General features: G+C 50.7%; 115 protein-coding genes and 1 tRNA gene (3 of these 116 running past the window's edge). 60 read left to right on the top strand and 56 right to left on the bottom strand.

Features of this window, described 5'->3' with window-relative positions; translation table 11 throughout:
- Positions 1-2, top strand: a 2-nt sliver of a protein-coding gene (locus tag NWE93_13695; GenBank protein ID MCW4001282.1) for a cyclophilin-like fold protein. 385 nt of this gene lie to the left of the window's left edge; only 2 of the gene's 387 nt are visible here; its start codon lies beyond the left edge, outside the window; its stop codon straddles the left edge of the window (only 2 of its three bases are visible, at positions 1-2).
- On the opposite strand, the gene NWE93_13690 is transcribed toward NWE93_13695, so the two are convergent.
- The 3 genes in view from NWE93_13690 to NWE93_13680 are tightly spaced (at most 45 nt apart) and all read right to left on the bottom strand, a layout consistent with a single transcriptional unit that may run on beyond the window.
- Positions 1-478, bottom strand: partial view of a hypothetical protein gene (locus NWE93_13690; protein MCW4001281.1) — the 5' portion only. It extends 2 nt beyond the left edge of the window; only the first 478 of its 480 coding nucleotides appear in the window; its start codon is at positions 476-478; the stop codon is cut by the window's left edge — 1 of its three bases falls inside, at position 1. The two genes, NWE93_13695 and NWE93_13690, sit on opposite strands and share 4 nt — an antisense overlap.
- A 45-nt stretch (positions 479-523) precedes the next feature.
- Positions 524-850, bottom strand: coding sequence for a hypothetical protein (locus NWE93_13685; protein MCW4001280.1), 327 nt, complete (start codon positions 848-850; stop codon positions 524-526).
- A gap of 35 nt (positions 851-885) precedes the next feature.
- On the bottom strand, positions 886-2376 hold the full coding sequence (locus tag NWE93_13680; GenBank protein ID MCW4001279.1) for a radical SAM protein: 1491 nt from the start codon (positions 2374-2376) through the stop codon (positions 886-888).
- 106 nt (positions 2377-2482) lie between these two features.
- Here NWE93_13680 and NWE93_13675 point away from each other — a divergent pair, with 106 nt between their 5' ends.
- From NWE93_13675 to NWE93_13665, 3 genes are all read left to right on the top strand, one after another.
- Entirely contained in the window at positions 2483-3235 is a 753-nt protein-coding gene (locus NWE93_13675) for a hypothetical protein (protein ID MCW4001278.1), read from the top strand.
- A 123-nt stretch (positions 3236-3358) separates the two neighbouring features.
- Positions 3359-4381 carry a type I glyceraldehyde-3-phosphate dehydrogenase gene (gap, locus tag NWE93_13670; protein MCW4001277.1) on the top strand — a complete coding sequence of 341 codons (1023 nt, stop codon included), beginning with the start codon at positions 3359-3361 and terminating at the stop codon, positions 4379-4381.
- Positions 4382-4444: 63 nt separating this feature from the next.
- Positions 4445-5677: a phosphoglycerate kinase gene (locus tag NWE93_13665; protein ID MCW4001276.1), complete on the top strand. Its 1233-nt coding sequence runs from the start codon at positions 4445-4447 to the stop codon at positions 5675-5677.
- Here NWE93_13665 and NWE93_13660 read toward each other — a convergent pair.
- The 4 genes from NWE93_13660 to NWE93_13645 form a co-directional block, all read right to left on the bottom strand.
- Entirely contained in the window at positions 5674-6144 is a 471-nt protein-coding gene (locus NWE93_13660) for an Ig-like domain-containing protein (GenBank protein MCW4001275.1), read from the bottom strand. The two genes, NWE93_13665 and NWE93_13660, sit on opposite strands and share 4 nt — an antisense overlap.
- Positions 6145-6461: 317 nt before the next feature.
- Entirely contained in the window at positions 6462-6815 is a 354-nt protein-coding gene (locus tag NWE93_13655; protein ID MCW4001274.1) for a hypothetical protein, read from the bottom strand.
- The gene (locus NWE93_13650) at positions 6778-7521 is read right to left on the bottom strand and encodes a right-handed parallel beta-helix repeat-containing protein (GenBank protein MCW4001273.1); all 744 of its coding nucleotides are present in this window, start codon (positions 7519-7521) and stop codon (positions 6778-6780) included. The genes NWE93_13655 and NWE93_13650 overlap by 38 nt, the downstream gene beginning before the upstream one ends.
- A gap of 101 nt (positions 7522-7622) precedes the next feature.
- Positions 7623-8573 (bottom strand): hypothetical protein, encoded by a 951-nt coding sequence (locus NWE93_13645; protein ID MCW4001272.1) that lies wholly within the window; start codon positions 8571-8573, stop codon positions 7623-7625.
- 488 nt (positions 8574-9061) lie between these two features.
- Here NWE93_13645 and NWE93_13640 point away from each other — a divergent pair, with 488 nt between their 5' ends.
- The 5 genes from NWE93_13640 to NWE93_13620 all read left to right on the top strand — a co-directional run bounded on the left by NWE93_13640 (position 9062) and on the right by NWE93_13620 (position 15282).
- Positions 9062-11662 carry a cation-transporting P-type ATPase gene (locus NWE93_13640; protein ID MCW4001271.1) on the top strand — a complete coding sequence of 867 codons (2601 nt, stop codon included), beginning with the start codon at positions 9062-9064 and terminating at the stop codon, positions 11660-11662.
- 67 nt (positions 11663-11729) lie between these two features.
- On the top strand, positions 11730-12791 hold the full coding sequence (locus tag NWE93_13635; GenBank protein MCW4001270.1) for an acyltransferase family protein: 1062 nt from the start codon (positions 11730-11732) through the stop codon (positions 12789-12791).
- Between the two features lie 55 nt (positions 12792-12846).
- Positions 12847-13257: a putative metallopeptidase gene (locus NWE93_13630; GenBank protein MCW4001269.1), complete on the top strand. Its 411-nt coding sequence runs from the start codon at positions 12847-12849 to the stop codon at positions 13255-13257.
- 106 nt (positions 13258-13363) lie between these two features.
- Positions 13364-15013 (top strand): DNA topoisomerase I, encoded by a 1650-nt coding sequence (locus tag NWE93_13625; protein MCW4001268.1) that lies wholly within the window; start codon positions 13364-13366, stop codon positions 15011-15013.
- Positions 14998-15282, top strand: coding sequence for a DUF167 family protein (locus NWE93_13620; protein ID MCW4001267.1), 285 nt, complete (start codon positions 14998-15000; stop codon positions 15280-15282). Before NWE93_13625 ends, NWE93_13620 begins: the two co-directional genes overlap by 16 nt.
- Positions 15283-15349: 67 nt before the next feature.
- Here NWE93_13620 and NWE93_13615 read toward each other — a convergent pair whose 3' ends face one another.
- Positions 15350-15787 (bottom strand): hypothetical protein, encoded by a 438-nt coding sequence (locus NWE93_13615; protein ID MCW4001266.1) that lies wholly within the window; start codon positions 15785-15787, stop codon positions 15350-15352.
- Positions 15788-16056: 269 nt separating this feature from the next.
- On the opposite strand from NWE93_13615, the gene NWE93_13610 reads away from it, so the two are divergent.
- The 3 genes from NWE93_13610 to NWE93_13600 all read left to right on the top strand — a co-directional run bounded on the left by NWE93_13610 (position 16057) and on the right by NWE93_13600 (position 18929).
- Positions 16057-16497, top strand: coding sequence for a nuclear transport factor 2 family protein (locus NWE93_13610; GenBank protein ID MCW4001265.1), 441 nt, complete (start codon positions 16057-16059; stop codon positions 16495-16497).
- Positions 16498-16984: 487 nt separating this feature from the next.
- The gene (locus NWE93_13605) at positions 16985-17449 is read left to right on the top strand and encodes an SRPBCC domain-containing protein (protein MCW4001264.1); all 465 of its coding nucleotides are present in this window, start codon (positions 16985-16987) and stop codon (positions 17447-17449) included.
- Positions 17450-17711: 262 nt separating this feature from the next.
- Entirely contained in the window at positions 17712-18929 is a 1218-nt protein-coding gene (locus tag NWE93_13600; protein ID MCW4001263.1) for an anaerobic sulfatase maturase, read from the top strand.
- 15 nt (positions 18930-18944) lie between these two features.
- On the opposite strand, the gene NWE93_13595 is transcribed toward NWE93_13600, so the two are convergent.
- The 3 genes from NWE93_13595 to clpB form a co-directional block, all read right to left on the bottom strand.
- The gene (locus NWE93_13595; protein ID MCW4001262.1) at positions 18945-19367 is read right to left on the bottom strand and encodes a small multi-drug export protein; all 423 of its coding nucleotides are present in this window, start codon (positions 19365-19367) and stop codon (positions 18945-18947) included.
- A 72-nt stretch (positions 19368-19439) separates the two neighbouring features.
- A complete protein-coding gene (locus NWE93_13590) occupies positions 19440-20285 on the bottom strand; it encodes a restriction endonuclease (GenBank protein ID MCW4001261.1) in 846 nt (281 codons plus the stop codon).
- A 72-nt stretch (positions 20286-20357) separates the two neighbouring features.
- Positions 20358-22952, bottom strand: a complete 2595-nt coding sequence (gene clpB, locus NWE93_13585; GenBank protein ID MCW4001260.1) for an ATP-dependent chaperone ClpB — start codon at positions 22950-22952, stop codon at positions 20358-20360.
- A 227-nt stretch (positions 22953-23179) separates the two neighbouring features.
- Here clpB and NWE93_13580 point away from each other — a divergent pair, with 227 nt between their 5' ends.
- Complete coding sequence (locus NWE93_13580) at positions 23180-23500, top strand: hypothetical protein (protein ID MCW4001259.1); 321 nt, start codon at positions 23180-23182, stop codon at positions 23498-23500.
- An 18-nt stretch (positions 23501-23518) separates the two neighbouring features.
- Here NWE93_13580 and NWE93_13575 read toward each other — a convergent pair whose 3' ends face one another.
- Both NWE93_13575 and NWE93_13570 read right to left on the bottom strand, forming a co-directional pair.
- Positions 23519-24214: a hypothetical protein gene (locus NWE93_13575; protein MCW4001258.1), complete on the bottom strand. Its 696-nt coding sequence runs from the start codon at positions 24212-24214 to the stop codon at positions 23519-23521.
- 88 nt (positions 24215-24302) lie between these two features.
- The gene (locus NWE93_13570; protein MCW4001257.1) at positions 24303-25040 is read right to left on the bottom strand and encodes a hypothetical protein; all 738 of its coding nucleotides are present in this window, start codon (positions 25038-25040) and stop codon (positions 24303-24305) included.
- A 194-nt stretch (positions 25041-25234) separates the two neighbouring features.
- Between NWE93_13570 and NWE93_13565 the strand changes: the two genes are divergently transcribed.
- The 4 genes from NWE93_13565 to NWE93_13550 all read left to right on the top strand — a co-directional run bounded on the left by NWE93_13565 (position 25235) and on the right by NWE93_13550 (position 27599).
- Positions 25235-25414 (top strand): CooT family nickel-binding protein, encoded by a 180-nt coding sequence (locus tag NWE93_13565; protein ID MCW4001256.1) that lies wholly within the window; start codon positions 25235-25237, stop codon positions 25412-25414.
- Between the two features lie 157 nt (positions 25415-25571).
- Positions 25572-26258, top strand: a complete 687-nt coding sequence (locus NWE93_13560; protein MCW4001255.1) for a hypothetical protein — start codon at positions 25572-25574, stop codon at positions 26256-26258.
- A complete protein-coding gene (locus NWE93_13555; GenBank protein MCW4001254.1) occupies positions 26259-26513 on the top strand; it encodes a GIY-YIG nuclease family protein in 255 nt (84 codons plus the stop codon). It abuts the gene before it with no gap.
- A gap of 51 nt (positions 26514-26564) precedes the next feature.
- On the top strand, positions 26565-27599 hold the full coding sequence (locus tag NWE93_13550) for a hypothetical protein (protein ID MCW4001253.1): 1035 nt from the start codon (positions 26565-26567) through the stop codon (positions 27597-27599).
- Positions 27600-27818: 219 nt separating this feature from the next.
- Here NWE93_13550 and NWE93_13545 read toward each other — a convergent pair whose 3' ends face one another.
- The gene (locus tag NWE93_13545) at positions 27819-29054 is read right to left on the bottom strand and encodes a haloacid dehalogenase-like hydrolase (GenBank protein MCW4001252.1); all 1236 of its coding nucleotides are present in this window, start codon (positions 29052-29054) and stop codon (positions 27819-27821) included.
- Positions 29055-29382: 328 nt separating this feature from the next.
- Here NWE93_13545 and NWE93_13540 point away from each other — a divergent pair, with 328 nt between their 5' ends.
- Positions 29383-29745 carry a hypothetical protein gene (locus NWE93_13540; GenBank protein ID MCW4001251.1) on the top strand — a complete coding sequence of 121 codons (363 nt, stop codon included), beginning with the start codon at positions 29383-29385 and terminating at the stop codon, positions 29743-29745.
- Positions 29746-29783: 38 nt separating this feature from the next.
- Here NWE93_13540 and NWE93_13535 read toward each other — a convergent pair whose 3' ends face one another.
- The 8 genes from NWE93_13535 to NWE93_13500 all read right to left on the bottom strand — a co-directional run bounded on the left by NWE93_13535 (position 29784) and on the right by NWE93_13500 (position 37759).
- Positions 29784-31109: a radical SAM protein gene (locus NWE93_13535; protein ID MCW4001250.1), complete on the bottom strand. Its 1326-nt coding sequence runs from the start codon at positions 31107-31109 to the stop codon at positions 29784-29786.
- Between the two features lies 1 nt (position 31110).
- Positions 31111-32724, bottom strand: a complete 1614-nt coding sequence (locus NWE93_13530; GenBank protein ID MCW4001249.1) for a DUF2207 domain-containing protein — start codon at positions 32722-32724, stop codon at positions 31111-31113.
- A complete protein-coding gene (locus NWE93_13525) occupies positions 32718-33080 on the bottom strand; it encodes a hypothetical protein (GenBank protein ID MCW4001248.1) in 363 nt (120 codons plus the stop codon). The genes NWE93_13530 and NWE93_13525 overlap by 7 nt, the downstream gene beginning before the upstream one ends.
- A gap of 463 nt (positions 33081-33543) precedes the next feature.
- The gene (locus NWE93_13520) at positions 33544-34920 is read right to left on the bottom strand and encodes a hypothetical protein (protein ID MCW4001247.1); all 1377 of its coding nucleotides are present in this window, start codon (positions 34918-34920) and stop codon (positions 33544-33546) included.
- 85 nt (positions 34921-35005) lie between these two features.
- On the bottom strand, positions 35006-35353 hold the full coding sequence (locus NWE93_13515) for a zinc ribbon domain-containing protein (protein MCW4001246.1): 348 nt from the start codon (positions 35351-35353) through the stop codon (positions 35006-35008).
- Positions 35354-35636: 283 nt separating this feature from the next.
- Positions 35637-36086, bottom strand: a complete 450-nt coding sequence (locus NWE93_13510; protein ID MCW4001245.1) for a DUF523 domain-containing protein — start codon at positions 36084-36086, stop codon at positions 35637-35639.
- Positions 36087-36258: 172 nt separating this feature from the next.
- Entirely contained in the window at positions 36259-36987 is a 729-nt protein-coding gene (rpiA, locus tag NWE93_13505; GenBank protein ID MCW4001244.1) for a ribose-5-phosphate isomerase RpiA, read from the bottom strand.
- Positions 36977-37759: a hypothetical protein gene (locus NWE93_13500; protein MCW4001243.1), complete on the bottom strand. Its 783-nt coding sequence runs from the start codon at positions 37757-37759 to the stop codon at positions 36977-36979. The genes rpiA and NWE93_13500 overlap by 11 nt, the downstream gene beginning before the upstream one ends.
- Before the next feature lie 284 nt (positions 37760-38043).
- On the opposite strand from NWE93_13500, the gene NWE93_13495 reads away from it, so the two are divergent.
- From NWE93_13495 to NWE93_13465, 7 genes are all read left to right on the top strand, one after another.
- Positions 38044-38805 carry a class I SAM-dependent methyltransferase gene (locus NWE93_13495; GenBank protein MCW4001242.1) on the top strand — a complete coding sequence of 254 codons (762 nt, stop codon included), beginning with the start codon at positions 38044-38046 and terminating at the stop codon, positions 38803-38805.
- A gap of 462 nt (positions 38806-39267) precedes the next feature.
- Positions 39268-41208 (top strand): proton-conducting transporter membrane subunit, encoded by a 1941-nt coding sequence (locus NWE93_13490; protein ID MCW4001241.1) that lies wholly within the window; start codon positions 39268-39270, stop codon positions 41206-41208.
- A complete protein-coding gene (locus tag NWE93_13485; protein ID MCW4001240.1) occupies positions 41205-42149 on the top strand; it encodes an NADH-quinone oxidoreductase subunit H in 945 nt (314 codons plus the stop codon). The genes NWE93_13490 and NWE93_13485 overlap by 4 nt, the downstream gene beginning before the upstream one ends.
- Positions 42146-42898, top strand: a complete 753-nt coding sequence (locus tag NWE93_13480; GenBank protein MCW4001239.1) for a hydrogenase subunit — start codon at positions 42146-42148, stop codon at positions 42896-42898. The genes NWE93_13485 and NWE93_13480 overlap by 4 nt, the downstream gene beginning before the upstream one ends.
- The gene (locus NWE93_13475; protein ID MCW4001238.1) at positions 42895-44370 is read left to right on the top strand and encodes a proton-conducting transporter membrane subunit; all 1476 of its coding nucleotides are present in this window, start codon (positions 42895-42897) and stop codon (positions 44368-44370) included. The genes NWE93_13480 and NWE93_13475 overlap by 4 nt, the downstream gene beginning before the upstream one ends.
- A 5-nt stretch (positions 44371-44375) precedes the next feature.
- Positions 44376-45935, top strand: a complete 1560-nt coding sequence (locus NWE93_13470; GenBank protein ID MCW4001237.1) for an NADH-quinone oxidoreductase subunit C — start codon at positions 44376-44378, stop codon at positions 45933-45935.
- A 37-nt stretch (positions 45936-45972) separates the two neighbouring features.
- Positions 45973-46524, top strand: a complete 552-nt coding sequence (locus NWE93_13465) for an NADH-quinone oxidoreductase subunit B family protein (protein MCW4001236.1) — start codon at positions 45973-45975, stop codon at positions 46522-46524.
- Between the two features lie 134 nt (positions 46525-46658).
- On the opposite strand, the gene NWE93_13460 is transcribed toward NWE93_13465, so the two are convergent.
- The 4 genes from NWE93_13460 to NWE93_13445 form a co-directional block, all read right to left on the bottom strand.
- Complete coding sequence (locus tag NWE93_13460; GenBank protein MCW4001235.1) at positions 46659-47252, bottom strand: hypothetical protein; 594 nt, start codon at positions 47250-47252, stop codon at positions 46659-46661.
- 283 nt (positions 47253-47535) lie between these two features.
- On the bottom strand, positions 47536-50100 hold the full coding sequence (locus NWE93_13455) for a PQQ-binding-like beta-propeller repeat protein (GenBank protein ID MCW4001234.1): 2565 nt from the start codon (positions 50098-50100) through the stop codon (positions 47536-47538).
- Between the two features lie 354 nt (positions 50101-50454).
- Positions 50455-50528 (bottom strand) — tRNA-Ala (locus NWE93_13450).
- Between the two features lie 132 nt (positions 50529-50660).
- Positions 50661-50792, bottom strand: a complete 132-nt coding sequence (locus tag NWE93_13445; GenBank protein ID MCW4001233.1) for a hypothetical protein — start codon at positions 50790-50792, stop codon at positions 50661-50663.
- A gap of 178 nt (positions 50793-50970) precedes the next feature.
- On the opposite strand from NWE93_13445, the gene NWE93_13440 reads away from it, so the two are divergent.
- Positions 50971-51453 (top strand): adenosine-specific kinase, encoded by a 483-nt coding sequence (locus tag NWE93_13440; protein ID MCW4001232.1) that lies wholly within the window; start codon positions 50971-50973, stop codon positions 51451-51453.
- Positions 51454-51549: 96 nt separating this feature from the next.
- On the top strand, positions 51550-52401 hold the full coding sequence (locus NWE93_13435) for an Mrp/NBP35 family ATP-binding protein (protein MCW4001231.1): 852 nt from the start codon (positions 51550-51552) through the stop codon (positions 52399-52401).
- A gap of 55 nt (positions 52402-52456) precedes the next feature.
- Here NWE93_13435 and albA read toward each other — a convergent pair whose 3' ends face one another.
- Positions 52457-52747, bottom strand: coding sequence for a DNA-binding protein Alba (gene albA, locus NWE93_13430; protein MCW4001230.1), 291 nt, complete (start codon positions 52745-52747; stop codon positions 52457-52459).
- Between the two features lie 223 nt (positions 52748-52970).
- Between albA and NWE93_13425 the strand changes: the two genes are divergently transcribed.
- The 3 genes from NWE93_13425 (at position 52971) to NWE93_13415 (ending at position 55888) form a co-directional block, all read left to right on the top strand.
- Positions 52971-53741: a transcriptional regulator gene (locus NWE93_13425; GenBank protein MCW4001229.1), complete on the top strand. Its 771-nt coding sequence runs from the start codon at positions 52971-52973 to the stop codon at positions 53739-53741.
- A gap of 124 nt (positions 53742-53865) precedes the next feature.
- Complete coding sequence (locus NWE93_13420) at positions 53866-54819, top strand: hypothetical protein (protein MCW4001228.1); 954 nt, start codon at positions 53866-53868, stop codon at positions 54817-54819.
- 148 nt (positions 54820-54967) lie between these two features.
- Positions 54968-55888 (top strand): hypothetical protein, encoded by a 921-nt coding sequence (locus NWE93_13415; GenBank protein ID MCW4001227.1) that lies wholly within the window; start codon positions 54968-54970, stop codon positions 55886-55888.
- An 88-nt stretch (positions 55889-55976) separates the two neighbouring features.
- Here NWE93_13415 and NWE93_13410 read toward each other — a convergent pair whose 3' ends face one another.
- The 9 genes from NWE93_13410 to NWE93_13370 all read right to left on the bottom strand — a co-directional run bounded on the left by NWE93_13410 (position 55977) and on the right by NWE93_13370 (position 64721).
- On the bottom strand, positions 55977-56408 hold the full coding sequence (locus NWE93_13410; GenBank protein MCW4001226.1) for a hypothetical protein: 432 nt from the start codon (positions 56406-56408) through the stop codon (positions 55977-55979).
- A 185-nt stretch (positions 56409-56593) separates the two neighbouring features.
- Positions 56594-57106 (bottom strand): hypothetical protein, encoded by a 513-nt coding sequence (locus NWE93_13405; GenBank protein ID MCW4001225.1) that lies wholly within the window; start codon positions 57104-57106, stop codon positions 56594-56596.
- A 77-nt stretch (positions 57107-57183) separates the two neighbouring features.
- A complete protein-coding gene (locus NWE93_13400; protein ID MCW4001224.1) occupies positions 57184-57798 on the bottom strand; it encodes a hypothetical protein in 615 nt (204 codons plus the stop codon).
- 144 nt (positions 57799-57942) lie between these two features.
- Positions 57943-59307 carry an NADPH-dependent glutamate synthase gene (gltA, locus tag NWE93_13395; GenBank protein MCW4001223.1) on the bottom strand — a complete coding sequence of 455 codons (1365 nt, stop codon included), beginning with the start codon at positions 59305-59307 and terminating at the stop codon, positions 57943-57945.
- Positions 59308-59335: 28 nt separating this feature from the next.
- On the bottom strand, positions 59336-60187 hold the full coding sequence (locus tag NWE93_13390) for a sulfide/dihydroorotate dehydrogenase-like FAD/NAD-binding protein (protein MCW4001222.1): 852 nt from the start codon (positions 60185-60187) through the stop codon (positions 59336-59338).
- Positions 60187-61398: a hydrogenase iron-sulfur subunit gene (locus NWE93_13385; GenBank protein MCW4001221.1), complete on the bottom strand. Its 1212-nt coding sequence runs from the start codon at positions 61396-61398 to the stop codon at positions 60187-60189. Before NWE93_13385 ends, NWE93_13390 begins: the two co-directional genes overlap by 1 nt.
- Positions 61399-61975: 577 nt before the next feature.
- Positions 61976-62248, bottom strand: a complete 273-nt coding sequence (locus NWE93_13380; GenBank protein ID MCW4001220.1) for a hypothetical protein — start codon at positions 62246-62248, stop codon at positions 61976-61978.
- 220 nt (positions 62249-62468) lie between these two features.
- Entirely contained in the window at positions 62469-63095 is a 627-nt protein-coding gene (locus tag NWE93_13375; GenBank protein ID MCW4001219.1) for a hypothetical protein, read from the bottom strand.
- A gap of 696 nt (positions 63096-63791) precedes the next feature.
- Positions 63792-64721, bottom strand: coding sequence for an FAD-dependent oxidoreductase (locus NWE93_13370; protein ID MCW4001218.1), 930 nt, complete (start codon positions 64719-64721; stop codon positions 63792-63794).
- A gap of 109 nt (positions 64722-64830) precedes the next feature.
- On the opposite strand from NWE93_13370, the gene NWE93_13365 reads away from it, so the two are divergent.
- The gene (locus tag NWE93_13365) at positions 64831-66597 is read left to right on the top strand and encodes a thiamine pyrophosphate-binding protein (GenBank protein MCW4001217.1); all 1767 of its coding nucleotides are present in this window, start codon (positions 64831-64833) and stop codon (positions 66595-66597) included.
- A gap of 272 nt (positions 66598-66869) precedes the next feature.
- Here NWE93_13365 and NWE93_13360 read toward each other — a convergent pair whose 3' ends face one another.
- A complete protein-coding gene (locus NWE93_13360; GenBank protein ID MCW4001216.1) occupies positions 66870-67280 on the bottom strand; it encodes an Lrp/AsnC family transcriptional regulator in 411 nt (136 codons plus the stop codon).
- Positions 67281-67520: 240 nt separating this feature from the next.
- Between NWE93_13360 and NWE93_13355 the strand changes: the two genes are divergently transcribed.
- From NWE93_13355 to NWE93_13315, 9 genes are all read left to right on the top strand, one after another.
- On the top strand, positions 67521-67724 hold the full coding sequence (locus tag NWE93_13355; protein MCW4001215.1) for a lysine biosynthesis protein LysW: 204 nt from the start codon (positions 67521-67523) through the stop codon (positions 67722-67724).
- Positions 67725-67797: 73 nt separating this feature from the next.
- Positions 67798-68982 carry a hypothetical protein gene (locus NWE93_13350; protein ID MCW4001214.1) on the top strand — a complete coding sequence of 395 codons (1185 nt, stop codon included), beginning with the start codon at positions 67798-67800 and terminating at the stop codon, positions 68980-68982.
- Between the two features lie 23 nt (positions 68983-69005).
- On the top strand, positions 69006-70055 hold the full coding sequence (gene argC / locus NWE93_13345; protein MCW4001213.1) for an N-acetyl-gamma-glutamyl-phosphate reductase: 1050 nt from the start codon (positions 69006-69008) through the stop codon (positions 70053-70055).
- A gap of 12 nt (positions 70056-70067) precedes the next feature.
- Positions 70068-70877 carry a [LysW]-aminoadipate/[LysW]-glutamate kinase gene (locus NWE93_13340; protein ID MCW4001212.1) on the top strand — a complete coding sequence of 270 codons (810 nt, stop codon included), beginning with the start codon at positions 70068-70070 and terminating at the stop codon, positions 70875-70877.
- Positions 70870-72084 (top strand): aspartate aminotransferase family protein, encoded by a 1215-nt coding sequence (locus NWE93_13335; protein MCW4001211.1) that lies wholly within the window; start codon positions 70870-70872, stop codon positions 72082-72084. Before NWE93_13340 ends, NWE93_13335 begins: the two co-directional genes overlap by 8 nt.
- Positions 72050-73177, top strand: a complete 1128-nt coding sequence (locus tag NWE93_13330; GenBank protein ID MCW4001210.1) for a M20/M25/M40 family metallo-hydrolase — start codon at positions 72050-72052, stop codon at positions 73175-73177. The genes NWE93_13335 and NWE93_13330 overlap by 35 nt, the downstream gene beginning before the upstream one ends.
- A gap of 400 nt (positions 73178-73577) precedes the next feature.
- Positions 73578-74237 carry a hypothetical protein gene (locus NWE93_13325; protein MCW4001209.1) on the top strand — a complete coding sequence of 220 codons (660 nt, stop codon included), beginning with the start codon at positions 73578-73580 and terminating at the stop codon, positions 74235-74237.
- Positions 74238-74408: 171 nt separating this feature from the next.
- Positions 74409-74534, top strand: coding sequence for a hypothetical protein (locus tag NWE93_13320; GenBank protein MCW4001208.1), 126 nt, complete (start codon positions 74409-74411; stop codon positions 74532-74534).
- A gap of 85 nt (positions 74535-74619) precedes the next feature.
- Positions 74620-74937 (top strand): Rieske (2Fe-2S) protein, encoded by a 318-nt coding sequence (locus tag NWE93_13315; protein MCW4001207.1) that lies wholly within the window; start codon positions 74620-74622, stop codon positions 74935-74937.
- Here the strand turns inward: NWE93_13315 and NWE93_13310 are convergent, their stop codons facing one another.
- Positions 74938-75138, bottom strand: coding sequence for a hypothetical protein (locus tag NWE93_13310; GenBank protein MCW4001206.1), 201 nt, complete (start codon positions 75136-75138; stop codon positions 74938-74940). It lies immediately after the preceding gene.
- A 92-nt stretch (positions 75139-75230) separates the two neighbouring features.
- Here NWE93_13310 and NWE93_13305 point away from each other — a divergent pair, with 92 nt between their 5' ends.
- Positions 75231-75356: a hypothetical protein gene (locus NWE93_13305; GenBank protein ID MCW4001205.1), complete on the top strand. Its 126-nt coding sequence runs from the start codon at positions 75231-75233 to the stop codon at positions 75354-75356.
- A 1-nt stretch (position 75357) separates the two neighbouring features.
- Here the strand turns inward: NWE93_13305 and NWE93_13300 are convergent, their stop codons facing one another.
- A complete protein-coding gene (locus NWE93_13300; GenBank protein ID MCW4001204.1) occupies positions 75358-75918 on the bottom strand; it encodes a hypothetical protein in 561 nt (186 codons plus the stop codon).
- 151 nt (positions 75919-76069) lie between these two features.
- Between NWE93_13300 and NWE93_13295 the strand changes: the two genes are divergently transcribed.
- On the top strand, positions 76070-80434 hold the full coding sequence (locus NWE93_13295) for an ATP-binding protein (protein ID MCW4001203.1): 4365 nt from the start codon (positions 76070-76072) through the stop codon (positions 80432-80434).
- 454 nt (positions 80435-80888) lie between these two features.
- Here NWE93_13295 and NWE93_13290 read toward each other — a convergent pair whose 3' ends face one another.
- Together NWE93_13290 and NWE93_13285 are read right to left on the bottom strand one after the other, a co-directional pair.
- Positions 80889-81356: a hypothetical protein gene (locus tag NWE93_13290; GenBank protein MCW4001202.1), complete on the bottom strand. Its 468-nt coding sequence runs from the start codon at positions 81354-81356 to the stop codon at positions 80889-80891.
- A gap of 113 nt (positions 81357-81469) precedes the next feature.
- Positions 81470-83272, bottom strand: a complete 1803-nt coding sequence (locus NWE93_13285) for an MBL fold metallo-hydrolase (protein MCW4001201.1) — start codon at positions 83270-83272, stop codon at positions 81470-81472.
- 214 nt (positions 83273-83486) lie between these two features.
- Between NWE93_13285 and NWE93_13280 the strand changes: the two genes are divergently transcribed.
- The 5 genes from NWE93_13280 to NWE93_13260 all read left to right on the top strand — a co-directional run bounded on the left by NWE93_13280 (position 83487) and on the right by NWE93_13260 (position 90133).
- The gene (locus tag NWE93_13280; GenBank protein ID MCW4001200.1) at positions 83487-84239 is read left to right on the top strand and encodes a glycosyltransferase; all 753 of its coding nucleotides are present in this window, start codon (positions 83487-83489) and stop codon (positions 84237-84239) included.
- Complete coding sequence (locus tag NWE93_13275) at positions 84239-85327, top strand: glycosyltransferase family 4 protein (GenBank protein MCW4001199.1); 1089 nt, start codon at positions 84239-84241, stop codon at positions 85325-85327. The genes NWE93_13280 and NWE93_13275 overlap by 1 nt, the downstream gene beginning before the upstream one ends.
- Positions 85328-85416: 89 nt before the next feature.
- Positions 85417-87717 carry a hypothetical protein gene (locus NWE93_13270; protein MCW4001198.1) on the top strand — a complete coding sequence of 767 codons (2301 nt, stop codon included), beginning with the start codon at positions 85417-85419 and terminating at the stop codon, positions 87715-87717.
- Between the two features lie 8 nt (positions 87718-87725).
- Positions 87726-88799, top strand: coding sequence for a hypothetical protein (locus NWE93_13265; protein ID MCW4001197.1), 1074 nt, complete (start codon positions 87726-87728; stop codon positions 88797-88799).
- Positions 88781-90133, top strand: a complete 1353-nt coding sequence (locus NWE93_13260) for a hypothetical protein (GenBank protein ID MCW4001196.1) — start codon at positions 88781-88783, stop codon at positions 90131-90133. The genes NWE93_13265 and NWE93_13260 overlap by 19 nt, the downstream gene beginning before the upstream one ends.
- Here the strand turns inward: NWE93_13260 and NWE93_13255 are convergent.
- Positions 90088-91212 carry a radical SAM protein gene (locus tag NWE93_13255; protein MCW4001195.1) on the bottom strand — a complete coding sequence of 375 codons (1125 nt, stop codon included), beginning with the start codon at positions 91210-91212 and terminating at the stop codon, positions 90088-90090. The two genes, NWE93_13260 and NWE93_13255, sit on opposite strands and share 46 nt — an antisense overlap.
- Positions 91213-91222: 10 nt before the next feature.
- Complete coding sequence (locus tag NWE93_13250; protein ID MCW4001194.1) at positions 91223-91969, bottom strand: polysaccharide deacetylase family protein; 747 nt, start codon at positions 91967-91969, stop codon at positions 91223-91225.
- Positions 91970-92114: 145 nt separating this feature from the next.
- Between NWE93_13250 and NWE93_13245 the strand changes: the two genes are divergently transcribed.
- Positions 92115-94502, top strand: a complete 2388-nt coding sequence (locus tag NWE93_13245) for a hypothetical protein (protein MCW4001193.1) — start codon at positions 92115-92117, stop codon at positions 94500-94502.
- 87 nt (positions 94503-94589) lie between these two features.
- The gene (locus NWE93_13240; GenBank protein ID MCW4001192.1) at positions 94590-94760 is read left to right on the top strand and encodes a hypothetical protein; all 171 of its coding nucleotides are present in this window, start codon (positions 94590-94592) and stop codon (positions 94758-94760) included.
- A 98-nt stretch (positions 94761-94858) separates the two neighbouring features.
- On the opposite strand, the gene NWE93_13235 is transcribed toward NWE93_13240, so the two are convergent.
- A complete protein-coding gene (locus NWE93_13235) occupies positions 94859-95221 on the bottom strand; it encodes a DUF5752 family protein (GenBank protein MCW4001191.1) in 363 nt (120 codons plus the stop codon).
- Between the two features lie 102 nt (positions 95222-95323).
- Positions 95324-95557, bottom strand: a complete 234-nt coding sequence (locus NWE93_13230; protein ID MCW4001190.1) for a hypothetical protein — start codon at positions 95555-95557, stop codon at positions 95324-95326.
- A gap of 431 nt (positions 95558-95988) precedes the next feature.
- On the opposite strand from NWE93_13230, the gene NWE93_13225 reads away from it, so the two are divergent.
- Positions 95989-96360, top strand: a complete 372-nt coding sequence (locus NWE93_13225) for a SemiSWEET transporter (protein ID MCW4001189.1) — start codon at positions 95989-95991, stop codon at positions 96358-96360.
- Between the two features lie 33 nt (positions 96361-96393).
- Here NWE93_13225 and NWE93_13220 read toward each other — a convergent pair whose 3' ends face one another.
- From NWE93_13220 to thrC, 5 genes are all read right to left on the bottom strand, one after another.
- Positions 96394-96945, bottom strand: coding sequence for a DUF3786 domain-containing protein (locus NWE93_13220; GenBank protein ID MCW4001188.1), 552 nt, complete (start codon positions 96943-96945; stop codon positions 96394-96396).
- A gap of 60 nt (positions 96946-97005) precedes the next feature.
- Positions 97006-97491 (bottom strand): LEA type 2 family protein, encoded by a 486-nt coding sequence (locus NWE93_13215; protein MCW4001187.1) that lies wholly within the window; start codon positions 97489-97491, stop codon positions 97006-97008.
- A gap of 100 nt (positions 97492-97591) precedes the next feature.
- A complete protein-coding gene (locus tag NWE93_13210) occupies positions 97592-99001 on the bottom strand; it encodes an aspartate kinase (GenBank protein ID MCW4001186.1) in 1410 nt (469 codons plus the stop codon).
- 17 nt (positions 99002-99018) lie between these two features.
- Positions 99019-100050: a homoserine dehydrogenase gene (locus NWE93_13205; GenBank protein ID MCW4001185.1), complete on the bottom strand. Its 1032-nt coding sequence runs from the start codon at positions 100048-100050 to the stop codon at positions 99019-99021.
- Positions 100051-100057: 7 nt separating this feature from the next.
- The gene (thrC, locus tag NWE93_13200) at positions 100058-101308 is read right to left on the bottom strand and encodes a threonine synthase (protein MCW4001184.1); all 1251 of its coding nucleotides are present in this window, start codon (positions 101306-101308) and stop codon (positions 100058-100060) included.
- A 423-nt stretch (positions 101309-101731) separates the two neighbouring features.
- Here thrC and NWE93_13195 point away from each other — a divergent pair, with 423 nt between their 5' ends.
- On the top strand, positions 101732-102004 hold the full coding sequence (locus tag NWE93_13195) for a hypothetical protein (protein MCW4001183.1): 273 nt from the start codon (positions 101732-101734) through the stop codon (positions 102002-102004).
- A 9-nt stretch (positions 102005-102013) separates the two neighbouring features.
- Positions 102014-102421, top strand: a complete 408-nt coding sequence (locus NWE93_13190; GenBank protein MCW4001182.1) for a PIN domain-containing protein — start codon at positions 102014-102016, stop codon at positions 102419-102421.
- Between the two features lie 4 nt (positions 102422-102425).
- Here NWE93_13190 and NWE93_13185 read toward each other — a convergent pair whose 3' ends face one another.
- Entirely contained in the window at positions 102426-103004 is a 579-nt protein-coding gene (locus NWE93_13185) for an ACT domain-containing protein (GenBank protein MCW4001181.1), read from the bottom strand.
- 235 nt (positions 103005-103239) lie between these two features.
- Between NWE93_13185 and NWE93_13180 the strand changes: the two genes are divergently transcribed.
- From NWE93_13180 to carB, 5 genes are all read left to right on the top strand, one after another.
- Positions 103240-104469, top strand: coding sequence for a DUF1565 domain-containing protein (locus tag NWE93_13180; protein MCW4001180.1), 1230 nt, complete (start codon positions 103240-103242; stop codon positions 104467-104469).
- A 203-nt stretch (positions 104470-104672) separates the two neighbouring features.
- Positions 104673-105884 carry an argininosuccinate synthase gene (locus tag NWE93_13175; GenBank protein MCW4001179.1) on the top strand — a complete coding sequence of 404 codons (1212 nt, stop codon included), beginning with the start codon at positions 104673-104675 and terminating at the stop codon, positions 105882-105884.
- Between the two features lie 27 nt (positions 105885-105911).
- A complete protein-coding gene (gene argH / locus NWE93_13170) occupies positions 105912-107393 on the top strand; it encodes an argininosuccinate lyase (GenBank protein MCW4001178.1) in 1482 nt (493 codons plus the stop codon).
- Positions 107394-107429: 36 nt separating this feature from the next.
- Complete coding sequence (carA, locus tag NWE93_13165) at positions 107430-108575, top strand: glutamine-hydrolyzing carbamoyl-phosphate synthase small subunit (GenBank protein MCW4001177.1); 1146 nt, start codon at positions 107430-107432, stop codon at positions 108573-108575.
- 2 nt (positions 108576-108577) lie between these two features.
- Positions 108578-111856 carry a carbamoyl-phosphate synthase (glutamine-hydrolyzing) large subunit gene (gene carB / locus NWE93_13160; protein ID MCW4001176.1) on the top strand — a complete coding sequence of 1093 codons (3279 nt, stop codon included), beginning with the start codon at positions 108578-108580 and terminating at the stop codon, positions 111854-111856.
- Positions 111857-111929: 73 nt separating this feature from the next.
- On the opposite strand, the gene NWE93_13155 is transcribed toward carB, so the two are convergent.
- Positions 111930-112766: an OB-fold nucleic acid binding domain-containing protein gene (locus NWE93_13155; GenBank protein ID MCW4001175.1), complete on the bottom strand. Its 837-nt coding sequence runs from the start codon at positions 112764-112766 to the stop codon at positions 111930-111932.
- 98 nt (positions 112767-112864) lie between these two features.
- On the opposite strand from NWE93_13155, the gene NWE93_13150 reads away from it, so the two are divergent.
- Both NWE93_13150 and NWE93_13145 read left to right on the top strand, forming a co-directional pair.
- Entirely contained in the window at positions 112865-113149 is a 285-nt protein-coding gene (locus tag NWE93_13150) for a DUF131 domain-containing protein (protein ID MCW4001174.1), read from the top strand.
- Positions 113150-113155: 6 nt separating this feature from the next.
- On the top strand, positions 113156-113446 hold the full coding sequence (locus NWE93_13145; protein ID MCW4001173.1) for a DUF131 domain-containing protein: 291 nt from the start codon (positions 113156-113158) through the stop codon (positions 113444-113446).
- A gap of 8 nt (positions 113447-113454) precedes the next feature.
- Here NWE93_13145 and NWE93_13140 read toward each other — a convergent pair whose 3' ends face one another.
- The 3 genes from NWE93_13140 to NWE93_13130 are packed head-to-tail and all read right to left on the bottom strand — an operon-like array spanning position 113455 to position 114674.
- Complete coding sequence (locus tag NWE93_13140) at positions 113455-113586, bottom strand: hypothetical protein (GenBank protein MCW4001172.1); 132 nt, start codon at positions 113584-113586, stop codon at positions 113455-113457.
- 43 nt (positions 113587-113629) lie between these two features.
- Complete coding sequence (locus NWE93_13135; protein ID MCW4001171.1) at positions 113630-114040, bottom strand: hypothetical protein; 411 nt, start codon at positions 114038-114040, stop codon at positions 113630-113632.
- 37 nt (positions 114041-114077) lie between these two features.
- Positions 114078-114674: an Hsp20/alpha crystallin family protein gene (locus NWE93_13130; protein ID MCW4001170.1), complete on the bottom strand. Its 597-nt coding sequence runs from the start codon at positions 114672-114674 to the stop codon at positions 114078-114080.
- A gap of 170 nt (positions 114675-114844) precedes the next feature.
- Here NWE93_13130 and NWE93_13125 point away from each other — a divergent pair, with 170 nt between their 5' ends.
- Positions 114845-115057 carry a hypothetical protein gene (locus NWE93_13125; protein MCW4001169.1) on the top strand — a complete coding sequence of 71 codons (213 nt, stop codon included), beginning with the start codon at positions 114845-114847 and terminating at the stop codon, positions 115055-115057.
- An 80-nt stretch (positions 115058-115137) separates the two neighbouring features.
- Here the strand turns inward: NWE93_13125 and NWE93_13120 are convergent, their stop codons facing one another.
- Positions 115138-115343 carry the 3' portion of a right-handed parallel beta-helix repeat-containing protein gene (locus tag NWE93_13120; protein ID MCW4001168.1) on the bottom strand. Its footprint extends 967 nt past the window's final position, so 206 of the gene's 1173 nt are visible here — the last part of the coding sequence; the start codon falls outside the window, past its right edge — the gene reads right to left on this strand; the stop codon is at positions 115138-115140.

Raw genomic sequence — 115343 nt, 5'->3', positions numbered from 1 at the left:
AGAAATTCAGGTGCCCCTCACGCCACTGCCCAAGCAGCCGCGTGCATTCCTCTTTAACTGAGGCATCTTGACTTTTCTTTTCAAGCGCCTCTAAAAAATCGATGCGTTTTTGGATGGAGCGTTTCTCGGCGGCGCCGCCATAGTAGAGTTTGCCCTCCAAATACTCGGACATGCTGAAGGCTTTCTGTATGAACAGGCTTGCGGCGTCCACGGGGTTTTCAACGGCGTATTTGTTTGCCCAAATCGCGACTTCTGTTTGCCGCAGCTGGGTCATGCCGTCGATTTCGCGTATAACTCGGATGTAGGTTTGCAGGTAAGGATAGTAGCCTGCGGTTTTAATGTGCTCAAGTGCCTGCTGGACTTTCTTTGAGAATTCTGCTTCGCCCTCAACTGTGAGTGTGTGCTTGTAGCCCTTGTCAACCATAGCTTTGGCTGCTTTAAGCTCTTTTTGCGTGTACACTTTATCGGGGAAACTCAATTTTGTTTACTCCAAAAGAAATGATTGAATAAAGTTGGGATGCAGCTATGCTGCTGGCTTGTAGATTTTCAGGGTATGACTGCCTGATACAAGCTGTATGGCGCCCATGCCTTCAAGCTGCTCGAGGAAGTCTTTAGCTGCGCTGATGCGTATGCCGTAGCGTGTTGCAACCGCGTATGGCGTCAGCACGTTCATCTTTTTGACTTCAGCGACGACTTTGCCGTCCTTCACGTCTGGAGCCATGATGCTGACGGTTGTTTTCTTCTGAGGCGGTCCTGCCTTCTCTTTTTTCTTTGCTTCTTTGTCAGCTGTGGCTTTGTCTTCCTGCTGCTTTTCCATCTGCTTTATGCCAAGCTTCTTTTTTCCACCCATTGATTTCACCTTGCCGTTTCTTTAATTCTGCCCTTCTAGATAGTCTGGCTTATTTCAACCTTATGTTTGTTTTGCCACTCTTTGATGGGTACGCCAAGTTTCTTCTCCACTTCAGCCCTATGTATCGAGTTCATGGTGCAGAAAGGTATGATGCGTCCATCTGGCACAGCATAGTGGATAACGCAGCGTGACACGCGTTCGAGGTCAAAGTTGTAGGGGTCCATGAAGTGCATCGAGGAAATAAGCACGGCGTTGCGGGCAAAGTCACCTAGCGATTTGTAGTCGCCTTCCAGAAGCACTTTGAGGACGTATTTGCGTAGGAATCCAAAGCTGATGTGGCGTGCGGAGCCTGCGAGGCGGATTTTGGCTTTGCTCTTGTTGCCTTTGGCTGCGTCCTCGTAGACGCCTTTGAGGGTGCCTACGAATTTATCGATGTTGCCGTAGTGGGTGATGGGCGTGATTTTGCCGTTTTCGATGAACACGAAGGTTGCCATGCCGCAGTGGGGATGCGCGGTGAATTCGACGTAGCGTTTATCTTTGATGGCTCCAACGGCTTTAGAAACCGGAACCACCACGGGAACAGGGTAGAAGTCGCCGACTTTGATTACGCCGCCGGTTTGTTCCTCGACTTTCTTCATGAAGTCAGGGATGGTTATGCGCATTTTTTCTCGCTCATCTGGCGGTAGGCGCCCGCAGAGTGAGACAGGCTGCACGTTTATGCATCGGATAACATCGCTGTTTTTAGCGGCGAAATTGATGATGTCGCCGAGTTGGCCGTCGTTAACACCTTTAACTAAGGTTACGACGAGGACGGCGCTGTTCCAGCCAGCTGCACGCAGATTCTCAACAGCCTTCATTTTTATATCCAGCAAGTCCACGCCGCGGATATACTTGTAGACGTCTGGTGTTAAGCCGTCGAACTGCAGATAAATGGTGCTGACTCCTGCTTCTTTGAGTTCCTTGCAGTACTCGACGTCTTGGCTGATGCGGAGCCCGTTGGTGTTGACTTCAACATGGTTGAAGCCGAGTTCCTTGGCTTTGTGCACCATCGCGGGGAGTTCCTTGCGGATAGTGGGTTCTCCGCCGCTGAACTGAAGCGCCTGCGCCGGCACCGGTTTGGTTGCCCGCAGATTCTCCAGCATACCCACAACCTGCTCCATCGTGGGTTCATAGACGTAGCCAGCGTAGTTGGCGTTGGCGAAGCAGACTGGGCATTTGAGGTTGCAGCGGTTAGTGATGTCGATTATGGCCAACGCCGTGTGGGAGTGATGTTCGGGGCATATTCCGCAGTCATAGGGGCAACCCCGACTCTTTTCGGTTCGGGGGTTCTCCACGCCTGTGCCTTCGCTGCGGAAGCTTTCAGCGCGGACATATTGGTCGTAGTCGGACCAGTAGAGTTCCTCGAAGTGCCCATGCTCTGCGCAGTCTTTTTTGATGAAGACTTTGCCGTCGTTTTCGAAGATGACTGCGTCAATCGGCTTTAGGCATTCGGGGCAGATGCTTTTTGTCGGTTTAATATCTTTCATGCACAATTTGCCTTCTGTCAGGTAAGCGTTATTTTCGAAGTGCTTAAGAGCAGAGTAACGATAATAATGTTTCCAAACGTTTCCTAAGGTGATTGAGGGGAAAAGCATGGCTGTAAACGAGCAGACCCGAGTTGCGCTACGAGAAATGGGTTTAAACGCCTACGAAATAGACACCTACCTTGCCCTGCTGGAGGGTGGACAGATGACGGCTATGGAAGTCAGCCAGCAAGCCAACGTGCCCTACAGCAAAATGTATGAGGTCCTCAACAGCTTAAAAGAGAAAGACTGGATAAAAAGCAGCGAAAGCCGCCCCTTCAAATACCATCCCGTGCCGCCGCTGGAAGCTGCCCGCTCCACCAAAATCCGCCTTGAAGACAAATACGCCCAGTGGGAAAACACCGTTGCAGAGAGCCTGCAGCCCCTCTACGAGAAACGTGAACTCGTTGAGCGCCCTGACATGCTGATTCTGCGGGGGCAACAGGCGGTGCTAACTAAGCTTGAGGAGGTACTCAAGAAGGCATCTGTGGAAATCGTCATTGCTGCACCCGAGTTTGCTAAGCCCGTGATTGCGTTGGCTGAGCCGATGCTGGGGGGTGGTTTGAAGAAGTCGGTTACGGTGAAGTTGATGGCGGCGGGTAAAAAAGAGGATTGGCAGTTTCTTAAGAAATTCAGTGGGCTGGGGGAGCTGCGGATTCGTGACCACATGTTCGGCGGCGGCGTCATCTCAGACGGCAAAGAAGCCATGCTGTTCCTCGGCGAGGATAAACCGAGCCTTGTGATTTGGAGCAACCACGTGGGATTGGTGGGGTTTGCGCGGGAGTACTTCCAGTTCCTGTGGGCTTCCTCAGAGACCACATAGAACCCTCCCGGCGCCTCCCCGATGTTGCTTGGCGCTTGGTTAGTTGCGCCTGATTTTGTGGTTGTCAAAAAATTAATAAACTTAGATTCGATTTTACAAGCATACTTATAGGTGAAACAGTTTATGGCGATAAAAGTTGGAATCAACGGTTTTGGAAGAATCGGCAGACTCATCTACCGAGCAGCCATCGAAAAAAACGCTAACATCGATTTTGTTGCAGTAAACGATTTAGCAGACGCAAAAACCAATGCGACCCTGCTAAAATATGACTCCGTGCATGGACGCTTTCCCGGCACCGTCGAGGCAAAGGGAAACGACCTCGTCGTCAACGGTAAAGTCCTCAAATGCATCCAGGAACGTGACCCCGCCAATTTGCCCTGGAAGCAGCTTGGCGTCTACCTTGCCGTTGAAAGCACGGGCTTATTCACTAACCGCGAAGGCGCCTCCAAGCACCTGGCAGCAGGAGCAAAAAAAGTGCTCATCTCTGCGCCCGCCAAGGACCCTGACAGAACCATCGTTTTGGGCGTAAACGACGAAACCTACAACCCCGAAACAGACAACATCCTCTCCAACGCAAGCTGCACCACCAACGCGCTTGCCCCAATCAGCAAAGTCCTCGCAGACAGCTTCGGCTTAGAGAAAGCCTTCATGACCACCTGCCACAGCTACACCAACGACCAGCGCATCCTCGACACCGTCCACAAGGACCTCCGCCGCGCGCGTTCCGCAGCCATCAACATCATCCCCACCAGCACCGGCGCAGCTAAAGCCATCGGGGAAGTGCTGCCTGATTGCAGTGGTAAAATGAACGGCATCTCTTTGCGTGTGCCAACACCCGACGTATCCATCGTGGATTTAACCGCGGTTTTAGGCAAGGAAGTCACTAAAGCCGAAATCAACGCTGCCATGAAGAGCGCCGCCGAGGGTGAACTCAAAGGTATCCTCCAATACACCGAGGACCCCATCGTGTCAAGTGACGTTTTGCACAGCACCTACAGCAGCGTCTTTGACGCCGAGTTAACGATGGTTCTGGGCGAGAAAAGCAACTTTGTGAAGGTCTTCTCGTGGTATGATAACGAGTGGGGCTTTAGCAACCGCATGGTTGACTTCATCGAGCTCGTCGGCAAAAAAGCAGGCTTAGCCTAAGCGGCAAGCTTTAAATTTTCTTTCTTTTCCTTTTTGTCTATAGCGCTAACATGAGTGATAGGCATGCCCAAATACAAAACCCTCGACGATTTTGACGTAAAAAACAAGACTGTTCTTGTCCGTGTAGACTTCAACTCAGAAATTGATCCCCAAACCAAAAAAGTCGCCTCTGACGTGCGAATCCGCGCCCACGCAGAAACCACCCTTGCTGAACTCGCCCAACGCGGCGCCAAGGTAGTGGTGATTGCGCATCAGGGCCGCAAAGGCGACGCCGACTACACCAGCCTTGAAAGCCACACTGAAGTGCTCCAAGGCATCCTCCAGTGCCCCGTGAAGTACGTCGATGACCTCTTCGGCGACAAAGCCAAAGCAGCCATCAAAGCCCTGCAAAGCGGCGAAATCTTGGTGTTGGAGAACGTGCGGGGCTGGGACGGGGAAACCAAAAGCGGAAGCCCCGAGGTGCAATCCCAAACCGCCTTGGTGCAGAATCTGGCTCCGTTGGCGGACCTGTTTGTCTCCGATGCCTTCTCAGCAGCTCATCGCGGCCACGTCTCAATGGTGGGTTTCACTGCGGTTTTGCCCTCAGCGGCGGGGCGCATCATGCAGCGTGAGTTGACTTCGCTTAGCAAGATCGTGGAGTCCCCTGAGCATCCTTGCGTCTACGTGATGGGCGGCGCCAAAGCCGACGACAGCCTCGAAATCAGCAAGTACGTGCTGGGCAAAGGCATAGCGGACTACATTTTGGTGGGCGGCGTCACCTCGCAGTTGTTTCTGACGGCTAAGGGGGTTCCGCTGGGCAAGCCCGCTATGGAGTTTCTCGCCAAAAAAGAGCTGCTGCAGTATGTGGACGGCATCAAAGAGTTGATGGCGCAGTACCCCACAAAAATCGTGGTGCCAACTGATCTTGCATTGAACTTTGGTGGTAGCCGCAAAGAAATCGATTTATCCACTTTCCCCACGGATTACCAGATATTTGACATCGGACACCAAACCGCCGCAGCCTACGCCCAAATCATCTCGCAGGCCAAATCCATCGTGGTCAGCGGCCCCATGGGCGTCTACGAGGATCCCCAGTTCTGCTACGGCACCCAAACCGTGTTCCAGGCCATCGCAGAAAGCAAAGCCTTCAGCTTGGCAGGCGGCGGAAACACCATCGCAGCCATCCAGGAGTATGGATTGGGCGGCAAACTCGGCTACATCAGCACCGCAGGCGGCGCACTCATCGAGTTTTTGATGGGTAAGAAGCTGCCGGGTGTGGTGGCGCTGGAGAATGCATCTCAGAGCAAGAAAATCTAGTTTTTCCCTTTTTTAGCTTCCTTTTTATTAACCCACATCAGCAGTGCCACAAGCGAAACCGCCACAGCCACAATAACCACAGCGATTATCACCCAGATAGAACCCAGCGAGAACTCGACGAAGTTGCGGTCTGCCTGCGCCACAAAGGTTTGCCCCTGGGCATTGTATGCGACGGCTTTTACGGTGTGTTCTCCGAGGCTGAAGTCTGCGGTGTTAAAGCTCCACTTGTAGGGGGAGGCGGTGATGTTCTGCTGGAGCTCGTCGTCGAGGTAGAATTCGACGCGTTCAACGTCGGAGGAGACTTCTGCGGTTAGGGTCCACTGACCGCCAATGTCGTTTCCCATGCCGTAGCCGTTGTTCTTGTACCAGCTCAAGCTTGCGGTTGGAGCAGCCAGGGCAGCCGCAGATGACACGGCTAGGACCGTGCAGATTATGCATATGCAGACGAGTTTGGTGCTGAGTTTCAATATGTTTCCCTCTCACCGCTCCTATATGCAGGGGCAAAAAATAAACTTCTCGCACCCAAACCAAGCTTCCGAATGCAACTGTTAGCTAACTGATGCAGCGGTATGCAAGCAGAGCAGCCATATTTCCTGTACTGGTAAACAGATAGATCAGACACGTTTGCTCCTGCCCGTCTATCCCCCCTCTATTTATACTGCCCATAGTTTCCGCATAAATTCAAATGGACACGTTTTCCGCTATGCCGCCTGGAAAGGTGGGCGGGGCTGAGGCGGCTTGTTTTGTGAATTCCACTCTGCTTACCCCAAAAGCACCTCACCTATCACGCGGGTTTTGCTCTTCGACGCAGCACAAAAACCCCAACAGCCAAGCCCACAGAAGCCGCCGTCGCCGCCAACACCGCAACCTGCAACCAACCTAACCCCAAAAAGCCCTCTGGGACGGTTTGTGTTTGGCTGGGCATGGGGGTTGGGGTAGGCGGGGAAGTTGGGGTGGAAAGGGAATGGAATTCTGTAGGTAGGGCGGGTGTCTCCGGGTTGGGTGCATTTAGGTAAGGCACAAAATTAATTCCCCCTTGGTAGCGGTCATCGTGATACAGCGTTTGACCTATCTCACTTGTGTAGCTTGTGCCCCACCAATTATTTAGTGCGTCTATGTATGAGATGCGGGTTCTCAAAATTGTACTTGCTGTTGTTGTAGATGTTGTTATATTGCGCTATGCATCGGTAACATTCGATTCCTATAACGTTTTGTGTAACTGTATTATTTTTGATAAGGGGTTCTCCATCGCCGTTTGTTATGCCCACCGAATTGTTGAAAATTGCGTTTCCGATAATTTCTGACTGCTGTTCAACACCCGTAAACAGGTATATTCCATTTTGGCAATTGTAGATTAGGTTTTGTTTGATTGAGGCAGAGCTAACCCCCAGATAAATGTAGATGCCATCTGAGAAGTTGCCGACTATCTCATTGCCTGAAACATCCGCGTGGATTCCCTGCAGGTAAATGTTAGGAACGCTGCTCTTGGAAAATATCGTATTGTCTGTGATGGTTACTGGTCCTTCTTTGGCGTCGGCGTGGATTCCGTCCTCAATCACGTTGCCGATAAAAGTGGGAGAGCCGCCTTTAACGATGACTCGGTTGTGGACGGTGCAATTCTGGATTGTTGGGTAGCCGCCGTTGATAGTTAGGTTATCGATGATTTCGTTGGCAATCAACGGTGAACCAGACGTGATATTGTAGTTTTCTGCAATGACCTCGGGGGGTTCTGGTGTGTCAACGGTTGCAGGCATCTGCGGGTTGCCTGAAAAGTTAACGATAACGGCGACGCTGCAGAGCAGAACCGCCAACGCCAACAATGCTGCCTGCAATTTACTCTTCATAGCTATCAAGCGTTGTTTGGCTGGTGGCAATAAAAGCGTATTCGTCAAATTTTCTTGACTAAGCCGACGGCTGTTCAGTCAAAGTTTCTTGACTGCGCCTTTTAGGAACCATAAGGCTGCTGCTTTTTTCTGTAGTGGACCACTAAACCAGCAGCCGCAACCACGGCGGCCACGGAGGCAACCGCGGCAATTTCAAGGAGTACATCTGCTGCTTGGGCAGGCGGGTTTATGCTGAAGCTGATTGTCTGCGAGGTCCCCATGTTTCCCGAGTTATCCCAGGCGTAGACTGTAATGTTGTGCTCGCCGATGGTCAAACCTGTTAGGGTCTGGTTTCCCTCGGTGCATAGGGCTTCACTGTTGTCTATGCTGTAGGTTGCTTGTGAGATGGGTTCGTTAACTGAGAAATTCAAGGGTAGGCTCGCGGTGGTGTATTGGCTGGCGGTTGGGCAAAGGATGGCTATGTCGGGTGGGGTGTGGTCAACTGTGTAGGTTACTGTTTTGGAGATTGCTATCCACAGGGGGTCAAAATATGACAGATAGTTCTGTTGTGCTCTCACCCAGACGGTTAACGTGTGGGTTGACCCCTCGGACCACATCGGCAAAGTTACTGTTCCATGATAGATGTTTTCCCGCTGGGTAAAATTGATGTCTATGCAGCTGTGGCTACGCAAGGCGGATTCGGCGCCGTAAAAGTCAGAGGCGCTATTCTTGCCGAAAAGCCACAGTGCATTATCCATCCCGTCCTCGTAGTCTACGGCGACGCCAGCGTCAAAGTACGCTTCTAAAAGGCCCGCTTGTCCCCTTTGATGGTACGCTGTGGTGTTTATCAGGGGGCCGTTTTGGATTTTGAAGGGCGAGGATACTTGCAGGGTAAAGTTGAATGTGGTGGCGTTTGCTTGGTTTACTATTGACTCCACGGTTATGGTTATGTTTGGGGTTTGGTTGTATGATGCGTAAACGGTTGTGTCACCGTAAATTTTAGGTTCACAGGAAGAGTTGCCTGCTGTTGCCGCCGCTGCTTGAATCAGCAGAAATACGCAGATTAGCAGCACCCACCTAGCCTTGTTTGTTACAGCCAACTTTAATCGTAGAAGCCCTCTGCCGCTTACAGTTTAAATGCTTTTTTGTCTATGTTTCTTGACTAAACGAGTTCTGTAAGTCAAGAATTCCTTAGACGTACAAACTCAGATGCTGCGGGCTATATCTTGGATTTTTTTTAACTTTGCCCCTCGTTGTGATTGGGTTTTTGTTCTGCTTGTGGTTTGCTCCACAACCAACCAGCAATCTGCCTTAACGTCTGATGCCAAAATGCATTGTTTTACTCAATCCGCGGGTTGTTGTTGTGTAAAGAGGGGTCCCCCACAACAACTATAGAAGAAAGGCTGACCGCAGCTTTCCAACGCGGTAATATGGAAAATGGACAAAAATAATTAAAAACGCCGTTTGCAGCCACCGAAATTTCCCGTGATTGGTTACGCAAGCTTTTTAGGGCGTGCCCTCTCGCAGATTAACCATTGCCCGCTAACTTTACGGTGCCCTGATGAGTCAAGCCTACAGCAAGCCAACCCAAGAAGCGGTTTCCGCGTTAGGCTCCAATGCAGAGCAGGGGCTAAGCATGCAGGAGGCAGCATCGCGGCTTGGCAAATACGGCGGCAACGTGCTGGTGGAGCAGCAGCAAATCCGCTTTCTGGGCATCTTGAAAGAGGAAATCACCGAACCCATGATTCTGCTACTCATCGCCGTCGGCGTCCTCTACAGCATCCTAGGCGGCCTCCAAGACGCCGCAGCCATAATAGTCATCATAATCCTGCTTGTGCTAGCCGAGGTGTGGAATGAGTGGCGCGCCAAACGCTCCATAAATGCGCTGCGGCAGCTTGCGCCACCCACCGCCCTTGTGCTCCGCGACGGCAAAGCCGTGGAGGCAGAGGCAGCGGTTTTGGTGCCCGGCGACGTTTTGCTGCTCCGGGTAGGGCAGAGGGTGCCTGCGGACGCAAGGGTTCTGGAAGCCTTCGGATTTGAGGTCGATGAGTCTTCCCTGACGGGCGAGTCTCTTCCAGTTTCCAAGGACGCCAACGCCGTTTTGCCCCCCGACACCGTTGTAACTGACCAGGCTAACATGGTGTTCGCGGGTACCGTGGTTACGCGGGGCAGAGCTAAAGCGCTGGTTACCCAGACGGGCGCCGCTACGGAGCTGGGTAGAATCTCAGGCATCACCCAAGCCGTCAAGGAGCCAAAGACGCAGCTGCAGCTAGCCATGAAGCATCTTTCTATGTCGCTGGTGTGGGTGGCGCTGTTCTTTGCCGTCCTTATCCCAGTCCTCAGCTACATCCGGGGCTTGCAGCCCAGCGCAGGCGAAGCGGTGCTCTATGGCTTATCCTTGGCGTTCGTAGTTATCCCCGAGGAGCTGCCCATCATCATCACGATGGTTCTGGGCGTAGGCAGCTATGCATTGTCGCGGCGGGGCGCCATAGTGAAGAGGCTTCGGGCAGCAGAAACCTTGGGTAACGTCACAGTTATCGCAACCGACAAAACCGGCACCCTCACCGAGAACAAAATGCGCGTCGAGCACCTCTACTTCGACGGCAAAATCCGGGGCGCAGGCGAATTTGGCGCCAACGAAAACGCCGCGTTACGCACGGGTCTATTGGCCAGCGACGCCATCCACTCCGCAGCTGACCCGCTGGGCAACCCCATGTCCAACGCGATTCTGCAGCGCCTCAAAGAAGCAGGAGCAGACCCCGCAGCTATATCGGAGGGCTGGGTACTGCGGGACGAACTGAGTTTTGATGTGGAGCGCAAGATGGCTTCTTATCTCTACCAGTACGGGGGCTCGCTGGTGGTGCTGTCCAGCGGCGCACCGGAGCATGTTTTGGATAGGGCAACGCGTATGCTTCTGGAGGGTGCAGAGGCGCCACTGACCCCTGAGCTGCGGGTTAACGTGGCGGCGGCGATGGCGCAGATGGCTAAGGCCGGCGAGAGGCTGCTGGCTTTCAGCTACCACCGCATACCCCAAGCCGCCGACAGGGCAATGTGGGAGCAGGATTTGGTGCTGGTGGGCATCGTGAGTTTTGTTGATCCCCCACGCCCCGAGGTCCGCGCCGCCATCGCAGCATGCAAGCGGGCAGGCATCCGAGTCATGATGGTTACCGGCGACCACCCCCAAACCGCCAAAGCCATCGCAGTGCAGGTAGGCATCGATGGCGGCAAAGTGCTCACCGGCGCAGAAATCGCCTCCATGACCGACGCTGACCTGAAAGCCGCCCTCAAAGCCACCTCCATCTACGCGCGCGTCACACCCGAGGATAAACTGCGGCTGGTGCGGCTGCTGCGTGCAAGCGGCGAAGTCGTCGCAGTCACCGGCGATGGAATAAACGATGCGCCATCGCTCAAGGAAGCCCACATAGGCATCGCCATGGGCAAACGGGGAACCGACGTGGCAAAAGAAGCCGCCGACATGATCTTGACCGACGATAACTTCGCCACCATAGAGACCGCCATCAGCGAGGGCCGCCGCCTCTATAGCAACCTGCGTAAGGGCGTACGTTACTATCTTGCCTGCAAGGTGGCGTTGGTATCGATTTTCCTGGTGCCTATCGCATTGGGGATTCCGCTGCCCTTTGCCCCCATCCAAATCATCGTGCTGGAACTCTTCATGGATCTGGCGGCGTCCGCAACCTTCGTCGCGGAACCCATGGAACGCGGCGCCATGCAAAAGCCCCCCGGCAGCCCCCGCGAGCCCTTCATGAACCGCACCATGATGCGCACGCTGACGCTGGGCGCGCTTAGCCTCTTTGCGGCGGTAACCGCCACATACCTCTTCAGCTACTACACCACCCTCGACGTGACCTACGCGCGGAGCATCGCCTTTGCCACCTGGATGCTGGGACACATATTTCTCGCGTTGAATTTCCGCTCCGAAACCCAGCCGCTAATCCGGCAGGGACTGCGCTCGAATCGGGTTATGCTGCTTTGGGCGCTGCTTGCCGTCGCCGTCCTGGCAGTGGCCACCACGCTGCCGCCTATCCAAACCGCGCTGCAGATAACCGCGCTTGAGCCGACGGGTTGGCTGCTGGTTTTTGCGGCGGCGTTTACTTCGACGTTTTGGATGGAGATAGCTAAGCTGCTCCGCGGCAAACTCTAGCGGGCGGTTTTTGATAGGTTTTATATTGTCTTTGATATAGAATGGGAAGGGTAAATCGTGGATACGCTTGCAACCCAGAAGAACTGACGCCCCCTATCCAGCCGATTTTATCCGTTTCTTAGCCATAGTGCTTGTTATTTTGGTGCATTGCTCGGGGTTTCCCTACCGCATCCCCGGAGTAGCAACCGGCACAGATGTCTTCAACTGGTTCACAGCAGATGTCTGGGCGGCAATCGGCTACCTCGGTGTGCCCCTTTTTGTGATGCTTAGCGGCGCCTTGCTTTTAGATCCCCAAAAAGCCGATGAGCCCCCCCGGGTCTTCTTTAGGAGGCGCTTTGACCGCATCGGCATCCCGCTGCTCTTCTGGAGCGTGATGTATTTTGGCTGGAACTTCTTTATCCACGGCAAACCCCTCACCTTCGGCAGCGTCTCCGAGGGCGTGGTGGGCGGCGCCTACTATCACCTCTGGTTCCTCTACCTGATCATAGGACTCTACCTCATCACGCCTATCCTGCGTGTCCTCGTTAAGAACCTTAGCCGCAGAATGATGGCTTACCTTCTGGCGATATGGTTTGCCGGAACAGTCTTTGTTCCCATCGTGCACACCTTCACTGACTTCAACTATAACCCCGTGATGGTGGTGCTGGAGGGCTGGGTAGGCTACTTCCTCTTAGGCATCTACCTCATAAACACCAAAACAGCTCCCCGCAGACTCGGCGTCCTCTTCGTGTTGGGGCTGCTGGCCGCCATCATCGGCGACTGGCTCCTCACCGCATCGCTGGGCGAATCCTACACGGGCTTCTTCCACGGCTACCTCAGCTTCAACATGATAATTGCCTCCGCTGCCCTCTTTGCGCTTCTTGCCCTCGCCCCCAAAGCACGCTTCGAAAGCCGCTACGGAGCCATCAACCGCTTCGTGGCATGGGTGGGGCAAAATACGCTGCCGCTTTACCTTATCCACATGATGGTTCTGGAGACTCTGCAGCTTGGGCTGCTTGGGGCTGTGCCGTTTTATACGGGTAATCCGCTGCTGGATGTGCCTATGATGGCGGCGTTGACTTTCACGGTGTCTGTGCTTATTGTTTATCCGCTGGAGAAGATTCCCTTCGCCAACAAAATCATAGGGTAGGCACGCAGCTTTTTAACCCAAACAGCCATAGCATACCGCAGAGAGAGGGACCGATTTGCCGATTAAATATTTTGAAGCCCCCGAAATCAAAAAACAAGTTGACCAGCTAGCGCAGGAATGCGAGTTCTACCATGTGGTGCCCCAGTTCGTGTTCTGCGTCCGCAGCAGAGGCAGCAAAGCCCGCCGCACCATCGCCCGCATCCATGGCCTCGGCAAAGTCTGGCAGGGCGTGCTGAATTTGCCGCCATCCTACACCATAGAGGTAATCAGCGAAATCTTCGACAGGATGTCCCCGGAAGATAAAGAGAAAACGCTTATCCATGAACTCATGCATATCCCCGGCGGCTTCGGCGGCGGCTTTCGACCCCACAAGGGCTATGTGGAACGCAAAAACGTCGAGGCAGTCTACAGAAAACTGCAAAATGACCGAGCGGCAAGACGGCAGAAAACGCTTTTTTCCCGATAAAACCGGTGTGTCGTGCTTAAAGTTTTTAAGGTTCAAAGTCTAGTTGGCAAGAAACGGAAACTTTGCCGTATTACGGGCAGAACGGGGTATGGTTATGAAACATGTTATGAAGAGTCTAAAACACAACGGCATATACGTGCCTCCATACGACTACAAGGCCACTTTTTCAGTGAAGATAATGGAAAATAGTGTCTCGCTTAAAGAAAAGAGTGAGCCCTTGGCGTTTGCGTGGTGTCGCAGAACCCTCTCCAATCCCTCGTCTGATAACGTTTTCAAGAAAAATTTCATGACTGCATTCCTGACTAAACTCAAAGAAGATAACCCCCAAGCCTCATTTTTAGATGAATTTACACAAAATTACCTCAAAAGCATAGGTAATGCGTTCTCGGCTCAAAATAATTTACAGCGTATGCTTGAAATCGACTTCAGCGATGTCTGCAAACGAATTGAAGAAGACAAACAAGCGAAATTAGCTTTCACCAAAGAAGAAAAGAAGAAACAAGCTGAAGACCGCAAAGTCAAACGGTTGGAATTGAAAGAAACCTATGGGTACGCCGAGGTAGATGGGCAAAAGCTTGAAATTGCCAACTGGACAGCAGAGCCTAGTTGTCTATTCGCTGGTCGAGGTGACCACCCACAACGCGGAAAATGGAAGGAAGGGCCAACCAAAAGCGACATAACCCTGAACATATCAACGATGACTGATAAAGAAGCAAAAGACGTAGGATGGGCTGGTGCTGTTTGGGAAAAAAACAAAATGTACGTTGCTAGCTGGAAAGATAAACTAACAGGCAAAATCAAGTACGTCTGGTTCAGCGACACCGCGTTTCTAAAGCAGAACCGTGAGAAAGAGAAATTCCAGAAAGCAGAGAACCTGGGCAAACAAATCGGACAAGTCGAAAAGCACATTACCAAAAACCTCTCGGACAAAGACGTTGAACGCCGCAAGGTGGCGACGGTGGCGTGGCTTATTTTTGCCGTGAACATGAGGGTCGGCGACGAAAAGGATCCTGATGAAGCCGACACTGTAGGCGCAATCACGCTTCGAGACGAACACATCACCATCAACGGCAACGAGGTTACCTTTGATTTCCTGGGCAAAGACAGTGTCCGCTGGGTAAAAACCATCCAGGCTCCCCCTGAAGTCATCAGGAACCTTGTGGCTTTCAAAAAAGACAAGTCTAAACAGTACCTCTTCGAGGGCATCGACAGCAAAAAAGTCAGCCGCTTCCTCTCCGAGAAGGTTCCTAAACTCACCGCGAAGGTTTTTCGTACCTGGAAATGCACCAAGACGCTAAAGGAAGAGCTGGAAAAAAGCGGTGTCACCAAAGCCGACCCCGACTACAAGAAGAACTATGCTGCGAAGATGGCGAACCTCAAAGTCGCCGAGGTGGCAAACCACAAACGCAAGGTTCCCCCCACCTTTGACCAGCGCGTAGCTGATAAGGAAGCTAAACTCAAAGAGATGCAGGTGCAGCTTGAAGCCAAAAAGAAGGAAGGCAAAAAAACCGAGTCGCTGCAAACCCGCATCGAAAAAGCCAAACTTGACGTGGAACTAACCAAGCTGACAAAAGAATACAACTTGGGCACATCGCTGAAAAGCTACATTGACCCCACCGCCTATGTGAAGTGGGCACGCAAAGTCAAGTTCGACATCGAAAAGTTCTATCCTACGACGCTACGAAGCAAATTCAGCTGGGCGCTGCAGCAGCAGAAGGGCAAAACCGAAGAGCCCTGCGAGTGCATAACGCCGTGAGCATCAAGGAAACCAAAGACGGCGTCCTGCTCTCCATTTATGTGAAGCCCAACAGCCCCAAATTCAAAATCGAAGTCGACGGCGGCGAAGTCGTGGTTTACGCTACCGAGGAGCCGGAACGCGGCAAAGTCAACAAGGAAATAATTAAGGAGTTAACAAAGCTGCTGCATGCACAGATAGAGCTTGTTTCGGGTGCCACTTCTAAGGAAAAGAAGCTACTTGTCAGAGGCCTAGGCGAAGAAGAAATCCGGCGTCTTCTTGCTATTTAACAGGAAAAGCCCTTGAAAGGAAAATTTAGAATCGAGACTTATTAAGACACGTGAGAAGGTAAGGTTTTCAGAAAATCCCGCCAAGTTGGTCGCTAATTTTGGTTGGCGCTTGGGATAAATCGCGGTAATATTTCATCGCTAAAAGCTCAAGCCCGCAGCCAACCAATACCACTATTATGATATAATTATATAATGTGGATGTAAAACCGAGAAATATTGCTGCCCCCCAAAAGATAAAGCCTGAAATATTAAGAGCCAATGCGGCATAGGCTAGTTTTCTAGTAGTTTTATTGTCGGTTTTTAGATGTATGCGATTGCGGGTGAAGCGCTTTAGCCCATAAATAATTACTGGACTGGATATGGCTGCTATCACAACCAGTGCAAGGGGGAAATTGATGTACTGTTTACTTGACCATGAAATTATCAATAATCCGGCAAAGATAACCATAATCCCCAGATTTGTATAACAAATACTGTCGAGTAAAGCTTTCCCGTTTTGAGTCATAAACTATGATAGTTACTGAAAGGTTTAAAACTTTCTAAATTAGATTTCCTTTTATAATATTCAGAAATCAAATCAAAAATAAAAAAGTCGAAATCAGGACTCTTCTATGCCGCTTTCCCTCTCTTCACAAGTTATGCTTTGGCATGTTAGTTCGTCACTGGTGATTGTGCCCAAAAAGATTAGTGATGGCACAAAAATCTTCACAGCACGTCGTTTTATTGATAAAATTTAAATGTTTATTGTTGCTTAACGCTTGCTTGGTAATTGCCATGAAAGCAGACCCGAAAACCCAAGCTGAAGTCACATTAGCCTTCAAAGGCATGTTTGACGCATACAAAAAACAAGACCTAAAAACGCTCCTTACATTCTGGGCGCCAGACCCCGACATCTTTATCCTCGGCTCCGGCGCAGACGAGAAAGGAACCGGATTAGCCGACTTAAAGAAGAGTCTTAAACGGGACTGGGCACAGGGCACCGTGGAGTCAATCGGTATCAAGAACTTCGCGGTTTCCGCCGCCGGCTTCGTGGCGTGGCTTTGCGCCGACATCTCCTTCCATGGCAAAGCAGCGGAGGGCGGCGTTATCGATTTCGCTGGGCGGTTAACGGGTGTTATGGAGAACCGCAACGGCAAGTGGCTGTGGATGCAGATGCATCTGTCATTGCCCAGCAGCCTGCAGGCAGAGGGGCAGTCGTGGCCTACGCCGCGCTGAGAATGCTGAAGATGGATATATTACCAAATTCGGAATACATCTTATAAGCTGCCGAGCGCCAATTCGAATTAAGAGCGAGGGACTTTCACCCTCACTTACCCCAACTTGGCTTTTAGAGACAACCAATCCCGTCAATCGTTTCTGCGTAAGAGTTTATGGAAAAGTCGGATGCACCTCGATGCCACCGATTTTTCAGCCCTAGGATACGTTTCAATATCAAATTTCTGTTCTGCTTGTGGTTTGCTCCACAACCAACCTGCAATGCTCCCCCAAGCCCGTTGGCAAAATGCTTTGTTTTAGGCAAACCGTAGGTTGTTGTTGTGTAAAGGCGGATTGCCACAACAACAACTATAAAAAAACAACTTCAACCAAATTTTCAAACCTCAGCTCTCCAAATAAACTGCGGTTTAGCTGCGCTTCGTGGCTGCTTTCTGCAGTCACAAACCCTAATATCCTCTGGCAATCAGAAACCACAGGAGGACTGTTATTGAAGCTTCATTACGAAATCATGATTGAGGCGTCGCCAGAGGAAGTCTGGGATGCCATTGTAGACGACGCAAAGTATAGGCAGTGGACCCGCGTGTTCCAGGAGGGCTCCTACTTCGAGGGCGGCTGGGAGAAAGGCGACAAAATCCGCTTCCTATCCACAAACGCTAAAGGCGAAAAAGAAGGCATGATCGCTGAGATAGCTGAAAGCCAAAAAAACCGTTTCTTATCTATCCGGCATCTGGGCATGGTTTTAGGCGGCAAGGAAGACACCGTAAGCGAGGCAGCTAAAAACTGGGTTCCAGCATACGAGAATTACACGTTGACTCCTCAGGAGGGCGGTACATGCTTTGAAGTTGACCTCGATAGTAGCGATGACGAGATGAATGAGATGTTTAAGGACACTTGGCCTAGGGCGCTTGAGAAGCTGAAGCAGGTGGCGGAAAAGAGGGTAATCGCCGCTTAGCTTATCTTCATGCTTTGGCTTAGCGTCTAAAGCCAAATGGTTCTGGTTCTGAGTAACCAATCACTAACTCATGTCCTGTGCGTCGCAGGCTGCAGCATTACGTGGATACTCTACAGTTGATTTAAGGGACACTTTGAACCAACCGTTCCAAAGAAATGAAACAGAAAACCGCTGCCATCCACCTGCATGTTGCTGGCAGTTAGCAACCACAAATCGTTAAGTACACTGTCTGGTTCAACATGACTAATTTTGGGGACTATACATGCCAAGGTTACCTGCGCAAACTTGTGCTTTCCACGTGATGGCTAAACCTACCGGTTCAAGATGCAACCTTAGCTGCGACTACTGCTTCTTCACCAAGAAGCATTACCTCTACCCCCAAAGCAGCTTCGTGATGCCCGACAACGTCATGCAGGCCTACATACGCCAAACCATCCAAGCCCACAGTTCCCCCTCGGTGACGTTTGCTTGGCAGGGAGGAGAACCGACGCTGATGGGGCTGGACTTCTACCGCCGTTCCCTTGGAGTAATCAAAGACAGCTTGCCTGCGGGGGTGGAGGCTGAGAATACGCTGCAGACAAACGGGGTTTTACTCGATGAGGAATGGTGCCGTTTTCTCCACGACAACAACTTCCTAGTCGGCATAAGCATAGATGGCCCCAGACGCCTCCATGACATCTACCGCAAAGACAAAGCGGGAAACTCTGTTTTCGACAGGGTCATTGACAGCGTTCGCCTCATGCAGAAGCACCAAGTTGAATTCAACGTTCTATGCACCGTAAACGCCCAAAACAGCCAGTATCCACTGGAGGTCTACCGCTTCTTCCGCGACCAACTAAAAACGCCCTATCTGCAGTTTATACCCATCGTGGAAAGAGACAACATGCTGGGAAATCAGCAGGGAAGCCAACTTACGGAGCGGACCGTGAAGCCAGAACAGTATGGGCGCTTCTTAATCGACATCTTCGATGAGTGGGTAAGGGGCGACGTCGGCGAAGTTTTTGTTTTAACTTTCGAGGCGGTGCTGATGTCGTATCTGCGGGGCTACTCTTCTCTTTGTGTTTTAAGCCCCAGATGCGGCGAAAACGTGGCGTTGGAGCATAACGGCGACGTCTACAGCTGCGACCACTACGTGGAGCCAGATTATCTGTTGGGAAATATACTTCAAACGCCCCTAAAGGAACTGATTTTAAGCAAGCAGCAAACCACTTTTGGCGAAGCCAAATCCAGCGGGCTTCCAAGGTACTGCAAACAATGCCTGTTCCTCTTCACCTGCTATGGGGAATGCCCCAAGAACCGTGTGCTCCAAACCCCCGATGGAGAAGAAGGTCTCAACTGGTTATGCACAGGGCTTAAAGCCTTTTTTGTACACTCCAAAAAGCCCATGCAGATTATGGCTGCTCTTCTGCGGATGGGGCAACCCGCCACTGATGTGATGGAGATTATGCGGGAGCCAGAATGGAGTGTCCCAGCGAAATAGGGTGAGGATGGTTGCTTATGCCAGCAGAACCTTAAAGATGCCTAGGGCAGCGGCGAGAAACACGGTGGCAACCACCATTATGGCGAGGAACAACGCAGGATAGAGTTTTTGGGGTCTTATTCCCAGCAGCCTGCCTACAATCGCCAGTTGCATCGGAGAAAGCACCACAATCCCCATCACGATGCCGAGGCAGCCGTATTTGTCGATGATTCTTTGGCCTCTGGCGAGCCTTCGTTCAAGCCACGTCTTAAAGCCCTGTTTCCAAGCAAGCAGCCTATCCACCACAAACACCGCGACGAATATGCTTAGGAAGTTTATGGCGATAGCCATCGGAAACACCAGCCAGGGGTCATAGCCCACGGCGACGCCGTAGAGGATGCCCATGCCGCATTCCAGCGTAACGGAGAGCAAAATGAAGATGAATAACTCTATGCCCATGCCATATAACCGTCAACTAAAAGAAGCGCTGGGTTGATATTTAATTTTTACGGGATAGAAGGGGAACTTGCTTTAGGGCCGCGGGGTAGGCTGCCAGAGGGTCTCGGTGGTGTGCCGCGCCTTCTCCATCAAAGCCTCAGCTGCCGCGCAAGATAAACCGATTCGCCGCTCAAGATAACTGCAGTCCTGCTCCAGCAACTGCCGAATCAGCACAATACCGATGCTGACCAGCCGCAGCCGCGTCTGCCTATCCAGCCCCCGCAGGCAACTTAGCGGATATAGCCTATGTTTCTCCACGGTTTCTCTGAGCCCAAACCCATCAGGCGACTCCCAGCCCACCTGCAATATACCCCGGCAGCCCCCATAGTTCCTGGCGTGCTCGCTGTAGCGAGTGTTTGTGACTATCATGGCGCAGTCGATTTTGAGGTCTGTTACGCCGCGGATGTAGCCTTCGGTGACGTCCTCAATTATGGCTCGTGCAATGCGGCTCTCATCAAGCCCCGTAAGTGCATGGTAAGCAAAATGATGTTTTGCCTCCACCAAGTAGGTTACCCCGTTTTTGGTGGCTATGGCGTCGGCTTCATGTTCCCCGCACAGCCCCCGAAGCATCACGTTGGGTTTAACTTCAAAGCCGCTGTATCCGAGCAGAACACGTACGAAGGCTTCGAACTCGGGTTTAGGCTCCATCAGGCTTATGCCGCGTCGCAGGTCGTAGAGGTGCCCCACGGCTGGTTTGGGCTTGCGCATCAAACTGAAGATAAGCTGCAGAATCCTGCCTGTCGGTATGCCCTCGTAGAGGTGCCGCTCCACCTGCAGTGCAATGCGGTCTGCAACTTCACGGTCGGCACCCATCCGCAGGCAAGTCAAAGCAACCTTTTCTCTGCTAAAGAGCTGTTTGGAGCCGTCTGCCTTCGTCACATATACCAAGCGGTTTCCATCCACCAGACAGTAAGCGGGTATACGCTTTAATTTTTGGCCTAAATGGGGGCGCTACGGTTTGTTATGGAAGGTCAACGCGCCGGCTTTCTCATCCACCATAATCACTGAGTCCTTGGTGACTTTGTCAGCTAAGATAATTTTTGACAGCTCATTTAGCACCTCTTTTTGGATGACGCGTTTGATGGGTCGGGCGCCGAACTGGGGGTCAAAGCCGACTTTGGCGATGTGGTCTACGGCTTTTTTGGTGAACTCTACCTTAACGCCGTTCTTCTCAAGCATCTGCGTTACTGCCTTAAGCTGGTATTCCACGATTTTCTGGACTTGCCCCTCGCTTAGCGGCTGGAACATGATGATTTCGTCGACGCGGTTTAGGAACTCGGGTTTGATGGTTTTCTTGAGGAGACTGAAGACTTGTTCGCGGGTTTGATTCCAGATTTCCACTCGGTTATCAGCGGTTGCTTTTTCAAGGTTTTCCTGTATGAGCTGCGAGCCAAGGTTGCTGGTCATGATGATTATGGCGTTTTTGAAGTCCACGGTGCGGCCTTTGTTGTCGGTTAATCTGCCGTCGTCAAGCACCTGCAAGAGGATGTTGAAGACGTCAGGGTGGGCTTTCTCGATTTCGTCAAGGAGCACAACCGAGTAGGGTTTGCGGCGCACTGCCTCGGTGAGTTGCCCGCTTTCCTCGTAGCCCACATAACCCGGCGGCGCACCCACCAGACGCGATACGGTGTGGCGTTCCTGATACTCGGACATGTCGATGCGAACCATATTGTTCTCGTTGTTGAAGAGGTAATCCGCCAGTGCCTTTGCCAACTCGGTTTTACCAACGCCCGTGGTTCCCAGAAAAATAAAGGAGCCAATGGGGCGCTTGGGATCCTGAAGGCCCGCGCGGCTACGGCGAATCGCGTCGGAGACAGCTTGGATGGCTTCGTCCTGTCCGACTACGCGCATGTGCAGTTCGGTTTCGATGTTTAGCAGCTTCTGCTTTTCACTCTGCAACATGCGACTCACAGGTATCCCGGTCCAATGCGACACCACCTCCGCGATCTCCTCGGCATCGACTTCCTCGTTGATCAGCGGCTGGTCCTTTTGGATCTCGGAGAGTTTTGCCTTGAGGGTTTCGATGGCTTTGGTGGCTTCGGGGATTCTGCCATATCGGATCTCCGCCACCCTGCCCAAATCGCCTTTGCGGTTAGCGTCTTCATCCTCAAACCGCAGCTGCTCAATGAGGTTTTTCTTGCTTTGTATTTGCTCCACGATGTCTTTTTCGGCTTGCCAGCGGGCTTTGAGTTTGCTGCGTTCCTCGCTGAGGTTGCCGATTTCCTGATTTAGCGCTTTGAGTTTGGATTCGTCTTTTTCGCGTTTGATGGCTTCCCGCTCGATTTCGAGTTGGCGGATTTTGCGTTCGATGGTTTCGAGTTCTTCGGGCGCCGAATTGATTTCCAAGCGCAGTTTACTGGCGGCTTCGTCGATGAGGTCGATGGCTTTGTCGGGTAGGAAGCGGTCGGTGATGTAGCGCTGGGAAAGCTCCACTGCAGCGATTATGGCTTCGTCTTTTATGCGGACATGATGGAAGACTTCGTAGCGCTCCTTTAGGCCACGCAGGATGGAGATGGCGTCAAGCGTGCTGGGCTCGTTAACCATGACGGGCTGGAAACGCCGCTCCAGCGCCTTGTCTTTCTCGAAGTATTTCTGGTACTCCTTAAGCGTGGTGGCGCCCACCGCCCGCAGCTCCCCCCTTGCCAGGGCGGGTTTTAGGATGTTGGCGGCGTCCATGGCTCCTTCCCCTGCGCCTGCACCGACCAACGTGTGGATTTCATCGATGAAAAGCACGATTTCGCCCTCCGAGGACACGACCTCTTTGATGACGCTTTTTAAGCGCTCCTCGAATTCGCCTTTAAACTTCGCGCCTGCAATAAGCGCGCCCATGTCCAGCGAGTAAATCTGCTTTGATTTGAGGTTCTCGGGTACGTCGCCGTTGACTATGCGGTGTGCGATGCCTTCGGCTATGGCGGTTTTGCCCACGCCGGGTTCCCCGATGAGTATAGGGTTGTTTTTGGTGCGACGCGAGAGAATTTGCAGAACACGGCGGATTTCTTCGTCTCGTCCGATTACGGGGTCGAGTTTGCCGGTGCGTGCCCTCTCGTTGAGGTTTATGGCGAAGCGGTTTAGGGCGTTGTAGGTTTCATCTGCGGTTTGGCTATTCACAGTTGATCCCTTCCTCAATTGGGTAATCGCTTCCTTAAGACCTTTCTCCGTTACGCCGCTGGCGGATAGCAGTTTGGATGCTGCATCATTAGCTGACAAGATGCCTAGGAGCAGCTGCTCGATGGAGACGAATTGGTCATGGCTCTCCGCGGCGAGGTCCTGGGCTTTTTTGAGGGCTTTATTGGCGTTGCCCGAGAGGTAGGGTTCGCCGCCGCTGACTTTAGGCAAAGCATCAATGAGGCGGTCTAGCTCCGTGGAGAGCGCCGCCATGTTTACGCCCTGCTTGCCCAGCAGGTAGGGAACCACGTTGTCATCGACCATCAGCATGGCTTTTAGGATGTGGGCGGGTTCGATGGCTTGGTTCTGTTTTGAAGAGGCTACCGCAAGGGTTTTCTGGATAACCTCTTGGGACTTTACAGTGAAATTATTAAAACTCATAAAATCAACCTCTTAGCGTATGCCTATAAAATCCGTTTTTCGCCCTAAAAAGCATTCACCTGCCGAATGCAGCAAACGCATGTCGTTGTATGAAAATTTTTAAGGGGTAATCCCCATTTTAATCGGGGGGTAAACCTAGAATTCAGCCAAACAGCTCTAACCAGCCGATAACAAAAAGCAAGGGCCCGCCGATTGGGTGGATTGTAGTTATCGCCCTCATAATTATAATGGCGGCAGTGGTTGTTTGGCAGACATCTTCCCTGACGGCGCCATCCCAAAGCAGCAACCAAAAGCCCGGCAGCTCACAGCTTAACTTGGTCTCCGGCATCTCCGTCACCTATGAGCAGGGCAAAAACTCATATGTCTTCAGCTACCGCCTCACCGCCACAGACACCTCAGAGCTGTTTTATGTGTCACAGAACGCCTCGCAATCGCGGTCCTTCCCCGCGGTGGCAGGCGCAGTTTACCAGGACTTGGGGCTGGAGATGAAGGTTGTTTCGGCGACTTCGGAGCTGCTGGTGCTGCAGGTTCAACCGCTGACCGACTAACTTGCATCTCAGCGGAATTCATCGAAGTTCATCTTTTAGAAGGATGCTCTGGAAAGTCGTCACCGCAAAACCCGTCGGCGCAGTCATGTTGAACTCCAGCAAGCTTCGGATTTGCTTGCCGCTGCCCCGCTCCAGCAGCGCCCAACCCAACACGCCGCCATAATCCTGCTTGCAGCCCCCTTGGCTCTGCTGGGTCTGCGCAAACTCCAATCGGAAAACCCTAAACTTCCCTGCTTCAACATCAACGTCCTTCCCCTCAGTGAGCTTCAGAGTGATTTCCGCGTCGGGGGTTCCCGTAACCGCACATATGACGGGCGCCTGCAATGAATCACCGAACTTTGCTTCTCTCTGGCTTAGGAGGGCAGTTTCGATGGGGCTGCTGCAGTTTATGCTCTGGGTGTAGGGGAGCAGGGCGGCGGGCATGAGTGTGTAGAGGTTGATGGCGTCGGCGCAGTTGACTTCGAGGGTTTGAGAAGTCGGGGCGGCGTCTGCTGCGTTGGGGGTAAGGGTGTAGTTTAGGATGTAAGTGTCTGGGGTTATGTCTAAAACCTCGACGGTGAGGATGCTGTGGCTGCTGGTGCTTAAGGTTTGGTTGCCGGTTTGGCTGGTGGAGGTTGCGGTGAGGCTGTAGGCGAATTCTTCGCCCAGCATATAACGTGCCTCCAAAGTGACGGTTTCACCGTTGCCCCAGGGCACACAGAATAGGGCAAACAAAACAGCCGCAGCCCCCAAAAAAGAGAAGAGGGAAAAACAGAGCCTTCTGTGCGTGCCACCCTTGAGCCTGCCCATATGCATTGCAGCCTTAAACCTGCCGCTTTACACGTTTTCTTCTACGCAAAACCACCGCTGCCAAAAGCGCCGCCGCCGCTCCTGCAGCAGCCGCAGAGGCCGCGAAGAGGGCGGTTTGGTCGCCTAGCGCTTGGGTGCTCTGGGGGCTCCACATGTTCGTCGCCACCGCCTCCACAACGACGGTGATGTCTTCGATGTACCAGCCTGTTTTGCTGGTGACGTTCTTGTAAACTTCCAGGGTTCCAACCATTACCCCTGTGGCTTTGTCCCATTCCTTATGCCTAAGCGAGTCGTTGCCGTAAGTGATGGTTCGAGTCGCGCCCAGCACGGTTTTGTCTTCCTGTCTCTGGACGGTTACGTTGACGGGTTTGTGGTTATGCTGACCTAAATCGAAGAATTGCATCCCGGGGCTCAGGTTCGCGGGGATGATGGTCCAGCCGCCCACGATGCCTTCGCTGAAGTTGTATTTCCAAACTGCGCTGCCGACGGTGCCGTTTCGGTAATTGCAGGTGAAATTGGCTGAGAACGCCTCGCCTTCAACGTCGAAAATTCCGATGCGGAAATGCACTACGTCGTGGGTTGGGGGCATTGAGCCTTTGCCTGTTACGGTTATGTTGTATTCTATCCAGTCGCCTACTTTGACGCCTACGGCTGGCGATGCTGTGGTCTGTGCGTTTGAGGTTTGGGGGAGGATTATTGCGGCGGAGGCGATTATGCAGACAAGGAGGATTGAGGTCAGGTGGGTTTTCATGTTTGGTCAATATGCCCTTAGAGGTTTTTGTTTTTAGGTTTTTTCGTCAAGAAACTTTGACTAAGCCGCGGATTGTTCAGTCAAGAAAGTTTGAGTAACGTTTTCTGGTTTTTTGGGTTTGTTGTGTGATTTTTGGGTGTTGTCACTGTAAGTCTTATTACGGAGCCTTGGTTTTTTGCTACTGGTGAAGTTCGATGTGTGAATTCAATGTGATAGTTAACGGAAAAACCGAGTTCAGAGACGTAATCTACGCAAAAGTAGACGGCGACAAAGTAACCGTCAAGAACATTCTGGGGCAAGCTAAAGAGTTCGTTGGCTGCCGCATCGCTGAGGTCGACGTGCCCAACGCGCGGCTTGTGCTGGTCGGGGCCTAGAGAAATTAACGTCCAGTTGCAACGCATGGACACTAACCCTCCCCGCTGGGCCTTGCCAGCCATGGGCTCTGGGGGTTTTCTGGCTTTATATATACAAAAGTTCACTAGTTAAATAGAAATAGCTTATTCGCCCAGAATGGATTGGGGAAACGGATAGATGAGCAGCCGGCAGAAATTTGAACGCGACCTCACCCTTCTCGTAGACAGGTTAACCAGCGGCGCCGCGCCCACCGTGGAGAACAAGCTTAACATGCTCAAAGACTGGCTGGTTAAGCTGCAGCGGGAAAACATCGTGAAAATCAACCACTCTGTCATGGAGCTTGTCTGCGCCAAATACCTAATCGAGAAAGACTACGAAGTCCAACTTGAGTATCCCCTCAACGAAATCTTAAACTGCGACCTCTACGGCATCAAGGGCCTAGGCAACCTTGTGGTGGAAATCGAAACCGGCTACATCCCCCCTGAAAACGCGTTGGCGCCCCTCACCTACACGTCGGCTCGGCTGGCAAGCAAAATCATCCGTTACAGCAGCTTCGCCGGCAAATTCGCGTTGGGGGTGCCGCCGCATTACATTCTGCCGTTTCCAAGGCTCTTTGCCAAGTCCCCCCGCAGCCGCAGTGAACTGGAGCTGGAGCAGGTTAAGGCGCTCTGCGACGCCTACTACCACAAGCCCCCCGTGACGCTGGAGGAAATCCGCGAAGCCCGCATACAGGAAATCTACATAATCGACGTAGACCACGTGAGCGTGCAGGAAATCGACCCTGAAGCATACCTTAAACGTGCGATACAGAAAGGCGTGGTCTATGACTGTTTAACAGCCGGTTTTCAGGGGCCTGAACCATAGATGTCGTTTTACGTTTACATTTTGCAATGTACCGACGGCACCTACTACACGGGCTACACCAGCGACCTCGACGAGCGGACGCGCCAGCATCACAACGGCACAGGAGCCAAATACACCAAAAGCCACAAGCCCCAACGCGTCGCCTACGTGGAACTCTTTGGCACACGCAGCGCCGCCATGAAGCGGGAACGGCAAATCAAAAAACTCAGCCACAAACAGAAACTGGCTCTGATAGTTTCACAGAATAAAGAGTAGGTAGAAATACTTTAGCAAAAAGCTAAAAATCTCACAAGATAATTAGACCTTATGAAGTTTAAATTAGCAGCGTTTGTACTGCTCTTCACCGTTCTCAGTATCCTTTCCCTATATTCTTTTCAGATGTACCAGCAGATTCTTTCCCAAGATGCCGCGGAAGGGGAACTGCTAAGCCAAGTGAAGGTCGTCAAGCTTGACTACAATTTTTCCGATCTATTTGACGCAGATTCAGGAGGAAGCATCCTATGCAACATAACCTACCAAAACCCGACAAATTCAGCCGTTGAGCTTTGGGATGTGAGAGTTGAATACTATACCAATCCGGTACACTGGGGATTTCCGAAGGCATATGGATCCTATACAAGCGCATTTATGCTTAACTCCCGTAGCTCGTCTACTATCTCTGTCGAAGTAAACGTCCAAGAAGCCAACAATACCAGTCCTGCCTTCCGAATCATGACAGATGCTGGTTATGATATTTCTGCAAGAGAATTAGGCTCAACCGTTCAGGGCCGCAAAATCAATAATTGGGTTAACGGGCGTTCACATGCAGATCAAACTTATGGTTTGCTCTCATTTTATTCGACCCTTTCTACTATCGTGTGGATTGTTGGTATAGGTCCAGCCGTTGCTGTAATGCTTTTTTTGTCCAAGGGCAAAACGCAGGTTAGACGTTGGGCGGCAGGAGTCTTCGCATTAAATCTATTTGGTATCTTTGCTCTTCTCCTCTTGTGGTATTTGCCTAAGCCTCTGCCCTCTGTATATTCTAATTATTTTCCTCTGGGAGCTGGCTCAGGGTTTGCTGAATGGGTTTTCTTATTAGGGCTTATATTAGGTGGTGGATTGAATCTTTACGCATTATCATTATTATTTCGAGATTCTCAACATGCAAAAATTATGTCCTTTCTTGCCGGCGGATTTATGATAGCTGCCTTTATTCTGTCTTTTTTTGGGTCGACGACGTTTGCTTCTTACTGGAATAATTCCGCTGTTTGGTTTTTCCCAGCACTTGCTGCTGTCAATGCGTTAACATTACTTCGATTAAGACAATACCCTGAAAATGATAGTTACAAGTTAACTAACTAAGGCTCTTTTATTTATCGATATTTCAAGGGAATGTCATAGCGAAGGGTTCATGATAGCCCCAAAGTCCAGCCTGCAAACCAAGCCGCTGCAGAATTAAAAAGCAACCAGCCACGTCGGCGAGAAGATTATGAATAAGGGCACCGCTACCTTCAATCTATTATTAAAAAAATCAATCAGCAAAACACATACGTTAAAGACTTCCAAAACGTGCTCTATTAGCTACATCAGGAGGGTTAGTGCTGCGCCTGTGATGATGGGCACTGATACGTTATCGTTTATGGGTAGTGGTAGCACCTCGATGGTCATGGCTACGGCGGCGGCGACCAGCGCCCAAGCCGGCGGCACAAAGAACAACGCAGCTAAAAACGCGAAGACAAAGCCTGCCAAGGAGCCCTCTATGGTTTTGCCCTTGTTAAACGGCAAAGAGTTGGTGAGCATTCCGCCGAAGAGCGAGGCGGCGCTGTCGCCTAGGCAAAACGCGGCTATGGCTGCTCCGGCTGGAGAGGTCGGAAACAGAAGCAGCGTCGCTACTATGCCTACGGCGAAGTAGATGGGGGCGGCTGCGAAGCCGTAGAGCTCCGACTGCGAGGCGGCGTGGCGGGTGACTGAGGAAACCAGGGGGAGGCTGCGTCCTTCGAGTCTGCAGAGTTCGGAGGCAGTGTAGAGGATGGCGATGAAGATAATCAGGGACGCCACCAATGGAACCCCTACTAGGCCTGCGATGACGGGCATGAAGAAGCCGGCGGCGTGGATGTCTTCGCGGACAAAATCGTTAGTTTGGGGGAAACCCCGTTTCTCTTTTTTCCCATCGATTATGGGTAGGATCGAGGCGAGTCTGCCGTTGACGACGCGGTCAGCTTTTATGCGTAGGATAAAGTCGGGGTTGAAGCCGATTTTAAGGGTTCCGGGCATAAAGATGCAGCGGTTGTTTCGGTCATCCGCCACCACGATGCAGTCGCTAGTCAACATGCCCTCCTTGTTGAGTATGCCGCAGAGGATTTTGAGTTTCCCGTTTTTGGCTATGGCGTCTCCGGTGATGTTGCCGGTTAAGCGGCCGTTGCGCACCTCCACGTCCACGCCGAAGGCATAGTCCGCGCAGATCTCCGAAGCCATTTTCTCAACTAGAAAGGTAGGTAAGCCTGAGCTGATGACTGCCACTTTGCAGTTGCGGGCTTTCAGTTCGCTGCAGAGGTTCTTAAGGAAGGGAGTCGCGGGGATTCTCTGGAAAACAGCGCCAAGCAGCTCGGTTTCTGTGCCTCTTAGCTCAGCGAAGATGTGTCTGAGGGTAGGCTCGATTTTTTGGATGCCGACCTCGTAGAGGAAGCCAAAGAGCAGCAGCTTGAGGAGCGTAGCGAAGCCGAGGGCTTTGCCGACGTCGAAGAGGAAGCGGTTTTTGGGAATCAGCACTCCTTCAACGTCGAAGACCACGAGTCTTGGCTTAGTTGTTTGCGCCATAATGCATCTGAACCCCCAAGATAGGGGTCTCTACGTTAACAGAAGGGGGTTTGGTAAAGATAAATCGTTTGTCTGTTAGCAGAAAAGCACGGGGGTCCATTTTAGGAAGCAAGGAATCAATTGCAAAACCTTTTAAACGATTCATCGCTAATTATAGTCGATTTTGATGCCATACTGTAGAAATTGTGGAACCGAGTTGCATCAGGAAAAGTTTTGTCCACGTTGTGGAACGCCTGTTCCCTTTAACCAAATGCCTTATCAGCAAATGCCACCCCCACCGCCTCCAAGAAAAAGTGGAAGCCCACTGAAAATAATCGCAGGTGTGGCTGTGGCTGTAATTGTTGTGATTATTGTTGCAGCAGTGGTTCTTAACCCGCCTGGCTCCTCAAATCCAATCACAGCAATCGTTGATCCGCCTAATCCCCAAGTTACCTCTATCAACGGGCGCGAGTCATTTTCTAACTTGGATTACACCTACAAGGTTGACGTTACCGTCCGAAATAATGGTGGAGCAGGAAACGTTGAGGTATTTGCCGAAATAAACGGCGCTGGCAAATATGAGCAGCAGAGCAACACTGTATATTTAGCAAAAGGCGAAAGCAAATCAATGCAGTTTACCTTTGATTTAAGCGTCTGGGGTAGTTTGGGTCAGCCCAGTGTTAACTATCGGGCATGGGCAAATGCAAAATAGCTTAACGAAATAATACCATGCATCAGGCTTGGCTCTTCTTACTGCTTATTCTGCAGCTCCAGGGGGCAACCGCCGCCGCAGACCCCCAGCTCCTCGCAGCCCCGGCACTTCTCCTCCACGTAGCCTCGGTTACGCAGCTTCTCCGCCAGGGGGCTATGCCAGATTTTCATCCAGGGCTCAGTGAGGATGTTGCCGAGGCTTTCAAAGTAGCTCTGGCAGGGATACACCTCGCCGCTGGGGCCCACGCAGGCGTTGATAAGCGCTGCAGTGCAGGTTTTTATGCCCAGCCCCATCGAGACGGGGTCAAGCTGGCAGTACTGGGTGGGGGTGTACCAGAGGAACTTGAGGCCGAGCAGTTGGGCTTTGTCGCGTATCTGGGGCAGCAGCGCCTTAAGCGCTTCGAGGGAGAGGGCGAATTCGTTTTGGGCTGCGGGGGCTCTGCCGCTGTAGATGAGGCTGTTGCAGCCAAACGCGTCCACGCCGAGTTCCTTGATGTAGTCTATGGTGCGTAGAAAATCGGCTTCGTTATGCTTGCTTAGCGTGGTGTTGGTGGAGACGTAGATCTGGCTGTGCACCGCGTTTTTGATGCCTACAACCGTTTCTTTCCAGCTGCCCTCTGAGCAGGTTATGGCGTCATGCACGCTGGGCTTATGGGATTCCAGGGTTATCTGCACGAAATCCAGCCCCGCCTTCTCCAGTTCTGCCACGTACTGCGGGTCTTTGAGGCGCCGCCCGTTGCTGATTAGGCCCGTGACCATGCCCTTGTTCTGGGCGTAGAGCAGCAGCTCAGATAGGTCCTCGCGTAGGGTGGGTTCGCCGCCGGTGAAGGTTAAGATGAAGACGCCGACGTCGCTAAGCCGGTCAATTACGGTTTTCCACTGCTCTGTGGTTAACTCGGCTGTTTGGTGGGGTCCGCCGGCGTAGCAGTGGAGGCAATCGTTTTGGCAGCGAAACGTAAGCGCCATATCCATCCGCAGCGGCGCCCTGTACTGGTAGGTGAAGGGCTCCTCTTTTTCGATGGAGAGGTACGTGACGGGGTCGATTTTCTCGGTCTGCGCCAATGTGCTGATGGTGTAGACGAGCTGTTCATAGTCGGTTTTGGCGTCCTGCGCCGATACCCGGTATATGCCCCGGATTTTGTTGACTACCTCAGCTTGGGTATGCCCCATCATGAAGTAGTAGGCATATGACGTCGCGGACTGATTCAGGTGCAGAACGGTGTTGGCGTTAATCACCATGACGCCGCGGCCGTCGGCTTCCACCCGCAGCTGCAGCGACATGCCAGCGTATTTGTCTTCGCCCCGGTAGCTGTAGCGTCCCGTGGGCACCTGCTGTTTTCTGCCAAAGTGTTTGATGAAACTCAACTTAGCGTCCTCCTCCCCCTGCACAGGCGCAGGCACATGACACACAAGCGCAGGCACAGGCGCAAGCCGCACAGGCGCAGACGCAGTCCCCTCCTTTGCGGGCGGGTTGATGGCTGGATTTAGGCGGCGGTGGCACGATGGCGTTGGCGAATTTCTCGAGGTTAACCACCACGTTGTTGGCTGTGCCTTCCACGGCGGTGGCTATGTTGTTGGCGAAGTCTGCGCCTGGAACTGGAGCGGGAGTGGGCATCTGGCTGGGGGCGTTAACGTTCGGGGTGAAGATGGGGTGGGGGTGATAGATGGTGTAGCCGTACCACCACCAGAACCACAGGGGCTGCGGCTGGAAGGGGCGGTCACGGAAGATGGTTTCGGTGCGGCCTTTGCGGTCGGGGTCCATCATGAGCCAGAGCAGCTGCTGATCATAGGCGTTGGATGCGAGCTCCGGCGTCCCCGCCTGCTCCACCTGCAGCCATGCCTTCGCAACTATTTTTTGGTAGTAATCGGCGGTGTCTTTGCGGCTGTAGCCCTGCAGCTTCTGCTCGACGGTGTCGCGGAGGAACATGACGGCGTGCGCCAGCTTCTCTTCGTCGAGGCTGCCGTCGGGTTTGAGGGCTTGGAGGAAATCGATTTCGTAGTAGCGCAGCGGTTTTTCTTTGGTGCCGGTTTTGCTCTCGTAGGGCGATAGCACCTTTAGTTTGAGGGAGGGCTTGGTTTCTGTTGCCCAAACCGCCCGTTTCTGGAGCAGGCTGTAGAGGATTTCCGTTACGATCTGCTGGGGTTTGAGGTCAAGCAGATAGGAGGCTTCCACCGCCGTTAAGCCCCGTTTGACGCCCAGGGTTTCTATGCCGACTTTGGGTTTAGTGTAGCTTTTCTTGCTTAGGCGGTAAGCGATGAATATGATGATGAAGAGGGCTGCTAAAGCCGCAGCCACCGCAAAAATGATCCCCAACGCGCCTATCCCTGCAGGCGGGGTGTAGTTGGGAAGCGCCGCGGCTGGGAAGGAAACGCCGATGGGATACTGCTGGTTAGCGCCCAGAGCCGGAAGTTCCCAGTAAAGGGCGGTTCTGCCCTCCACGGTTTGGCTGCTATTCCAAAATTTGTCCGGCAACGTCTTAACGTCGTCGACGGTGACGCCTTCGGGGAAAACAATCTGCACCCGCACATCACTGATGGGCACGGTCTTATCCCACTGCGGCGTAAACTCCATGCCCAAGTTGCCCTCGTTGGTGCTGTCGGTCTGCATCATGCCTGCAACGTTGGTGGTTATGATGTACCAGATGCTTTCCCCCGCGGTCAGCGGCGTGTGGAAATCCACCGATGCCACCTCATCATTGAACTTGTAAGTGTGCAGTTGGTTGCCATACTGGTCCACGGCCTCTCCGATGGTGAAATCCGTGTTGGGCTGCCCCAAATCAAATGCGCTCAGGGTGCCGGAGGTCACGGTCAAGGACATGTTGTAAGTTAAATCCACGGTACCGTCCTGGTTGATGAAGAGCTGCGCCCACTCCTGATTCACGGTGTAGCTTGGGCTCTGGGCTTGGCTGAAGCTGAATGCGGACGCTGCTAAAATGCAGGCAAGCAGAAACGCCAAAAGCAACTGTGCACGATTTACCATTTCGGCTCCTCAGCAACCTCAAAAGTTGTCCCGCAGTAGGGGCACTTAACATATGGCACGCCGTCTCGTATCTGGATTTGGTCTGCGTCGATGTTGGCTCCGCAGTGGGGACACTTAATCTGCGCCGCCTTCATCTCCCCCGACATCTCCACACACTGGATGACAGTTTTGGGCTTGCGCGTCAAGAAGTAAATGCCCACCACCACAGCTAAGCCCACGATGAAGAGGATCGCAGCCGTAAGCAACCGAGCCTGAGCCGCCTGAGCAGTAAGCCCCACATAGGAGGAGGCAAGCGCAAAGATAACTGCAAAAAAGAACAAAACCGCAGCAGCAACACCGCCAAGTACAGCAATCAATCTCATAACTGTACTTTGTTATGCCTAGAGATTTAAAATTAGCCCTCATCAAAAGCGGCGGTTGCCCGTTGTCGGAGCAATTGTGCTCATCGCCGGCGTCCTCTACAAACCAAAAAAGAAGGGGCAAACCACCTTATTCCAGACAGACTAAAGTGCCACACATGGAAAACGCCATAAGCTATTTCGCGGGGCTCCTAATCGCTGCAATCATAGAACTACTGCCGATTTAATCCCTGAACAAGCAAGCAATTGCCGATAACTACAAAACAAAACCGTAAGACCACGAGAATAATCAGAAGTCTCATGACCTATTTGGTTAAGGCTTGGAGAGGTAAACATAATCTCGCTAGCTTGCCCTAAGTAGAGCTACACAATGCGAACTTATCAACCTAAAGATCGTTTGTTAGTTTTATCAAGGTAATCCCCTGACAGCTGCTTTGCATTCTTCTTTTAATATCAAGTGCTAAAAGAGAAGACGGGTCAACTTATCTGCCATGAAGTCATTGATACTCTCTACGTCGTTATTACTTCGGTATTGCAAAAGTTGAATGATATCATTGTCTGTGAGGAATAATATCCAGTTGTTTGGTAGAAATGTTTTGCAGCGGGCGTATGCTTTTGTTTCATCCACTTGCCGACAAACAAGTACGCCAAAATTACCTCTTTGGTCGTTGAGTCGCCCATTAAGTTGGTCGAATTCCTCATTCACTGGATCGTTCGCGTAATTTTTCATCTCAAAAATCGGAAACTGGGCAATTTTCCGCTGCCCAACATTATAAAAGAAGCCCTCAGTCGCAACGTTGGTAAAAATGGTATCGACAATCTTCGTACCGTCGCCAATAGGTACCTTCATACGCATATTTCTTAAAAAACCTCTAAAAATTCTCGCAATTGCCCAGGCAGTAAGTCTATGGTATAATTCGGCGTAATCAGTGCCACAGCTAAGGTCATGCAATCTTCTTTTGTAGAAGCTCTCTATCGCGAGGTAGCTCGGATTAGGCTCAGCGATACGGGCAGCCCGATTTTGCACAATTTTAGGCATGGAATTGGTAGGGTCTGCGATGGTTTGATCAACTGGCAGGTATTCCATCAATAACTCACCTGAGATTGCGTTGTTCATCACAGCGTGCGGTATCTTTTTGTACAGCCTAACATCATCTGACAATCCCCATTTTTTCTCGAGTTGGAACCCAAACAAACCCATCATTTCATCCAATTCTTCAGGTGGATGGTACCGATAGAAATTCTTTATGTAACGCTTCTTTCCTATCCATATTCCATCACCAAGTTTATTCCGGCCCTCGTCTCTTAGTCGTTTGTATTCTGTGGCTTCTTTCTGCGCTACCCAAAGTAAATATTTGCCTTCCCTGAGTTTGTTGTAAATGGTTTTGATGACGTACAAGCGTTCTGCCGGTACAGGCATAACAGGCAAGACGTTAGCCAATAGTACAAGGTCAAACTGCTTTTTATCGCTAATGAAGGGATTAGGGAAGACAAGTTCTTGGAAATCGGGTCCTTTTGCTCGACATTTAGCAAGGTTCTGCTGTGTTTGCTCATATTCAAGTATCGATTCAAATTCGACAGCGCAGACCTTCTTGCCCATGTCTAAAATGTATGGAACGTTTTTGAGCTTGGCAGCTCCGAACTCCAACACACTCTCAATTTCATAACCTTTCTCATTAGGAAGCACATCCTCTAAAACTGTCTTCAAGTTCTCGCTAGGAGTATCAAAATTTGGCGCGGAACCAGTAACATCAATAACTACTTCCTTTAATTCAACTGGATTGTTATTGTCGACTGGTACTCTAAACCTGTAAATTGAGCTTTCCCAGAGGGGCATTGGATCTCCTGCATTTTAGGTGTTTTTTTAATTTTATCAAGCTATCTTTCGTTTACATATTTAAAATCTTGCATATCATGCGTTGTTATGTCAAATTTAATTTTTGAAGTCTTGATTTTATTCCGCCTTCTTGTCTTCGGTGCTTTTCAGCCAATTGCGGTATAGTTAAACCTTGATGAAAACCGAGAGTTAATTCGGTGTCTTCATTGTCAGTCCATTTTTCGTATGCTCTCTTATGCGTTTGTCTGATTGTGTTTACATTATAGGCTTTAAAGTGGGATTGCCCTTCGGCATTAGAAGCATTAAGATAAACCTTATTATCTCGAATAGCCGCTGGGCTCATAAGCGGCAAAATTTTTTCTAAGCAAAATCTGCAATTTGGACAAAAATTAACTAATTTCCTAATCTCTACTCCGCAGTTTGGGCAATACAAATGCTCACCAGAATGAGTTATGCTTTCTTGTAAGTTAAAAAATTAACGGTTTTCTTCTTTATGTTTGATGTGTTTTGCTTTTTCATTTAGGCGAGGTTGCTGACAGAATTATACCTCAGCTCATGTGTTAGTTTAGCCATTTGGTTTTTGTGTTAGATGTTTTGGTGGGGGAGTTGGTTGGGTGGTTGTGTAGTTGTTTTTGTTTGTGTGTTGTATTTAGGCGAGGGCTGTGTTGGCGGTTTACCCTTTTTATAAGGGGAGGGAGTCTCTGTGGGAGCGGCAGTTAGGCTTTTTTTGCGGGTATGGTGGTTACCTTTATGCCGTGGCGTTTAAGCAGTGCCGCGGTGACGCCGTCGCCTGCTTTGAATTTCTCGGTGAAGGTGCCGTCGAAGATTCTGCCGCAGCCGCAACTGGGGCTTTTCTCGATAAGCAGCGCTTCGGTTGCGCCGACGGATTGGGCTATGGCAAGCGCCGTGTAGGCGCCTTTGAGGAATGCGTCGGTGACGTCTTTGCCTTCCATGCTTAGGACGTGGGCTTTGCCGTCGAGTACGTCGGAGCCGTTTCCGCCTACGATTTCGGAGGGCACCCGGGGCACGCAGAGGCCGCCGAGGACTTCGGGGCAGATGGGGAATAGGTTGCCGCGTAAAAACTCCCATTGCAGCTCTGGATTTGCCCAGTTTTGGGCTTGGAAGTTGCAGTTGACGCCCAGCAGGCAGGCAGAGACGAGTTTCATAGCATCAGAGGAAGCGGGCAGCCATAAGAACTTGGCGGCAGATGCACAGAAAACAAATCGCCCAACCAGCATTCAGCCAGCAGTCCAAGCCACGGCTGCACAACTGCAGACCTAGGCAAAGCGTACCCATGCATTCGTAGAGGGTATATAAGAGGGGGGGGTAGAGAGAGAATCACACAACAGAGCTGCGGGCTACGGAAAGCTGCTTTACGCCCTCTGCGGTTCCGATGTAGGCAAAATCGGTTAGCCCCACAAAAAAGCCGGTTTCCACCACACCCGCAACCATCTTGACCTTAACCGCCAACGATGCGGGATCAGCGATTTCGCCGAAGAACACGTCGAGCACTGCGTTGCCGTTGTCAGTTATGACTGGTCCCAGCTTGCCCTTGCCTTCCCGTGTTATGGGGTTGCCGCCGAGCATTGCGATTTTGCGTTTGGCAAGAGGCAGCGCAAAGGGCAAAACCTCAACGGGCACAAACTGGTTGTTAGCGCCAAGTTTGGAGACCAGTTTCTTCTCGTCGGCGATGATGATGTTTTGTTTGCTTGAGGCAGCCACGATTTTTTCGCGTGCAAGCGCTGCTCCACCGCCTTTAATCAGGAAAAGCTCGCTGGTAAGCTGGTCTGCGCCATCGATGGTGACATCGACCACGGGATGCTCATCAAGGGTGGTTAAGGGTATGCCGCATTCCACCGCCAACAGAAAAGCCTGATAAGACGTGGGCACACCCAGCACATATATGCCCTGAGTTTTCATGCGTTCACCTATGGCTTGTATCGCAAAAGCCGCGGTGCTACCGCTGCCTAAGCCCACAACACAGCCGTCTTTAACGTGCTCAACGGCTCTGAGAGCCGCATTTTTCTTCTGTAATGTAATTGGATCTAGGGTTTGGTTATCCTTCAATTTCCATCTGTCCTAACTTATCTAAAACCTTCTCAACTTCACTGCGTATGGATTCGATTCGCCGCTCCGCCTCGGTTTTGGCGGTTGGCTTCTCCTCAATGGGTTTGCGTTTACGCTTAGGCTTCTCCACGCTGACCTTAGCAGCCGCTTCCTCCCCCTCTTCTTCCTCAGCCTCATCCTCCTCGGACTCAGCCTCCTCAATCTGCACCGGAGCCTGCGGAATCTTGACGGGGATTTCACGGATGGGTTTAACATCGATTCTGCCGCGGAGCTCCTCAACTTTGCTGGTGAGTTCACCGAAGCGTTCGCTGAAGAGCTTCATGAGGTCCTCCTGCATACCCTCAAGTTCATGAAGGGCAATTATGGATTCATCCTTGGATATGGAGTCTTTGATGGTGTTCATCCGCTGCTTATAGCTGGCAGCAAGTTTCTCGCGTTCACCCTCAGTGATTTTGCCCTCCGCCTGAGCCTCATAAAGACGCCTGATGGCGTCACCGAGGATTTCCCGCTCCAAATCCAGCATACGCAACTCGTCCTTGGCGCTGGAAGCCATCGTGGTCTGGATGCTCTTGCTGATCTTAAACGGCATGCTGGTGTATTCGAGGTCAACTTTGCTGGCGGCTGGCACCTGAGCAGGCGTTTTCTGCTGTGGAGGTTTAGGGTCAGCTTTTTTGGTGCTGTAGCGGCGCATGGCATAAACTACGGTGCCTGCAGCGATGACGATAACTAACGCGACTGCCAGCACAATCAGGGGATCCTCATACCATACCACGCCAAGCCCTCCTCAGTCTTATCATGCCAATCATACATATATCGGTAAATATATTGGCTATGTTTGGTGTTCCAAGTTTAAATAAATATTGCAAGATAACCCAGCATTAACCGCCGAATTTACATGTCAACTGCTGCTTGCATGCGACCTGACGCATTTATTTCCGGTTGCCAGATAACTAAGGCTAACACGACAAAAAAAGCAGCCGCCAAATACTTAATTATCACCTACTCCTTAATCACCGATACCACAACGAAATCACCCTACCTGCAGGAAGCTTAAACATGGAATTCTTTGACCTCATGAGCATCTCCCACCGCTATATGGAATTACTCAACCCGACAACCCCCCAAAAAATCCTCCAACTCGGCAAACTGCTTAAACTCAAAAAAGGCAGCAGAGTAATCGACTTCGGCTGCGGCTGCGCCAACCCCCTTACTCTGTGGGCAGAGGAATATGGCATCACCGGCGTTGGCATCGACATATCCAGAGATTTCTGCAGCCGCGCCAGGGAAAAGCTGGCTAAGGAAGGCTTATCTGACCAAATCGAAATCGTATGCTCCCCCGGAACCGACTACGTGTTCGAAGAAGGAGCTTTCGACGCCGCAACATGTATTGGGGCAACTTTTGTTTTCGGCGGCTTCCAGCAGACAATCCAGGCGATGAAGCGGGCAATACATAAAAATGGACGCCTCGGCATCGGCGAAACATATTGGCTTAACAATCAGGTACCTCCCCAGTATGCCCAGAAACAGACAACCACCTACACGGAGCCAGAGCTGGCAGAATTCACCCGAAACGAAGGCTTTGAACTCGAATATATCATCCGTTCCAGCCGCGATGATTGGGACAGATACATCTCGGACAGTTGGTATGGGTTGATACGTTGGCTGGAAGAAAACCCCCGCCACCCAGATTATGCGCAGGTGTTCAAATTCTTCCGCGCTGACCAGGATGACTATTTACAGTATCAAAGTCAAAGTATGGGTTGGGCAATGTACTGCCTCGCCCCACTCAAACCTCATCCACTAGACATTAAACCATAAAAAATAAAATCTGATTCCTCATCAGCCACCTTTTGGATCCCCTCATCAGCATCGTTGAGCTGGAATGCTGCAAAAAAGTTGTACATTCTTTTAGATTCGGGGATTTTGACGCAAGCGCAAGTTTAGGCATAAACCTAAATTCCTTTCCGTTTTGCCTATATCGGCAAATACTGCAATTTGGCCATTGCCTATTTTGTATTCTTACTTTAGGGCGCCACAAGTTTGTTTGGTAAACAGTTAAGCCGCCATTTGCTATTTCTTTGAACAAATGGTTTGTAGCTTATATCCCAGTCTACATACCGTTTTTATGTGATATTAACCCAAAACCCTTTTTTAGAAGAATGTTATGCTCGCTAAAGACTTCACATGATTAAGAGGCTAATTGCATTGGATTCGACATTCTCGTTGCCTAGGGCAAGCGGGTGCAATTTGGCACTTTGGAAATCACGATAGGGGCTTTTAATGTTAGAGATTCTGTTTCCAATAGGTTTAACAGTATTTTTTCTTGCAATCATTTTGCCGCCGATAGGTACAAGGGTAACTAAAGGCAAAATCCCACGGCAAACATCTCTCCTATGCACCTTCATCGCAAGCATAAGTATTGTAATTTTTTCTACAGAAACAGTCCTTACCGGCAAAAGCACTTCCTATGTGGCGTACCAGATAACACCCGCGTTCCAATTCGCCTTCGCAATTGACAGGTTAGCCGCGTTTTTCCTATTCATAGTAAGCATAGTTTCGGTGGCAGTTGCGGTTTACTCAATTCCATACGTTGAGCACTTGAAGCATGAAAACAGGCGCAACATGCTTGTTTCCCTCATGAACGTCTTTGTTGTATCGATGCTTCTGGTTGTTGCTTCATCAACCATGTTCTCCTTCTTGTTTTTCTGGGAAATCATGGCTCTCGCCTCATTCCTCCTGGTTATGACCGAGTATGAAAAGCAGGAAACCCAGAAAGCAGGCATATTCTACTTTATCATGACACATCTCAGTACACTCTTTCTACTCTTCGCTTTTCTATTCATCTACACGGCTACAGGCACCTTTAACATCCAGAATATACAAGCAAGCCAATGGGTTACATCAATTGCTTTTATCTTCCTGTTCCTCGCCTTCGGCATCAAAGCCGGCATCATTCCCTTCCACAAGTGGCTTCCATACGCTCACCCAGCAAGCCCCAGCAACATATCCGCACTCATGTCCGGAGTAATGATAAAAGTCGCCATATACGGCTTAGTCCGCTTTGTTCTGCTTATGCCCCTGCAGTTATGGTGGGGCATGCTTATCCTTGCCGTGGGAGCAACCTCAGCAGTCCTAGGCGTTATCTACGCATTGAAGGAACATGACATAAAACGCTTGCTCGCCTACCACAGCATAGAAAACATAGGCATAATCCTCATCGGTTTAGGCTTATACGTCATATTCACAGCTTCAAATCTCCCCCTCATCGGACTGCTCGCATTGGCAGGCGGCCTCTTCCACACCCTCAACCATGCCCTCTTCAAAAGCCTCCTCTTCCTCACCAGCGGAAGCATAGTTAACGCCACAGGAACCCGCAACATCGAGGAAATGGGCGGATTAATCAAACGCATGCCCGCCACCACAGTGCTCTTCCTCATCGGCGCAATCTCCATCTCCGCGCTGCCACCCTTCAATGGCTTCGTCAGTGAACTGATGATCTTCCAGGCTTTCTTCCAATCCTACGCCTTAGCCAACCCCTTCCTTGAATTACTCATAATTGTGGCGTTGGCAGTGTTCGCCCTCACCAGCGCGTTGGCAGCCGCATGCTTCGTGAAGGCCTTCGGAATCACCTTCCTGGCCCTCCCCCGTTCACAAGAAACAAGAAACGCCCAAGAATCACCCAAGCTAATGCTGGCTGGACCCGCAATTTTGGCGGCGCTATGCATTGGACTGGGGATTTTCTCGCTTCAAATCTTTGGTTTGTTAGGCTACAGTTTTCAGTTACCTAACATGCTGCTTGTAGGCGCAATCCTTGCCGTCATGTATGGCGCTACTTTTTTTGCCCTAAGAGAGTTCGCATGCAAACGGGAACGCATTGCTGAAACCTGGGGCTGCGGTATCCCCGTGCAAAACAGCAAAATGGAATACACCGCCTCTGGCTTCTCTGAGCCAATCGTTACCATCCTCAAATCGATCTTCCGCACCCAAAAGATATCCGAACGCACCTTCAGCGACGACCACAAAGTTATTTTCAAAGAGGGGAAAGCTGAAATTCGTCTTATGAAATTTTTTGAAGAACGCCTCTATCTGCCAGTCGCTAACATAGTTCGTTGGGTGGCGCTTAAAGTTAATAATATTCAGCGTGGCGACGTTGACTTGCATGTTGCCTACGCATTTGCAACTATAGTGATTTTCCTCTTGATTATCTGGTGGTTTGCATGACGGATCTGACACTCGTATTATACGGGATACTGAACGTGGCATTCACAGTGATGCTTGCACCCCTCTTCATCAGCCTCATCAAAAAAGTCAAAGCCTTCGCCCAAAAAAGGCAAGGTCCACCCCTACTGCAGACCTACCGCAATCTGGCAAAACTGTTCAAGAAGGAAACGGTTTATTCCGAGAATTCATCGTGGATCATGCGGATTACACCGCTGATAAACATCGCTGCCCTGCTGGTGGCAAGTCTTTTTGTTCCAATGCTGGTCATTCCACACCCCACCGACTTAGTCGGCAACATAATCCTCTTCATTTACCTGTTGGCGTTGGCGAAGTTTTTCATGGCTCTCTCAGGCCTTGATGCAGGCAGCACATTTGGCGGCATGGGGAGCAGCCGGGAAATGGCGATATCTGCGCTTATTGAGCCCACAGCTATCGTGGTGTTCGCCGCGTTGGCTTTCGCCTTTAAAACCACCAGTATCCCCGAAATGTTTCGGGGCGCCTTAACCTCCACAGTGCTTGTGGACTCCGTTCTCATCCCCATCTGTGTCTCGCTCTTCATCGTGCTTATCGTGGAGTCTGCACGGGTGCCAGTGGATAACCCTGAAACCCACCTTGAACTCACTATGGTTCATGAAGCGATGATTTTGGAGCAATCGGGCAAAAATTTGGCGCTGATGGAACTCTCCGGCGCCATGAAGCAACTTCTCCTCATGGGTTTACTCATCAACGTTCTCGTTCCATGGGGATTAGCAACAGAATTCTCTGTGGTCGCCATCCTGATTTCGCTTGGCGCCTTCATGTTTAAGGCAATAATACTCGCAGTCATTATCGGTGTCTTTGAATCGTCCTGCGCCAAATCACGCTTTTTCCGTCTGCCCGGACTCTTCGCTCTGGCGCTGTTTCTTTCCATTATCACGTTGATTCTCGAGGTATTCGCATGATTATTGCTCCTGCTGAAGATATCACTCAAATCCTCATTGTTCTTGTGCTCGCTACCGCAGCCATTATCCTTGTCAAGAGGAATCTACGTTCGCTCATCCAAACCTACGCATTTCAATCAGCGTTGCTTGCGGTTATGGCGTTGCTGTTTTTTGTGGAAACAGGCATCTGGACGCTTCTCGGCTTAGCAATCCTGATTATAGTCAGCAAAGTCGTCGTCATTCCCTACTTTATGGGGCAGATACAAAGAAGGCTTCACATTAAACGGGATGTCCAATTCCATTTCCTCTCCCCCATAACTTCACTGTTTGTCAGCATTTTCATAGTTCTGTTTGTTTACCTATCCTTCTCCACCTTGATTGCCCCCCTCAACATCTTCGACGGCAGCCTTTTCTTCCTCGGCGCGGCAACAGGGATGTCTCTTATGTTCATGGGCATGATGGTCATATTCACCCGTAAACAAACCATCACAAACATCGTGGGCTACCTCACCATGGAAAATGGCGTAGTCCTATTCAGCCTCTTTTTAACTGAACTGCCCCTGCTAATCGAGGTCCTCATAGTTGTTGACTTAATCATGTTGACTTTGCTGGCGACGATATTGGCTTTTGGGATAGACTCAACCATAGAGGAGTTCCATTCGCGCCTCAACATTTTTCAAGAAACCACCAAGAAACTGCAGCAACCCCGCGATGGACGCTTAGAGGACATTGAAGCAACCCCAAAACAGCCCAAGGAGGCTAAAGAATGATTTCGCTAAATCTCATACTCATAAGTTACGGCTTAGTTGCATTAGCAGTTCTACTGTGCACATTACTGTCAAAGTCTCACCGAATCATGAATATCCTTTCAATCCTGTTGCCAGCCACCTACCTTTTGCTTACACTCTTCACATTAACCCATGAAGCGCTGCCAGCCTACAATTTAGGCGCAGACTACTTCCTAATCGACCACCTATCCATATATGAAATCCTCCTCTCAACAGTGCTGTTCCTCTTTGCCGCAGTTTACTCACGCGGCTACATCGAGGGATCCATTGAAATCCATGAGATGGAGCGCAGCAACCTCAAATTATTCTACGTTGCCTTCAACCTGTTGTTGGTCGCTATAACATTTGCTTTTTTGGCGGATAACTTGGCGTTGTTCTGGATACTTGCAGAGTTAACAACTGCTTTCTCAGCCGTTCTAATCGTAATTTTAAACGCGCCTAAAAACATCGGGGCTACTCTCAAGTACATTTTTATAACTTCCACATGCATGCTATTCGCATTCATCGGGCTGATTCTGCTTTTTACGATGACTGATGTTTCCTATGGCTCAGGAACCCTGAATTGGAGCGCCTTAATGGCTATAGCAAGTGCCCTCTCCCCGGGCATTCTGCTTGCAGCCTTCATATTCACCTTCGTTGGATTCGCGGCTAAATCAGGCGTCGTGCCCTTCCACGCTTGGCTTCCTAGCGCCCACTCCAAAGCGCCTGCATCAGTCAGCGCGATTTTATCAGGAAGCATAACAAGCGTGGGCATCTACGGCATCATCAGAATGTACGCTATAGCTGCTCAAAACAGCATCTTACCTAAGGTCTCCCTGCTTCTCATCGCCTTCGGAGTGCTAAGCATGGTTGTTGCCGCCTTAACGATGCTAACGCAAGTAAACCTCAAGAAACTCATCGGGTACTCAACGGTGGAAAACATGGGTTTTCTCCTCGTGGGGTTAGGCGTTGGCGGGGCAGTAGCGGTTTTCTGGACGCTCTTCTACATTTTGGCGCACGCTTTCACCAAGGCTTCGTTGTTCTTCTCATCCGGCATAATGCATCACCAGTATGAAAGCGTAAGAATGGAACGAATAAAAAACGCCTTCAAACTCCAGCCTTTTGCTTCATGGACCCTCATTTTGGGTGCCATAGCAATAATTGGTATGCCAACAGGAGCGGTATTCATCCCCAAAATCAGTATTCTGATGCAATCCGCCACTTACTCCCCCTACTTGCTTTTGGGGTTGCTGGTGATTTTCCTTTTTGCCACCGCAGCATTTGGAGTTTTCCTGATTAAATTGCTGACAAACAAGCAAGAAGACACCATGGCGCCCAAGGTTTACCGTGTGCCTTTAAGCATGAAGGTTACAATCGTGGTTTTGCTGGCATCGGTATTTGCGTTAGGTGTTTTCTTCCCCCATCAACTAAGCGATTTGCTCACCACTATCGTGTCTGAGCTGGGTATAAGGTGAAAAGCATGAGCATAAAACAAGAAATTCCACGAATCTTCCTCGAAAGCCAAATAGCAAATATCAGAGTTTTCAACGATGAAATCTACATCAACATGGACGAAAAACAAGCTGCGATGGCAACCAAAACAATGGATGAAGCCGGCTTTGAGCTCATATGTCTTTTCTGCGTCCAAAACTTTCAGCGTCAAGGATTCACTCTGCTATATGCATTTGAGAAAGCCTGCTACCGCGAAGTAGTGATTCTACAAACGGATTTAACCAGCAACAAAGCGGTTTCTATCGCTAAAACTTACGCCTCAGCCTGCTGGTATGAACGGGAAATCACCGACGGCTTCGGAATAGAATTCGAGGGCGCATTTGACACACGACGGCTTTTTTTGCATGAAAGCTACCCTGAATCGTTCCATCCGCTCCTCAAAGAATTTAAAAACGGCAAAATCGAAGCTCTGTCATCCCAAAACCAAAAAGAATATGTCTTCAAAGAAGTCAAAGGCGAGGGAGTCTACCAAATTCCAGTTGGTCCAGTTCACGCAGGTATCATTGAACCGGGGCATTTCCGCTTTAGCGTGGTCGGAGAAACCATATTTAACCTTGAGGTTCGCCTCTTCTACAAGCACCGCGGGCTGGAGAAGCTGGCTGAAGGCAAAAGTCCTCAGGAATGCGTGAAAATCGCTGAAACCATAAGCGGCGACGAAACAGTAGCGAATGCGGTTGCCTTCTGCGATGCTGTGGAGAAGATATGCGAAACACATGTCCCTAGACGTGCGTTACAGTTAAGGGTGATGCTTCTGGAGTTGGAGCGGGTGTACTCTCATCTGGGTGACCTCGCAGGCATGTTCGTTGATGTCGCCTACCCCGCCGGAGCCAGCCCCCTGTTTATTCTCAGAGAGGAAATCTTTAGGTTAAATGAAGCGTTAACGGGCAGCCGATTCCTGAAAGGTATAGTAACCGTAGGCGGCTTAACAAGAGACATTGACGAATCATCGCTCAATCAGCTCGCTGCATATATGCATGATTTTCCACGAAGGCTCAGTGCGGCGACAGCGATGGATAGCAGTTTCTTCTCAGTCATTGATCGCTTTGAAACAACCGGCATAGTTAAACCGGAAATATTATCTCCCCTGCATATCACTGGTCCCGTATCAAGGGCTGCTGGAAAAAAGACCGATACTCGAATCCACCACTCATACGGCTTATACCAAGAGCTAGATTTGAAGGAAAGAACACAGGTAAACGGCGATGTTCTCGATAGATTCACTCTTAAAGCAGAAGAAGTGCTTGATTCAGTGAAACTAATTCAGCAGCTTCTAACTTTGGAGGCTGGGCCAGTGGGGGAAGCTCTCAAAGTCAAGGATGGTTATGCTTTATCGTTGGTTGAGGCGGCGCGTGGACAAAACATGCATTGGGTTCTAATTAAAAACGGTTTAGTTGACAGGTACAAAGTGAGGACTGCCTCTTTCTGTAATTGGCAAGCTATGGAACATGCGGTGCTCGGAAACATAGTTCCCGACTTTCCTTTGATAAACAAAAGCATGAATCTATCGTATGCAGGAACGGACTTATAAAATGTCAAAAGCGTTACGAAATATTTTTTCAAAGAAAATGCCTGAAGATTTTAGATTCAAAGATGAGGAATTAGAGGTGACTGGCGCAGAATTGAAGCATAAAATCGACAAGGTTTTCGGCAGAAGCCTAGCCATCCGCGAACTCGATACGGGCAGCGATAACTCCGTGGAGATTGAACTAAATAATCTATCAACAGCCTACTATGATGTGGAACGTTTCGGGGTGACATTTGTTGCCTCCCCCAGGCATGCAGATGTTCTCATAGTTACGGGAGCAATCACACGTAACATGGAAGGGGCAGCAAAGAAAACCTGGGAGGCAACGCCGTCGCCCAAATATGTGGTTGCCGTAGGCGATGATGCATGCGGAAACGGAATCCTAAACGACTCTTACGCGGTATTAGGCGGAGCAGACAAGGTTTTTAGCGTGGACTTCAGAATTCCTGGAAATCCGCCGTCTCCCAAGCAAATTATCAAAGGACTACTTGCATTCATGCAGAAGATAGAAAGACAAACGGAAAATAAAAAATCCCTCGATAATGCAAAGCACCAAAAAATAGGAAATTTGACCCTCCAAGACCAAAAATGAGGAAATATTCTGCCAAGCGAAATTTGTCTCCGCCTTAGCCCCCGAGCAATCACCGTTCTTCCCCTTTCTTATGTTTAGCAGGACACCGCCAACCATGCAAAAGTCTACCTTTCCTCTTTTGAGACCTAAAGGGGTTATTTCTTTGTTCTAAGTTTGTTTAGGAAGTAAGTCCATATTGTTAAGCCTATTGTGGCGGCGGAAATCATTGGAATATACACTTGGTAAACAATCATATAGGCTGCTTCAAAAGGCAGAAACACAAACACAAGTGCCATAGCAAAGGATTCTAAAGCAAATCCGACAGCTGCTGCTTTTAGCAGGTAGAATTTCCCGGTTAGTTTGGCGCTAACACTTCCCGCAACTGCGCCGGCAACTATAGTGGCGACGCCGCAGGGAATCATCGTTGGGCCCCCTACGCTAAATCTGTGAATTCCACCGATTAACCCTGCAACTGTGCCAGCGATGGGTCCCCCCGTTACCCCCGCTATCATGGCGCCTAATTCCCGTACGTTGGGAATTGTGCCATCGGAAAGTTTGACAGCCATGAGTGTTCCATAAGCAGAAAGTAACCCAAATACTATGCCGACAGTTACTTTTGGAAGCCAAGGGTTTTTAGTGCTTAACTTTTTTTGGGTGAATGTTACGGTCAAATACGCGATTATAATGATGAATGACGCTGTTCCGAGCAAGTTGAGTGTGTTGGCAGCTGTTGAAACTAAATCAACCATAGAGCTCAGCCCATTTTAAGGGCACCATTGATAAAAGCGTTTACCTGCTTTTCGGCGATTGTGCACTGAAGACTAAGGTATTGCCTTCCGACTCGCCCGCTCACTTAGAAGTCTGCCAATTCATGAGGCAGGCTTTGGATTTGTCTGCGAATGGCAAAAAATTATGCGGGACGAAATCAAGCAATCATTCACTGAAAAAGTGTAGGGGTTGTTAAAATGGGCGGGATGATTTGAACCCCGACCTCTTGAGTGCAAGTCAAGCGGCTGCCTCGGCGTTTGCCCGCTAAGTACACTTAAAGCAGTAGTTGGCGGTTATTACACCTGCATTGTTTAGAGTAACTGTGGCTGCTTGTTGAGTTGATAAACCGCAGGTTGATACCCAAATGCTTTGAATATTGCAGTTTACGCTTAGCGGTGAGTAGTATTGGAACGTGTGATTTGAACTTAGACTCCACCAGAAGGTTGAGGGTAACTGAAACCTCGTGTAGTCATAGCCGTCGATGTTGACGACAGGTCCCCTGAAGAATACAGGAACACCCGTCACTTTGAAGGTGACTTTTACTTTTGTGTCATAGTTTGCGGTGAGGGTTACTGGCGAGTTCATGGTGATTGAGGGATGTGGATTGGAGTCAACTGTGTTGTTCCAGGAGGTAAACTTGCTTTTGGTGCATGAGTCGGCGATTAATGCGCTAGCACCGATGCTTCCGGTGTGGTCGCCAGCGTTAAACCACATTATGAAGGGCACGTTGTTTGATGCGGTGCCTCGAATGTTTCTGCAGAGCCAAATGGTTGTGTGGTGATTTGATGCAAGACCTACCGTATTTATGGTGAGTTGGTATTGTGTTGTGAAGGTGACGTTTTTGGATGTTTGCAGTGGAACGGTCATTATTCCGCATGTGGCTTTTGTAACATATCTTACTCCGGTGGTCCCCGCGATTGGTGTTTGAATAGCCCAGCAGTAGGTTCCCTTAGTTATGTTATCGAAAGTAATTGTTGATTGCGTAGAGGTTATTTTTATGTTGTTGAATTTAACACTCCAAGCGGTGCCGTCGGGCAACCCGGTTTGCGTAAATACTATCGTGTTCCCAGTCAGATTTTGACGCGCAAACGTTGCTGTGACTGTCTTGTTTGCATACATAATTATCGTGTCAGGGTTGGTTTTGCCTGTTAAGTCGCCGCTCCAGCCTTGAAATGCCCAACCTGATGCAGCGTTAGCTGTTAGGCTGATTACCTGCCCGTAGCTGTAGGGTTCAGTGGCATTTCGTTGAACTGACCCCTCGCCAACCGTGTTCACTGTTAAGATGTAGGCGTTCTGAATAAAAGTGGCTGTTACAGTCTTGTTCGAATCCATGATTATTGTTTCAGGGTTGGACTTGCCAGAAGCATCTCCACTCCAACCGCTAAAAACCCAGCCTATAGAAGGAGAAGCTGTCAAATTAACAGCTTGCCCATAAACATAGGGCTCAGAGGAATTACGACTAATGGACCCTGAACCAATCGTATTTAATGTTATTGTATAGGTATTGGGACTAAAAGTTGCATGTATAGTGGCATTTGCCATTAAATTGCTAAATTTATAGGATGCAAGAGGTCCCAAGGGAACACCGTTGACTTGAACATCAGCTATGGAGAAACCAGCGTCGGGTGTAATGATGAAAGATTGATTACCGCCGCGGTTGACTGGCACCACTCCGCTTGGATTAATTGAGCCTCCTTCACCCGCGGATGCCGTGATATAAAATACATCCGCTTCAGCTTCACCAAAAGCGTAGACTTTATTGTCAGATGAGCCCACATAGACTATACCATTAGCCATGCAGGGAGATGATCGAATGGCTGAACCCGCTATGTAACTCCAAATTTTTGAGCCACTTGAAGCGTTAATGGCGTAAATATTCCAGTCAGTTGAGCCTACATAAACTATATCATTGGCGACACATGGGGAAGAGGCTACCCAACCGTCTGTTGTGTAGTTCCATATCAGATTACCAGTGGAGGAATTTAGAGCATACAGGTTATGATTGTTTGAGCCTACATAGACTATGCCATCAACGATGCTGGGGCATGACATCACCCAGCCATCCGCTGTTATTCCTAAATGCTCGGCTGTGTAGGTCCAAATCTTTTCGCCGGAAGAGGCGTTAAAAGCAGTTACATGGCCATCAGCCGTGATGCCACTGCCTGACCCGATGTAGACTACGCCATCAGCAAAGCAGGGAGAATAGTCTACGTACTCACCTATGTCATAGCTCCAAATGTTTGAACCGGTCGAAGCATTCAAAGCATACACATAGAAATGGTCTGTGCCTAAATAGACAACGCCGTCAGCAACACAGGGCGAACTCTCTGCACCAAACCAACCTGCTGCATGGCTCCAAAGCTTAGTGCCTGTGGAAGCGTTCAAGGCATACACATTGCTATCCCCAGAGCTCACATAGACGACGCCATCAACAACGCAGGGAGAAGAGATTACCCAACCTCCAGTTGAGTAGTTCCAAATTTTTGTACCCGTTAAAGCATTCAAGGCGTACACGTTACTGTCATGGGAACCCACATAAAGTAATCCGTTGACAACACAAGGGGATGATTCCACCGTATCGCCTGTGCTGTAGTTCCAAAGTTTTTCGCCCGAAGAAGCATTCAAGGCATACACGTTATTGTCATCTGAGCCCACATAGAGTATGCCGTTAACTACACAGGGAGAAGAAAACACGTCTCCACCTGTTTGATAAGTCCATAGTGTGCGATTGGTTAATGGACCGTTGGCCGATGTGTATCCTGTGTGAGCTGGGTCTGCGTGAAACATTGGCCATGAGGCTGAATCTGGAACAGCGATTGCAGGCTGCATCAAAACCATGGCACTACTAAATATGATTAATGATAATAGAAACAAAGTGGATGTTATTCTTAACAGCGCTCTCATTGCTATGGGTCTCCAAAAATGTTATTTCCTCAAATAGCGAACTGAGGGACAATTTAGTAATTGAACAGGATGCTTTCAACAGCGTAACTGTTCAGGAGAGTTAAAACACGTGCGCTTTTATAAACATTATGTTACTTAATTCAAAACACATTAAAAAATGAATGAAATAAAAACGCTTGACGGCAAGCACATCAATCAAGCCACATCGACATACTTCGGTAACGATTAGAGTAACCAAGCAATAAAAAACCAATTATTGGGGCGGCATAAAAGCAAGAGTGGACCGGGGGGGATTTGAACCCCCGACCTCTTGAGTGCAAGTCAAGCGTTCATACCAGCTGAACTACCGGCCCTTGGGTAGCCAAACTTGATGCATATCTTTGATATTTAGGTTTTGCCACATCAGAGGCAGATACCGATAAAACATAGAAAAATAATCAAACAAAAATAGAATAAACACGGGGACTTGGGGGATGCGTTTAGGCTCAGTATCGGTTTCTGGGTCTGGGGGGACGCTTTCTTGCCCAGCATTCGCGGCAGTAAACTGGCCTGTTGGGGTCGGGTTGGAATGGAACTTCACATTCTTTTCCGCATTCAGAACAGACAGCCTTATGCATCTCTTTCTCTGACACTCTGCTTTCAACTCCTTATATTCTGTTGAAGTGCAAAAACGGTTTGCACAACAGAATCTATGCAGTCAGCGGGTAGATATATAATTTTGCATAACCCCCAAAAAATGGCTTGCCTTGAATAGTTATATCTCCCAGAGCACTCAATATGCTTGGAGACAAAACCTTGGAGTTAAAAACCGTTAAAATCACGCCGCCACCCGACTGCAACACCATCTTGGGCACGGCGCACTTCATAAAAACCGCCGAAGACCTATACGAGGCAATGGTTAACTCGGTGCCCACCATAAACTTCGGTATCGGCTTCTGCGAAGCCAGCGGACCCTGCCTTGTACGCCACGAAGGCAACGACCCACAACTGCGTCGGCTGGCAGCGGAGAAAGCCTTTGAAATCAGCTGCGGACACAGCTTTATCATCTTCCTAAAAAACGCTTACCCCCTAAACGTGCTTGACAAAATCAAGGCAGTCCCCGAAGTCTGCACTATCCATGCTGCGTCGGCTAATCCGCTGGAGGTTCTGGTGGCGGAGACTGAGCAGGGCAGAGGCATCATCGGCGTCGTGGATGGCTATGGGAGCAAGGGTATAGAGGCAGATGCGGATGTGGCTGAGCGCCGGGGGTTTCTTCGGAAAATAGGCTACAAGCTCTAGCCTGCATTCTATGCCGATTCTTAGGGGAAAATTTATCCATAACCCTTTTTAGTGGTGGAAGAATCAGACCTTAAATACAAACATGGGTTGATTTTTATGGCGTCTTTAGAGAGAAACATGGCTCAACTTCAAGCTTACCGAGAGCAACAAAAGCAGGAAGAGCAAGAACTTAAAGATCGAATGAGCAAAATTAAACATAAAATCGCCGTTATCAGCGGCAAAGGCGGCGTCGGCAAAAGCACCGTCACCGTCAACCTCGCAGTGGCATTCGCCCAGAAAGGCCACAGAGTCGGAATCTTAGACGCGGACATCCATGGCCCAAGCGTACCGAGGCTTCTGGGTCTGGAGGGCAAAGAGGTGAAAGCCACCCCCGCAGGCGCCTTCCCCATCGAGGGTCCATTGGGCATAAAAGTGATGTCCATCGACTTCTTCCTCTCGCAGGAAGCACCGACTATCTGGCGTGGGCCCCTCAAGATGCGAGCCATCCGCCAGTTCCTCGTCGACATCGTCTGGGGCGAACTTGATTTTCTCTTCATCGACTTGCCGCCCGGAACAGGCGACGAACCCTTAAGCATCGCGCAGCTGCTGCCTGAAATGGACGGCGTCGTAATCGTCACCATGCCCACGCAGCTTTCAAGCAACATCGTAAAGAAAGCCATAACCTTCGCAGAAACAGTCAAAATGCCCACCATCGGCGTAGTTGAAAACATGAGCGGGTTTGTTTGCCCCCACTGCGGAAAGAAAACCGAGATATTCGGCTCAGGAGGCGGCGAAAAAATGGCTAAGGAGACAAGCGTGGAGTTTTTAGGCAGCATACCCATCGACCCCAAAGTCGGCGTGGATTCAGATAAGGGCAAGCCATTTGTGCTATCGCAGAAGGATTCGGCTGCAGCGAAAGCTTTCATGCAAGTTGTAGCAAAAGTCGAAGAGTACATTGAGAAGAAATAAAAATTAAAAGGGTTTGAGAGTCAAAACTCTCTTCTAATTTTTTATTCCGTCAGGTTTACGCTTTAGAGAGAGTAATCTCTATCGTGGAAACCATTCTGGACCTGTTTTCGCCTTCTCTGGGTGGCATCTCTGCGGTTCCAATTGCGATCTTTGTTACTTTGAGGTCTTTTATGAAGCGGCTTCTGGTGATTTCGGCGACATCAACTGCGGTGGTGATTGCTTGACCTCTGGCTTTTAGGGTTATTTCTTTTTGGGACCCACTTGAGAATGCGGTTATGATGGCGAGCACGTAGCTCATGGGTGGTTTGTTTCCGACGAAAATTACGTCACTGGCTTTTTCAGACATGTACTTTCACTCCTTTTTTGAATTTGTTTTGCATTGTATTTACGTTGCGCTGGCACTCATCGCTGAGAGAGCGAACGTTACTGTTTATTATGCAAGCTTCCTAATAAAGAAGCTTTTACTTTCCCATCCCGTAGCGACTAATAAGTTGTGGGGGTTCGGGAAAAAACGGAAAGTTTAATACCCTAATTTTGGAGGGAAGTTACAAACAGGGAGATTAACTTACATGTCGGTGTCGCCTAGCCTAAAAGAAGTTTTAGCTAGAAGGATTGCTGGAGAAATCATTCTCTCAAGCAGGCCAGGCACCACCATGAAGAAGTGGCGGGAACTCTTCGCCATATCTCAAATTAGCCTCTCGCAGGTGATGAGGCTCTCCTCTTCGGTGGTAAGCGACTACGAAAGCGGCAGACGCAAAAGCCCCGGAGCCAAATTCATCCGCCGATTCGTCCTATCGCTGCTGATTATCGACGAGCAGAAGGGCAGCCGCTTTATCCGTGAATTCTCCAAACTTACCAGTTCACCAAGCATGGCGGTGGTGGATTTACGCGAGTTCCCCATTCCCGTCCGAGTGGAGTACCTCTGCAAAGCCATCGGCGGCGAAGTTGTAGCATGCAAGGACAGGTACGTTAAAGAAATCACGGGTTACACGGTTATCGACAGCCGAAAAGCAGTTGAGGCATACTCAGGGTTGGAGTACGCGCAGCTTTTCGGGGCATCCACGGAGAGGGCATTGATCTTCACTAACGTAGATGGCGGAAGCTTGCCGATGATGATTGTGCGGGTATGCAGCCTCAAACCCCGCATAGTGGTCTTCCATAAAGCCCAGCCTGACGAGCAAGCCATACGCATAGCCGAATACGAGCAAATCCCAATTATTTACAGCACCGCGCCAACCTTGGAACTGCTGGTGAAGTCTCTGCGCAAACTCTACCGTGTGGCTCTTCGGGTTAAACTTGGCAAGAAGCGGGTGCGTCCGCCGCCAAAAATCAGCGCATGATCGGATTCCACTTAATTTTCACTGAACTTTTTTGGTTTTTCTGTAGGGCTTTAAGCTAGTCAGTGTCTGTGAGCGCAAACCTTAAAACGTAAGGAACCAGATAACGCTAACTAAGGGGTAAACCTTGCCAAAAAAACATATCTTGACAATTTTGTTAATCACAGTAATAGTTGGCGCCATTTCCCTAAACCTAACAAACCCAGCATCCGCCGCTGGACCCGTAACTCACTACACAGTAACCTTCCTGACAACACCCTACACTCAAGCTATGGCTAACAACATCATAATCACCGCCATGGACGCCACCGAAACCAAAGTTGCCACCTTCAACGGTGCAGTCACCCTGACCTGCAATGACCCACACGCCATACTTCCAACAAACACAACCATAGACGTAATCAACGGAATAGCAACCCGATCCATGTACTTTGGAACTCCGGGCGACCAAACAGTTACCGTAACCGATACCACAGATAACACCTTAACAGGCACATTAACCGTCACTGTTCAGCCAATCTCTTTAGTCGTCTCAGTATATCCACTAACGGTTGAGGCAGGCGGACAAGTTAACGTTACAGCTACAGTTGTAGATGCTTCAGCTAATGTTCTGACTGACATTGGCACGTCTGGTTGGGGTAAATCAGTCAACTTTGCTTCAACTGACACCCAAGCAATCTACTTACCGCAGGGACTGCCGCGTAACCTCATAAGCGGCACAGGCGTCTATAATGTAACCCTCAATACGGTGGGTACACAAACCATCACCGTCTCCATAGCGGATTTTCCATTGGTGAACGCAACCACCGCCTCCATCACTGTACAGGCAAACGCAACTGAAACTGTAACTCCCGCCCCAACTACCACTCCAACGGCGTCACCCACCAATCAACCCACAGCAACCCAAACCGCCACAGTAACTCCCCCGCCACAAACAATCAATAACTCAGACAACACAACGCTACTTATCGCCGTAATCATCATAGTTGTAGTAGTTTCTGTTTTGGCGGCTGTTTTGTTTGTGCGTAAAAAGCAGAGTGGTGTTTCCGGCTTACCGCCGCCTCCGCCTCCACCTCCATAAATTCGGTAAAGCTCACCCGTCTTTTTCTTCTTTTAATTAGATAAGCAATCGGCAAACTGCAGTTTAAGGTGCGTGACTTCCATAAATCTCTATACGCAAAACTTTATAACCGCGCCAAACGTTTTGAGTTCTAAAAAGGTAGAAGCAAATGAAATTCGGCACATACATGTTTGAAGCAAAGAAAGTTCCAGGCTTCGACTTTGACCTTTTCCGCACTAAGCCTGAAGTCGGAAGACGACTGCCCCCCAAAGCTGATATGTACAGTAACGTCGCAATCTTCGGTGACAACGTCGCAGCACGCCTGCACCCAGACTGGATCAGCCAAAGTGATCTTGGTCCAGCATGGAGAACCAACGATAACTTCAACGTACGCTGGGAAGTCCTCTGCGCAACTCAACCAGAACACAGAGCAGAACAACTTGACTACATGGAAGACGTAGCGCGCAAAAGCCAAGGTGTCTGGCTTAACAGCATTCACTTCGCTGAACACGGTCACTGCACCTGTCCACGCTGCAAAGAACTCCACGCAAAAAGCGGCCTTAGCTGGTATGAGTGGAGACGAAAAGAAGTCACTGAATACATGGCTGCAACAAGCGACCGCGTAATCAACAGAGCCAAAAAACCACTCTACATCGGTATCCTACCAGACCCAGTTACAAACTATGAACGCTTCGGCGTCAACTTCGACGACATGCTACCGCTCACAACCGAAATGTTCGTTGTCATGTTCAGCAAGAACTATGCTACACCATGGTACTGGGAAATGCTTACACGCAACTTCAAGAAACTCTTCAAAGACACAAAACTAAACATTGCACTCTACGTTATTGGCCCCGGCGACGACCCAAGAGAAACACCCACCGCAAGCGAGTTGCTCACAGTCTCAGTCCGCATGGCACGCGCAGGCGTTGACGGTTTACTTTACCTCACTGACAAAGCATATCAGATGCAGGAATTCCAAAAGAAAGCCATCGCAGAAAAAGACACTCGCGAGCGTCTTAAGAGCTATGGCGGCAAAGCAGGCCAAGAAGTACTCGACCTAGTCACAAGCTGGGAAAAGCTCTTCTAAGATAGCTGGAACAAACATAGCATAGCTGTAGGCAATCAACCCTATGGTTGAATCGCCAAGCTGCTCTTTTTATTATTTAAAAAATCGGCTAGTGGATGTAGCCGAGGTTCTTGTTCTGTGATTCGTTGATTTCCTTCATTGAATCGTATTGGGCTTCCATGAGGATTTTGAGGGCATCTATGTTCTTTTTGATATCCTGAAGTTCTTCGCCGCTCTGCAGGACCCCCGACTTGCTTACTTCGTCATGGATTTTGCCGACGGAAACCTCAAGAACCTTCACTTTAAACGCGAAGATCTGAAGCAGATAAATCAGGCTTAACTGTGAATTCTGCCACTCCAACCGGTCCAGCTCAAAGGTTTTTTTGATGAAGGCTTTGGTCTTCTGGTCCTGTGTGGCTTCAGGTGACTGCTGGAGCTGCTCATAGATTGCGGCTTGTTTCCAGATGTTTTCTTTGGTCTGCTCGACTGTTTTCTGTATTCGCTTGGAGGTTTTTTCCATCAACTCTAGGATTTCATCCACCCTTCTTCTCTCCTAACTCAACGTTTACTTGATGTTCCAACAACTATAGGCGCCATTATATAAGGTTAAATCTATTTGGACTAACCGTTAGGCTGGCGGCTACGGAGCCCCCATGAGCGGTAAAAGCGGATAATGCCGATTAGCAGAAAAACCGCTGCCTTGAGACAGCCGCATGAAAGAGGTTTCTACCTGCGCCTTATCGCCGCAAGCACATTCGCCGCATCCTTCCTTAGAAGCGACTGCTGGTTTTCCTTATACTGAGCAAAACTCAAACCCGCCACCGCCTCCCCGATAGCTTTGTTGTATGCATCTGTCGATTTTATGATGGTTACAAATGCCTGAAGGGTCTGCCGCGCAGTGATGAATTTCTCGTCGTTGCAGCATGCCAGAAATTTAGGCAGGGCGCCGCCGAATTTGCCCTCAGTGTCCCACCGAACGTTTTCTGCAATCAACATTACGCCGATGCTGCGCTGATACGAGTTGTCGCTATTCAGCTTCTGCTCCAGCACATCCCAGTAGCCATAGATGGTGTTTGACCGCTTCGCGGCTGCCTGCACAAGCAGAAAAGCGTTGTAGCGGAGTTTGTCGTCTTTCTCGCTGAGTGTCTCCACCAGAAACCTGATGTCGTCTGGCGTGAGGGTTGTGGTTTTTTGCGGTATCTGCGCTTTTTGCATCTTAGCCAATTCTTCTGAGTCCAAGGTTGTTGCCCTCTATGGATTTGGCGGTTTGTACCTAAAAAACCTGCGGCTTCGGGAAGCAAAATGGATATTTGGAGTTACTGTTTTTGCAGTTTCAAAACGTTAGCTGAAGTGTACACGTTCTGCTCATAGACGCCGCTCCAGTGGTCATGCCATGTGCCCTCCATCTGGTGTGTGGTGAAGGTGAATTCGCCCACTGAACCAACCTGCCGGATGGGGCCGCTGTCGCCCCTGATCAGCGTCAGTTGTGTTCCGTTTACGATTCCCCTCAACTGCATGGGCGAAACATCAGGGGTGTAGCCTGAATCCGAAGTCAGCTGCCGGTTGGAGTAGCTGAACGCCACATCCCCCAGCACGATGTTTTCCTCACCGGTTGCGGTTATGGTCCATGTCATGGAGCGGTCTTCGGAGCCCACATCAGATAAGCCGTCAAAGGCTTCATAATCGGTGGCTATTGTGAATTTTGTGCTGACGGCGGTTTTCCATGTGCCCACAAGGTCCCTCATTGGAGTCAGCGTGTTTGCTGTGTCGTCTGAGGTGCCCTGCTGCGTCGATGGAGCTGCGAAGTCATCGAAGAACCCTGAGAAGTAGAGGGCTCCAACCGCGCAGCAGATGAGGATAACGGCGGGGATGATTTGTGTGGCTTTGGCTTTGCTTTTTGGTTTGCCTTTTTTTCGAGAGTTATTCAGCATCTGAATACCTGCTCATCGGTTGCTGCCATCGGATAAAAAGCTTGCTAAAACAACCCACTAAACATCTAAGCCAACAAAAAGATAGCTGCTGGTTGCACCAACAGGACAAAGCTGGAAAACAAAAAGAAAGAAAAAGGGTTGAGCCTACTTTTTGCTCACGAGGTATTCATGCATGGCTTGAGCTGCACGTTTACCGGCGCCCATCGCGCTGATAACCGTCGCTGCACCCGTCGCCACATCGCCGCCCGCATAGACGCCCTCGAGGCTAGTTTTGCCCACTTCATCAACGGTTATGGTTCCGTGCCGGGGGTCGCTTTGCAGGCCGTCGGTGGTGCGCTGGATGATGGGGTTGGGGGTTTGCCCAATAGCGATGATAACTGTATCCACGTCCATGGTGAATTCGCTGCCAGGCACCGCTTTGACTCCTCGCCTGCCCTTTGCGTCGGGTTCAGTAAGTTCCATAGCGACGCATTTCATGCCTTTCACCCAGCCTTTATCGTCGCCGTAGAATTCCAGCGGCGCTGCCAAGAACTTGCACATCAAGCCCTCTTCTTCGGCGTTTTCGATTTCCTCGTGCCTTGCAGGCAACTCGTCGCGTGAGCGTCGGTAGAGCAGGCAGACGTGGGCGCCTAGGCGCATGCTGCATCTCGCGCAGTCCATGGCGACGTTGCCGCCGCCTATGACGACGACGTTTTTGCCGATGCGGATTGGAGTGTCGTATTCGGGGAACTGGAAAGCTTTCATGAGGTTAACGCGGATGAGGAATTCGTTGGCGCTGTAGATGCCGCCCAGGTTCTCGCCGGGGCTGCCGGTGAATTGGGGTAACCCTGCGCCGCTGCCGATGAAGACTGCGTCGTAGCCGCCTTGCTTCATCAGTTCGGGAATGGTGTGGATTCTGCCGATGAGGTTGCCCAATCTGAGGTCTACGCCGAGTTTCTGGACATATTCAACCTCGTTTTGCACGATGGCTTTGGGCAAACGGAACTCGGGGATACCATATGAGAGGACACCGCCGCCGACGTGGAGTGCTTCGAAGATGATGACTTCATGTCCCCGCTTAGCAAGGTCAGCTGCAACCGTTAATCCCGCGGGTCCTGCGCCGATAACCGCGACTTTTTTGCCTGTGGCTTTAACTTTAGGTGGAATCACGGCGCCGTTTTGGCGTTCCCAGTCGGCAAGGAAACGTTCCAGCCGCCCGATGCTGACGGGGTCGCCCATTCTGCCGATGACGCATTTAGCTTGGCACTGGGATTCCTGTGGGCAGACGCGTCCGCAGACGGCGGGCAGTGCGTTTTTGGTTTTGATGATTTGGATGCCTTCAGCGTAATTCTTTTCTTTGAGTGCTTTGATGAACTGTGGAATCGGGACTTCAACGGGGCAGCCTGATCGGCACATGGGGTTGGGGCATTGCAGGCAGCGGTTTGCTTCCTGCAGGGCTTCCTCCTCGGTGTATCCTAACGCGACTTCGCTGAAGTTTTTGTTGCGGACATCTGGTTCTTGCTTTGCCATCTCTATGGCTTTCTTGTTAAGTTTCGGTTTAGGCTTTGTTTCGACCACACTTGCAACCTCCATGTTCATGCAACTCTGCCAGCACACTGCTCAGCCGCTCCTCGGGAAGCATCGTGCGTTGGCGCAAAATCAATTCGTCAAAATCAACTAGGTGACCGTCAAATTCGGGTCCATCCACGCAGCCGAAGAGCATTTTGCCTCCGACGGTGACGCGGCAAACCCCACACATGCCCATGCCGTCAATCATAATCGGCGTGGTCGTCACGATGGTTGGGATACCGTAGGGCTTGGTGATTGCCGAGACATCTTTCATGAGGATAACGGGTCCCATGACGACGCAGCGGTCAAACTTTTCATTCTTAAGTAACTCGGAGAGAAAATCCAGTCCCTGATAGCCCCTAGAGCCATCGTCAGTTGAGATGTAGACTTTGTCGCTGTACTTGTTAGCTTCTTCCTCCATCATAATGAAGGGCTCCGTGCGTGCCCCGATCACTGTGGTTACTTGGTTTCCGGCTTCCTTCATGGCTTTAGACTGCAGCAGAAGCGGCGCAATCATAACGCTGCCGCCGACGCAGAGCACCTTGCCATATTTCTTGATTTCACTGGGGTTACCCAGGGGCCCCGTGACGTTGTCGATTTCGTCGCCCACTTCGAGTTTACCTAGGTCCTTGGTGGTTTTGCCGACTTCATGGAAAGCAAAGGAAACCGTGCCCTTTTCGGTGTCGTAGCCGCAGATGGTGAGGGGTATGCGTTCGCCTGTTTTGCCATGGATAACTATGAGGAACTGGCCAGGGTGGGCTTTAGCGGCGATTTCAGGTGCTTCAACTTCGAAGAGCTTGATTTTGGGTGCAAGCTCGGTTTTGCTGATTATTCGGTACATTACTCGGGTGCCTCCAGTTTTGCTTCTTGTAGGGGTAACTTGGAGATTTTCTGGTAGAACTCGTCAACTTTAGCTTTGAAGTCTCCCTCGCAGCGCGGCGACTCCTCATAGAGCGTGAAGCGGTCAAGCAGCCCCTCTTTTTTGAGGACATCAAGCATCATGCCCAAGTTGCGCTCTGCGGTGTCTCTGCCCTCCTGTAGCTTGCAGTCTTTAGAGCTGCAGACCACCGCCATAACTCCGTCGAAGCCACAGTTAAGCGCGTTAACAACATGGACGGGGTCAAGGGATTTGAAGCATGGAACCTCCAGCGCCAGCACGTTTTTGCCTTCGAATGCCCGGTTGGGGTTATCCAGCGCGGAGAACTCTGACCACTGGCAGACAAAAGCCAAAACTGCGGGTTGGCCGTTTTTGGCTCTAAGTGCCTCCGCGGCGCTTTTGTATTTGCCCAGGACATTTTCGAATTCAAAGCCTTTCACCTGTATAGCATGGTGTGGGCAGACCAGTTGGCATGCGCCGCATCCGACGCATTTCTCCTCGTTTAGTTTGGGTGTCGCGAAGGGCTCGAATTCGAGGGCGTCATAGGGGCAGATGAAGATGCATTTGTCGCATCCGACGCATTCCAGCACGTCATAGACGGCTTTGCGGCTGAACTTGATGACTCGGACGGCTTTGTCATCGTAGCCCAGCTGTTTGAGGACGTTGCGGGCTAAGACCAGTCTGCGGGTGTTAATTTTGGTGCCTTCTTTGTAGCGGCAGAAGGGGTCTTCGCATTGGACCGACACGATGTTTTTTATGCCTAAGTTGAGGGCTTCGAAGACAAAGTCAGTTGGGACTCTGCCTGCACAGGGCAATCGCAGCGAGAGGTACTTGTCAACGTTTAAGCCTTCTTCTTTGAGGATGTCTTTGACTTCGCCTGTGTTGGGTGAGTTGCCGCGGCACATCAGAACCAGCGTTTCCGTTTCGGGCTCCTTGGCCTGGGCTTGCTTTAGGTATTCTGTTAGGTTATCGTAGGTGTAATACTGCATTTTTATGGCTGAAGCTGGGCAGGCACTGTAGCATATGCCGCAGACCTGGCATTCGTCTAGGTTGATTTCCACTTTGCCCTCGGCGTCGGCTTTGATGGCTTGGTAGGGGCAGATGGATTTGCAGACGTAACAGCGGCTGCATAAGTCTTGATTAATCTCAACTACAGCGAGACATTTTTCACTCATCGGTAAACCTCTCTGCGTTATCCATTAATCGACACTTTAGCGTGAATGCTAAAAGTCTTGACCGCAAAGAGGATTTCTGAGTCATATAATCCTTGCTCTGCAAAAAATGAAAATCCCCTATACAATACTGGCTTAACAAACGTGTTATTTGCCGAGATTTGAGTAAACAAAGTTGACTGCATGCTTTACAAAAGATAAACAGCAGAATTGCTGCCCAACAAAAGGTGCGGTGACGGTTGATTAGTACATGCTGGTTTTTGACTGCTTACCTGTGGGATTTCAGCGGCAACTATAATGGCTACTCTTATGAATGCACAGTTATTTTTCGCCCAGCTACAGCACCATTATAACTGTACAGTACCCCTAAAGAAAAGGCATGCAGTTCTACTCACTGACTCTCTGTTGCTTGCACAAAACTATAGACCCCTTTTACATAGGCTGCATACGGAAACGTATGCGCAGCCAGCAGGAGGACAGCACCACCATAACTGCGCGGTATCTACCCTGGTAGCGGTTGCTGTTGCCCTATTTTATCTGGCTGCCCCTGTTTGGGAAATGGTAATGTGCCTGAAAAGGGCTAAGTGTGCTTGTTTTTCCTAAAATATGCAGCCAGCCCAATAGTCACGAGTGCGATTGCTACAGCTGTGGCTGCAAGTAATGTTGTGTGGATGGTTTGCGTTTGGTCGGAGGATCCCGATTCCGCCACTTGGTCATCGGAGGCTCCATAATCGGCGGAGAGGTATTTTTCGTTGACCGCAAGAATTGTACCATTAATCGGTTCCGTTCCGCCAATCACAAAAAAAGCATCATCAAAAACTGCAACTGCCAAATTAGTGCGCGGCGTAGGCACTAAGGCACCTTGAGTCCATGTGTTTCCCGCTGGATCATAGATTTGAGTTAAATCACCGTTTGCTCCTCCACCGAAAACATACAGTTCCGTGGGCGTTCCTGCCCTGGCGCCTGCCGCACTCTGATATACGGAGTTGGGTGGTGGGCTTGCAGAGGTCCAGGTGTCTGTTTCAGGATCAAATATTTGGGTGATTTCATCGCTTACATAGTATATTTTATCGTTACAAACGGCTGAAGAAAACTTTTTCCTGATGAATCGGCATCGGTGACATCCTTGACCAAGAGTTAGTCAAAGGATCATAAACGTCTGTAAAATTAACGAATTCAAAGTTTGAATACAGATTAAATCCCCCAGCAACATAGATTTTGTTATCCACAACGTTTGCCTGCATTTGGCTTCGAGGGGTAGGCATGGGCGCCATAGTTTGCCAAGTATTTGTTGAGGGGTCGTAGGCTTCATTTATTCCGGTCACCCCAGAAACCTCCAAGCCACTTGAAAAAGGAACAAGCCCAGATTTGTTTACGCCACCAATAACATAAATCTTGTTTTGGCAAACTGCTATTCCGAAATACGCGCGTGGGGTAGGCATCGATGCCTGAATAGTCCAGCTATCGCTTGAAGGGTCATACCTCTGGTTTGTCCCAGTTAATTTCCAGTTCTCATCATAGCCGCCAATTGCGAAAATTTTTTCATCGCAAACCGCTAAACCTAACCTGCAAGTAGCTATGGGCATCTGTGCTTTAGTTTCCCATGAGTCATCCGATGTAGCCGCAGGTACAGGATTGAAAATCATCGTGCAAGGAACTATAAGAACTATGGCAAGCAAAAGAACGCCTATTCTTCTCATCAACTCACCAATCTTCTAGCCTCAGTTTTTAGATATATGTTTTACTGCTAGACATATTAAATGAGTTGTATGTAGTAATTCATATATTTTAATACAAAAGTTGTTCGTCTGAACAGAATTATTGGAAAAATAAAAACTAGATGGGCGATCTTTATGCTGCCCTATTTTTCCTGGCCTGCCCCTGAGCAAGTGCCGGCCCCGCCAAAAGCATCCGCTCCGCCATGTGTGGGGGAAAGTCCGTTTTGTCTTTTCATAAGGGGAGGGAGGTGGTGGTTGAACAAACAGACGTTTGGGGTATGGGGAAGCGTCAGCTGAATCTAACCATCGTCTCAGTTTAGGAGCAGTCGCATAGTTTCTGAAGCTAAACGCTGCAGCTGCCTAACCTGTCAGTGGGTGTGTTTACATCTGTTGGGGTTTTTGGTTGCCTAAACTGCTTTTGTTGAGCCTATAAATAGAGGGGGGATAGAGCTGGCAGAGCAACAGACGTTTGCGCATAATCCGTATTTGCGACTAAACTTTTGTTGTTCTGCTTGTGGCAGATTGCACAACCCGCCAGCAACCGCCTGCCAGGCCTAAAACGGAAAAGCAGTCGCCCCCAAACGCCTCAGGTAGTTGTTGTGTAAAGGCGCCTTGCCCACAACAACTAAACAAAAACAAACCGGCGCTTTCTTACCTACGACTGAAAGGAGAGACGCCTCACCGCTTGTAATAGGGCCGCCGAATGAAAGCGTAAGCTTCCAAAGCAGCGGTAATGCCTTGCCCAACCGCGGTGCCCACCTGCTTTACGGGGTGATTAGTCACGTCGCCTGCGCCGTAGACGCCGTCAAGGTTGGTGTGCTGGCGGATATCGATTTTTATGTAGCCGTGCTCGTCGACTTCGACTCCGCTGGCGGCTGCAAGTTGGCTGTTGGGGGCTTCGCCGACCTGCACAAAAACCGCGTCCACCTCCACCTCGCTGGTTTTGCCTGCTTTATCAATTAATGTGACGGAGCGGACTTGCTTGTCGCCTTTGATTTCCGCTATCTCGGTGTTCCAGAGGACCTTCACGTTGGTTTTAGCGGTTAAGTCCTTGACCAGTGACTCCTCCGCCCTAAACGCATCGCGTCTATGAACCACCGTAAGCTGAGAAGCCAAACCCGACAGGTACAGGGTGGTAATGCAGGCTGAGTTGCCGCCGCCCACAACCAGCACCCGCTTGCCCTTAAAGAAGGGTCCATCGCAGACGCCGCAGTAACTTACGCCTCTGCCCCTGAATGCGGCTTCGCCTTTGGCGCCGATTTCCTTGTAATGGGACCCCGTGGCTAGGATGACGGCTTTAGCCTGATAGATCGCGGCGGTGGTGGTTACGGTTTTGTTTTCGCCGGAAAGAGTCATGGCGGTGACGGCTTCGATGTCATGTACGGTCGCGCCGAGTTTGCGGGCGTGCTCAACCATTTTCTGGGCAAGTTCGCCGCCGCTGATTTCGGCAAACCCCGGGTAATTGACGATGATGGGGGCATCGCTGATGGTTCCGCCCGCGAATTTCTCGTCTAAAACCAAAGTTTTCAATCCGCTGCGTATGGCGTAGATGGCTGCGGCTAAGCCGGCTGAGCCAGCGCCCACTATGATGACATCCCAATTCTCCATAAACGGTGCCTCTGAGAATATTTTGGAGGCGAAGTTTATGAATGGTTCGATTTCCAATAAGCTGATAAATGCCAAGCTGAATAGTTCTTTTAGGTTTTGAGGGTTGTTTATGGCGAAGTATCGGTGTACAGTCTGCAACTGGGTTTATGACGAAGCAAAAGAGAAAATCAAATTCGCGGATTTGCCAGCGGAGTGGGTTTGCCCCATCTGCGGCGCCCCCAAATCAGCCTTTGTGCTGCTGTCCGAAGCACCCGAAGCGGCGGCTGAAAAGAAAGTTGAAACCACCGTCAGCGACGTGCTCATAGGGCAAATTGCTGCGTGGGGCGTCAAATTCGTCTTCGGCATACCCGGCACCTCCACGCTGGGAGTGGTGGATGCCATCCGCAAAACCGAGGGCAAAGTCCAATACATCCAGGTTCGCCATGAGGAAGCCGCTGCGTTTATGGCTTCGGCGTATGGCAAACTCACGGGGCACATCGCGGCGGTGCTGGGGATTTCTGGGCCGGGCGCCACTAACCTTGTCACGGGGCTCTACGATGCCCAGCTGGATCATGCGCCCGTGTTGGCGTTGACGGGTATGGTGCCCCGAAAGCACATCGGCAAGGGCTCTCTGCAGGAGATTGACCAGCAAGCCTTCTTTGAGCCGCTTTCCGTCTATAACAAAACCCTCATGACCGAGGACCAAACTGCCACGTTGGCGACCCTTGCCATAAAGCATGCGCTCCTCGACCAGGGCGTCGCCCACATAGGCATCCCCAACGATGTCCAGAAGCTGCCTTACAGCGCGGAGGTTTTGCCGTTTGAAGGCAGAATGCCTAACATGGCGTATGGGCAGGAGGATTGGGTGATTGAGAACGCTGCTCAAGCGGTAGATGAGGCAGAGCGCCCTGTGATTTTGATGGGTTTTGGCTGCCGTGGACAGGGCACTAAGCTGCTGGCGCTGGCAGATAAGATTGGGGCGCCGATTATGTCTACTTTCCGCGCCAAGGGCTTTGTGGATGATTCGGAGCCGCTTTACGTGGGCTGCCACGGAGGTGTCGGTTCCACAGCTGCGGGGCAATTAATGGAGAAAACGGACTTGCTTATTGCGGTTGGCTCCTCGTTTGCGGATTTATCGCAGATTCCCAAGAGGCGCATGATACAAATCGACATCAACCCCCTGATGCTGGCTCGCCGCTACCCCGTTGAGGTTGGGCTGCTAGGCAACAGCGCAGTTTTGATTCCTAAACTAACCGAGAAAGTAATGCAGAAAGACAACCCTGACTACGCAGCGGAGATAAAGCAGCTAAAGCAGGCATGGCTAAACCAGCTTGAAAAAGAAGCCGATGCCTCAGCTAAACCCATTCGAGCACCCTACATCATGAAGGTCCTCACCGAAAAACTCAGCGCCGACGCCGTGATTTCGCTGGATGTCGGCGAGAACTGCTGGTGGTTTGGACGCAACTTCCGCATGAAGCGCAGCCAGAAGATGGTTATGAGCGGCAACTTGGCAACTATGGGGTTTGGTTTGCCCGGTGCATTGGCGGCGGCTTTCGCGTATCCGGGGCGGCAGATTGTCTGCGTAACAGGCGATGGCGGCTTAACCATGATGCTGGGTGACTTTTTGACCGCGCATAAGTATGGGTTGCCCGTGAAGGTGTTTGTGGTGAACAATAAGCATCTGGGCATGATTATGCAGGAGCAGAAAGTCGAGGGCTACAGGGGCTGGCAAACCGAGCTGCATGACTTCAGCTTCGCAAAGTTCGCTGAGGTTTCAGGCGGCTTAGGCATCAAAGTAACAGAGCCAGCGGACTTGCCCCAAGCGGTGGATAGGGCGCTTAAATCCGAGAAACCCGCCATCGTGGATATTGATACGGATCCAAGGCGCTTCCCCTAACGCTGGCTATCTGTTGCTCTGCCAGCTCTACCCCCCCTCTATTTATAGCAACATAACTGCGACATCTACTGCTCCACCGCTTCCCCCCTCCCCTTATGTAAAGAGTCGACTTCTAGTCTTCTGGTTCAACCCTGAGCCGACGCTATCCGATACGAAAGTATATCGGATACACCCAAAACCCCGCTTATCCGATACAAAACCATATCGGATAAACCCAAGCAGCCCAAAGCATCCCCCATGCCAAGGCAAAATAGCTTATCTCAGAACTGAAGTTACCAGTTTCTTAGGACTATCATGGTGTTGGTTTTCATGATGCCTTCGACGCGGCGGATTTTCTCTATAGCGTCGTTGACTTCGGTTACGGACATGCCGGTGATGACGGCGACTATGTCGTATTCGCCGGTGACTTCGTAGATGGTTTCTACGTTGGGCATCTGCTGGATTTTTTTAGAGACCTCTACGGTGGGGTAGCTGGGGTTGGTTTCCAGGAGCGTGATGGCTTGGGCTCCTTCGGCGAGGCCGACGTTGAGGGTGAATTTGCGGATGATGCCTTGGTCGGTTAGGGTTTTGATGCGTTTTCGGACTGCGCCTTCGGAGAGGCCGATTTGGCTGCCTACTTCGCCGTAGCCTGCTCGGGCGTCGTTTTTGAGGATTTTGATGATTTGCCTGTCTTTTTCGTCCATGCCTTTCCCCGTGTGGATAGTTAGCATTGAAAAATTTAACGCTTTCCATACCGCACAGGCGTCTGGGCTGCGTTTTTCGTTACTTGGGTTCGTTTGCGGTGCGGTTTTTGCGCCAACACGGCTGCACCAAATGGGACATTACCTGCCCAAGTTGTAACAAATAAGTCACAACCTTTAAAAGATTCACGAAATACTCAAAATGACATTTCCAAAAAATAAAGTAAGCGTGACGAACAAAAAATGATTAAACAAGCAAACAACCCCGAAAAACTACAGGCAAAATGCCCAGACTGCGACGCCGACCTAGACGTACCATGCGACACCGAGAAAGGAGAAATCCTAAGCTGCCCCGGCTGCGGACTCGAACTAGAAGTTAAACAGATCAAAGGCGGATGCGTAGACCTTCAAGAGTTAACCATTGAAGGCGAAGACTGGGGCGAATAAACAGTATCCACCTTCATCTACTCTTTTGTTAAACCACCCTTTTAAGGAAAAAACATCACGGGATGCCACAGCGATGAGCATTGCACTTCTTTATGAGCGCTCGGAAAACGATGAAAACGGCATTAAACTCACCGCTAAAAAACTCGGCATCGACCTCTCATTTATTCCCTTCCGGAAAATCGCGTTATCCATCGGCAAAGAGGGTTTCTCCGCGAAAACCAAGGGCAAAGACTACACAGCCCTCTTCAGCCAGACCCAGGTTGTCCTTAACCGTGCCCAAAGCAAAAACCGGCGCCTCCAAGCCAGCTACATCCTTGAAGCACTGGGCAAAAAAACCCTCAACACCAGCCAAAGCGAGTTTGTCTGCTACAGCAAACTCCGCACACTGCTCAAACTGGGCATGGCGGGGCTGCCGATTCCAAAAACCGTCTTTGTTCCCTGCGACGCCACCGACACAATGAAGAGCGGCAAAGAAATCCACAACGAAAAAGACATCGCGGACCTCTTCGAGGCGGAGCTGCCAATCGCCGAGGGCATCGTGGTTAAGGCGGACGCGGGCACCCACGGCAAAATGATTATGCTCAGCAAAACCCGCTTGGAGCTGGAGGAAAACATCAAGGAAACCAAGCCCGGCATCATCAACCCCGTCGGCGTCGTAGCCCAGCAGCTTATCGATAAATGGTTCTATGACCTGCGCATCCTCGTCTCCAAGCAACGCGGCAAAGCACCCGTTTGCTACCCGGTGGCGATGGCTCGGGCAGGCTTTAAGGACTTCCGCACCAACACCTTCCTCGGTAACCTCGTCTTCCACGCCAAGTTGCCCTCGATGGTGCAGGAGTTGGCGACCAAATGCGGAGACGTCTTGGGCGAGGGCAGCGAGGCATGGATTTTCGCGCTTGACGCCATGGTGGACGTGAAGGACCACAAAAACGCCGAGGACAGCTGGCTTAAGGCGCAGCTGGATTTGGCGGCGCAGGAGTTTGCGCCCGTGGCTAAGGTGAAAGCTGACGAGAGCCGCCTCACCGACTTCGAAGGCTGGAACAGCAAGCTTGAAGCTGCCTTCAAGGGTTATCAGCAATCCGCGGCGTATGGGGGCATAACAGATATAATTGAAGAGAACTTAGATGAGAACCAGTGCTCTTTGGTTTTCCACGAGTCGAATTCGTGCCCTGAGTTCTGGGAGAACACGCGTTTGGCAACTGGACACAACGTGGCAGAAACCCTGCTGCGGAGCGCACAGAGCCTAATAGACCATTAATCAATCAAACAGAGGAAAACAAGATGAGAATCGGAATAATTGGCGGTTCAGGATACGTTGGAAGCGAGCTGCTGCGGCTGCTGCTGCTCCACCCAGAGGTTGAGGTAACGATGGTTACGTCGCGGCAGATGGCAGGAGAATTCGTCTTCAACGTGCACCCGAACCTACGCGGCATGACCCAACTTAAATTCGTGCCCCAGGACATGGAGGCACTCAAAAGCAACTGCGACCTCGTCTTCACAGCCACCCCCCACGGCGGCAGCGTCAACCTGGTGCCCAAGCTGCTTGACGCAGGCCTCAAAGTCATAGATATGAGCGCGGACTTCAGATTAAAAAACCCTGCGGATTACCCCACCTACTACGGCTGGGAGCATGCGCACCCCGAAATGCTAAAAACAGCCGCCTACGGCTTGCCTGAGCTGCACCGTGAAGAAATCAAAACCGCAAAGCTCGTGGCCTGCGCGGGCTGCGAAGCCACCGCCGCCATCCTTGGCTTAGCCCCAGTTGTGAAAGCTGGCTTAATCGACACAGACCACGTAGTTGTTGACCTTAAAGTCGGGTCTTCAGGTGGCGGTAGCAAGCCTTCCCTTGCCGGTCACCATCCCGAACGCGCTGGAGGTGTGCGTCCCTACAAGGTTGTGGGTCACCGCCACATAGCCGAAGTTGAACAGGAACTTGCGCCGCTGGGCGGACCCGTAAAAATCAGCTTCACGCCGCATGCCGTCAACATGATCCGCGGCATCCTTGCGACCATCCACACTTTCCCCAAGCAGCCCATCCAAAACAAGGACCTCTGGAAAGCCCTGCGCGGCATGTACGGCTCTGAGCCGTTTGTGCGGTTGGTGAAGTACCAGAAGGGACCCTACCAGTTGCCTGACCCCAAAGTCACCACAGGCACCAACTTCTGTGATGTAGGCTTCGAAATCGATGAGCACGCTAACCGCCTCATACTCTTCAGTGCAGTGGATAATATGGTGAAGGGCGCGGCGGGTCAGGGTGTACAATGCCTCAACATAATGATGGGTATAGATGAGACCTCGGGGCTGAAGAGCACTGGGTTCCACCCCATTTAGGAGACTGCTGCTATGCTGCTCGTAGTCAAGATGGGTGGGTCAATCCTTAAGGAGGGCACAGCCGCCGACCTCGTAGCGGACCTCAAAGAAGTCACCAGAGAGCACAGGGTGGTTTTGGTGCATGGCGGCGGCGCAGAAGTCACTGAAATCGCCAGCAAACTGGGTAAGGAACAGAAATTCATCATGTCCCCCGAGGGTTTCCGCAGCCGCTACACCGATAAGGAAACCATAGAAATCTACACTATGGTTATGGCGGGCAAAATGAATAAGCAAATCGTGTTGGCGCTGCAGGCACAGGGCATAGCAACGGTGGGTCTTAGCGGCTTAGACGCCGCGATCCTTAAGGCGGAACGCAAGACGCGGCTTATCGTGGTGGATGAGCGGGGACGCAAAAAAGTCATCGACGGCGGCTACACCGGCAAAATCACATCAGTCAACACAGAGCTGCTTAAACTCCTCCTGGAGAAGGGTTATGTGCCCATCGTCACGCCCATCGCGCTTAGCCAGGACTGCGAGCCCCTTAACGTGGACGGCGACCGCACCGCAGCCATCATCGCGGGAGCGCTCAAAGCCGACAAACTCATCCTGCTCACCGACGTGGAGGGCCTAATGCTTAAAGGCGAGCGGGTCCCAAAAATCGCTGCCACCGAAGTTAAAGAGGTCCTTAGCAAAATCGGCGGCGGCATGAGCACCAAAGTCCACGCGGGACTTGAGGCGCTCAGTCAGGGCGTGCAGGAAGTCCTTGTAACCTCAGGCACCGCCAAGCAGCCCATAACATCGGCTCTTAATCATCAGGTCGGTACAGTGATAACAAGTGAATGAAACCGAAATCATGGAAACTGAAAACCGCTACTTAGCCAACGTGTTCTCTAAAAAACCCGTTGTGCTCACCCGCGGCAAAGGCGCGCTGCTCTGGGACATCAACGGCAAAGAGTACCTGGACTGCGCCAGCAGCTACGGCGTAGCGGCGCTTGGGCATGGTCACCCCAAAATCGTGGAAGCCATAAAAGAGCAGGCCCAACAACTCATCACCTGCCACAGTTGCTACTACAACGACAAACGTGCAGAGTTCATCGAGAAACTCGTTAAAATCACGCCTAAGGGCCTTGATAAGGCGTTTCTCTCCAACAGCGGCGCCGAAAGCATAGAGTGCGCCCTAAAACTTGCCCGCAAAGCCACCGGCAAAACCGAAATCATCGCCGTCATGGGCGCCTACCACGGCAAAACCATGGGGGCCCTCTCCGCCACGTGGGATAAAAAGTACCGTGAACCCTTCATGCCCCTTATCCCCGACGTCAAACACGTCGCACCCGACAACTCCGCTAAAATCGGGGAAGCCATAAGTGAGAAAACCGCGGCGATTATCCTTGAACCCGTCCGAGGCGAAGGCGGCATCCGCGTGCCACCCGACGGCTACCTCCAGGAAGTTCGGGAAATCTGCAACCGCCGAGGCGTCCTCTTAATCCTCGACGAGGTCCAGTCGAGCTTTGGGCGAACCGGCAAGCTCTTCGGCTGCGAAAACTGGGATGTAACCCCCGATGTCATGTGCCTTGCTAAGCCCTTCGCAGGCGGCTTACCCATCGGCGTAACCGTCGCCAAAGAAAACCTCATGTCCGCCTTCAAAGTCGGCGAGCACTCCACCACCTTCAGCGGCGGACCCCTGGTTTGCGCTGCCGGATGCGCCGCCATAGATGCTTTGCTGGAGGAGAAACTGGCTGAGAAAGCAGCGGTTAACGGCAAATACTTCAAGACGCAGCTGGAAGGCTTAGCTCAGAAGCACCGCATAATCAAAGAGGTCCGCGGGTTAGGCCTGATGTTGGGTGTGGAGCTGCGCTATGACGTTTACGGCGTCATCAAAAAAGCCCTTGACCGCGGCGTACTGGTTATCGACGCAGGAAAAACCGTCGTGCGTATCTTGCCGCCGCTGATCATAACTAAACCCCAGATTGACCGAGCCATCACCGTGTTAGACGCCGTGTTGGAGGAAGAAGAAAATGAGCGAGCAAACAGCAGTACAGTTTCTAACTAACCTGCTGGGCATTTACAGCCCCAGCGGACACGAGCAGGACATAGCTGACTTTATAGCTCAACGCATGAAGAAGTTAGGTTTTCAAGTAGGCGTCGACGCCATAGGCAACGTCATAGGCGTTGTCGGCGAAGGCGAACCCGTCATCTTGCTCTGTGGACACATGGACACTGTTGCAGGCATCTTGCCGCTGCGTGTTGAAGAGGGCAAAATTTACGCTCGAGGCGCAGTGGACGCTAAAGGGCCCCTGGCAGCTATGGTTATTGCTGCGTTGCAGGCAAGCAAAGAGCCTCATTTCAAAGGCAAAATCCTTGTCGCCAGCGTCGTGGAGGAGGAAGCCACCAGCAAAGGCGTTCGTCACCTCATTACGCAGGGCATCAAAGCGGACTACGCCATCTTCGGCGAGCCAAGCGGCGTCGAAAACATCACCGTGGGCTACAAGGGACAAATCCAGCTTAAAGTCACCGTTAAAACCGAAACTGGACATGCATCTACCCCATGGGTCTACGATAACGCCTTAGAGAAAGCCTATGAACTCTGGGAGCGCATCCGAACGCACTCCTCTTACCCTTCTCTTGACCCCTCTGTCAGCCCCTACAACGCCGTAACCGCCTGTCTGGTACGCCTCGTCGGCGGCGAAGCCACCTCCGTTATCCCCTTTGAAGCCGAAATGAACCTTGACATCCGTATACCCATCCAGTTCAGCACCGCCAAAGTCGCCGAGCAACTCTCCAAAATCATCGCCAAGTACCAGGCTGCTAACCCAGAAATTGTTGTTAAACATGAAATCCTCGACACCGTGGAGCCCTTTGAAGTCAACAAATCCTCTCCGCTTGTGCACGTTATGGCTTCCTCCGTGCGTAAAGTCCTGGGAAAACCAGCTACGCTGCTGCATAAGACTGGCACAGGCGACATGAACATCCTCGGCAAAGCCATGAACTTGCCCATCGTAACCTATGGACCCGGCGACTCGCATCTGGACCACACCGTCGATGAGCACATCGAGATCCAAGAGTACCTTGACGCCATCGCCGTATACAAGGAGACGCTGCTTCGGCTATCGGAACTGCATAATAGCAAGAACGGCGTAAACTAACCGGCGGCGAAGAGTCTGCTTCTACTTTTTGTATGGTAGCTTTTTCTTCGTAAGACTGTTTTTCTCTATCCAGTGTTTTTCGTGTTTATATTGCATCAAAAAGATATTTTAAAGAGCTAATTCGGTTGCAAAAAGTTACTTCTGGCTTGGTTAAAGGAAAAACTTTTAAGCGCATTCCATTGAATAGGACTATTAAAAAAATGTAGGAGAAAAGAATACATTGCTAAAACGTGTAGTTATAATTTTTTCTATATTGGCGTTAAGTTCGTTAATTCTTTCAGGAATAGCTACAGCTACTATGGCTGGTTACTCGCATACATGCCACTCAGGCGCTGCCATAACGGTTGATGGGCGATGGAGTCCCGATAGCGAATGGACTGATGGGGAACCAACTTTCTGGTTGGGCACTCAAGCAAACTTTAAAGACAAATACGTCATGGTCTCATCTGACCCTATAACTGTCAGCGAAAACATAATGGTTGAAAGCATCGACACCACCAACGACGCAGGCGACTATTGGTCTTTATGCTTCGACGGCAACAGCGCAACCGACGCCACAGCTCCCAACGGCGGCGCAGCACCACAGGCTGACGATATTAGACTAGACATCATGGGTCATGGCGCTACCGCTACCGCAACCTGGTATAAAGGAACAGGGACAGGTTGGGCTGTGATGGCTGCACCCGCCTCATCCATTGCTAGCTGGGCTGAAACGCTAAGTACCTCCCCGACTTCAACTACCGCACACTACATTCTTGAACTAACTTTGATAAAGCAAACTCTGGGTCTGCCGCCGCAGTTCGCTTTGAGAGTCGCCATCTATGATGCTCACTCAGGAGGCGCTGCTCTACAAGCCTGGCCACCTGGATCAGTTAGTATCCCCGATGAATGGGGCGCTATACCCTACACCGGCGATGCCTATACGGGTCCGGTTCCAGAGAGCCTTAACCTCTTTGCATTCTTGCTGCTGTCCTCCATTGCGGTCATAGCGGGCGCGGTCTTGATACGGAAACAATCTAAGATTCCAAAGCTAACGCATTCCCCTGCATCAGTGCCGTAGACGAATCGCCAATCATTCTCTTTTTTCTTTTTCTTTATAAAAAATGCTTGTTTGAGGCTCGATTGTGAAAAAAGCGGCATTTAGGCGCCTGCATGTGTTCTTTTTTTTGGTCGCGGAAGGGGTAACCTTTTAGTGTAGGAAACATCACATAGCCTATCTGGGTGGCATCATATGGTTAACATGAAAAAGAAGAACGTAAACACTCGCAAAGAACAAGAAAAACAGGCTAAACGAGCCAAAGAAGCAGCCAAAAAAGAACAGCTATCTCAGCTTCCGGCAAAAGGAAAGAAAAAATAGTTCTCTGCTGATTTCTAGTAAAAAATCGTGTGCCCGTCGGCAACTTTTTCAGCACCGCTCCTTCAATATGTAGTGGCGGTCTGTTTTGCCTAAAGATAATTTTCATTCAAGCATCAAGGATTCTGAGCTTAAAGAAGGCGGTATAGCGGCTGTCCGCATAAGAGGCAATCCCATATTGCTTGCTAAAGTAGGTGGACAAGTCTACGGCGTTACTAACCGCTGCCCGCATATGGGATGCAGCCTACAAAATGGCATCTTAAGCGGCTACGTTTTAATGTGTCCCTGCCACGGCTGGAAATTTGATGTCCGCACTGGACAATACATCGAGAACCCTCTGACCGCTCTCACCGCTTACCGCTGTAAGGTTGAGGACGGAAAAATCTGGGTTGAAATCAAAAAGTAACTATTCGCCTCGAGTGTCGTTGCGGTTGCATTCAGCTTTCGGGCGGTACTCTATTTTTCTATGCCTCGCTTTATGGTGCTTTTCGCATTCTTTTACTCTGATTAGCATCCAATCGTTTTCTTCGTAGACGCATCCGCACAGAAGGGTTTTCGTCGGCAAATGTGGCACCGATGAAGTGTAGTCAGCACCTTTGATAAGCATTTCTGAATACCTAAGTGTTTGCTCTTTTGGTGTTAAAAGGGCAACATTTTTGTGTGCGTAGGTCTTTTTGTTTTTCAATTGAGATGGCAAAAATGGGCACAATGAAAAAGAAAAACATTAACACTCGCCTTGAGCAGGAAAAGAAAGCTAAACGCGAAAAAGAAGCAAAAAAGAAACAATTGACCTCGCAGCTTCCTGCAAAGGGAAAGAAAAAATAGGTCACCAATTATCCCTTCTGCACTTCTGCTCTTCCCGCAGTGTATTTTCGAGTTCGCGGTAGAGTTCACTCTCAGTTTTGGAGGCAACAGACAAATCCGCCCCCGCAACGCTCTTAACGGATGGCACCCGAATGTAGCAGCTTCGGCGAGTCTGCGGCACATAATCCAGCGTCAACTCATCTGTGGCGCAGTTTAGCTTCTCGCTGCCCCCGGCCTCATACATCTCAACCCCAACCGCGTACTTGCCCTCGCCTATCCCCGTCATATCCAGCACCCAACTGTACTCTAACTCGTCGGTGGACAGCGGCCCCTGAGGAACCCGAATCAGCACAGACGACAAAACCTCTTCCTCAAACCGCAAATCCGCTTTCAGCTTGGAGAAGGCGGCTTTTGAGGGCTTAAGAGCGAAGCTGACTTTAAGGGTTAACTCGTCTATGCCGGTTTCGGAGGCAAACTGCGTTATTTTTATCTGCTTTAGCTGCGGAGGCTGCGCTGGGCTGGGTTGCGAAGTGGGGAGTTTGTCGAGGGTTAGTTGCCTGTGGGGTTTTTGGGTTCTGCGCATGCCGTCTCCACATTACATTAAATGCCTACACAGAAGAGTTTTTCGCCAGCTTCCGCCAGGCGTCGCCGATGGGGTTGGGGATTAACGGTAAATACAATAATATCCGGCGCCGTTACTGTCAGCAAGTGATTGTTGCGGAGGCGAGTGGGGGTTGAGTTACGACGACATCGATGCAGATGACCTTTCAGGCGAAGAGCCCGAAGGCGGCAAAACCCTGACTGCCTCAGGCATCGCCGAGTACATCCGCTTCAACTGCTGCCCCCGCTTCTTCAAACTTAAATTCGAAGGCAAAGAAGTCAAAAAACGCACTTGGCCCGAAGCCTTCAAACCCATCAGTCCCCTGCTCTACGGCACCGGCAAAGCGTTGGAAGAAAAAAAAGTCGCTGAGCTCAAGGGGAGAGCCGCCGAGTACCTTGACTTCACTGTTTATGACCCTAACAAGTATGGTAAGCGCGGCTGGGATAAAGCCCAGGATTCCCTAAATAACCTCCACTACGTCATCGAGCACATAATCTCGCTGGGAGAAAAAGCTGACCCCCGCCCCGTTTTGCTCTATCAGGTGCCTATGAAGGGCCCAATCGGCGTATGGGATGTCAAAGGCATCGCGGATTTAATCGCGGTATGGCCGCTTAAAGAAGGCAAAGTAAAAGTCCGCATCTTCGAACTCAAATCCTCCTGGAAAGAGCAGACCGCCCACCGCATCCAAGTCGCCATCTACGTTCTGCTGCTGGGACGCGAACTCGGCGGCTTATCCGCCAAGGTGGAGCTGGAAGGCGGCGTCATCAACCGCGAAACCAGCCTTGAAAGCCTCGAAGCTGACGCCCTGCCCAAATTCAAACTCAGCCCCCTCATCCAAGACGTCGAGCGGCTCCTCGCCAAAAACGGGGAATTCAACCGCATCCACAAAAAACCCCTCGAGGAAGTCGAGTACCAGCTCTGCTGGAGATGTGACAACTGCGGCTTCAACGAATGCTGCATTGTCTGCTCAGTGGAGAACGAAAGCGTGGCGCTGCTGAATCTAAGCCGAGGCGAACAGAAAGCTCTCTCGCATCACGGCGTCAGGGGGCTGGAGGATTTGGCGCGGCTCAAAGTGGTGCTGGACGGCGGCAATCTGCGCCCCAACGACTTCCGAGTTATCCCCGCTAAGGACCCAAAAAAGGTTCAGGAGCTCTCAACAGACCCCATCATCGGCGCCAAGCTGGATTGGCTGGTTGAACGCGCCCAGTACATGCTTGGCGGCATCCGCCCCAGCAGCCCAAACGCCAGCAAAAGCCGCTGGATGCCCTGGCTTACCGGAACAGGCTACGGTAGCCTCCCCGAAGACAGCCCCTCCGGCGGCGCCGACGCCTCGTTACTCTATAACCCCGACGGCTTAATCCGCATTTACCTCTTCATCGAATGGGACTACATGCTTGACTGCGTCTCGATGCTCAGCGCCAAAGTCAGCTGCACCCGATACCGCGGCGAACCCCTCCTCGTTTCCCGCGTAATCAGCAGCCTCCCCGACGACCGAAACGAATGCATAGAGGAGGAGCGCAGACTGCTGGAGGGCTTTTTCGCTGACCTCTCCGCGGCCATAAATAAAGCCGCAGCTGCAGCCGGCAGCCCCGATGAGGCGCCGATTCACCTGTACTTCTTCAGCCGCCAAGAACGCGATGTCCTCATGAAAGCGGTCTGTCGGCAGCCCTCAATGATTAGTGCACAGGCCGTGCGTGACCTGCTGGGGCTGCGGCAAGCCATCGACCAACCCATGTTCTCCATTCTCCAAGACGAAGTGGTCCACCGCAAAGCCCTGCGTTATCACAGCTCGGGGTTGCTGCCAATTCTGGAGCAGGCATGCTTCTTTGACCGCAACCAATGGCGCGTCAAACGCAAAGACGGCACCATAGTGGATTTGGCGCTGGTGTTCCGCGACGGCTTATTCAACTACAGCTTGCCCTACCGCAGAAACCCCGACGGCACCATCGCCTTCCTCAAAGAGGGCAAAAACGACGGTTACTACCCCGCTCGCGCCCGCTTCGGCGACCAATTGCCCATCGAGTACATCTGGGGCGCCAAGGGTCGACTCGACAATTTCAGCCAAGTTAAAGGCCCCTCCAAGGTTCTGCTCGATAAACGCAAATGGTGCGACTACACCTCTAAAACCCGCCGCATAACCGACGAAGAACTTAACCTGATGGGCACCAAAATCTGTATGGCACTCGAGCAGGTCGAGCGGTCCCTCTCTATCCGTAACAGGCGACTGGGCAAAAAGCCGATTGCTGTCCCCAAAATCTCCGAGTTCACGCTGGGCACCGCCACGCTGGAGCGGAGCTGCCGAGAATTCTTGGATTTAGAGTACTTCTCGAAGCGCCAGGAGATGTATCAGCACTATGCGATGCTGCCCTATCAGCGGGTGGCTTCCGGGCGATCAGTGATTTTCCAGTGCACACGCGTCGACGAGTTTGAACGGGAATTCGTGGTGCGGGGCAAGCTGGTCTACGAGGATCTGGGGCTGCCCAGAGCTGACTGCGTCGCCAACGCCTGCCGCGTAAAGGGCTCGGAGGGCTCAAGTTCAGGCGACTGGATGGTGGTGACTGAGCTGCGGCGCAACGCCTCGGGGCAGTTTGAGGAAACCGAGAAGCGCTCGCCGGGGGAGGTGGAGAAGTCCGCCCGAGCCATCGTGGACCGCGTGGACGTGCCCAAGCTGGAAGTTGTCGTTAAAATCGTGAGTTGGCCGCGGGGCAGGGGCAGCAAGTACAGTGCATGGCATAATCTGCCCACCACTGACCCCGAGAAGGCACAGGGCAAGTACATGCAGCTCTTCGAGGCTGGACGCTACTACATCCTTGACGAGTTAGCCGACGACATCATCTCGGACCGCGCCGCAAAAAGCCTCGACTACGCAGCCAACAACGTCCTCTACTGCCTCTTAGCAGACTACTTGGCGGGCAAGACAGGCGGCAACAACCACACTGCACTAGACAGGGCTGCAGCGATGCCTTTCCTAAATTGGATGGAGGCACGGCGGTTTCCGCCCAAAGCAGAACAGAAACGTTTTGTGGAACGCGTGTTTGGAGCTGAACCGATTGTGATGCTTCAGGGTCCGCCTGGCACGGGCAAGACCGAAACGCTGCAGCTTGCAGTGCTTGCTCACATCGCCGCGCATAGGGCAAAGTCTCGGTGCCGAGTTTTGATGGTGGCGCCGACCCATAAAGCCATCCAGGAATTCGTCGAGAAACTCGGCCGTTGCTGGAAAGAATACATCGCCGCCGGCGGACGCGACCTCAAAGATCTGCAGCTTTACCGTGTCTTAAGCAGCGAGGTTTCGCTTGTGCCGCCCATCGACGGAGTCAAATACGTCAACTATAACCAGGACCAAGAAACCGTCGCTGAACTCACGGGCTGCCTGATGAATCAATCCACGCTTACGCCCTCCACATCGGCTTCCTCCCCGTTAGTGATATGTCTGACGCCGCCTGGGCTATATGGCTTGATGAAAAAAATCGGCGAATCCGAGCCGCCCTGGGGCGAAGGCTTCTTTGACCTCCTCGTCGTCGACGAAGCCAGCATGATGCGGCTCCCCGAACTCATCCTCTCAGGAAGCTTCCTATCCAAAAACAGCCAAATCCTCGTCGCAGGCGACCACCGCCAGCTGCCGCCGATTGTGGCGCATAACTGGGAAAAAGAGGACCGCCGCACCCTTGAGGAAATGGCGTCTTTTCTTTCCGCTATGGATTTTCTGCGGTTGCTACGCAACGAAGACCTTGGCTTGGAGCGGATAAAATGCAGAAACCCAGCAGACATCCCTGCGGAGCGGCTCTGCGAGAGCCACCGTTGCCACTCGGTGGTCGCGGAATTTCTGCGTGAATGGGTCTATGAGAAGGATAACATTGATTTCCGTTCTGAGCAGACGCAGACTTTAGCGCCTGTTGAGGCCCAGACGGAGGGGTTAGCTGTGGCTTTGGCGCCTCAGAACGTGTTTGTCCTCATCGTGCATGATGAGGCAGAGAGTTTCCAGTCTAACTTGGTGGAGGCATCCATCGTGGCGGCGCTGGCTAAGAATGCGTCCTCCGCAAATATAGGCGTCATCACTCCCCACAATGCCCAGAAGGGGCTGCTTAAAAACCGCCTCCAAGACGCCAACCTGGGCGCCCGCGTCGATACGGTGGAGCGATATCAGGGCGGCGAAGCAGACTTCGTCATCATCAGCAGCTGCGTCAGCGACCCCGACTATGTCCGCACCGAAAGCGAGTTCCTGCTTAACCTCAACCGCATCAACGTCGCCATCTCGCGGATGAAAAAGAAACTCGTCATCGTGGCAAGCCGCAGCATATTCGAGTTCATGCCCCAAGACGCCCGCGACTACGACCGCGCGTTGCTCTGGCGGGGCATCTCCGACACGGTGGGCTTCACTGCAGACTCTAAGCCTCAGTGGGAGGGTGACTTGTCAAAGTTCCTTGGGCAAGCAAACCCAGACGTTAAGGTGGAAGTCTACGTTAAATCCCAAAAAACGCTGGCCCAAACCCGCCGATAAATCACCTTGTGGATAAGCTCATACGTTTGTTGCATGCATACCCGCCTTGGGGTTGCTGCAATCTATGGCTCTCCATAATCCAGGTCTAAGCTACTTTTATGCTACCAAAATTGCCTTTGCCTGAGGCCCCACTTTACTGGTCCGTGGGGTATTTCACGCGTGCAACCTTGAAAATGTGTTGGCAGTGGTCGCAGGTATAGTATTTTACCGAGAAATAGTCGTTTTCTATGTCGTTTTTGAGTCTTGTTGATTGTCTCCTGCATCTTGGGCATTTCGGTAATTTTTGATCTGCCGAGCAAGTATCAGCTACCATTTGTGCACCTCACGTCTAAAAATTCTGCAGTATCAATTAAAGATTTTTGTTTTAAAAACGCTTATTTTACCTGAAAACGGCTATAATTCAACCGCTTTCTTGCTCTCTCAGTTTAGCTCTAAAATAACCTGCGGAGGCTACTCAGGTTTTCTTCGGTTTCTCTATCCTCCACGTAGTGGCGCTATAGATCGTGAAAACCAAAAGCACCGCAGAAACCGCTGCTTTAACGACTGTGAAACCTGTGGCTGCGGAGTAGAGGGCGAATGCCGCTGGAAAAGCCCCGATGTATAGGCTGAAGAATACTGCGGTGGGCAGTTTGTAGTTGTACTTGTAGTCTTTGAAGATGCGTCTGCCAAAGTACAGCGCGGCCAATCGCCCCATGCCGTGGGTGCATTTGATGCATTTATGGCATGGTCTTAGGCAGCCCAGCAGATGCAGCACCCCATAGATCAAGATAAGCGTCAGGATAAAGAACACAATACCAGCCGTAAGATCATATAGTAAAAAAGCAACGGTGTCAAGGACAATCCATACAAAAAGGGCGAGGTTGCCTAAGAGAACCAGGTTTTCGGGGAAGAAGATTGGTCTGCCATCTTTTGGCTCTGCCATGCCAGGCTATTGGCACCAATCAAATATAAAGATTGATTAAAGGTTCAGCGGGGGGGTCTTTCGACGTTGCAGAGCTGTTTTTTAAAAATGCTGAGAAAAGCCAGTCTGTTAAGTCAAATCTCTATGGGCTGAGCATATTTCGGCAAAATAACTTTTGATGCAAACAAGCTTTCGAATACTCCGCAATTCTCCGTGTGGATGGGTATAATCCTGGCTGGGTTTATTCTATCTATTACTTCTTTAAGTTCCATTTTTGATGCGTGCCCCGAAACATGCCTGCGCTTAAACGATTTATCGCCCTTTTCGTCAACGTCATAGTCGCAGGCGATGCTAAAGAAGTCCATCCAATGCACCATTTTGCGTTCGTCAATTTCCATCTCTTCACTAAACGGCTCCGTGGATGCCGAGATGTAGCGGGTTTGATGTTTGCCGTCAAGGGGTATCAAGTCGAAGAGTTCATTTGCATCCCAGAACGAGAACATCAAGACGTACTGCCTTGGGGTTCTGCGTATTTGGTAGGCTCTAACGCCGTTGTCTAAATGGTGCGTTGCCAGCGAGTAGATATCTTTGTAATCATAAGGTAACCCCGCGCATGTTGCCCCCAGGGGATTTTTTGGGTTCCCCGCTTCGCCGCCGACGTCGAGTCGTTCTGCTATGCGGACAAGGTTGCGGTCGTCTTTAGCTACGTTTCTGCCGTGATAATGCAGGTACCCCATTTTGTATTTGTCATAGTCTGCTTTGGAGTAGAGCAGGTCGCCTTCGCGTTTGAGGTAAACTTTCAGGTTATCCATCGTTCTTGGGTCTTGATGTTTGGTTGGGAAGTTGCAGTGCATCTCATAGAGCAAATATGCAAGTTTAGGCGTAACCACAAGGACGCGACCGTTGCTTTTGGCGGCTTCATATACGGTGTTAAAGCGTGTTAGGTCCTTCCAGCCAAAGTTAATCAGCACAAGCCCCTCACAGCATCTGATATCCTCGGTTATGTCTCTGCCGACCTGTTCCTCCGTTAAGACATTCTCCGAATCTACCCTTGTGCCCTCCGTGATCATAATATCCACTGAGCCACCGACGGCTTTGACATAATCATCTATTGAAACTTCATCTGCACCGTGGAACCGTATGTCGCCTGTATAGAGAACCCGTTTGCCACCTGGCAGCGTCAACAGGATTGAGCATGCGCCAGGTACCGAGTGCCCCACGGGGATAAGCTTGTACTCTATGCCTTTCACGTGGCCCTGCATATCTGTATTAAAAGTTCGATATCGTGGAGCTATGTCATAAGTGAATGCGAATTTTGTTTTTGCGTCAACAATGATTGGGTGCTCCTCCTCTTTTTCCTCGCAGAACGCGCATTCCTCTGGACAGAGCGTCTTGTACCCCGCTGGCTTCTGCTTAATGGTTGACTCCTTGGCGAGCTTGTAATATTGGTCATCAACCCCTGAAACAGAAACATCCGTCATGGCTTTTGCTAGCACTTTGGTTTTTTCTGTGCAGTAAACTGGGATGCATGGGTCAAGAAAACTAACATCTTGGATGTGATCAAAATGGGCATGCGTTACAAAGACGGCATCAACCGCTGGCTTTGCGGGGTCGCAGGGGGAGACATCGGTGGTTTTCCAGTAATCCCGGGCCTCTTCAAAGGGAACTTTTTTGCTTACCTCAGGGTTTTCAAATAAAGAGGTCATATCCACCAAGTAACGCGTGTAGACTCCATCGATTTTTGGAAGAATCCCCAACCTCAGCATGTCACGAAGGGCATTTTTGGAGCGTGCCTGAATGTAATCCGAGAAGAATCTTCCGTACTCGTTCATGCGGCGCCCAAAATCCAGCAGGAGGGCTCCATCGCTTGTTTTCAGGAGGATTTTGTTTCCGCCGATTTCGTCAACTGCACCATAGAAGGTTAATGTAGCTGCCATACGTTTGCCCCGTGTTTGTTCAGGTAAACTAGCTTTAAAAACTTGATGTAATTCGTGAAAGTGCGGGCAGCCTAGTGCTCAATAGTGCAGCTTGTTTTTTTGCTGTATAACCGGGTTAACCTGAAAACTCAAACATTATAAGGACTTGATGCCTGTATCCCACTGGGTAGCTCGGCTATCAGCGTATCCAAGAAACAAACCGATGGCGGTTGACATGGAGCAAATTGAACTCTCAATCGTGGTCCCTGCGTTTAACGAGGAAAACTCCATCGAATCTGCCCTAATCAACATAGAGGCGCTTTTCAGTCAGGAACACAAAACCTACGAAATCGTTGTGGTTAACGACGGCAGCAAAGACAACACCCTGCCTAAGACACTTATGTATGCCCAAAAGAACGGTCACGTGAAAATCCACAGTTACAGCACCAACAACGGCAAAGGCTACGCAGTTAAGGCGGGTTTTATGAGAAGCAGCGGGGACGTGGTGGTTTTCGCTGACAGCGACTTAGAGATAGGTTTAGGCATGATTTCACGCTACATCGAGGCGCTCAGCCAAAGCGACATAGTTATTGCTTCTAAGTGGCATCCGCAGTCCCGCGTAGAGATATCGGCCCTGCGAAGAATCCTTAGCCATTCCTTCAACGTCTTGGTTAAGATAATGATTGGCGTGAACATCAGAGATACCCAAGTGGGGCTTAAAGCCATGAAGAAGAGTTCTTTTGAGCGGATTATTCCATGGTTAACGGTTAAGCGGTTTGCTTTTGATGTTGAATTGCTTGCCGCCGCTAACCTGCACGGGTTAAAAATAGTTGAGATGCCCGTTCAGCTTAAGCTAAACGCCTGTCCAAAATTCAGAGAAATCTTCGAGATGTTCACTGATTTGCTTAGAATGACCTGGCGAATACGGGTGCTTAGGATATATGGAAAAATAGATACCAAAAAAAGAGGGCCTGCAGAGGCGGCTTGATGCGGATTCTGATTTTTAATTGGCGCTGCTGGCTAAACCCCGAGATGGGCGGCGCTGAGGTCTTCACATGTGAGGTTGCCAAGCGCTGGGTTAAGGCTGGACACGAAGTGACCCTGTTTACCGCTGCCTTCGCCGGCTGCAAAGGCGAGGAAACCCTCGATGGGGTGAGGGTTGTTAGGTCAGGCGGTCGCTTCTCAGTTTACAATGAAGCCAAAAGGTTCTTCAAAAAAAGCTTAAAGAACGAACACTTTGACTTGGTAGTTGACGAAATCAACACGCGCCCCTTTTTTGCTCCAAAATTCCTTGAAAACGGTGAGCATGTGGTGGCTTTGATTCATCAGCTGGCCCGCGAGTACTGGTACCTCGAAACAGGCTTTCCCATGAACGCCGTGGGCTACCGCCTCGAGGACAGGTGGCTGCGCAGATACGTCGATGTGCCGACGGTCACGGTGTCAGAGAGCACCCGCATGGATCTGGCAACTCTGGGTTTCAAGCACGTTTCCGTTGTACCTGAAGGCTTAAACTTTAAGCCCCTACCTACGCTGCCCCAAAAAAGCAGTCATCCCGTAATCGTTTATTCCGGGCGACTAAAGAAAGCCAAACGGCCAAGCCACGCCATAGCTGCCTTCGAAAAAGTAAAACAGAAGGTTCCCGAGGCAGAACTCTGGATCATCGGCGATGGACCCATCAGGTGTGAGCTAGAGAGGCTGGCGGGTGAAGGCGTGAGGTTTCTTGGGCGAATAGCTGACGATGAACGCCGCAGGTTGATAGCGCAGGGTTGGGTGCTGGTTCATCCGGGAATCCGCGAGGGCTGGGGCTTAAACGTTATTGAAGCTAATGCTCTGGGGGTGCCCGCTGTGGCTTATGATGTGCCGGGGCTGAAGGATTCCGTGCAGCATAACCGAACAGGGCTGCTGGTGGATAGCGGAAACGTGGCGGCCTTAGCGGATGCACTTACCGCTTTACTTTCGGATGGCGATTTAAGGGCAGAACTATCCCGAAACGCGTTAAAGTACTCACGTGGGTTTTCATGGGACCGTACAGCTGAGGAGTTGCTTAAATTTGCCTTGGAAGCAGGACGAAAATGAGGCACTGATCTTGCTTTCCATGTCAAGCTTTAAGTTAGAAGTTGAGATAGCCTCAAACGTGAAAGCGCAGAAACCTATGGGGGAAAACCATGCTTAGGATGGATAGGAAGATTGCGCTGTTGCTCGGAATCTTTGTTTTCGCCTTTATCTACCGTGTTTTCTTAGTGACTTGGCAGGCCTATCCCCCCGGAGCCGACATAGGCTTCCACTCCGGCGTTGTAAACTCCATCACGCAGTCAGGCAACACCAACTTCCTCTACAACTACTACCAGATGGGCGGAGGAGTCGAGCTTGAATTCCCAGGCTTCCACATTGTAGCTTCACAGATCATGCTTTTGACCGCTTTGCCCGTTTATTTAGCGCAGGCTCTTGTTGCCGCACTGTTTTCTTCACTTGTGGTGCTCTCGGTTTTTTTGGTTACACGGTTGGTGTGGAATGACTCTATTGCGTTGGTCACGGCGTTTTTGGTTGCGGTTTCGCGCTGGGACATCGAGATTCTCTGCTGGGGCGGTTACCCAAACATAACTGTGCTTTTTCTGATGCCGACCGTCTTCTACTTGTTTCTGAAAAGAGAAAAATTCACAAATGCTGCTTTTCTAATTGCAGCTTCCCTTTTAGCTGCAGCCATACTGCTTAGCCATTCCTTGAGCGCCGCCGTCTTCATAGGCATAACCGCAGCCGCATTGCTCGCCGCGCTGGTTTTCCCCAAAGCCTTAAGCACCTCCCGAAAAAACGTGTTCTACTGTGCATTGCCGTTAGTTATCGGAGCGGTCCTTGTCTTGCCCTTTTTGGCTTCAGCGGCGCCGATTTATATGGGTGAAAGCGCGACGCTACTGGGCGCTCCCGTAGTAGCTCAGGCTCTGCTTGAGTACCGCTCGATTCCTCTTGTTGTGACATTGGCGTTTTTCGCAGGCATAGCTTTGCTTTTCCTGTATTCCAGGGAGTATAAGAAGCAGCTTATTTTGTGGCCGACTTTTCTGGTGGTTATGTGGCTTTTTGTTCCGCTGCTGCTGACTTTAGGTTTCCTGTTTGGGGTGTATCTGGACTCTATTCGGTTCATCTACTTTTTGATTTATCCAATATTAATGCTGTTTGCCTTAACGTTTGATTATGCCTCAAATCGTCTGGCTATGCTGCTAAGTGTCATCCACGGGGTTGCGCGGAAAAAAGGGGTCATTGGCAAACTCGTGAAAATCATGCCTAAAACCTCCGTTCGCGCAGTTTACGGCGGCTTTCTTTTAGCCTTGATGCTTCTGGTAACTTTGAGTCTTCCTATCTTCAGCTATCCCTGGAGTGGCGGCGTTGGGCTTCAGGGCTTTTATCAAGTTATGGACGATGAAGGCTACCATGCGATTGAGTGGGCTAAACAGAACACGCCTGCGGCTTCCGTGTTTGCTTCGGAGATGGGGTATGGGTGGTGGCTGGCAGGGGTTGGACAGCGGCCAACAATAACTGATGTTGATTTTCAGGCGATTTCGCTTAGCCGCGAAGTAGCCATATCCCGCAACGTCTCATATCTGCTTGACACCGACTACCTGCTGGACAACGGCTACATCCAAGTCCGCGAAGACGGCGGATACCTCGCCAGACACAACCCCCAATTTCTGGCAAACCTAAACACGACCAACATCCCATACCCCTTTTTCGGGTTCAACAGCAGCGCCATCACCTTGGTGTCCCATGATGCCTACGGCACGCAGCATTCCATCACCATCGCTGATTTGGCGGCTACTGACATGCGGTTGGTGGGAGAAAAAAGCGACTGCCCATCGGTAGTGGTCAACAAAGCGAACGATGACCTTAGCTTCTCCGAAGCAACCACCCTGACAAAGGGCACCTTGTTTGCAAACCTAACCATAAATGTTCAAAGCAGCAATCCTGCCCTGTCTCTTGATTGGCTAAACCTCACTGTTACGTCGCCGGGTAAACTGGAGCAGCAATTCAGCAACACCCTAGCCATCGTTGACTCGGAGGTGCAGCTATGCGGGCAACTTATTTTCGCGGGGAACCAGCCCTCAGTAAGCATCATTTATGCACAGGGCCCCTGTGTCACTCAACTCTCCTATAACCTGCAGGGTAAATCCATGGTGGAGATCCAAATCTTAGTGGGTATATACCCGTTAACCGAAGAGGCAACCCAAAACCCCGCTGCCCTCAAAGAGGCAGTAAGCGGCAACCTGGAAGACCCCCTGTCAGCTCCCGATTTGCCCCTCGTCGTCTTTGACTACAAAGCTGCCCTGCAACAATACAACGTCTCATATGTTGTGAACCGCGACTTCGATTTAAACCCCAAATACAAAGATGACCCCCATTTCAGTCTTGCCTTTATCAACAAAGAAGTCGCCATCTTCCAAGTGCAATCAAACCCCCCGCAACCAAAGGATAGCTGAGCACTTTGATGGACAAACTATCAAGAGAAAAAAAACTTGAAATCGCCTTTCTAGGCGGTTTTTCGCTGCTTATCGCTGCCCTTTTCTATGCACTTATATCCGCTAACGGGCTGATTTTGGGAAACGACCCCGCAGTTCACCTGGCAAAAGCCCAGATGTTCTTGCAGACGGGGCAAATTTCCCTCGGCAACGTTGGCTGGCTGCCGCCTCTTTTTGAGGTTTTGCTTGCAATGGCTTTTTCGTTTGGCGGCATCGTTGATGTGGGGCAAAAGATTTTTCTGGAGAAAGTGTTGGCGGTGGCTGTGGATTGGCTTGTATTTTTCTCTGTTTATTTGGTCGGCAGAAAATTCTTTAACAAAAAAACAGGTGCCCTCGCCGCCGTTTTTCTATCGATGTGTTATCCGATTTATTTTCTTAACACATGGGGCGGCTACACCACCGCGTTGGGGATGGCTTTTCTTGTTCTGCTGCTGTATTCCGCCTACTTCGCAGCTAAACAATTCGGCTACATGGTGGTGACCTTTTTCGCTGCCTTCGCCATCGCCGTCGCGCATCAACTCACCACTTTCATTGCAGTTATCATAATGTTGCCTGTTATGCTTTTGATGGTGATAAAATTTCGGGGAACCTACCTCAAAGCCTTCCTCGCAACCGCCACTGGCGCTGCTGTAGCTTTTTTTGCCTTCTACTTTCCCGCAGTCTCAAGCTACCTAGACGTAGCAATCTACCACATGTTTCTAGGCAACAAGAACTATGCGGTCGATATTCCCTACACAAGCTTTGAGTCTTTTCTGCTCTACTTTGGCTTCATACAGTTCCTCGCATTAGGCGGGATCGGTGTCGGATACTACCTGCTTAAGCGGCAGAAACGGCAGCTTGTTTTTGTTACGCTGTTGCTTAGCCTTTTAGTGCCCTTCTTTTTTGCGAAATCTTATCTTGTCGGGTTATTTTTGCCCTTTGAATGGTTTATCTACTACTTGGCGCCTCCAATTGCCATTTTTGCTGCGTCTGCGTTTTCTTTGCCGCTGAAAAAATCTCGGCGCTTTTCAGAAATAGGCAGCTCTTGCATAGAAGGCGACTAAAGATAGTCTCCATCGCCTTAATTGCGCTGGTGGGTTGCCCATTAATCGGTTTCCATATTTACAACACCTCAGCGGAAGTCCTGATGGATGCTGCTTACAATTCCCGAGCCGACATAACCACCTATGAGGCTGGAGTGTGGCTTAGCAAAAACTACCCTGACGCCGCAAACGTTGTGGTTACCTTAAATCCCGGTGCTTGGTTCGCCGTTTTTTCGGAGAAACCTGTAATCGCGCAGACCTACGATTGGGAAGGTGCAAACTCGGTTGCCGATTCAATTTTAACTTTTGATTACCAAATCGAGGCGCCCCAAACTATGCTGAGGGCCTACGAGCCCATTGATAATGTCACCGACGAAACCTATGTCTCGCTGAATCAGCTGTGGCGCCGGGTTTCCTACTCGTCGCTTGAAGGGGACTTCCTATCGTTTACTCAAAACGGTGTAGATTACACTGTTGTTCTCTCAGAGCTGAGCCGAACCGTCCTGTTAAATGAAAAAGCAAACGGCTCCAAAACTATCGAATTCAGCTACTTCAACCATCAAGTGGCCCTAACCCAGACCTTGCTTGCCCAAAATGACCAGTACCCCCTCAACATCTCCTGGTCAGTTACTCCCTTAACCGCTGATATCTCCAATGTAACCCTGTCTTTAGTGACTTCCTTTGATCACGAATTCCACTTCGATAAAGCCCAGATACCCGGATTCATGGATTGGACTAACCCCTGGGATATGCCATCGAAAATTGTCAGCGCATCTTGGGTGAGCGTTGATTTTTCCAGTTCAGATATGCATGACTACTACATTGGCCTTTATGACCAAGAAAAACAAACCGCCTTCGCCATGAACTTCACGGACTTGCCCACTTGGGGAAACATCGGCGCAATAGCTACGCGCCAAATCGATGCAATCCGCTACCAATACCAATTTGAGCAAATCCGTGCCAACCAAAACGTCAGCCGGCAATACCAGGTTTTAGCGCTCACAAAAGACACCTATCCCTCGCTCCAACCCGAAGGCTTGCCCGGCCTCTTTAGCCTTAAAGCATCACCCTTTCCCATGGTGTCACGCAGCTACAAAGAGTACCTAACGGAAAACAACATCCGCTTCATTGTCTATGACCAAAGCCAATTTGATTATCAGACCAACGCGGCTCTAGGCACAGCTTTTCTGCCTGAACTAGCAAAGAGCCCGTTTCTGCACTTAGTTTACCAAAACAGCCGATACGACATCTTTGAAGTCTTGGGAAATTACAACCAACTCACATTTGGAAAAACCCTGAATCTGGGAAATTATAGCTGTGTTAGGAAGCGGTGGGGTTTATGCAGAATTTCATGAACCTGCATGTTGTTAAAGAAGCATGAGGGCTGATTACACTGATATCCCATTTGTCTTCGTCCCTCGATGTCACTGCTTTTCTTTCGGAATTGTCGATATTTCTCGGAGAACCAGATGTTGCGGAAACCCGTTTGGTTGATGTTGCCAAAACCGCATGATGCGCCGTTCGCTGGGAAGCAGCAGGGATACACGCTGCCATCTGCATCCACCACACTGAAGAGCCAACCGTAATAGCATGGCAGGCTCTCTTTAAGCTCTGTTTCCTGTGAGTTATCCCATTCTGACCATTCCATATCTATGCTGACGCCGTATTTTTCCGCGGATTTTAGGGCCGAAGTCAGTTGGTCTTTGGTTTCCTGCTCCTGCCTAGCGGAAAGCTCAAGCTCATCTTCCATTTCTTTTGAGGAGCAAATCAGCCGCTTTATCCGCGCGCTTCTCACCCCAGCCCGCTTGCATAACTCAACGAATTCTCCGATGTCCTGATAGTTACGGTTGCAAACCACCATCGATAAACGGATGCGGGGAAATAGTGACTCTTTTTCTTCTTTTAGTTTCTCGATAAAAGAAACCGTCGAGACTATCTGGCTGAAGGTTTTGTCGGTTGCAGTTGTGTTTATTCGCGGGTAAGTTTGGGGTGTCGCCGCGTTTAAACTCACGTTAAGGTAATCAAGCCGGTAGTCCACGAGTTTCTCTGCTTTCTCTTGGGTCAGCAGGGAACCGTTGGTTATCACGAAGCAGCCTAAGCCATGTTGCTTGGCGTATTGAATCTTCTCGGTCAACTGGTTATCCATGAATGGTTCTTCATTGTTGCCGATTAGGATGACCTTGGTGCCTAACGCGGCTAACTCATCTATAAGCTGCCTGTAAACGTCCATGTTTATGCTTGAATTAGCCGGGTTTGTCTTTTTTGCCATCGGTGAGAACCACTTGCAGAATATACATTGGTGGTTGCATCGGTACTGGCTTGCCACCACAACTAAGTATGGGCCAGCCATGGCTCTTTTTGATAGTATTCCAAAGAAAACCTTTGATTTATACTGGAAATCTACGTCTTTAAGGTTCAGGAAGAGTTCACTCAAGCATTTCACTTCAGGAAAGCAGCTTTTTAATTAACTCCATCCGATTCAAATACGCAATATCAAACGACAATCCCACACCACCTTGTCCAGCGGCAACTTCAGAGAGGGTTGTTGCATCGATTTCCAGTTTGCCTAGAAATTCATCGAGGATCTGCATGCTGCGCCGCACATACAGCAGATGAAACTCGAACACTCTTCCTGCTTGGGCCGAGTCCAGCAGAATCTGCACGGCGTTGCTTTTCAGCAGCGACTGGTCTTCAAGGTAAATCGGCAGCTCCACCAGATTGTACTTTTCGAGTTTTTGGGGACCTTTTTTGGCGCTGTAATTAGACACATACGTTAAGCCGAACCGTTGAGCTGTGCGGTAGGTGTCTTCGTTGGAAATTAGCCATGGCGCCCTAAAACCGGTGACGCCGATGCTCATTTCCCGGAAAACCGAAACTGCTTCCGCCATGTCCCGGAGCATTTCGGCTTTGGGCATATCATAGGGGACGTGTCTATAGCCATGGAGCCCTATCTCGTGTCCAGCCTCAGCTATCCCACGCACCTCCTCTCTGTTCTGCCGGGCGCAGACCCCTGAAATAAAAAAAGTTGCAGAAACATCGTGTTTTTTAAGAACTGCCAGTAGCTCACTCAAAACCCCCTTTACATGGGGAACCGATGCCCAAGCCCAAATATCCCCTGTTAGCCCCTTTAAGTCGATGGGGTTTGAAAGCAGCCAGTTCACGTTTGAAATCAGCTCAGGCAAAGCAATCAAGCAAATCGCCGAATGTCACTTGACCGTGGGGAATTATAAAGTTTTAGAAAACCCACCTGCCACAAATTCTCTAATTCCATTCCCTCTATGTTAGGAAACCATTTAACTGGCAACCTGCTATCTGAGCACTGGGGAAAAGGCAGGAATGCTGGGGACCAAAAAAAGCTATGTTTTACTCCTCCTCATCGCTTTGTTTGCCGCCATCTACCGCGTCGTCCTCGTTTTGGACACAGGATTCCCGCCCGGAGCCGACATCGGACTCCACAACAGCCTCATCTACTCTATAACGCAGGGCGGCGGCACAGACTATATGTGGAACTACTACCATATGGGCGGCGGCACCTCAAACACGTTTCCCGGCTTCCACATATTCGTTTCAAGCATCATGTTTTTCACGGCGCTGCCCGATTATTTAGCGCAGGCGCTTGCCGCGGTGCTTTTCTCTTCGCTGCTGGTGCTTGTTGCCTTCTTGATGACTCGTCGGGTCTTCAATGAATCCGCAGCGTTAATCGTTGCTTTCCTAGTGGGGGTTTCATACTATGACATCTTCATGTTGCTGTGGTCAGGCTACCCAAACACTGTCACTCTGACGCTTATTCCACTGGTATTCTATCTGCTGCTAGAGAAAAACCGGTTTTCAAGGATGCCGCGTTTAGCGGTGGCTTCACTGCTTTCAGCAACTATATTTCTTACGCATTCTCTTAGCGCCGTCCTGTTTATGGCGATAGTTTCTGCTGTGGTTCTGATGGGTCTGTGTTTTCCGCATCAGGTGGGCGTTGGGAGGAAAGAGGTTTTGGAATGGCTTATTCCCCCCTTCGTCGGCGCCTTGGTGGTCTTGCCCTTCCTAGTTCAGGCCGCTCCTTTCTATCTGAACCTGAACTCGCCCCTGTACACTGGTGGCTCACCGGATATTCAAAGCCTGCTGCTTCCCATGAGGCTTATCCCTGTGCAGTTTGTTATGCCCTTCTTCGCCATTTCCCTACTGTACCCTGCACTCCTCAAGTACACCCAAGTAAATATGCGATTCACCACCCTTCTCTTTGCCTCATGGCTGATTATCCCAACTGTCCTAACTCAATCCTACCTCGTGGGCTTATACATGGACTACGAACGCTTCCTCTACTTCGCTGCCTTGCCACTGACCATTCTGGTGGGAGCCGGCATCTTTTTCGGCGCTCAGCTATTAGCGAAAAACAGCAAGCAACTGCTATCCGCTCCGATGCGGCTGCTTCAAACAAGACTTGCCTGTATCCAGACTCGCGGCATTTCCCATCCATCCAACCGTGCACTCACAGCGTTTTTCGCGGCTATCTTGATTCTTGCCGCCTTTTTCTGGCTGCCCCACTTCTCCATGACTCCCCCTGAAGGCTTCCGCTTGCAGAAAGGACTTCAAGTTATGACTCAGCCGGGCTACGAGGCGATGCAGTGGATCAAAACCAACACGCCGCCGGATTCCGTTTTGGTATCTGATGCCTTGTATGGCTGGTGGCTTGGAGGCGCCCAGCGGAAAACTGTGGGTGGCGTGGAGCCGATTTTTCTTACCAACGCACGAGAATTTGTGCCTGCCCAGTTGGCGATTCGGCTTCTTGACACCGACTATCTGGTTGATAACGGGTTGCTCCAAATTAGAGAGGACGGAGGCTATCTGGCAGCTTGTAACCCTCAGTTCCTTGTCAAATTAAGCAACCAGTATTATCCCTATCCCTTCCTCAACTTCAACAACAGCCAAACCGTCATCACCTATAGCGTCGGTGGAGAAGTACGCATGGTTAAGGTTTCAGAGCTTACGCTTAAGGAAATGCATCTTGAGAACTCGTCTAACTCGGCAGCTATCTGTGTTACATGGGAAAATGCGTTTTTTAATCTGACTCAAAAAGCCACAGTTAACCAAGGCATGGGCTTTGTCAATATGACCCAAACCATATCCAGTGGTGACTCCGCTGTCGACTTTATCAGCATCAGCTTTGGGGTGCAGACTAACAGTGAAATTATCGTTGAAAACAACTCATACATTGGGCTAAAGGATCCGTATGTGGATGCGGCGGGGCAACTGATTTTCGCTGTTTTATACCCCACTGTGGCGCAGGCATCTGAGGGTTCTTTTGATATGCTCTTCTCGCTTACAGGTCACTATCAGGAGGTTAGTTTTTCCGTCGCGGTTTTCGAGTACCCCCAGCTTGACTCGGCATCCGCTACACAGGCAGGTCTCTTAACGCTGTTAGCCAACAATTCGATAACCTGCGCTGAAAAAACAATTGATTCTCCGCTTGACCTCTTTGATTACCGTCAAGCAATATTGAACCTAAACGCTTCCTACATTGTCCTACGTGACTTCTCTGAGCTTGAACGCTTCATCAGCGACCCAATGTTTAGCTTGGTGTTTGCTAATCAAGAGGTAGCCATTTTTCAGGTTCAAGTCGATGGAGTTCAGGTGTATTTAGAGAGCTGCTGGTCATCTATAGAGCAGTTCATCCAGTTTAACCAAAGAAAATTCCTGTTTTTGTCATTTATTCGTCTGAGGTTATGCTGTTAGCCGCTAAAGTCGCTGAACGCTGAGACGACATTAAGGATATAATACCGCGAAGCATATCATTTTCTATTCTCACAGAGAGGGGAAAATATGAGTGAATTTGAAGAGAGAGCACGAAAAGAACCTAAAAACTATAGAATAGACATTGGCGCCTACGGCAGCATAGCCATCGAAGCGCCAACCAAAGAGGAATGTCTGGAGCTTTTCAAAGAGGTCACCAGCACAAGACGAGACTCGCGGCTCACCGAAGCCATACGGTAAACAAATGCGGGAACGAGGCAGTTAAGAGTTTATTTTAAAGGCCTGTCTCCAGATTCCACTGGCATGACGCGGTAAGCACTTTGTGCCCTGAATTTCTGCTAAATGCCCTCGGTTTCAACCCACTTTAGCCCTTCAAGCTCGGTGATTCTTTTATCCAGCAGCTTGAGCAGTTCCGCTTTAAGTTCGCTTACGCTGATGTCTCTGTCTATGAAGCATAGGCTATCAGCGAATTCTTTGTCGCCTAAGGTGTCCTCTATCCAGCGTTGAAAGTCGCCGCGGTAATAGTGGTAGCTGACCGATTCATCCTCCACATCATTTAGTTTAGAGGCGAAGTCTTGAAGGCTGGTAGCGGTTAATCCCGTGTAGGTTCCCTGCTCGGTTCTAAAATGGAAGCCGCTTTCAAACGGAACGGTCCTAAGGATGGTTGAACTATCCTTTGTTTCGTTTTCTTGTGTTATCAAATTAAAAATCCCCACAAAACTATAAGGTGCCCCCAATATAGCCTCTTGTGGTAGTTTAGCTGATGTAAAAAGCGCTAATACTCCGATGATGCCCACGAAATTTCACTTGGTTTCTGCTAGGGTTTTGAGGATTTCCTCTACGAGTAATTCTTCGTCGACATCTTGATGTTCCTCTTTATGTCTCTTTATCGCGAGGCTCATCGCGGCTAAATCTGGCACGATTAGGATTTTTTTTCCGCAGCTACATCGGATCTCGGGCATTTGAGGTTGCATGTTTTCTTCACTGGTGCTTTTTAGCTTGCTTTTCCGGATGCCCTCTTGGTATGCAATGTCCATATCGATCACAAACCCGCATGGTGCTTCACAAAAAATAACTGTTCTTATCAAGCCTATTTTGCCTAATAGCAAAACAGCGTTCGCTTCACTGTAGGGGATTTTTTGTTCTTGTTAACTGCGCTTTGCAGAGTCCTCTCTCATGGATAACCGCTTTGCTGTTTGATGGTTAATTTTTTGTTTGGGTTGTGTGTGAGCGGTTTTAGATGTTAAGCCGCCGCAAATTTTTATCTGTTGAGGGGTGAGGTGGCAGGGTGGATTGGTTTGTTTTGAGTTGCTGGTTTAACGGCAATTAACTGGGCTGTCGTTTCACCGTGTTCATTTGCATCCAATTATGTTCTTGTATGATTCGATGAAGAAACGTTTTTGCTGTATAAAATCGAAAATTAAATAAATGATCGTTTCATACACAGTGGAATTGAGAGGGGAAACACATGGACATTATTTCCATGATAGGATTAGTAGCCGCTGCGTTAAGCACCATTTCTTTGCTTCCACAGCTAATAAGAGTCTGGAAAACAAAATCAGTTAAAGACCTATCCACAGCAATGTGCAGCATCATGTGCACATCAGTCGTGCTATGGCTAACATACGGTTTGCTAGCCGCTGACACGCCACTTATGGCATCCAACTCCGTGGTGCTGGCACAAACCGTAGCAATCTTGGGCTTAAAAGCGAAATATGGCTTCCAACCCGCCCAAGGTAGTAAATTCACAAAATTAGCCACTAAATTACGCCTGCAGAAACCCAAAGACGAAAATGTCGACCAGCAAGGTGCAAGCACTGAACTTCAATTCCTCCTATAAGGAAGACAAGTTCAACCAGCCATTTTTTTCTTTTTATCTTTTTGCTTCTATTAAGCGCATCGATGCGAATTCACCCAGAACCGCCAAATCTTCCGTGGGCAAATAGTCGCTTGCGGATGAATCATAAAGTATGCTGGCGGAGGCTGGGAACTCGTCTGCCTCGTAGAGAATGTAGGTTAAGGGGATGCCTTTAAGCGTGTTTATCTCTGCAGAAGCGTCGCCAAAAGCTAATGGTTTGCCGCCTAAACGACCTGCCGCATCTAACAGTTCCTTGGGGTCCTCGCCGAAGACATCTTCTATGGGTTTGATTGCTCGGTTAATGAAGGCATCCTCATAGGCGTAACCACCTGGGATATCTTTGAATTTAAGCAGTTTACCCGTTAACGGTGTATGCTTGCCGATTGCATAGTGGCTAAGCATCGGCGCGATTAACCTGTAGTGCAACTCTGCTATGTTGGTGCTTTGGAGGTTGTCGGTTATGGTGGCTGATTTCAGTTTTAAGGTGAATCCTAAAAAATCATAGGATGCGCCGAGAAGCTGCTCAAGTTTCTCTGCGATGTCTGCGGCGAGGTTAATTTTGGCCATACCTGCTCTTTAAACTATAAGTCTTTGCTGGCTAAATGGTTGTCTGGCAAAGCGGGGTGCTTAGATGAGTTTTGCATCGTAGAGTGTAGAGGAGAAGGGGACACGTAAAAGCCACAGGTCAGCTGATCCCTCGATGGTCACTGTTACGGTTCCGCCGCCGCCCAGAATTCCAGCGGCGACTGCGGGCACGTCTGAAACGTTAAAGGTCACAGGGGCTTTAATTTGGCCGACGCTGCTTCCTTCCACGGTTAGTGAATTAAACGTGCCTTTTCCCAGGTATTGATCGTTTACGTATATGTCGAAGCTTCCGCTTGGAATGTAGATGGGCAGCAAATTCGTGTTGTTTACGTCGATGGCGAAGTTAAGGGTTAAAACCGATGTGCTTACGCTGCCTAAAGATACGCTGTTTAGCTGGAAGCCAAGGTTGTGGTAGGCGCTGTAGTAGTAGACGGCTAAAGCGACCAGGGCAACCAGAACTATCACTGCGACTATGGCGGCGACTAGTTTAAGTGAGCCTTTCCTGTTGGACCGCAGTTTAAGCATCATAGAACTCAGAACTCACAAATTAACGCCCAAAATCACTACTAGAAACTCAGCAGAAAAATAAAAAGAGTTGTGCCTGCAACCCTACAGGCTCATCTGGCCGCTAAGGCTTGTCGAGGCCAAATTCGTCATGAATCGCCCGCACAACCGCGGCGCCATCCTTCTCCTTCACAACGAAGCTGATGTTGAGTTCCGAGCTGCCCTGCGCGATCATGCGGATGTTGATGCCTTTTTTGGCGACTATCTCGAAGATTTTTGAGGCAATCCCCAAGGTGCCCTTCATGTAGGCGCCCATAACCGCGATGACTGCCACGTCGTCTTCGGCGGTGACCTCGCTGACTATTCCTCCGCGTTCCTGCAATGCGATTTCAAGGTTGCTGATGGCTCTGCCGAGCAGTCCACGCTTGATTATCAGTGAGATGTTGGCTTCGGAGACTGCGGCGGAGGTCATCATGACGTTTATGCCGTTTCTGCCGAGAACCTCGAAGACTTTAGCGTAGCTGCCGGGTGCCCCGACCATGGCGGCTCCGTAGACGTTTAGCATCGCTACGTCTTTGATCATGGCAACGGCTTTGACGGGTTTAGTTTCGTTTTTGGCTGGTTCAGTGGTGATTAGGGTGCCGCTGTTTTCGGGACATGCGGTGTTGCGGATACGAACCGGAATCCCCACTTTGCTCACTGGGCCAAGCGCGCGTGGATGCATGGCTTTGGCTCCGAAAATCGCCATCTCCGAAGCTTCCTGGTAGGTTAGCTGCGGAAGCATGCGGGCGGCTGGCACCAGTTTGGGGTCCGTGGTCATGATGCCGTCGACGTCAGTCCAAATCCACACTTCATCTGCCTCCAAAGCCACGCCCAGGATAGTGGCGGTGTAGTCTGAACCTCCACGACCAACCGTGGTGACAACGCCATCTTGGTTAGCGGCTATGAAGCCGGTGACCACGGGGATGGTGCCTTTTTCAATCAGGGGGCTGAGGCGTTCGCGGATGAGGTGGGTGGTGTAGTTCATCAGGGGGTCGGCTTCGCCGAAGTTGCTGTCGGTGACTATGCCAGCGTCTTTGCCTGTGAGCGCCTGACTTTGTGCTTGGTAGTCTCTTATGGCGCCGGAGACGATGGGGGCGCTGAGGCGTTCGCCAAAGGACATCACGTAATCCTTAGATTTGGGGGTGAGTTCGCCGACGTAGCAGATGCCGGTGAGGACTTTTTCGAGTTCCACGATGGTTTTCTGGGTGGCTAACTTGACTTCTTTCTGGATTGCCTTGCTGGTGATGGCTGCCTCGATGGCGTCTGTGTGTTTTTTGAGCAGGTCGGCTGTGAAGGCTTGGATGTGTTTTTCGTCGCTTTTTTTGGCTTTGCATCCGGTTTCGATTAACTCGTTAGTGACTCCTGCCAGCGCCGAAACAACCACGGCTACTTTGTTGTCTTTTTTGGCGTATTGGGTAACTAAGTCGGCTACGTGACGTATGTTTTTGCCTGTGCCGACGCTTGTTCCACCGAACTTCATCACTATTTTCATGGCGATTCACGTTTTCTCTACGTTAGTAGTTTAGTTGCTAACTTATGTCTTATGTCTAAGAGGTCCCTTAAAACCGCACCAGCCGTTTCAATTGAGCCTGCACCACGTCCGATGATGGTTTGCTCCGCGGCGAATTCGCATTGGTAGGTGACGGCGTTGAGGACTCCGCTGACGCAGAGCGGGTTGGTTTTGGGGATTTCCGTGGGTTTCACAGAGGGTTTGGTGGTGCCGTCGAGGGAGCCGATGAGTTTGAGGGTGCTGCCCCGTTTGGCTGCGTCGTCGAGCATTTCTAATGTGACGTCTCGGATGCCTGTGCGGTCGACGTCTTTGAGGGTGATTTTCTGGCCCAGAATCCAGTTTGCCAAAATCACGGTTTTGCAGGCGGTGTCGTATCCGTCAATATCCATGGAGGGTTCCCGCTCGGCGTAGCCTAGCTTCTGGGCGGTTTGGAGGGCATCTTGGAAGCTTATGCGGTTCTGTCCCATCTCGCTGAGGATGTAGTTGGTTGTGCCGTTAAGGATGCCTTTGATGCCCAGTATTCTGTCGCCTGCTAGACATCTTTTGGCGAATTCCAGCATCGGGGTGCCGCCGCCCACAGTGCCGCTGAAGCGGAAATACACGTTGTTGTATTCGGCTAGTTCGGTGAGTGCGGGCATGGCTAGGGCTAGGGGTCCTTTGTTGGTGGTTACGACGTGTTTGCCTGTTCTAAAGGCGGTGGTTATGTGTGTGAGGGCGGGTTCCGCGGTTTGGATGTTGACTGGGGTTACTTCAACGACGACTTCGGCTTCGACTTGCTCGATGACTTCCTGCGCCTTCATGGCGGGGTGGCCGTATTGGGGGTCGGCGCTGATGGGGTAGCCGCGTTGCTTGATGGCTTCGAGTTTTTCGGGGCTGAATCCTCGGGGGTTGATGACTGCGCCATCGATGTCTGCTATGGCTACGATTTTGGGGTTAAAGCCGTAGTCCTTGACTTTCTCGACGCTGCGTTTGGCAAGAATCGTGGTGACGCCTTTGCCGACAACGCCGTATCCGACCAGAATAATCCTCATGCATACCTCACCGAGCCACAACAGCCTCGTTTCTCTTTAAGCCCAAGGCATCCTCAATCGCTGACATCTCTGCATCTACCTCAACGGGTTTCTCGCATTGCTTAATGGCGGTGTCAGGGTCTTTGAGGCCATGCCCAGTGGTGATGCAGACCACCTTCTCGTCTGAAAGGATAACTCCACGCTTCACGAGTTTTTTGAGGCCAGCAATCGATGAGGCAGAGGCGGGTTCCACAAAGATTCCTTCTATTCGCGCCAAAGTTTTTTGGGCGTCGAGGATTTCTTCGTCGGTGACGGTTTCGGCTGTTCCGCCTGATTCGCGGATGGCGTTGACTGCTTTTTTCCAGCTGACTGGTGCGCCGATGCGGATGGCGGTTGCGACGGTTTCGGGGTGCTCGACGGGGACGATTTTGTCGCTGCCTGCTTTGATGGCTTGTGCGATGGGTGCGCTGCCTGCGGCTTGGATGCCGGTCATTTTGGGCAGCTTTTTGATGTAGCCGAGCTGGTGGAATTCTTTAAGTCCTTTCCAGACTGCGCTGATGTTGCCTGCGTTTCCAACGGGGATGACGATGCGGTCAGGGGCTTGGTTGTTGAGTTGCTCGCAGATTTCGTATCCCAGCGATTTTTGGCCTTCGATGCGGAAGGGGTTGATGGAGTTAAGCAGGTAAATGTCTTGATGTTTTTCGGCGAGTTTAAGCACAAACTCCAGTGCCTCATCAAAGTTGCCTTTAACCTGCAGCACTTTGGCGCCGTGGATCATGGCTTGGCTGAGTTTGCCATAGGCGATTTTGCCCGAGGGAATCAGGACGGTGCATCGGATGCCTGCTCGTGCCGCGTATGCTGCCAGAGCCGCGCTGGTGTTGCCTGTGGAGGCGCAGATTACGTGGCGTGCGCCGAGTTCAACGGCTTTGGTTACGCCCACTGTCATGCCTCTGTCTTTGAAGCTGCCGGTGGGGTTTTCGCCTTCGTTTTTGACGTATAGGGTGTTTACGCCGAGTTCGTCTCCTAGGCGTTGGCTGCGGTGCAAGCCTGTTCCGCCTTCGCCGAGGGTGACGAGTTTGGTGGCTTCGTGGATGGGCATGAAGGGTCGGTAGCGCCACACCGAAAGCGGCTTTGCTTTCCAGTCGCCTGTTTTTGCTGCCGCTGCCAATTCGCCGCTTTCATATTTGATTTCGAGGATGTCTCCGCATTTTCTGCAGAAATACACAACCTCATCTGTGCCATATGCTGTTTTGCAGTTTATGCATTCTTGATGAACCAATCCGTTGCATCTCCAAATGATTAATGACTAGACCTGTTTGGGTTATAGTCAGAGAAGTGTCGGCGGTGGAATTAATAATTTTGGTGTGCTGCACAAATATGTTAGCTGATTTTGACTCTTCATTACGGGAAGGGCTGATGTCTGTTGCTTGCTGCGACTCTACCCCCCTCTATTTATAGGCTTCACAGATGCACAGTAACCTGCCTTTTGGATGTGCGTTCACTGAAGACCCGTTAAGGCGGCTGCGCAGGTGCGGAGTTTTTGGTTGGAGGCGTCTGCAGCTGTTTTTGCTTCTGGGGCGGCTGTTGTTAGCCGACTGGTTTTGGGGGGCTTGTAGGCTTTGGGTTGTCTTTTTTGGTTGCCGCGGTGTTGTTGGGCGATTTCGCCACAAAATTTTTTAGTGTAATATTACACTTTTCTACTATGACACTTACAATCAAAATTGACGAATCCAAAAAACAAAAACTCGACCGCTTCCTCGCCAAACTCCTACTCCACTCCGGCAAAAAAGTAACCATCCAAGAAGCCGTCGGCGCAATGATCGACCACGCTCTCGAAGACGAAGAACAGTTCATGACGCATTTCCAAGAGCTCCCACCCCTAGAAGAAGACCCCGCCTGGCAATTACTTGAAAAACCCAAAAACTGGGGCGTAAAAGACGCGTCGCAAAAAATCGACGAAACACTCTACGGTTGAGGGACGGTTATGGCTGTTTTTGTTGACACAGGCATTTTTGTTGCATTAAACAACGGCGTTGACAACAATCACCAAAGAGGCAGAGAACTCTTCAGGCAAGCCCTAAAGGGCGATTTTGGCGCAGTATTCACCTCCGACTACATCATCGATGAAGCAGTTACGACCGCCTATGCACGCACGAAACGGAAAGATTTAGCCATCGACTTAGGAAAATACATCATTGAATCCCCACGCATTACCAAAATATGGGTAACAGAGGATGCATTCCATCAAACCTGGAAAAAATTTAGGACCCTAAAAGATAACTCCCTGAGCTTCACCGACTGTAATTCTCTGGCGTTGATGGAGACTCGAGGCATAAAACAGATAATGAGCTTTGATCGCGGTTTCGATGGGTTAACCCAAAGAATCCACTAAAAGCTCAGCCAACCAGGTTTGAGAGAACCTCATACGCTTTGAGGCTGTCTTTCTTCTCCACCACCATGATGGTTTCTGTCCAGCACGAGATGAATTCGACGATGTTGACGTTCTGCTCCGCCAGCAGCGTAGCGAGGAACGCGACGACGCCGGGGATGGTTTCCAGTTCCTCGGGGGAGTGAACCACAATCATGGTGCAGTTCTCATGCTTCACCAGCGAGGCAATGCGTTCGGGGAGGTCGTTGCGGTCCATCAGATACACGAATTTGTCGAGTAAATCCACTTTCATGCCTGCGTTGCCCGGCAGCTCCTTGGCGGTTATCATGACGGATTTGCGGTCATACACGGCTATGCCGCTGCGTTTGAGGAGGGCGAGGACTTTTTCTTCGCGTTTCTGGCGGTGCTTTTGGAGTTCTTCGCTGTAGCGGCGGAGGGCGGCTTTGATGGCGCTGGTGTCGCTGCTGTCGAGTTCTTTTTGGATTTGTCTGGAGAGTTCGCTGAGGTTGACGATGCCTTTTTCTAGGGCTTCGAGGAGGTAGGGTTTGTTTTTTAGGTGGTTGCGGACGTTCTGGGCGACTGTCATGGCTGATTCCGATTCTGCATGTATCAAATGGGACATTTAAAGCTTGTTTAGAGCAAAGGTCGGATGCTTAAAAAATGTGAAGGACAGCGCCTGGTTAATCAATGATAGTTGCGGTTGCATCCACTCCAAGCAGTTTAGTCTAAAAACCTTGACAAACATTGTCAAGAAACGTAGACAAGAATGCTTTTAACCAGAGTCAACCCAAAAATTGATTATGCGAAAAGCTGGTAAGGTCTTGGCTGCAATAGTGGCGGTCATTATCCTAAGTGTAATTGTTCTCGTTCAATCATCAACCATGAATGAGCAGCCTAAAACCATAGTTGTACCTGACGATTACCCGACAATCCAATCGGCAGTAGGAAACGCAAGTGCAGGAGATACAGTGTTTGTTAAAAAGGGAACCTATGAGGTCCATTCCTATGCGGACGCTATCAATGTAGATAAGCCCATAAATTTAATCGGGGAAGACAGCAAAAGAACCACCATTAATGGACATCGTAGTGACGATGGGTCATATCCTCTTCCATATGACCGGGGAACAATCGCGATTTCTTCTTCGAATGTAACAGTAGCTGGATTCTCAATAACAAACAGCTTCTACGCCATCACAATTAGGTTAAAGGCGGTTGAGATTAGAATTAGTAATAACATAATCTCAGACAGCACTAGGGGCATTATCACAGAGCACCTAATTGAAGATTCGGAAATTTCTAAGAACGTAATTATCAATAGTACCTTTGGTATCAATGGTTATTTTAGAAACAGCATTATCTCCAATAACACCCTATCAGGCAATCGTGCTGCAATAACTGCTCACGGTAGCTATAATGCCTGTAACTTGACAATAGAAAATAATTTTATAAATAATAATCAAATTGGGATTAATCTTCAATCGATATCAAATGTTGATGTTTACGGAAATGCAATAGCGCAAAATATGGGTTTTAACAGGAAAGGTTACGGCATAGAGTTATCCTATGTCAACAATTCAGCCATACATAACAACCTTATTGAAAAGAATGATGTTGGCGTTTACCTTCCGAACTATTTGTTACGTTACGGTCAAGGGTCAGGTAATCGAGTGTACGGCAACAATTTCATAGATAATGGCTACGCTGTAGAGGTAGAGCATCAATATCCATTTCCAGAAGCATACGAGCATATGCAAGCAGAATCCGATACTTCTACACTTAACGGAACCGATGCAGTCACATGGTATAACGGTGCGGTTGGTAACTACTGGTCTGATTATACTGGAAAGGGATCTTACATTATTGACGAAAACAACATTGACTATCATCCGTTAACTCAACCAGCAGATATTTCATCAGAGACTTCAGCGTCAAACTTTGCCCTGACTGACTCGTGGATGCAACCACTAATAATTGTCGCCGTCATAATAGCGTTAGTTATCGTTTCCTTATTGGTCTGTAGACAACATCGAAAAACAGCATTCGGCTCCTGAAACATCTTGAAAAGTACGCTGAAAAGAAGCCCTTACCAATCAAGAAAACCGTGAACTGAGGCTCTGAACCCTGATTTTCTTTTAATAGAAATGTCTCAATTGGTACACATTGTGCTTGTTGTGTTACAGAAAAGTCGCAACCTTTAAAAATACAGCCTTAAAGGTAGTGGGAAGATTCAAAACATAATTTGGGGAAGCATGGTATGGCGGATAAGTTTGTGTTGGCTTACAGCGGCGGATTGGATACGTCCGTGCTAATTAAGTATCTGCAGGAGAAGCTTGGCGCAGAAGTAATCACGGTCACAGTGGATGTGGGGCAGGGCGAGGACCTTAAGGCTGCGGAGGAGAAAGCCAAAAAACTCGGCGTAGTTAAGCATTTCAGCATCGACGCCAAAGAGGAATTCTGCAAAGACTACATTTATCCAGCCATCAAAGCCAATGCCCTCTACGAAGGCAAATATCCCATCAGCACCAGCCTCTCTCGGCCATTAATCGCCAAAAAGATGGTGGAGATCGCCGAGCGGGAAGGTGCCACTGGATTGGCGCATGGCTGCACGGGACGCGGCAACGACCAGGTCCGCTTTGACGTAACCTTGGGTGCGTTGGCTCCGGGCAAACAAATTCTTGCGCCGGTGCGGGAGTGGGGTTTGACCCGCGAGGAAGAAATAGCCTATGCAAAAGAGAAAGGCATCCATGTTTCTGAAGCCGCCAAAAAATACAGCATCGACGCCTCGGTTTGGGGACGCGCCATCGAATGCGGCTTGCTCGAGGACGCCAGCCAATCCCCGCCAGACGACGCCTACGAATGGACAGTGGCACCCGAAAAAGCCCCTGACAAACCCGAAATCGTCACCATCGGATTCGAGCAGGGCGTCCCCGTGTCGGTTAACGGCAAAAAACTCTCGCCACTCGCACTCATCGAGGAAGTTAACAAAATCGCAGGCCGCAACGGAGTCGGCAGAATCGACCACATCGAAGACCGCATCGTCGGCCTGAAATCTCGCGAGGTTTACGAGTGCCCCGCGGCGCTGGTGATTTTGGAGGCTCACAAGGACCTTGAGAAGATGGTTATGACGCGGCATCAGGTGCTGTTTAAGCAGCAGATCGACGCGGAATGGGTGTTCCTCGCCTACGCTGGCCTCTGGGTGGATCCATTAAAGGACGATTTGGACGCCTACATTAACCGCTCCCAGGAAAACGTGACGGGCGAAGTTAAACTTAAACTCTACAAGGGCAGCATGCTCGTAGTCGGACGCAGCTCACCGTTGAGCCTCTACGACAAGAACCTGGCTAACTACAACATCAAAACCAGCTTCAACCAGGGCTACAGCAAAGGCTTCATTGAACTGTGGGGTTTGCAGACGCGGATGTACAATTCGCTGCGGGCCGCAAACAAAAAGGGCAAAAAAGCCTAACACGCAGGGGGCTTGGGCGTGTCGAAGATGCTGCATGGCGGTCGCCTCGGCGATGTCCGATCCGACGTAGCCAAATTCTGCTCCAGCCGCAAGGACGATGCACGCTTAGCCGACGCTGTCTTAGCCATCAACAAAGCCCACGTTGCCATGCTTACAGAGGAAAAAATCATCGAGGCAGCTGACGGAGCAAAAATCCTCGCGGCACTGCAGAAACTTGACAGCCAAAGCCTTGACCCAGACGCCGAGGACGTGCATATGGCGGTGGAGGAGGCGGTTCTGGCAGAGACCGGCGCGGAGGTCGGCGGCAACCTGCACATTGCCAAGAGCCGAAACGACCAGGTCGCCACGGCTATCCGCATGACGCTACGAACCCAACTGCTCAGCATCATGACGCAGGTCGCCGAGATGCAGCAGGCACTCCTCGACTCCGCCGCGGAGCACGCAGAAACCATAATCCTCGAGTACACCCATCTGCAGGCAGCCCAACCCGTCACCTACGCCCACTATCTGCTCATGCACCATGACGCGCTGCAACGTGACCTAGAGCGGCTCCAAAACGTCTACTGCCACGTTAACCTGTCCCCGCTGGGCGCCTGTGCGTTGGCAACCACCAGTTTCCCCATAAACCGCAATGCAACCGCAGCTCTTCTGGGCTTTGAGGGTTTGGTGGAGAATTCACTCGACGCCGTGGGCAGCCGCGACTTCACCCTGGAAACCCAGGCGGCGCTGGCGCTTCTGGCGGTGAATCTAAGCCGCTTTGCTGAAGACCTCATCGTGTGGAGTTCTGCGGAGTTTGGCACTGTTGAGTTGCCTGACGAATTCACCTCGACCAGTAGCATCATGCCCCAGAAGAAAAACCCTGAGGTGCTCGAGGTTATCCGCGCCCGCGCCAGCTACGTGATAGGCGACTTTGTTGCGGCAGCTGCAATCATCAAGAGCTTGCCCACCACCTACAACCTTGACCTCCAGGAGGTCACGCCTAAACTGTGGGCTGCAACCGACAACCTGCAGGCATCCCTGCACATATTCGCAGCGCTGGTTCCCAACATAAAAGTGAAAACCGGCGAGGTTGAAGCTAAAGCAGCAGCGGGGTTTGTGGGCGCAACAGAGCTTGCTAACATGCTGGTGCGCAGTTACGGCGTGGCTTTCCGCACGTCGCATAAAATCGTGGGTGCACTCGTCAAAGCGTTGGTGGATGAAAAGAAAACTTTAACTGATGCAACGCCGCAAATGCTGGAAAAGGTTGCTTTGGAAGCGGCAAACATCCGCTTGGCAGTTAAAAGCCAAGACATAGTTTCATGCACGAACCTGCGTAAACTAATCGAAACATATAAAGTCCAAGGGGGACCTTCACGGGCGGAAGTTGAAAGAACCCTCAAAGCAAGAGCCAGACTCGCCGCAGGCAACAAGCAAGCCATCGATAAACTCCGCGGAAACCTCTCCGACGCCGAAATCAAGCTTAAAACAGCCATCAAAACGCTGTCTCCTTCAACTCTCAATAAACCGTAAAACTTAAAAATTCAAACTGATAGGTTGAATAGGGCTTTGGCCTCACAAGATAGCACGTTCAAAAAAAGTAAAAAAGCTGTTCTGCTTCTTGAAGACGGAACGTCATTTATCGGTAAAGGTTTCGGTGCAACAGGCAAGATTTCTGGCGAAGTTGTTTTCTCAACCCAGATGGTCGGCTACCCCGAAGCCTTAACTGACCCGTCCTATAAGGGGCAGATTCTCACATTCACCTACCCGATGGTAGGCAACTATGGTGTACCAGACAACACCCAGGATCTGGGACTGCCGCTTTACTTCGAAAGCGACCACATCCAAGTGCAGGGCTTAATCATCCATGAGCTCTGCCATGAACCCTTCCATTGGGCATCCACCCGCACACTCGACCAGTGGCTAACAGACGAAGGCGTCCCGGGCATCTACGGGCTCGACACACGCAAACTCACCAAGAAACTCCGCACCCACGGCGTCATGCTGGGCATCCTGCAGGTCTTCGGCGAAAACGAGGAACCCGACCTAGACGCGCTGCTTAAAAACGGCAAAAGCATCGCTGATCCCAACCAAACCGACCTCGTTAAGGAAGTCTCCGTTAAAAAACCCGTCACATACAGCGTTGAGGGCCAAAAAACCGTGGTGCTCATCGACTGCGGCGTCAAATTCAGCATCATCCGCAACCTGCTTAAACGCGGCATCAACGTTGTGCGTGTCCCCTACGACACCTCCGCCGCCGACATCCTCGCTTACAACCCCAACGGCGTCTTTCTCAGCAACGGACCCGGCGACCCCAAGAAATGCGTCAGAACCATCGAGGCCATCCGTGAACTCAGCGAGAAAACCCCGCTGATGGGCATCTGTTTGGGGGCACAAATCCTGGCTTTGGCGCTGGGCGGAGACACCTACAAACTTAAATTCGGCCACCGCGCCCAAAACCAGCCTGCCCTGGATTTGGAGAGTCGCCGATGCTACATCACAACGCAGAACCACGGCTACGCCATAAACATGGAGTCACTCAAGAACACCCCGCTTATGCCCTGGTTTGTTAATCCTAATGATAAAACCGCTGAGGGAGTCCATCACAGAAGCAAGCCTGTCTTTGCGGTTCAGTGGCATCCTGAAGCTTCGCCTGGACCCTACGACACCGAGTTGCTGTTTGATAAATTCGTTAAGTCACTGGAGGCCCCGTAGAGATGCCCAAGTTTGACTGGATCAAAAAAGTCATGGTGCTGGGCAGCGGCGCCATCAAAATCGGCGAAGCCGCAGAATTCGATTACAGCGGCAGCCAATGCCTAAAAGCGCTGCGTGAGGAAGGCATCGAAACCGTCCTGATTAACCCCAACATAGCCACCATCCAAACTGACCCGAGGCTCTCAGGCAAAGTGTACCTGTTGCCTGTTACGCCCGAGTACGTGGAGAAAGTTATCGCTAAAGAACGCCCCGACGGTATCCTTCTGGGCTTCGGCGGCCAAACCGCGCTTAACTGCGGCTTGGAACTGGAGAAAAGCGGTATCCTGCAGAAATACAACGTTAAAGTTCTGGGTACCCCCGTGCAGGCCATCGAGGACACAGGCGACCGTGAACGTTTCCGCCAAGCCATGCAGAAAGCAGGCGTCCCCTACCTTAAAAGCCGCGCCGCAACCAGCGTCAAACAGGCACAGGAAATCGCGGATGAAATCGGTTTCCCCGTTATGGTCCGCGTTGCCTACACTTTAGGCGGCAAAGGCGCAGGCGTAGCACATAACGATAAGGAACTCAAGGAAATCGTCACCATCGGCATCGCGCAGAGCCGCATCAGCCAAGTTCTCGTCGAGGAATACGTGGGACACTGGAAAGAAGTCGAATACGAGGTTATGCGTGACTACGCCGATAACTGCCTCACCGTCTGCAACATGGAAAACTTTGACCCCATGGGCATCCACACAGGCGACTCAATTGTGGTCGCGCCCTCGCAGACCATGACTAACCGCGAGTACCACCAAATCCGCAGCATATCGATAAACGCCATCCGTTGCCTCGGAATAGTCGGCGAATGCAACATCCAGTGGGCGCTGCACCCCAAATCAGAGGAATGCCGCGTCATCGAAGTCAACAGCCGCATGAGCCGCAGCAGCGCACTTGCCAGCAAAGTCACAGGCTACCCCCTTGCCTACATCGCCACCAAACTTACATTGGGCTATACGCTGCCGGAACTCATCAACAAAGTCACCGAAGTCACCACCGCATGCTTCGAGCCCGCACTCGACTACATCACCGTAAAAATCCCCCGCTGGGACCTGCAGAAATTCAAGAACGCCGACCGCCATGTTGGTCCACAGATGCGCAGCGTCGGCGAAGTTATGGCGATTGGCAGATGCTTCGAGGAGGCACTGCAGAAAGCCGTACGCATGCTCGACACGGGCAAAATCGGTTTAGTCTGCAACCCCGAAGATAACGAACCCGAATCCGAAGAGCGCCTCCGCGACGAAATGGCTCATCCAACCGATGAGCGTCTCTACAAAATCGGCAAAGCCCTCAAACTCGGCATCTCCGTCATGGAGATTTACCGCATAAGCGGCGTTGACCCCTTCTTCCTATACAAAATACAAAACATCCTTAACATGGAAACCCAGCTTCGCAGCCTCAACCTTGCCGAAGCCAACGCAGCCGAAGTTATCCGTGAAGCCAAGCGACTGGGCTTTAGCGATGAGCAAATTGCGGTGTGCCAGAAAACCACCGAGGCCGCTATCCGGAGCTACCGCAAAAAAGCCGGCATCATCCCCGCGGTTAAGCAGATTGACACTTTAGCGGCGGAGTGGCCAGCTAAAACCAACTATCTCTACCTCACCTACGGCGGAGACCAAGACGACATAGAATTCAGCGGCACCCAAAGCAAAGTCATCGTTTTAGGCGCCGGCGTCTTCCGCATCGGCAGCAGCGTAGAGTTTGACTGGTGCGGCGTCAACACGATTTGGGCGCTGAAAAAGAACGGCATCCAAGAAGCCATCATGGTTAACTACAACCCCGAAACCGTCAGCACAGACTACGATGTCTCCGACAAACTCTACTTCGAAGAACTCACCACAGAACGCATCCTTGACATCTACGATAAAGAAAAACCGCTGGGCGTTATAACCAGCGTCGGCGGACAAATCCCCAACAACCTCTCCATGCCCCTCTGCGATGCAGGCGCCAACATACTGGGCACTTCAGCGCAGGACGTGGACCTCGCCGAGGACCGAAGTAAATTTAGCGCATTGCTCGATCAGCTTGGGATCCATCAGCCCAGCTGGAGCAAACTGCAATCCATCGAGGAAGCCAAGCGGTTCGCCACCAAAATCGGCTACCCCGTGCTGGTGCGTCCCAGCTATGTGCTGTCGGGCTCCGCTATGCGGGTTGCCTTCAACGAGGTTGCCCTAGAGAACTTCCTTAACTTAGCCGCCAAAGTCTCCCGCGACCACCCCGTGGTAATCAGCAAATTCATCACGCGCGCCAAAGAAGTCGAAGTCGACGGCGTCTCCGACGGCGACAACGTCCTCATCGGCGCCATCATGGAGCACGTTGAAAACGCGGGCGTACACAGCGGCGACGCAACCATGACTATTCCGCCTCAGGCGCTAAAGCCCGAGGTGCAGAAAGACATCGAAGAGGCAACCCAGAAAATCGTTAAAGCCCTCAAAATCCACGGGCCCTACAACATCCAGTACCTAGTCAAAGACGACGTCGTCAACGTCATCGAATGCAACCTTCGGGCCTCACGCAGTATGCCCTTTGTCAGCAAGACCCGCGGCATAAACATGATAGACCTCGCTACGCTGGCGATGCTGGGCAAAAAAATCGACCAATCCAAACTGCTTTCTCCCATGCAGGTGGCGCCTCATGTGGGCGTCAAGGTGCCCCAGTTTAGCTTCATGCGGCTCAGCGGCGCCGACCCCGTTTTGGGCGTTGAGATGCTTAGCACCGGCGAGGTGGCATGTTTGGGCGAGAACTTCAGCGACGCATTCTTCAAGGCGCTGCAGGCAGCCGAGTTCAGTATTCCCCCCAAAGGCGGCTCGGTGCTTATCAGCGTCGGCGGCGATGTGGAACGCAAAACCCGCGTGGTGCCCATTGCGTTGGCGCTTGCCGAGCTGGGCTTTAGAATCTACTCGACCTCCAACACAGCCAAAGTCCTCATCGACAACGGCGTGTCCACGGTGGTGCTGCATAAAGTCAAAGACCCCGACGTAACCCCCAACATCCTTGATTACCTGCAGGAACGCAAAATCGACCTCGTCATCAACGTGCCCATGGCGAACCGCCGCAGCAACATGACTGACATCATCACCGACGGCTACATCATCCGCCGCCAAGCCGTAGAATTCAACGTGCCCGTCATCACTAACCTTCAGTTGGCAGAGGCGCTGGTGGATGTGCTCAAGAACAAGGATAAGAACGGCAACAGCATCCGCAGCCTCAACGAGTACATGGATGATATCCCCTGGAAGCAATGGTGACTTAAGCCCCCAAGGCAGTAAAGGGCACCTTTTTTCCCTTCTTTGATAGAAACTAATCTTAACGGGCTTTTCTTTAGCTTTGGGCTTGGATGGCTGTGCCGGAGTCCACATGCACCTCAAAAGCCCCGTTCTTGGCTTCTTTAACTCGGGCGTTAACCAAAAGCAGCCGCGGGCTATCACGGAGGACACGCTCGATTTCCTCCACCTTCTCATTCCACACAACCACCACCGCCTCGCCTGACTCATCCCGCAGCGCCAACCGCAGCACCACCCCATCGCCGTCGCTGCCTCTGGGAAAACTTGACTTGCTATAAACCGCCTTCACCGCACCCAGCAGATGCACGCTGCCCGAGCCTGCAGTGAGGTCGCCGATTTTCGCGGTGAACCTCTCGATGCTGGGGGCGCTGCTGTCATGGGGCTGGATTTCTATTTGGCTTTTGACGCCCATGTGCAATTCGACTTTGCCGTAGCGGTCCTGGCGGGTGTAGCCATGCAGCAGCCGAAGCGCCTGCCCCGACTTTAACTCGCCGCGTTCCACAAGCTCCGCCTGCTCGTTCCATAGAACCACCCGCAGCAGCCCCGCCTCATCCGCCAACATCAAAGTTGCGAATTTGCCTGATTTCTCCTGTCCCTGAAAGGTCTTCGCCGGAAAAACCGCTATCAGCCGCCCCGCAACCGTTACATCGTAGAGGCCGCTGAAGAGACGCTCAGAGGAAAGCACGTTGCTGTTCTGGAAATGGTTCTGCTGCACCGTCACCTCGCTTTTAGCCGCAATCAACCGTAGAAGCGTCTCGTCCCCCAATAGTCCATCGCATCTTCTGCGTTCAGCCTCCAATCTCTCAAGGATTACTGATGGGGTAAGCTGGGGGTTTTTGGCTGCTATCTCCGCGATGAGGTCTTGGGTGGTCATGGTGCGCCGACACAGCTAAAGCAGCTTGGCGCTTTTAATTTTTGCGCCAGCTAACCGTTTTTGGCTAGATTTATTAAACGGGCAGGTTCAATCATTGAATGGGCGCATCGGGGATGGTGGACCTCTCGATTTTCTATATGCTGGGCATCGCACTTGTAGTCGCAGGCATCATAGTTATCGTCGTGGCCCTCGCGAAGGCATCGATGGGCGGCGGCAAAGAGGGTAAAAGTCGCGTGCGGGGCGGAGGCGTCGTGATGATTGGGCCCATACCCATAATTTTCGGGACAGACAAAAACTCCGTTAAGGAAGTGGTGGCTTTGGCGTTGGCGCTTACGGTCGTGGTTTTGATTGTTTTTTTGCTGTTTTATTGGCTTGGGAGGTAACGGAATATGAGTGAAGAGGAGACTGATGAGGGCATTGAGGTTTCCAGTCGGCTGGTGACCTTGCTGTTTCTGGGGCTAAGCCTTGTTTTCGTCGGCGTCGCCGTGATTGTGGTGACGTCGATTGCCATGGGAGGCTTGGGCAGCTTCGGCGGCGTAGTCATGATTGGGCCCATCCCCATCGTTTTCGGTTCAGGACCCGACGCGGCATGGCTAATTGGCCTCAGCGTGACCCTTACCATAATTAGTTTAGTGCTGTTTTACGTGTTCAGCCGACGCCCACGTAGAACTACAAGTTAAAGGGATGCTTACTCTTCTTCGGCTTCTTTTTCCTCTTCGCCTCTGCCGTAGTAAGCGTACAGGAAAATCAAGGCTAAAGCGATGAAGGTTGAGCCCATTAGGATGTACTGGAGGGTTACGAAGTATGCACCTATATCCATCGAGGTTCCTCTGTATTACCCCTATTCTTGTAACTCTTCATATTTAAGGAGTAGCTTTTTTCCACTCCTTCATCAACATGTCATAGCATTCGTCGTTTTCCTCAAAAAGCTCAAACCACCCCAGATTCTGAGCAATCTTCTGCGTCAACAGATGGTAGCACATGTGCACTTTCTTGTCAAGCACCCGGAAATAGAAGTCATCGCAGGGACAGAACTCCGCATCCGGCATGATGAGGTAATCACGTTCTCTGCCCACCACAATCCAGACCACCCGCCCCGAGGGCTTAAACACGTATTTTTTCACTCTGCCCTCCTTAACGGCGTCAAGTGCCTTGGTGAAGCGGGGCCCAAACAGTTCATAGAGCCGGGTGAGGTTGTCGCCTGACAGTTTCCCCGCTGCCTTGGCTTCCCTGCATACCTGGTTTAGGGTTTCAACTTCGGAATTATCGCTCATACACATGCTACTATGAAATGCTAAGACATTTAGGTTTTTAGCCTACATCTATGGGTTCGCCTTTGGGTTTAGAGCCCTCAGCTTTAGGCAAAACCACTTCAAGCACCCCGTTCTTGTAGGTGGAGCGGGCCTCTTTGACTTTAACCTTAACGGGCAATGCTACTTCCTTATAGTACTTGTACTGCGGCGTATCCACCGAGATATCCAGCGAATCCTCGGTTCCATGCAGCTTGATGTCGGTTTTCTCCACGCCCGGCAACTCAGCCACCACCCGTACCTCAGCTGCGGTTTCCATGGTGTCCACCAGCGGCTCCCGTTCCTCCTTAACCTGCGGGGGACCTTTGAGGCCTTTTTTGATGTTGCCGAACTCTTGGATTTCGGGTTTGCCGTCGGGTCCGATTTTCATGCTGTACCCGTAAACGAATGGGCCCAGTTCCTTAACGGTGCTGCCGTCGGGTAACTGGCGTTCCTTAACGTATTCCTTGGGCACTTTTTCTGTGAAGCTTTTAAGCTCCTCATCCATCATTTTCTCCATCTCGCGGAACATGTCGTCGATGTCGCCGAAGAAGGGGTCTTTGGATGGGCTGCGGCGCTTCTTGAACCAATCTGGGAAATCTTCGCCTTCTGAAGACACAGTTATTCACCTCTTAACTGTGAGTTTTTCACTCCCATAAATATCTTGGCATAGTTAACTTGGATTGCTGAAAAAATTTGTTTCTATCTGCCACTTAGCCATTGGGGCAGTATCATTCTTTGTAAAACATGATTACTCTTTTCTTTATATGAATCTACCTTGCCTTGGAAATGGCGAATTATAAGTGTATTGCGCAAAATTGCTTCTATATTTCTAAAATATGGTCTTCCTTTGCAGTCGACCCCGCCCCAGCTACCCCGACACCGGCACCAGAAGCTCCAGCCTCAAACACTGACACCTACATCTTGGGTGCAACCGCAGCCATAATCGCGGCAATCGCGATCGTGGGCGCAGTCATCCTGATGGCAGTCAGAAAACGCTGAAACGTCACCTAAACAATCGGGAAAACCAATTTCCCTCTATTTTTTCTTTTCAAAAATACTTTTCGAAATGTCCTGCGGCTTTATCTGTGAACCCGATGTTTAGTGGATAGGTTCCAAGCGCCCCAAACAAGCAATCCGCTGACTCCTAAAGCAACTGAACATAGTAGCCAAGGCAAAATCTCGTTTATGGTCGATTCCTGCGGTGAGGCTTCTGTAGGTTCGGCGCTGACCGGTGGGGTGCTGCTTGGGCTTTGTTTTGGCGTGGGTTTGCCGGGTTCTTGGGTTG

It is taken from the genome of Candidatus Bathyarchaeota archaeon (genome assembly GCA_026014735.1).
GTDB lineage: Archaea > Thermoproteota > Bathyarchaeia > Bathyarchaeales > Bathycorpusculaceae > Bathycorpusculum.
Note: the sequence above shows the minus strand (reverse complement) of the source record. Positions and strands in the feature narration are given on the sequence as shown.

Excerpts from the sequence above, each read along its gene's own strand:
- NWE93_13685 (MCW4001280.1), bottom strand. The coding sequence starts at position 850 with ATGGGTGGAAAAAAGAAGCTTGGCATAAAGCAGATGGAAAAGCAGCAG.
- NWE93_13680 (MCW4001279.1), bottom strand. The coding sequence starts at position 2,376 with ATGAAAGATATTAAACCGACAAAAAGCATCTGCCCCGAATGCCTAAAG.
- NWE93_13675 (MCW4001278.1), top strand. The coding sequence starts at position 2,483 with ATGGCTGTAAACGAGCAGACCCGAGTTGCGCTACGAGAAATGGGTTTA.
- gap (MCW4001277.1), top strand. The coding sequence starts at position 3,359 with ATGGCGATAAAAGTTGGAATCAACGGTTTTGGAAGAATCGGCAGACTC.
- NWE93_13665 (MCW4001276.1), top strand. The coding sequence starts at position 4,445 with ATGCCCAAATACAAAACCCTCGACGATTTTGACGTAAAAAACAAGACT.
- NWE93_13650 (MCW4001273.1), bottom strand. The coding sequence starts at position 7,521 with ATGAAGAGTAAATTGCAGGCAGCATTGTTGGCGTTGGCGGTTCTGCTC.
- NWE93_13640 (MCW4001271.1), top strand. The coding sequence starts at position 9,062 with ATGAGTCAAGCCTACAGCAAGCCAACCCAAGAAGCGGTTTCCGCGTTA.
- NWE93_13625 (MCW4001268.1), top strand. The coding sequence starts at position 13,364 with ATGAAGAGTCTAAAACACAACGGCATATACGTGCCTCCATACGACTAC.
- NWE93_13615 (MCW4001266.1), bottom strand. The coding sequence starts at position 15,787 with ATGACTCAAAACGGGAAAGCTTTACTCGACAGTATTTGTTATACAAAT.
- NWE93_13610 (MCW4001265.1), top strand. The coding sequence starts at position 16,057 with ATGAAAGCAGACCCGAAAACCCAAGCTGAAGTCACATTAGCCTTCAAA.
- NWE93_13600 (MCW4001263.1), top strand. The coding sequence starts at position 17,712 with ATGCCAAGGTTACCTGCGCAAACTTGTGCTTTCCACGTGATGGCTAAA.
- NWE93_13595 (MCW4001262.1), bottom strand. The coding sequence starts at position 19,367 with ATGGGCATAGAGTTATTCATCTTCATTTTGCTCTCCGTTACGCTGGAA.
- clpB (MCW4001260.1), bottom strand. The coding sequence starts at position 22,952 with ATGAGTTTTAATAATTTCACTGTAAAGTCCCAAGAGGTTATCCAGAAA.
- NWE93_13580 (MCW4001259.1), top strand. The coding sequence starts at position 23,180 with ATGGCGGCAGTGGTTGTTTGGCAGACATCTTCCCTGACGGCGCCATCC.
- NWE93_13570 (MCW4001257.1), bottom strand. The coding sequence starts at position 25,040 with ATGAAAACCCACCTGACCTCAATCCTCCTTGTCTGCATAATCGCCTCC.
- NWE93_13565 (MCW4001256.1), top strand. The coding sequence starts at position 25,235 with ATGTGTGAATTCAATGTGATAGTTAACGGAAAAACCGAGTTCAGAGAC.
- NWE93_13560 (MCW4001255.1), top strand. The coding sequence starts at position 25,572 with ATGAGCAGCCGGCAGAAATTTGAACGCGACCTCACCCTTCTCGTAGAC.
- NWE93_13555 (MCW4001254.1), top strand. The coding sequence starts at position 26,259 with ATGTCGTTTTACGTTTACATTTTGCAATGTACCGACGGCACCTACTAC.
- NWE93_13550 (MCW4001253.1), top strand. The coding sequence starts at position 26,565 with ATGAAGTTTAAATTAGCAGCGTTTGTACTGCTCTTCACCGTTCTCAGT.
- NWE93_13545 (MCW4001252.1), bottom strand. The coding sequence starts at position 29,054 with ATGGCGCAAACAACTAAGCCAAGACTCGTGGTCTTCGACGTTGAAGGA.
- NWE93_13530 (MCW4001249.1), bottom strand. The coding sequence starts at position 32,724 with ATGGTAAATCGTGCACAGTTGCTTTTGGCGTTTCTGCTTGCCTGCATT.
- NWE93_13520 (MCW4001247.1), bottom strand. The coding sequence starts at position 34,920 with ATGCCCCTCTGGGAAAGCTCAATTTACAGGTTTAGAGTACCAGTCGAC.
- NWE93_13510 (MCW4001245.1), bottom strand. The coding sequence starts at position 36,086 with ATGAAACTCGTCTCTGCCTGCCTGCTGGGCGTCAACTGCAACTTCCAA.
- NWE93_13495 (MCW4001242.1), top strand. The coding sequence starts at position 38,044 with ATGGAATTCTTTGACCTCATGAGCATCTCCCACCGCTATATGGAATTA.
- NWE93_13490 (MCW4001241.1), top strand. The coding sequence starts at position 39,268 with ATGTTAGAGATTCTGTTTCCAATAGGTTTAACAGTATTTTTTCTTGCA.
- NWE93_13485 (MCW4001240.1), top strand. The coding sequence starts at position 41,205 with ATGACGGATCTGACACTCGTATTATACGGGATACTGAACGTGGCATTC.
- NWE93_13480 (MCW4001239.1), top strand. The coding sequence starts at position 42,146 with ATGATTATTGCTCCTGCTGAAGATATCACTCAAATCCTCATTGTTCTT.
- NWE93_13475 (MCW4001238.1), top strand. The coding sequence starts at position 42,895 with ATGATTTCGCTAAATCTCATACTCATAAGTTACGGCTTAGTTGCATTA.
- NWE93_13470 (MCW4001237.1), top strand. The coding sequence starts at position 44,376 with ATGAGCATAAAACAAGAAATTCCACGAATCTTCCTCGAAAGCCAAATA.
- NWE93_13465 (MCW4001236.1), top strand. The coding sequence starts at position 45,973 with ATGCCTGAAGATTTTAGATTCAAAGATGAGGAATTAGAGGTGACTGGC.
- NWE93_13460 (MCW4001235.1), bottom strand. The coding sequence starts at position 47,252 with ATGGTTGATTTAGTTTCAACAGCTGCCAACACACTCAACTTGCTCGGA.
- NWE93_13455 (MCW4001234.1), bottom strand. The coding sequence starts at position 50,100 with ATGCAGCCTGCAATCGCTGTTCCAGATTCAGCCTCATGGCCAATGTTT.
- NWE93_13445 (MCW4001233.1), bottom strand. The coding sequence starts at position 50,792 with ATGCATAAGGCTGTCTGTTCTGAATGCGGAAAAGAATGTGAAGTTCCA.
- NWE93_13435 (MCW4001231.1), top strand. The coding sequence starts at position 51,550 with ATGGCGTCTTTAGAGAGAAACATGGCTCAACTTCAAGCTTACCGAGAG.
- albA (MCW4001230.1), bottom strand. The coding sequence starts at position 52,747 with ATGTCTGAAAAAGCCAGTGACGTAATTTTCGTCGGAAACAAACCACCC.
- NWE93_13425 (MCW4001229.1), top strand. The coding sequence starts at position 52,971 with ATGTCGGTGTCGCCTAGCCTAAAAGAAGTTTTAGCTAGAAGGATTGCT.
- NWE93_13415 (MCW4001227.1), top strand. The coding sequence starts at position 54,968 with ATGAAATTCGGCACATACATGTTTGAAGCAAAGAAAGTTCCAGGCTTC.
- NWE93_13400 (MCW4001224.1), bottom strand. The coding sequence starts at position 57,798 with ATGCTGAATAACTCTCGAAAAAAAGGCAAACCAAAAAGCAAAGCCAAA.
- gltA (MCW4001223.1), bottom strand. The coding sequence starts at position 59,307 with ATGGCAAAGCAAGAACCAGATGTCCGCAACAAAAACTTCAGCGAAGTC.
- NWE93_13390 (MCW4001222.1), bottom strand. The coding sequence starts at position 60,187 with ATGTACCGAATAATCAGCAAAACCGAGCTTGCACCCAAAATCAAGCTC.
- NWE93_13385 (MCW4001221.1), bottom strand. The coding sequence starts at position 61,398 with ATGAGTGAAAAATGTCTCGCTGTAGTTGAGATTAATCAAGACTTATGC.
- NWE93_13375 (MCW4001219.1), bottom strand. The coding sequence starts at position 63,095 with ATGAGAAGAATAGGCGTTCTTTTGCTTGCCATAGTTCTTATAGTTCCT.
- NWE93_13370 (MCW4001218.1), bottom strand. The coding sequence starts at position 64,721 with ATGGAGAATTGGGATGTCATCATAGTGGGCGCTGGCTCAGCCGGCTTA.
- NWE93_13365 (MCW4001217.1), top strand. The coding sequence starts at position 64,831 with ATGGCGAAGTATCGGTGTACAGTCTGCAACTGGGTTTATGACGAAGCA.
- NWE93_13360 (MCW4001216.1), bottom strand. The coding sequence starts at position 67,280 with ATGGACGAAAAAGACAGGCAAATCATCAAAATCCTCAAAAACGACGCC.
- NWE93_13355 (MCW4001215.1), top strand. The coding sequence starts at position 67,521 with ATGATTAAACAAGCAAACAACCCCGAAAAACTACAGGCAAAATGCCCA.
- NWE93_13350 (MCW4001214.1), top strand. The coding sequence starts at position 67,798 with ATGAGCATTGCACTTCTTTATGAGCGCTCGGAAAACGATGAAAACGGC.
- argC (MCW4001213.1), top strand. The coding sequence starts at position 69,006 with ATGAGAATCGGAATAATTGGCGGTTCAGGATACGTTGGAAGCGAGCTG.
- NWE93_13340 (MCW4001212.1), top strand. The coding sequence starts at position 70,068 with ATGCTGCTCGTAGTCAAGATGGGTGGGTCAATCCTTAAGGAGGGCACA.
- NWE93_13330 (MCW4001210.1), top strand. The coding sequence starts at position 72,050 with ATGAGCGAGCAAACAGCAGTACAGTTTCTAACTAACCTGCTGGGCATT.
- NWE93_13320 (MCW4001208.1), top strand. The coding sequence starts at position 74,409 with ATGGTTAACATGAAAAAGAAGAACGTAAACACTCGCAAAGAACAAGAA.
- NWE93_13310 (MCW4001206.1), bottom strand. The coding sequence starts at position 75,138 with ATGCTTATCAAAGGTGCTGACTACACTTCATCGGTGCCACATTTGCCG.
- NWE93_13305 (MCW4001205.1), top strand. The coding sequence starts at position 75,231 with ATGGGCACAATGAAAAAGAAAAACATTAACACTCGCCTTGAGCAGGAA.
- NWE93_13300 (MCW4001204.1), bottom strand. The coding sequence starts at position 75,918 with ATGCGCAGAACCCAAAAACCCCACAGGCAACTAACCCTCGACAAACTC.
- NWE93_13290 (MCW4001202.1), bottom strand. The coding sequence starts at position 81,356 with ATGGCAGAGCCAAAAGATGGCAGACCAATCTTCTTCCCCGAAAACCTG.
- NWE93_13285 (MCW4001201.1), bottom strand. The coding sequence starts at position 83,272 with ATGGCAGCTACATTAACCTTCTATGGTGCAGTTGACGAAATCGGCGGA.
- NWE93_13280 (MCW4001200.1), top strand. The coding sequence starts at position 83,487 with ATGGAGCAAATTGAACTCTCAATCGTGGTCCCTGCGTTTAACGAGGAA.
- NWE93_13275 (MCW4001199.1), top strand. The coding sequence starts at position 84,239 with ATGCGGATTCTGATTTTTAATTGGCGCTGCTGGCTAAACCCCGAGATG.
- NWE93_13270 (MCW4001198.1), top strand. The coding sequence starts at position 85,417 with ATGCTTAGGATGGATAGGAAGATTGCGCTGTTGCTCGGAATCTTTGTT.
- NWE93_13265 (MCW4001197.1), top strand. The coding sequence starts at position 87,726 with ATGGACAAACTATCAAGAGAAAAAAAACTTGAAATCGCCTTTCTAGGC.
- NWE93_13245 (MCW4001193.1), top strand. The coding sequence starts at position 92,115 with ATGCTGGGGACCAAAAAAAGCTATGTTTTACTCCTCCTCATCGCTTTG.
- NWE93_13240 (MCW4001192.1), top strand. The coding sequence starts at position 94,590 with ATGAGTGAATTTGAAGAGAGAGCACGAAAAGAACCTAAAAACTATAGA.
- NWE93_13230 (MCW4001190.1), bottom strand. The coding sequence starts at position 95,557 with ATGGACATTGCATACCAAGAGGGCATCCGGAAAAGCAAGCTAAAAAGC.
- NWE93_13225 (MCW4001189.1), top strand. The coding sequence starts at position 95,989 with ATGGACATTATTTCCATGATAGGATTAGTAGCCGCTGCGTTAAGCACC.
- NWE93_13220 (MCW4001188.1), bottom strand. The coding sequence starts at position 96,945 with ATGGCCAAAATTAACCTCGCCGCAGACATCGCAGAGAAACTTGAGCAG.
- NWE93_13215 (MCW4001187.1), bottom strand. The coding sequence starts at position 97,491 with ATGATGCTTAAACTGCGGTCCAACAGGAAAGGCTCACTTAAACTAGTC.
- NWE93_13210 (MCW4001186.1), bottom strand. The coding sequence starts at position 99,001 with ATGAAAATAGTGATGAAGTTCGGTGGAACAAGCGTCGGCACAGGCAAA.
- NWE93_13205 (MCW4001185.1), bottom strand. The coding sequence starts at position 100,050 with ATGAGGATTATTCTGGTCGGATACGGCGTTGTCGGCAAAGGCGTCACC.
- NWE93_13195 (MCW4001183.1), top strand. The coding sequence starts at position 101,732 with ATGACACTTACAATCAAAATTGACGAATCCAAAAAACAAAAACTCGAC.
- NWE93_13190 (MCW4001182.1), top strand. The coding sequence starts at position 102,014 with ATGGCTGTTTTTGTTGACACAGGCATTTTTGTTGCATTAAACAACGGC.
- NWE93_13185 (MCW4001181.1), bottom strand. The coding sequence starts at position 103,004 with ATGACAGTCGCCCAGAACGTCCGCAACCACCTAAAAAACAAACCCTAC.
- NWE93_13175 (MCW4001179.1), top strand. The coding sequence starts at position 104,673 with ATGGCGGATAAGTTTGTGTTGGCTTACAGCGGCGGATTGGATACGTCC.
- argH (MCW4001178.1), top strand. The coding sequence starts at position 105,912 with ATGCTGCATGGCGGTCGCCTCGGCGATGTCCGATCCGACGTAGCCAAA.
- carB (MCW4001176.1), top strand. The coding sequence starts at position 108,578 with ATGCCCAAGTTTGACTGGATCAAAAAAGTCATGGTGCTGGGCAGCGGC.
- NWE93_13155 (MCW4001175.1), bottom strand. The coding sequence starts at position 112,766 with ATGACCACCCAAGACCTCATCGCGGAGATAGCAGCCAAAAACCCCCAG.
- NWE93_13150 (MCW4001174.1), top strand. The coding sequence starts at position 112,865 with ATGGGCGCATCGGGGATGGTGGACCTCTCGATTTTCTATATGCTGGGC.
- NWE93_13145 (MCW4001173.1), top strand. The coding sequence starts at position 113,156 with ATGAGTGAAGAGGAGACTGATGAGGGCATTGAGGTTTCCAGTCGGCTG.
- NWE93_13140 (MCW4001172.1), bottom strand. The coding sequence starts at position 113,586 with ATGGATATAGGTGCATACTTCGTAACCCTCCAGTACATCCTAATGGGC.
- NWE93_13135 (MCW4001171.1), bottom strand. The coding sequence starts at position 114,040 with ATGAGCGATAATTCCGAAGTTGAAACCCTAAACCAGGTATGCAGGGAA.
- NWE93_13125 (MCW4001169.1), top strand. The coding sequence starts at position 114,845 with ATGGCGAATTATAAGTGTATTGCGCAAAATTGCTTCTATATTTCTAAA.